This is a genomic window from Citrobacter sp. GW821-FHT02E08 (assembly GCF_059421685.1).
This window is the reverse complement of the sequence record NZ_JBWKVL010000011.1, coordinates 1-115343: the sequence shown is the minus strand read 5'-3', so window position 1 is coordinate 115343 and position 115343 is coordinate 1. Positions and strand designations below refer to the sequence as shown.

Here is a 115343-nt window from a genome sequence, read left to right as displayed (position 1 = left end):
ATTGAAGGCGGAAAACAGAAACGTTGCTTTACCGATATTCGCGACGGCATTGAGGCGTTATTCCGCATCATTGAAAATGAGGGAGGCCGTTGCGAGGGTGAAATTATTAACATCGGTAACCCGGATAATGAAGCGAGCATTCAGGAACTGGCGGAAATGTTGCTCAGCAGCTTCGAGAAACACCCGCTGCGCCAACATTTCCCGCCGTTTGCCGGTTTCCGGGTCGTCGAAAGCAGCACCTACTACGGTAAAGGTTATCAGGACGTCGAGCACCGCAAACCCAATATCCGTAATGCAAAACGCTGCCTGGATTGGGAACCGTCCATTGCTATGGATGAAACCGTAGAAGAGACGCTGGACTTCTTCTTGCGCAGCGTAGATATAACGGAACACGCATTATGACAACGGTGGGCTTGCGTATTGATGTCGATACCTTCAGGGGGACGCGCGAAGGCGTACCCCGTCTGTTAGAAACATTGAACCGATATCATATTCGGGCAAGTTTTTTCTTCAGCGTCGGACCTGACAACATGGGGCGCCATCTCTGGCGTCTCGTGAGGCCCCAATTTTTGTGGAAAATGCTGCGTTCGAACGCAGCATCGCTTTACGGCTGGGATATCCTGCTGGCAGGCACCGCCTGGCCGGGTAAAGAGATTGGGCGTGCAAATGCGCAAATTATCCGCGATACCGCCGCGCGACACGAAACGGGGCTGCACGCCTGGGATCATCATGCCTGGCAGACCCACAGCGGAAACTGGGATGATTACACGCTCATTAACGATATCTCACGTGGCATCACCGCGCTGGAGGCGTTAACCGGACGACCGGTCACCTGCTCCGCCGTCGCGGGCTGGCGTGCCGACCAGCGCGTCGTTCATGCAAAAGAAACTTTCCATTTGCGCTATAACAGCGACTGTCGGGGTTCGTCATTATTTCGCCCCGTACTCGATTCAGGTCAAGCTGGCACACCGCAGATCCCCGTTACGCTCCCCACCTGGGATGAAGTTGTAGGACGGGAAGTGAAGGCAGATGAATTCAATGCCTGGCTCCTCTCCCGCATATCGATGAGCGAAGGAACACCGGTCTATACCATTCACGCCGAGGTTGAAGGTATTGCTCATCATCAGGAATTTGAAGACCTGCTCATTCGTGCGGCGGCGGCGGGTATTACTTTCTGTCCGCTTGGCGATTTACTTCCGGCCACGCCGGAGGCATTACCAGTGGGGAAAATTGGTCGTGGCAAAATCGCAGGCCGTGAAGGCTGGCTGGGCTGCCAGCAACAGGTGAGTGACACGTGATGAAATCTCTACGTTATTATCTGGCATTCGCCGCGTTATTTACGCTCTACTATATTCTCCCCATCAACAGTCGCCTGCTCTGGCAGCCTGATGAATCACGCTACGCCGAAATCAGCCGTGAGATGCTGGCGTCCGGCGACTGGGTAGTCCCGCATTTTCTGGGACTACGCTATTTTGAAAAACCCGTTGCCGGTTATTGGCTCAATAGTCTCGGGCAGTGGTTATTTGGCACCACCAATTTTGGCGTTCGGGCCGGTGTTATTGTTGCAACATTACTCACCACATTACTGGTGGGCTGGCTTGCATTCCGACTCTGGCAAGATAAACGCACTGCCGCCTTCGCCTGCATTATCTATCTGACGATGTTTGCGGTGTACAGTATCGGCACCTTTGCCGTACTCGACCCGATAATCGCCCTGTGGTTAATGGCAGGTATGTGCTGTTTCTGGGAAGGGATGCAGGCAACGTCAACAAAGACAAAAATCATCGAGTTTCTCTTGTTGGGCGTGACGTGCGGCATGGGGGTAATGACCAAGGGTTTTCTTGCCCTGGCCGTTCCGGTCGTGAGCGTTTTACCGTGGGTAGTAGTCCAAAAACGCTGGAAAGATCTGTTCATTTACGGCTGGCTGGCGATCCTGGGCTGTACTGCCATCGTACTCCCGTGGGGGATTGCCATCACCCTGCGCGAGCCGGATTTCTGGCACTATTTCTTCTGGGTCGAGCACATTCAACGTTTTGCGATGGACGACGCCCAACATAAAGCCCCTGTCTGGTACTACCTGCCTGTGTTAATTGCGGGAAGCCTTCCGTGGCTGGGGCTGCTCCCCGGCTCACTGTGGGCGGGCTGGAAAAACCGCGATCCCGCACGTACCACCGGCTACTTGTTATGCTGGATTGTGATGCCGCTGTTCTTTTTCAGCATCGCCAGGGGAAAATTGCCGACCTATGTGCTTTCCTGTTTCGCACCATTAGCCATCTTAATGGCGCATTACGGCCAACTGGCGGCACACAAAGAGAGCCGCTCACTGCGTGCCAATGCCTGGATTAACATCGCCTTTGGCATTGTTGGGATCGTCGCGACCTTTATTATTTCCCCCTGGGGACCGTTGAAATCCCCCATCTGGCAACATATCGAGTTGTACAAGGTCTTTTGCTCATGGGGGATCTTCATCATCTGGACATTTTTTGGCTGGTATACCCTGAGTTATCCCCGCAACACGTGGATGCTCTCTGCGTTGAGCCCTCTGGGACTGGCGATTTTCGTTGGTTTTTCGATCCCCGACCGGGTCATGGAGTCGAAGCAACCACAGTTTTTCGTCGAGATGACCCGGGAATCGTTGATGACGAGTCGCTATATTCTGACGGATGGCGTCGGCGTCGCGGCCGGTCTGGCCTGGAGTCTGCGGCGTGATGACATCATCATGTACGGGCAGAAAGGAGAGCTAAAATATGGTCTCAATTATCCGGACGCTAAAGGGCGTTTTGTCAGCCGTGCTGATTTTAATGACTGGCTTAGCCAACATCGTCAGGAGGGAAAAATTTCACTCGTGCTTTCAATTGCAAAAGATGAAGACATCAATGACCTTGCCATTCCACCTGCCGATAATATTGATAATCAGGGGCGTCTGGTGCTAATTCAGTACTATCCCAAATGATCTGGCCTGTCTTAATCCTGGCCAGTTTGCTCAGCGTTGGCGGACAGTTATGCCAGAAGCAGGCTACCCGACCGGTTCAGTCGCACTACCGAAAACGCCACATTGCCCTGTGGCTCGGTCTTGCTCTGGCCTGCCTCGGCTCGGCAATGGTGCTGTGGTTACTGGTTTTGCAAACGATTCCCGTCGGCATTGCCTATCCGATGCTCAGTCTTAACTTTGTCTGGGTTACTCTGGCCGCCTGGAAAATTTGGCAAGAGCCCGTCTCTGTTCGCCATTGGCTTGGCGTCGGGCTGATTATCACCGGCATTTTTGTGCTTGGGAGCGCGGTATAATGGGATTACTGTGGGGACTTCTCAGCGTTTTGATTACGTCGGCAGCCCAACTGAGTCTTGGCTTTGCCATGGCGTCATTGCCGCCCATGCTGCACCCAGGTGCCTTCATTGCGGCACTGTTTGCCGCTCACGCCAGTGCCATCGCGTTATTTTCCGGACTGCTGGGCTATCTGGCTTCCGTCTTTTGCTGGCATAACGCACTGCATCATCTCGAACTCAGTAAGGCATACGCCTTGCTGAGTCTCAGTTACATTCTCGTCTGGATTGCGTCGATGGTGCTGCCTGGGATGCAGGGCGCGTTCTCTCTGAAAGCACTGTTGGGCGTTGCGTGCATTATGGCAGGGTTGATGATCATTTTCTTACCCGCGCAAAAAATCCCTCGTCGAACCTGAGCTGTCACTTTTCACCCATCAGACGCTCCCACTTTCTGAACCCACTCCAGCAACGCGCGGCGAGAAATTTTGATGCCACCGGTTTTCAACTCTGGCGGGAGTGTCAGCCAGCGAACGGGTTGCTGAAAGCGCGCCAGTTTGCCCTGAACCCACGCGGCGAGATCGACACCTTCAGCCTGAGCATCATACTCAACAACCGCCACCGGACGATGACCAAACTCGCGGTCTTCAATCGGAACCACAAAGGCCTGTAGCACGTGGGGGTGCGCGGTGATAACACGCTCCACCTCTTCGGGCTGAATCCCCTCGCCGCCGCTGAAAAACAGATTATCCAGACGGCCAGCAATCGTCAGCCTGCCGTTTTGCAACACGCCGCGATCGCGCGTGGCAAACCAGCCTTCGTCATTGACTAACGGCATCAGCTTACCGTTGCGCCAGTATCCTTCCGCCATGCTGGCGGCACGCAGCCAGACCTCGTCATTGACGATTTTAACCTCTCTGCCAGGCAGCGCTGAGCCAACATCACTCAGACCATCCGCCTCTTTCGCACACACCGTGGAAGCAAACTCCGTCAGACCATAGCCACACCAGCAGCGAATCCCCTGCTCACGCGCCTTTTCTGTCAGCTCGACCGGAATCGCCGCACCGCCTAAAAGCACCGCTTTTAATGTTATCGATGAACGGTTGACCAGCAAACGCCAGAGCTGCGTCGGCACCAGAGAGGCGTGAGTACAACCTGCCAGCATCTGTTCCAGCGGTTGTTTCTCGCGTACAGTCATTCGCGCGCCAGCACATAGCCAACGCCACAAAATGCCCTGGCCAGAGACATGAAACAACGGCAGCGACAGCAACCAGTCATCGCCTTCACCAAAGGACATCAACGATAAAACGCCCGCAGCGCTTGCCAGATGCGCTTGACAGCTGTGTACCGCCGCTTTGGGTAATCCCGTCGAGCCAGAGGTCAACGTCATTGAACTCAGACGCTGCGGCTGCCACACGCAGGCATAGTCGTTTTCAATGTCCTGCATCTGCAACGGGGTCAACGCAGGAAAGGTATTTTCCCCGTCCAGCACCAGCGCAAAGTGTAAAGAGAGTTCAGGTAGCAGGGCGTCCAGCAGCGGTTGAGGCAGTTGCGGATTGACGGGCAAGATTCTCGCCCCGCATTGCAACAGGGCGAGCCAGGTCAACAGAGACTGCGGGTGGTTCCAGGCCCGCAGCATGACACCACTGTCTTCCTCCACACCCTGGGCGGCAAACCCCGCCGCCAGGCGATCAATACGTGTACAGAGCGTGCGCCAGCTTAACACCTCATCATTCAGGCGTAAGGCTGGCGCATCCCCCCGAACTTGCCGCCAGTACCGCCACGGCCAGTCAGGGAAGATCATAGCAGTCGTTCCAGTGCATCAACGTCTACGCACGGCAGCGTGCTCCCCGGCCAGGTACGCACCTGTTGGATTTGCATCAGGCTTAACGTATCCAGACCAGGAATGGTTTGTGGCGTCAGCCAGGCAGCAATGCGCGCCAGCTGCGTCAAACCCAGACTGGATTCGATAGAAGAACTGATGACGGCGGTCAGTCCGAGCGCATGCGCCGCCTGAACCTGCTCGCGTACTTTTTCCAGGCTACCGGTCAAGGTCGGTTTGATCACTACCGCACTCACGCCCTCTTCGGCCATAAAGACAAAATCGGCCTCGCGCAGACTTTCGTCCCAGGCGATTGCAATACCGGTTTCACGGGAAAACGCGCGAGAATCATCGCGGGTTTTACACGGTTCTTCGAGAAAGGCAATCCGGGAACGGAAATCCGGGTTCACATATTTCGCAAACTGCTGCGCTTTTAACGGCGTCCAGGCACGGTTAGCATCCAGACGTAAATGCAGGTCTGGAATCGCCTCCAGTAACAGGTTAACGACCATGCCATCGCGTACGGCTTCGTACAGGCCGATTTTTACCTTCGCCACTTTTTCGCCTGCCATGTCAGCAAGCTGGAGCACCAGATCATCAGGATCACCCGTACACAGCGGCGCAGCCCGGTAATCAGCCGTTTCTGGCAAGGTGCCTTCCAGCTCGGCCAGCGCACAGCTGACGCCAAAGGCGACGGACGGCATCTCCGGCAGCGATGCGGCGCCCGCAAGCCAGTCGTTTACCCACGCCAACAGAACTGTCTGCGCTTCTTCCCAGGTTTCCTGGCTGAAGCCCGGCAGTGGGGAAATCTCTCCCCACCCTTCGCGCTCACCGTCACGAAGACAGACATACAGGCCATCGCGAGTTTTTAACCGCCGATCGCGCAGAACCACCCCCGCGTCCATGGGGATCTGCCAGCGGTATACCTGCGCGCTACGCATTACGGATTCCGTTTGAATTTGCTGAAATCAGGCTGACGTTTCTGGTTAAAGGCGTTACGGCCTTCCTGACCCTCTTCCGTCATATAGAACAGCATGGTGGCATTACCTGCCAGTTCCTGCAGACCCGCCTGACCATCGCAGTCAGCGTTCAGTGCCGCTTTCAGGCAACGCAGCGCCATCGGGCTGTTTTGCAACATTTCACGGCACCAGCGAACGGTCTCTTTTTCCAGATCCGCCAGCGGAACCACGGTGTTGACCAGGCCCATGTCCAGCGCCTGCTTCGCGTCGTACTGACGGCACAGGAACCAAATTTCACGCGCTTTTTTCTGGCCGACGATACGCGCCATGTAAGATGCGCCCCAGCCGCCGTCGAAGGAGCCGACTTTCGGGCCGGTCTGCCCAAAGACAGCATTTTCCGCTGCAATGGTCAGGTCGCACATCATATGCAGTACGTGACCGCCGCCGATGGAGTACCCAGCGACCATCGCCACAACCGGCTTCGGACAGGTACGGATCTGGCGCTGGAAGTCCAGCACGTTCAGGTGATGGACGCCGGAGTCATCCTGATAGCCGCCGTAGTCGCCGCGGACCTTCTGGTCACCGCCAGCACAAAACGCTTTGTCGCCTGCGCCGGTGAGTACAATCACGCCGATATTGTCGTCATAACGCGCATCCGCCAGCGCCTGGATCATTTCTTTAACGGTCACAGGACGAAATGCGTTGCGTACCTGCGGACGGTTAATGGTGATTTTTGCGATACCATCGGTGGATTTCTCATAACGAATGTCAGTGTAGCCCTCGGAGCAATCATGCCATTCAACCGGTGCGTAAAGCATTGTTTCATCAGGGTAGATCATAGTGTGTCCTTTAGTCAGAGACGCAGAATCTGAGCCAGACTTTCCACCGCGCCTGCGGGATTTTCCCGATGCGCGTTGTGTCCGGCATTACGAATCACATGGACAGGTGCAGACAGTTCGTTCGCCAGTGCGCGAAATTTACTGTCTCGCTCGCCACATAAATAATAAAACGCAAATGTGCGCGCATTAAGCGCATCACGTAAATCAGGTTGTACGCCAAGCGACGTCGCTTCGAGCATCGCCGCCAGCGTTTCGCCGTTGTTCTGGCTACGCAGTGCAACCAGTGCTTCTCGTTGCTGTGCGTTCAGCGAGGCAAAAACCGGTTGCAGATACCAGTCGTTAAAGACGTCACGCAGCGGTTCATGACGAAAACGCGCCGCCCAATGCCCATCAGAGCGTCGGCGCGCGTCTCGCTCAGCCTCGCTTTGCAGCCCAGGATGACCGCCTTCAACGACCAGGCCGCACAGTCCGGGAATCCCCTCGCTCGCCGCCATCATCGCCACCCGGCCGCCAAGCGAGTATCCCACCAGCCAGTGGTTGAGTATGTTGTAACTAAGCAAGGTTCTGCGCAGCAACGCAATCACCTCGCTGAACCCCTCCACACGAATCGTTGCAGAACCGCCGTGCCCTGGCAAGTCAACATACAACCGCGAGCAGGTCTGAAACTGCTCGCCAACGGTTTGCCATTCCCGATAATCGCCGGAAAACCCATGCAAAAAGACCAGCCAGGGCGAACCCGGCTGTCCCTTCACTGCGTGGGCATGCAGGGTCACAGGTGGCTGACCTGCGCTAATAACTGTTGCAGCGTTTGCGTACCGTCGGTGTCATTGACCACCAGTTCAATCACCGTCGCCGTCGGGGTTCGCCACGCGCCAGCCAGCACATCTTCCAGCTCAGCCCAGTTTTCCGGACGATGGTATTTCAGATTGAACATCGCCGCCGCATGGTCAAAATGGACGTTTTGCGGCATCAGATAAAAACGTTCGCGCTCGCTCTGCGGTGTGGGTAACAGCGAGAAAATTTGCCCACCATTATTGTTCACGACAATCAGCACAAACGGCGCAGAGACCTGGCGTAATAACGCCAGCGCATTGAGATCGTAAAGCGCCGACAAATCGCCCACAATCGCCAGCGTCGATTTCGCACTCGCGCGCTGGACGCCAGCGGCCGTTGAGAGCAAGCCATCAATCCCGCTCGCCCCCCGATTACTGTATACCGGGTATCCGGCGGGCAGCTGCGACAAGGCATCAATCAGCCGCACTACCAGACTGTTACCCACGAACAGTTGCCCCTGCTCCGGCAAATACTCGCGAATTCGGTGAGCCAGTTGGGCTTCGCCAAAGTTTTCGCGACGGGCAGCCACCGCCTGCCATGCCTGCTCGGCCAGACGCGGAATTTCCACGCACCACGGATTGCGTTTTTCAGCCGGGTGCAGATCCAGCCAGTCAGCAATTTTCGACACCAGTCGGCGTCCGCGATGGTGAGCCGGATCCAAGCGGCCTTCGATATTGTCGATAATCCAGTATTCCTGGGGATCACAACTGGCCTGCCACTGCAGCAGGCGTTTACCGGTCAGGCTACTGCCCAGCTGCACGACAATTTGCGCCTGCTGCAGTTCGGTAACCGCCTTCGCATTACCCAACCAAAGATCGGCACAGGGCAGCGGTTGCCCTGTTTGCGATAGCACATCGCCAATCAGCGGCCAGCCCAGCGTTTGTGCCCAAAGCGCAGCTTTTTTGCCCTCTTCCGCGCTCATCCGCCCAGCAACCACCACGCCGCGCTTTTGCCGCCAGAAGAACCAGTCACGCTGTTTTTCACTCTCCAGCCGACGCGCCTCGCGCAGCCAGGGCTTATCGTCCTGCCACCAGTCGCCAAGGTGCTGCTGCCACTCAATACCCGTGTCGTCCATCTCGCCATACAGCGGCTCAGCAAAAGGACAGTTGATATGGACTGCCCCGGCGTGCAACGAAGCAAGCGCATTATCAAGGGTAGAAACCAGCCAGCTTGCCGGAATATCCTGAGTCGGTCGCGGTAAAGAGAGTGTCTGCGAGGGATGTGAAGCAAACATACCTGACTGACGAATCGCCTGATTGGCGCCGCAGTCGATCAATTCTGGCGGACGATCCGCCGTGAGCAAAATGAGTTTTTCGCCCGTCAGCCCGGCTTCAATCAGCGCCGGGTAGAGATTAGCCACCGCCGTCCCGGAAGTGACGATCACCGCAACCGGTTGTTTACTGACCTTCGCCAGCCCCAGTGCCAGGTGGCCCAGCCCACGCTCATCAAAGTGCGTGTGGTGGATAAAAGCAGGATTTTCCGCCGCCGCCAGCGTTAATGGCGTTGAACGAGAGCCAGGGGCAATGCAAACATGCCTCACGCCGTGGCGGGTTAAAGCTTCCAGAATGACCGCCGCCCAGCGTCGGTTAAATGCGCTTACTGACATGAGATTGTCCGGTATCAATATTGCGACTAAGTATAGAGAATCGAAATAATGGATTTTTGATATGAGTCGGGAATGTGTAACTCATTACACTTCCATCTGTAATAAAGTGCGCAACCCTGCCGCTTTATTGTTTATTTCCTGCCATTCTTGCTCGGGATCCGAGCCGCGCACAATCCCCGCACCTGCGTACAACCTCACAATATTGGTGGTAATTTTCGCCGAACGGAGCGACACGCAAAATTCACTTTGCTGCAGCGACAAATAGCCCGCCGAACCGGCGTACCATTCACGTTCGAAGGGTTCATTTTGCTGAATAAATTGACGCGCCAGTTCACGGGGAATTCCCGCTACCGCCGCCGTCGGCTGTAACTGGTGTAAACAGAGCGCGTCGTCCGGCTGATTGAGCGCCGTCCAGATACAACGCCGCAGGTGCTGAACTTTACGCAGCCTGAGAACCTGTGGAGGGAGAACATCAAGCGTATGGGTGCAGTTTTGCAGTCTCTGGCAGATATCTTCCACCACCAGCATATTTTCACGCTGATTTTTATCGTCCTTCATCAACCACTCGCCGAGTTGCCAGGCACGGTGATCGTCGGGATGATTAGCCACCGTCCCGGCCAGCGCTTCAGTACGCAGCGCCGTATCACGCCGCCGCCAGAGGCGTTCAGGCGAAGAACCCAGGAAAGCGCTGTCGGCAGAAAATGCCATGAAAAAGTGGTAGCAGTTCAGGTTCAGGCGGCGGCTTGATGCCATCACCGCCGCGGCATTCACCGGACGGGAAAACTGCAAATCCGTCGCCCGCGCCAGGACCACTTTATCAAGCTGTTCCTGAGCAATGGTGCGGGTGGCGAGCTGGATTAAATTCATCCACCCGGTTTTATCCGGCGAATGCTTTTCATCCGTGAGGGTCAAATGCAGCGCTGGCAGCGATTTAATGCTCACCAGTGATGAGAGAAAGCGAACCGCGTCTGCGGCATCTTCACGCAGGGAATGCTCGCTGTAGAGATGCAGGCGCAGTGTCGCAGATCCGCCACAGCGTCGCCATTCCAGGCGCGGTAGCACCAGGTTCCCGCGCTGCGGCTCAAACGCGTTTAATCCCCAGATACGCAGATCGGCATGGTTCGCATGCAGGCGCAAAAACTGTTGCGCCAGGTCCAGAGAGCGGAATGTCGCCACCGCGCCCAGCACGGCAGCTTCTTCATCGCCATTGCGCTGCTGCCAGTAAAATTGCGGCCAGATGGGCTGGCTTGCCAGCCAGCTGAGGGCGTCAAACGCATCGTTTAGAGGAAAAGGAACGTCGAAAACACGAATTCCGGGTGCCGCTGGTATCTCTTGCGACAACTGACGCATCAGATTTTCCAGCGCTGTAGTAATTGAATGCACGCGGACCTCTCCCTGTTAAAAACCTCACATTATACGGGGTACTGCAAAGAAATTGCAGTACCTCAGTTTAGGGAGGAAATGCGATCCCGGCTACAAGACGGAATTTAACGCCGCGCCAGCAGTAATCCGAGCACCAGTCCAACCGCCGCACCCACGCCAATTCCCTGCCAGGGTCTTTCATGAACATAGTCATCCGCCAGGTAGGCAGCCTGTTTCGCCCGGTAATAATAGCTATCTGATGCGTGACTCACGCGATTTTTGACCTCTTCCACCGCCGCTTCCGCCCGCGCTTTGAGCTCGACATATTTCTGATCGGTAGGGTCACCCGAGGATCGCAGAACTTCTTCCAGCGTTTCGCTCAAAAATTCGATGTCGTCATCGATACGTGAATGATAAGAATGAAATGACATTGTCTTCTCCCTTGCGATTAACGTATCCGCTAACTATAGACAACTGAGCCCGGTTACGCCTGTCCGGGCTCCCGCGCCATGCCGATATGGGGAATACCGTCTTCGTCATAGACTCCGGTCACGGGGATAAATCCAAAACGACCATAGAACGATTGTAAATGCGCCTGCGCACCCAGATAAAATGCCTTTTCCGGCCAGTGGTTAACGCAAGAGGTTAACGTCTGGGTCATCAGTTGTTCACCCAGTTTTGCGCCACGCAGCGCCTCACTGACAATCACCCGGCCAATCACCACAGGCTCCAGGTTGTCGTCACTTTTCAGAATCCTCGCATACGCGACCAGCTCATCGTTGTGCCAACCCAGAATATGGCGATTGTCCCCCACCAGATCGTCGCCATCGACATCCTGGTAAGGGCACTGCTGTTCAACCACAAACACCGCGCAACGCAATTTAAGCAGCGCGTAGAGCGCGGTGACGGATAATTCAGAATGGTGAAGATCTTGCCAGTGGATCATTGTGCGCTCCTTTGTCGTATTCGCTTTATACTAGCCAGAATGTTGTTCAAAAGTGTAATGGAATGATGGAATTCATTTTCTTAGGTACTTCTGCAGGCGTTCCTACGCGCTCACGCAATGTGACGGCGATCTTACTGAATCTACAGCACCCTACGCAGCCCGGGCTGTGGCTGTTTGACTGTGGCGAAGGCACGCAGCACCAGATGCTCAGCACCGCGTTTAATCCGGGTAAACTCGAACGCATCTTCATCAGCCACCTGCATGGCGATCATCTGTTCGGTTTACCGGGTTTACTGTGCAGTCGGTCGATGGCGGGCAATCCCCATCCGCTGACGATTTACGGGCCAAAGGGACTGCGCGAATTTACCGAAACGGCGCTGCGTCTCAGCGGTTCCTGGACCGACTACCCGCTGGAGATTATTGAAATCACCGCCGGTGAGATTCTGGACGATGGTTTACGCAAAGTGACGGCGTATACGCTGGAACATCCGTTGGAATGCTACGGCTACCGTGTTGAAGAGCACGACAAACCCGGCGCGCTGGATGCGAAAGCGTTAAAGGCGGCAGGCGTGAAGCCCGGTCCCCACTTTCAGGATTTGAAGGCCGGAAAAAGCGTTGTGCTGGAGGATGGTCGACGGATCCACGGCGCGGACTATCTCGCGGCACCCGTTGCGGGAAAATCCGTGGCGATCTTCGGTGATACCGCTCCCTGTGCCGGCGCATACGAACTGGCAAAAGGCGTGGATGTGATGGTGCATGAAACCACGCTGGAGACGTCGATGGAAGAAAAAGCCAATAGCCGCGGACACAGTTCAACCCGACAGGCTGCGCTGCTGGCGAAAGAGGCGTGCGTCGGTCGCCTGGTAATTACCCATATAAGTTCACGCTATGATGCTGAAGGATGCCGCAGGATGCTGGCGGAGTGCCAGGCGATTTTCCCTGCGACCGAACTGGCCTACGATTTCGCCGTTTTCACGGTTTAACGCTCCATTTTTTGCCCTCCGTGCCGATAACAGTGACAAGGCTGGATTTCACATTGAGGACAGAATGGACAATTTCCAGAAAGATATTGATGACAGGGCGAACCTGACCCTGTCCAACCGTTTTGAATTGCTGTTGTTTCGTCTCGGGACATCCCTGCACGAACAGAAATCAGAGCTTTTTGGCATCAACGTATTTAAGCTGCGCGAAATTGTTCCCATGCCGACGTTTACGCGCCCGGCCGGAATGAAAGCGCCCCTCTTAGGTATGGTAAATATTCGCGATCAGGTGATCCCGGTTATCGACCTTCCGGCCGTCGCCGGATGTAAACCCGAGACCGGTTTGAATATTCTGCTGATTACCGAATATGCCCGCAGTGTTCAGGCATTCGCCGTGGAGTCTGTCGAGAATATCATGCGTCTGGACTGGCAGCAGGTTCACACCGCCGAGAAAGCCGTCAATGGGCGCTATATCACCAGTATCGCCTGTCTGGATGAAGACAAAGAAACCAACAACCTGGCGCTGGTGCTCGACGTTGAGCAGATCCTCTATGACATCGTACCGTCAAATCACGATTTGCGCGCCGCCCATCTGAAGACCAATAAGTTCAATATCACGCCAGGGGCGGTGGCGATCGTCGCAGAAGATTCGAGAGTGGCCCGCGCGATGCTGGAGAAAGGGTTAAATGCCATGGAAATCCCGCATCAGATGCATATCACCGGTAAAGATGCCTGGGAGAAGATCCAGCAACTGGCCAAAGAGGCCGAAGCGGAAGGCAAACCGATTAGCGAGAAAATCGCCCTCGTGTTGACCGACCTCGAAATGCCGGAGATGGACGGTTTTACCCTCACCCGTAAAATCAAAACCGACGAACGGCTGAAGAAGATCCCGGTGGTGATCCACTCGTCGCTTTCCGGCAGCGCCAACGAAGACCATGTGCGCAAAGTGAAAGCCGATGGCTATGTGGCGAAGTTTGAAGTTAATGAGCTGTCATCGGTGATTCAGGAGGTAATGGAACGCGCGGCGCAAAACGTCAGCGGCCCGCTGGTGAGCCGTCAGTTGATTGGCTAATTTTACTCCGGATATAAAAAAACCCGCCGAGGCGGGTTTTTTCGTTTCTGCATTTCGCTTACATCAGCGGTGCGGCCAACTGCACAATGCTGATCAACGGCTGCGGGTAGACACCGAGAATCAGCACCAGCAGCGCGGAGATCAGTACCACGATACCGCCCGCGCTGTACTGCCAGTTTGACGGCGCATCACGGTTAAGCTGCTGCGGCGCACTCAGGTAGAGGCTCACGGCAACGCGCAGGTAGTAGTACAAACCAATCGCGGAACCAATCACTACACCACCGACCAGCCACCACAGGTTAGCCTGGACACCGACGGCAAGGACGTAGAATTTACCGATAAAGCCCAGCGTCATCGGGATGCCCGCCAAGGACAGCATCATCACCGTCAGCACGGCCGCGAGGATCGGACGATGCCAGAACAGACCGCGGTAGGAGAACAGTGAATCCGCATCCGGACCACGGTACGGGCTGGACATCAGGCTCACCACGCCGAACGCGCCGAGACTGCTGAACAGGTAACCGGCCAGATAAACACCGACCGCTTCCATCGACATCTCACCGCTCTGCAGGGCAATCAACGCCACCAGCAGATAACCGAGGTGAGAGATAGAGGAGTAACCGAGCAGACGTTTGATGTTGGTCTGGCTCAGCGCCATCAGGTTACCGAAGATGATGGAGGCAAAGGCAATCACGCCCAGCACCACACGTACCGCTTCGCTGTCGCCAACCGGCGCGTACAGGAACAGACGCATCACCACGCCGAAGATAGCGATCTTGCTCGCCGTCGCCAGGAACGTGGAAACCGGCGCAGGCGCACCCTGGTAAACGTCTGGCGTCCACAGGTGGAACGGCACCAGAGAGAGTTTAAAGCCAAGGCCGACAATCATCATGCCAAAGCCCGCCAGCAGCAGCGGCTCGTTCAGCATCCCATCGCCCAGGCTCTTACCCAGTGCGACAAACGACAGGTTGCCGGACTGCGCGTACACCAGCGCCATACCAAACAGCAGGAATGAAGACGCTGCGGCAGACAGGATGGTGTATTTGATACTGGCTTCCAGCGAACGTTTCTGACGGAACGCGTAACCCACCAGGCCAAACAGCGGCAGAGAGATAAGCTCGATACCGAGGAACAACGCTGCCAGATGGTTAGCGGTGGCCAGCAGGATCCCACCCAGCGCAGCAATCAGCACCAGCAGGTAGAACTCTTCCCGGTTATCGTCATAGCCTTCCAGCCACGGATAAGCAAAGGTACAGGTGGCGAGGCTCGCCAGCAGGACCATCCCGGTGTAGAGCATCGCGAAACCATCGACGCGCATCAGCGGCGTCACGTCCATCGCGCCCGCCTGGCCAACAAACCAGAGCGAAACCAGCGCGGCGTTAAGCCCAATGACCGACAGCGTGGCATTGAGGAAGTGATTGCGTCGCCACGCAATGGAGAGCATCACAACCACCACCGTCAAGCCGACGATCAGCAGCGGTAGCAGCGCAATCAGGTGTTGTGGAGTTATTGTCATGGCGATTTACGGCCTTGTAGTAGTAACGGAATTAACAAACCACTGCTGGATGTTGCCCATCGCTGAATGCGAGGTATCCAGAATCGGCTGCGGATAGATGCCGAGCAGTACCAGAAGCACGACCAGCAACAGGATGATAAACAGCTCACGCAGCGACATCCCTGGCAGTTCAACGCTGGCAATCTGGCTTTTCGCTTTACCGAAGTAAGCGCGATGCAGCATCGCCAGCGAGTAAACAGAGGCAAACACCAGACCAAAGGTTGAGATCACCGTAATGACCGGAACCACCTGGAAGCTGCCGAACAGAATCATGAATTCGCCGACGAAGTTACCGGTGCCCGGCATACCCAGCGTACAGACCGCGAAGAACATCGACAGGGCAGGCAACCATTTCATTTTGCCCCACAAACCGCCCATCATACGCATATCACGGGTGTGCAGACGTTCGTACAGCTGGCCACACAGAATAAAGAGACCCGCAGCGGACAGACCGTGCGCGATCATCTGGATAACCGCCCCCTGGTACGCCAGTTGGTTGCCGGTGTAGATAGCAATCAGCACGAAGCCCATGTGTGAAACAGAGGTGTAAGCAATCAGACGTTTGATATCGTATTGAGCGAACGCCATCCACGCGCCGTAGAAAATACCGATCACACCCAGCCACATGGCGATTGGCGCGAACTCCGCAGACGCGTTCGGGAACAGCGGCAGTGCGAAACGCAGCAGACCGTAGGCCGCGGTTTTCAGCAAAATCCCCGCCAGGTCAACGGAACCTGCAGTCGGTGCCTGGGAGTGCGCGTCCGGCAACCAGCCGTGCAGCGGAACCACCGGCATTTTGACCGCAAAGGCGATGAAGAAGCCCAGCATCAGCAGATATTCCACACCGTGGGACATCGGGGTATTCAGCAGCTCTTCATAGTTGAAGGTCCAGACGCCCGAGGCTTTGTAGTGCACAAACACCAGCGCCAGGATGGCAATCAACATCACCAGACCGCTCGCCTGGGTATAGATGAAGAACTTGGTGGCCGCCGTGATACGCGTTTTACCGTCAGAAGCTTTATGCCCCCACAGCGCGATCAGGAAGTACATCGGCACCAGCATCATTTCCCAGAAGAAGAAGAACAGGAACATGTCGATGGCAAGGAACACGCCGATAACGCCGCCAAGGATCCACATCAGGTTCAGGTGGAAGAAGCCCTGGTATTTTTCGATTTCATTCCAGGAACACAGTACCGCCAGAACACCCAGCAGACCGGTCAGCACCACCATCAGCAGCGACAGACCGTCAATGGCCAGATGGATTGAGATGCCAAAGCGCGGGATCCACGGCAGCACGAACTCAGACTGCCACTGCGGAATGCCAGCGGATTGCGTCAGTGAATAGCCGCCCTGCAACCACAGTTGCAGACCAAGCGCCAGCGTCAGTCCCATGGTTACCAGCGCGATCCAGCGCGGCACCTTCACGCCAAAGCGTTCGGTCTGCCAGCACAGGAAGCCACCGATAAAGGGAATTAATATTAGCCAGGGTAGTAACATGGCGATCTTTATTCCTTGTTAAAGTCCCAACAGGACCTGATTTTCAACGAATTCTCACAACAGAAAATTCACTTCGGATTGTGGTTTTAATGTCGGGTGGCGCTAGCGCTTACCCGACCTACGGTCTTGTAGGCCCGGTAAGCGTTAGCGCCACCGGGCAAAACAACCGCAATCCTCAAACTCAACGCAGTACCATCAACAGTGCCAGCACCACGACCGCACCAATGCTCATGGACGCCACATACCAGCGCAGATAACCGTTCTCGCTGAACAACAGGCCTTTACCTGCAAAGCGGGAAAGGATCGCCGGAATGTTCATCATTGAGTTCAGCGGGTCGCTTTTCAGCAACCAGGCGATACCCATGAACGGCTTCACGAACACTTTGTCGTACAACCAGTCGAAGCCCCAGGCGTTAAACCACCAGGTCCCCAGCAGACGGCCCGGAGCGCTGTTGGCAATCGAGGTCACCAGAGTGCGTTTACCCAGCCACAGCCAGGCCGCCATCAGAATGCCCACAATCGCCACGACGCCAGAGGTAATTTCCAGGGTCATCACGCGGCCGTGCTCAAGCTCGGTTGTTGCCGGCAGTACACCGTGCAGCGGCGGCACAATCAGCGCGCCAACGAAGGTGGACAGGATCATCAGCACAATCAGCGGCAAGTGATGGGTAATCCCCTTCCCTGCATGAGCGTGAATTTGTTCTTTACCGTGGAACACGATGAAAATCATACGGAAGGTATACAAGGAGGTCATGAACGCACCGACCAGACCTGCAACCATCAGATTGATATGACCGTTGGCCATCGCACCTGCCAGAATCTCATCCTTACTGAAGAAGCCTGCAGTGATCAGCGGCAGAGCCGACAACGCCGCGCCACCTACCAGGAAGCAGAGATAAACCAGCGGAATGGATTTACGCAGACCACCCATCTTGAAGATATTCTGTTCGTGATGGCAGGCCAGAATCACCGAACCGGACGCCAGGAACAGCAGCGCTTTAAAGAAGGCGTGCGTCATCAGGTGGAAAATCGCCGCATCCCACGCCTGAACGCCCAGCGCCAGGAACATGTAGCCAATCTGGCTCATGGTGGAGTAAGCGAGTACACGTTTGATGTCGGTCTGCACCAGCGCGGCGAAACCTGCCAGCACCAGCGTTATCGCACCGACGATACCCACCAGATGCAGAATATCCGGGGTCATCAGGAACAGACCGTGAGTACGGGCAATCAGGTAGACACCGGCGGTTACCATGGTCGCGGCGTGGATCAACGCAGAAACAGGCGTTGGGCCTGCCATCGCGTCTGCCAGCCATGTTTGCAACGGCAACTGCGCAGATTTACCGACCGCACCACCCAGCAGCATCAACGTCGCCCAGGTCAGCATGTTGTTGCCTGCGGCGAAGTGCGCTGGCGCCAGTTCCACCATTTCGCGGAAGTTCAGGGTGCCCAGTTCGTTGTAAAGAATGAACAGCGCGAAGGCGAGGAAGACGTCACCCACACGGGTCACGACAAACGCTTTCATCGCAGCCGCGCCATTCTTCGGATCGGTGTAGTAGAAACCGATCAGCAGATAGGAGCACAGGCCCACGCCTTCCCAGCCGAGGTACATCAACAGCAGGTTATCGGCCAGCACCAGGATAACCATGCTGGCGATAAACAGGTTGGTGTAGGCGAAGAAGCGAGAGTAACCCTCTTCACCGCGCATATACCAGGACGCAAACATGTGGATCAGGAAGCCTACACCGGTGACCACCGACAGCATGGTCAGGGAGAGACCATCCAGTACCAGGTTAACACCAATGTTGAAGTTGCCGACCGACATCCAGGTCCACAGCGGGACGCTATACGCTTGCTGACCGTTCGCGAAGAAGTCCATGCCGACTAACACTGTCACCAGCGCAGCCAGACCAATGGAGCCTACGCCCACGGTAGCGGAGAGGTTTTCCGACCAGCGACCGCGAGAGAACGCCAGTAGTACAAAGCCAATCAATGGCAGAATAATGGTTAAGGCAAGCATGTTCATCCACGCATCTCACTTACTGAATCGATGTTCAGGTTCTGGCGACGGCGATGCAGTTGCAGTAACAGCGCAAGTCCGATACTCGCTTCAGCAGCCGCAAGGCTGATGGCGAGAATGTACATCACCTGACCATCGGTCTGGCCCCAGTAGCTACCGGCGACCACAAAGGCCAGCGCGGAAGCGTTAATCATGATTTCCAGACCGATCAGCATAAACAGCAGATTGCGGCGGATAACCAGACCGGTTAAGCCCAGAACGAATAAAATCGCAGCGAGGATCAGTCCATGTTGTAAGGGGATCATGCGTGCTCCTCCGTTTTTCTTTTCGCACGGTCTTCAGTGCGGTTGCTCAGCACTTCGCCTGCACGCTCTTCGCGACCGACGTGGAAGGCCACAACCAGACCCGCCAGCAGCAGCATGGAAGCCAGTTCAACCGCCAGTACGTAAGGTCCGAACAGAGAGATACCGACCGCTTTCGCGCTAATCGGCGTACCGTCGATACCCTGGTCATTAACACCCAGAATGGCATACACAATGACCACCAGCATGACGGCCGACAGAATCGCCGGACCAATCCATACCTGAGGTTTCAGCCATTGACGTTCCTGTTCGATTTCGGAACCGCCCAGGTTGAGCATCATTACCACGAACACGAACAGCACCATGATGGCGCCTGCGTAGACGATAATTTCCAGCGCACCCGCGAAGTAAGCCCCCAGCGAGAAGAACACCCCGGAAATCGCCAGCAGCGAAATAATCAGATACAGCAACGCATGCACCGGATTGGTGTGGGTGATCACTCGCAAGGTCGCGAGAATGGCTACCAGCCCACAAATATAAAAAGCGAACTCCATTGCCCCTCTCCTTACGGTAACAGGCTCTTGACGTCGATAGGCTTGGCTTCGTTCTCTGCTTCGCCCTTATCTTTGCCGTCGATTGCCATACCTGCCATCCGGTAGAAGTTATATTCCGGGTATTTGCCCGGACCGGAGATCAGCAGATCCTCTTTCTCGTAAACCAGATCCTGGCGCTTGTACTCACCCAGTTCGAAATCTGGCGTGAGCTGAATTGCCGTTGTCGGACAGGCTTCTTCACACAGTCCGCAAAAAATGCAGCGTGAGAAGTTGATGCGGAAAAACTCCGGATACCAACGACCATCTTTGGTCTCTGCTTTTTGCAGAGAGATACAGCCTACCGGGCAAGCTACCGCACACAGGTTACAGGCAACACAGCGTTCTTCGCCGTCCGGGTCGCGCGTCAGTACGATACGGCCACGGAAACGGGGTGGTAGATAGACCGGTTCTTCCGGGTACATCTGCGTTTCGCGTTTGGCGAACGCATGCAGGCCGATCATCCAGATACTGCGTACCTGGGTGCCGAAGCCTACGAACAATTCTTTTAAGGTCATGGTCTTTTCGCCCCTTATTGCGCCTGCCAGAGAATGACAGCCGCCGTTACCAGCAAGTTGACAAGCGTCAGCGGCAGGCAGATCTTCCAGCCGAAGGACATCACCTGGTCATAACGAGGACGAGGTAATGACGCGCGAATCAAAATGAACATCATCATGAAGAATGCGGTTTTCAGCGCAAACCAGACGAATGGCGGTAAGAACGGGCCATGCCAGCCACCGAAGAACAGGGTAACCATCAGCGCAGAAATGGTGACGATACCGATGTACTCCCCCACGAAGAACAGACCGAACTTCATACCGGAATATTCAATGTGGTAACCATCAGCCAGTTCCTGCTCGGCTTCCGGTTGGTCAAATGGGTGACGGTGACACACCGCCACGCCCGCGATGGCAAAGGTGATAAAACCAAAGAACTGCGGGATAACGTTCCAGATATCAGCCTGGTTATTGACGATGTCGGTCATGTTAAATGAACCGGCTTGCGCCACTACGCCCATCAGGGAAAGTCCCAGGAACACTTCATAACTCAGGGTCTGCGCAGAGGCACGCATCGCACCCAGCAGCGAGTATTTGTTGTTGCTCGACCAGCCGGCAAACAGCACCGCGTAGACCGCCAGCCCCGCCATCATCAGGAAGAACAGAATCCCGATGTTCAGATCCGCAACCACCCAGCCTGGGCTGACCGGCACAATGGCAAAGGCCAGCAGCAGCGAGGTAAAGGCGATCATTGGCGCCAGCGTAAAGATGACGCGATCCGAGAATTTCGGGATCCAGTCTTCTTTAAAGAACATTTTGATCATGTCCGCGACCAGCTGGAGCGAACCGCCCCAGCCAACACGGTTTGGTCCATAACGGTTCTGGAACAGACCCAGCAGGCGACGTTCGCCAAAGCTCATGAATGCCCCGCAGGTGACCACCACCAGCAGGATCACCACCGCTTTGAGAATGCTCAGCAGGATCTCAATCAGATCCGGTGTAATCCAACTCATTGTTGTGCCTCCTGCAGATCCTCAAGACGCGCGCCCGCCAGCACTGGCGCAATGCCCGGCATACCCATCGGCAAACCGACCTGCCCTGCCGTCAGTCCTTCAGCGATTTCAACCGGCAGCGTGACCGTGTTGCCATCATAACTAAAGGAGACGTGCGTACCGGCATTCACTCCCAACTTCGCGGCATCGGCCGGGTTGAGTTTGATGTACGGTTGCGGCATACGGCTCTGGAAGACCGGAGAACGCTGTGACATCTCGTCGCTACCAAACAGATGGTAGTACGGTGCGATACGCCATTTACCCTCTTCTGCCTGGAAACCTGCCGGAACGGTCGTGAAATACTCCAGACCACCCTCAGAGGCCTCGATCAGGCGAACGCCCGGATCGCCATGACGCAGTTTCCCGCCCACTTCAGCCTGGAATTTGTTCCATGCCTGCGGGGAGTTCCAGCCTGGTGCCCAGGCAAATGGAATCTGCGAACGCGGTGCATCCGGCTGGTTGTTCCCTTCCATTGAGAAGGCAAACATGGTGTCTTTATCCTGCGGCTGACGCGGTTCGTGAACGCTAATGTCGGCGCGCATCGCGGTACGACCGCTGTAACGGTGCGGCTCACGCGCCAGTTTCTGACCCTTCACGCGGAAAGTCGCGTCCGGCGCGGCATCTTTGATACCCGCCAGCTGCGGCAGTGCAGCAATCGCAGCATCGATGACGTGGTCAAGCTGCGTCCAGTCGACTTCACGGTTACGTACAGTACTGTGCAGCGAGTGCAGCCAGCGCCAGCTTTCCAGCATGACGGTGTTGGCTTCGTAGTACGCCGGGTCATACACCTGGAAGAAACGCTGTGCACGGCCTTCGTTGTTGATAACGGTACCGTCGCTTTCAGCAAAGCTTGCTGCGGAGAGTACCAGGTGGGCACTGTCCATAATCGCCGTACGCTGATGGTCAACCACCATCACCAGCGGCGCTTTTGCCAGCGCAGCGTTGACGCGAATGGCCGAAGCATGGCGATGCAGGTCGTTTTCCAGTACCACGACGGCGTCAGCACGACCGGTTTCCAGTTCGGTTAACGCGTCGTCAAGCGAACCACCGCCAATCATGCCGAGGCCCATGCTGTTCACGGAACGGGCAATCATGGTGATACCGACGTCAGCGCCACGGCCTTTCAGTGCTTTTGCCACGTTGGCAGCCGCCTGAATCACTTCCGCGCTACCGGCGTTGGTGCCGGAGATAATCAATGGTTTTTTCGCGCCGGCCAATGCCTGAACGATCACATCAATTTTGTTTTGCAGATCGCGATCGATTCCGTCCACTGCCGGCGCGCTATTATCAAGCGCATGAGCAATAGCAAAACCTAAGCGAGCCTGATCTTCGACCGGCGCACGGTAAGTCCACGCCGCAATATCATCCAGACGGGTGTTATCGACGTTAGTGACGAACAGCGGATGCTTCGCACGTTGACCGATGTTAAGGATGGCCGCAATCTGCCAGTCAGCTACTTTCTGTGCTGCTGCCATTTCACGTGCTTTACCCTTCACGGCCTGACGCACGGCCAGCGCAACGCGCGCCCCGGTCTGCGTGATGTCTTCACCCAGCACCAGCACGGCATCGTAAGATTCGATATCACGCAACGCAGGGGTATGAATGCCGCCTTCTTGCAGCACTTTCAGCGCCAGTTCCAGACGTTCCTGTTCGCCGTGAGCGATACCGGTATAGAAGTTTTCCGCCCCCACCAGTTCACGCAGCGCGAAGTTGCTCTCTACGCTGGCGCGTGGAGAACCGATACCAATCACTTTCTTCGACTGACGCAGAATGTCCGCCGCACCCTGCATCGCCTGTTCGGCGTTCAGCGTGATCAGATCATCGCCACGACGCTGAACCGGCTGACGCGGACGGTCTTTCAGGTTGACGTAACCATAGCCAAAACGACCACGGTCGCAGAGGAAGTAGTGGTTAACGGTCCCGTTATAGCGGTTTTCGATACGACGCAATTCGCCGTAACGCTCTCCCGGGCTGGTGTTACAGCCGATGGAACATTGCTGGCAGATGCTTGGCGCAAACTGCATGTCCCATTTACGGTTATAACGCTCGGAGTGCGTTTTATCGGTAAAGACGCCGGTCGGGCAGATTTCGACCAGGTTGCCGGAGAATTCGCTTTCAAGCGTACCGTCTTCCGGGCGACCGAAGTAGACGTTGTCGTGTGCGCCATAAACGCCCAGATCGCCGCCATCAGCGTAATCTTTGTAGTAACGCACGCAGCGGTAGCAAGCGATGCAGCGGTTCATTTCGTGAGAGATGAACGGCCCCAAATCCTGATTACGGTGAGTACGTTTGGTGAAACGATAGCGACGGAAGTTATGGCCGGTCATCACGGTCATATCCTGAAGATGGCAGTTACCGCCTTCTTCACAAACCGGGCAGTCGTGCGGGTGGTTTGTCATCAACCACTCGACCACGCTTTCACGGAACTGTTTCGCTTCTTCGTCGTCAATAGAGATAAAGGTGCCTTCGGTGGCCGGTGTCATACAAGACATCACCAGGCGACCACGCGTGTCTTCCGCGTTTTGATATTGCTTCACCGCACACTGGCGGCAAGCACCGACGCTTCCCAGCGCCGGGTGCCAGCAAAAGTACGGAATATCAAGGCCGAGGGACAGACATGCCTGTAACAGGTTGTCTGAGCCATTGACCTCATATTCTTTGCCGTCTACATGAATCGTAGCCATAGTCAGCATGCTTCCAGTTGGCTCAGTCTGTGACTGAGCGTTAATCGAAATTCATATCGCGATCCAGGGTTACCCCTGAAATTACCAGCGCTCTTTCAGCAGGTTCGGCTGAATACCACCAATCGCATGGGTATTGCTGAACGACTGCTTGATGCCGGCTTCGAATTCTTCGCGGAAATATTTAATGGCGCTCTGCAAAGGTTCAACCGCACCTGGCGCGTGCGCACAGAAGGTTTTCCCCGGACCGAGGAAACGACACAGTTGCTCAAGTGTCTCGATATCCCCCGGCTGGCCTTCGCCACGCTCCAGCGCACGCAGAATTTTTACGCTCCACGGCAGGCCATCGCGGCACGGCGTACACCAGCCACACGATTCACGGGCAAAGAACTCTTCCAGGTTACGCACCAGGCCAACCATGCCAATTTCATGGTCAACGGCCATCGCCAGCGCGGTTCCCAGACGGCTTCCCGCTTTCCCGATGCTTTCGAATTCCATCGGCAAGTCGAGATGTGCTTCGGTCAGGAAGTCAGTACCTGCGCCGCCCGGCTGCCAGGCTTTGAACTTCAGGCCATCGCGCATACCGCCAGCATAATCTTCGAGGATCTCACGCGCGGTGGTGCCAAACGGTAACTCCCACAGTCCCGGATTCTTCACGCGACCGGAGAAGCCCATCAGCTTGGTGCCCGCATCTTTGCTCTTCGAAATGTTCTGATACCACTCCACGCCGTGATCGAGGATCGCCGGGACGTTACACAACGTTTCGACGTTGTTGACGCAGGTTGGTTTGCCCCATGCACCGGAGCTTGCCGGGAACGGCGGCTTGGAGCGTGGGTTAGCGCGACGACCTTCGAGGGAGTTGATAAGCGCGGTTTCTTCACCGCAGATATAACGCCCTGCCCCGGTATGGACAAACAGCTCGAAGTCAAAGCCGGTGCCCATAATATTTTTGCCGAGCAGACCCGCTTCGGTCGCTTCGGCAATGGCGCGGCGCAGATTCACTGCCGCTTCAATGTATTCACCGCGCAGGAAGATGTAACCCCGGTACGCTTTCAGCGCAAACGCGGAGATCAGCATGCCTTCCACCAGCAGGTGCGGCAGCTGTTCCATCAGCAGACGGTCTTTATAGGTACCCGGCTCCATTTCATCGGCGTTACACAGCAGGTAACGGATGTTCATGGATTCGTCTTTTGGCATCAGGCTCCACTTCAGACCCGTGGAAAAGCCTGCGCCGCCGCGCCCTTTCAGGCCAGCGTCTTTCACCTGGTTGACGATCTCGTCCGGAGAGAGACCGGTCAGCGCTTTACGCGCACCTTCGTAGCCGTTCTTGCTGCGGTATTCATCCAGCCATACCGGCTGGTTGTCATCGCGCAGACGCCAGGTCAGCGGATGCGTTTCGGGAGTACGGATAATGTTTTTCATTTATACCGCTCCAGTAATTCAGGAATGCCTTCCGGGGTCAGGTGAGCATGAGTATCGTCATCGATCATCATGTTCGGCCCTTTGTCGCAGTTCCCCAGACAGCAGGTCGGCAGCAGCGTAAAGCGACCGTCAAAAGTCGTCTGCCCCGGCTTGATGTCGAGCTTTTTCTCGAGCGCGGCCTGGATCCCCTGGTAGCCGTTGATATGGCACACCACGCTGTCGCAATAGCGGATCACATGGCGACCGACCGGCTGGCGGAAGATCTGGCTGTAGAACGTCGCAACGCCTTCGACGTCGCTGGCCGGAATACCCAGCACGTCAGCGATCGCATAGATCGCGCCATCCGGCACCCAGCCACGCTGTTTCTGAACGATTTTCAGCGCTTCAATGGACGCCGCACGCGGGTCTTCGTAGTGGTGCTTCTCGTGCTCAATGGCTTCACGCTCTGCCGCACTCAGCTCAAAAGCCTCGGTTTGTGGTTGTTGATTCTCGTGCATAATTAGCGGTCCACATCTGACATAACAAAATCGATACTACCCAGATGGACGATCAGGTCGGACACCAGGCTGCCGCGAACCGCCACCGGGATCTGCTGCAGGTGCGCAAAACTCGGGGTACGGATACGCGTACGGTAGCTCATGGTGCTGCCATCGCTGGTCAGGTAGTAACTGTTGATACCCTTGGTCGCTTCCACCATCTGGAAGGACTCGTTCGCCGGCATCACCGGGCCCCACGACACTTGCAGGAAGTGAGTGATCAGGGTTTCGATATGTTGTAGCGTGCGCTCTTTCGGCGGCGGCGTGGTCAGCGGGTGATCCGCTTTGAACGGGCCTTCCGGCATGTTATTGAGGCACTGCTCAAGGATGCGCAGACTCTGACGCAACTCTTCTACTTTCAACATGACGCGGGTATAGCAGTCGGAAACACCACCGCCAACCGGTACTTCAAAGTCGAAGTTTTCGTAGCCAGAGTACGGACGTGATTTACGCACGTCGAAGTCAACCCCGGTCGCGCGCAGCGCAGCACCGGTACAACCCCAGTCCAGCGCTTCTTTCTTGCCGTAAGCGGCAACGCCCTGCGAACGACCTTTCAGGATGGTGTTACGCAGCGCGGCTTTCTCATAAGAATCGAGGCGCTTCGGCATCCAGTCGAGGAAGTCACGCAACAGTTTGTCCCAGCCACGCGGCAGGTCGTGAGCAACACCGCCGATACGGAACCAGGCCGGGTGCATACGGAAACCGGTGATCGCTTCTACCACGTCATAGATTTTCTGACGGTCGGTAAAGGCGAAGAACACGGGAGTCATCGCGCCGACGTCCTGAATAAACGTCGAGATATACAGCAGGTGGCTGTTGATGCGGAACAGTTCGGAAAGCATCACGCGGATCACGTTGACGCGATCCGGCACGGTAATCCCCGCCAGTTTTTCAACGGCCAGCACGTAAGGCATTTCGTTGACGCAACCGCCGAGGTACTCGATTCGGTCAGTGTACGGAATGTAGCTGTGCCAGGACTGACGTTCGCCCATCTTTTCAGCGCCACGGTGGTGGTAGCCGATGTCGGGTACGCAGTCGACGATCTCTTCGCCGTCAAGCTGAAGCACAATACGGAATGCACCGTGGGAAGACGGGTGGTTCGGACCGAGGTTGAGGAACATGAAGTCCTCGTTGTTGGTACCGCGACTCATTCCCCAATCTTCTGGCTTAAAGGTCAGCGATTCCATTTCCAGATCCTGCTTGGCTTTGGTCAGCTCAAACGGATCGAATTCGGTCGCACGCGCCGGGTAGTCTTTACGCAGCGGATGGCCCTGCCAGGTATGCGGCATCAGCAGTCGCGTCAGGTGCGGGTGACCTTCGATATCGATACCAAACATTTCCCAGGTCTCACGCTCATACCAGTTGGCGTTGGGGAACAGTTTGGTGAAGGTCGGCACACGCAGGTCGTTTTCAGACAACGCCACCTTGAGCATGATGTCGCGATTGCGTTCAATGGAGATCAGGTGATAGAAAACGGAAAAATCCGCGGCGGGTAACCCGTCACGGTGTGTGCGCAGACGCTCGTCCATGCCATGTAAGTCAAACAGCATGACGTAAGGTTTTGGCAGTCTCTTTAAGAAATCGCCAACTTCCAGCAATTGTTCGCGTTTAACCCAAACAACGGGTACTCCGGTGCGGGTCGCCTGAACGGTAAAGGCATCCGGCCCAAAACGGTTGCGCAGTTCGCCAATAACCGGGTCATCCAGATGATCCCGGGTTTGCCATGCGGCGTCTTGCGCGGTTAAGTCGGTCATATTGTTCACCATTGCAAATGGTCCGTGGTGGTCGGCAGTGCTTCGCGCTATTTATGTAGTGATGAGCGAAGTTCGGCTGCCGACAGGCGCAAATTAAATCTCGTCTGGTGTACGAAGATTCGTTACTGCAATGCGTTCGCCGCGTTTACGTTCGCGCTCTGACTGCATATTGGCGCGATAAACGCCCTGATCGCCAACCACCCAGGAGAGCGGACGACGTTCTTTGCCAATGGAATCCTGCAGCAGCATCAGCGCCTGCATATACGCTTCCGGGCGCGGCGGGCATCCCGGGATGTACACATCCACCGGGATAAACTTATCAACGCCCTGAACCACCGAGTAAATATCGTACATACCACCAGAGTTGGCACATGCGCCCATGGAGATAACCCACTTCGGCTCCAGCATCTGGTCATAAAGACGCTGAATGACTGGCGCCATTTTGGTGAAGCAGGTTCCCGCAACCACCATCAGGTCAGCCTGACGCGGCGAAGCACGCAGTACTTCCGCACCAAAGCGCGCCACGTCATGCACGGCGGTGAACGAGGTCACCATCTCTACGTAGCAGCAGGAAAGGCCGAAGTTGTACGGCCAAATTGAGTTCTTACGGCCCCAGTTAACCATGTCATGCAGTTTGCCCATGAACACGTTTTTGTTAACTTCTTGCTCCAGGGGGTCGGTTACGATCTCCTGTTTTTGCAGGGGGTAACGGTCATTCTCACCGTTAGGATCTATGCGGGTGAGCGTATAATCCATCTTAATGCCTCGCGGTTAGCGTTGACGATTAGCGATACTGTTCGTTTCCGGGTTCATACGCTCGCGGCGTGAACGCGCGGGCGTCCAGTCCAGCGCGCCAATACGCACCAGATAAACCAGACCTGCCAGTAACACAAAAATAAAAATTGCAGCTTCCACAAAGCCAATCCAGCCGCTCTCGCGGATAGAAGTTGACCATGCGAACAGATACAGCGCTTCAACGTCGAAGATAACGAAGAACATGGCTACCAGATAAAACTTGGCAGACAGGCGCAAGCGGGCGGAGCCAACTGAGTCAATACCTGATTCGAACGGAACGTTTTTCGACCTCGCGCGTGCGCGACCGCCTAAAAACCAACCGCCGACGAGCATCAGGCAGCACAGTCCAATGGCAACAATAAGAAAGATAGCGAATGCCCAGTGATGAGCGATGATTTCAGTGGATGTTGACATACTCATTGCTTACTCATCAAAAGTAGCGCCAAATTCTCTGCTCTTTTCGGCAGATGAACGCCACATCGATTCATGGGGAGGAATAAAAAAAACCCTACAATAACTGTAGAAAATGATTAAACAGCTAATTGATGTGGTTTTTTACTCCTTTCTATAACCTTTTGTCAACTTTAACAAAAGTTACCTCACATTAATTCACATCAAGACAACTTGGTTAACATTTAATGCCGTTATGACTGATTTCGATCGCATCGCCAGTCGGCTTTAACTTTGTTGAATCGTGTCCGTTGTGAGGTTAAAGAGTTAATGCGCCTCTATTTTGACAGGAATTCGTGCAGATGCCTCCCCCTAAATAGGAGTATTTTCTTGATCTGTGACACGCTTTTGTTAATTCACCCTAAAAAACAGCAACAATTTCTCTAGTTTTTTAACATTGGCAGAAACTCAAGCCCCAGGTGCGTATTTTATGCGCAATACTGAAAAATAATCTTTACCAACTGATTTAATGAGACTTTATTTCAGTTTCGAATGCCATTTCTGGCAATTTGTACAAAAAAAGAACCACTGAGTGATTTTTCATCACCAGCGGTTCTTTTTTACACTTACAATTAATAACGTTTTTAGGTGGCGCGTTACTCGAAGTCACCTTCAACCATCAGAGAATCATCTCCCCCTTCCGGGGTAAACTGCGAGTACTGCCAGGGATTCTGATAGCTGTCCATCGCCTGATAGATAATCTGAGCGAGTTCGTTCTGGCTGGCAGGATCGCGACACAGCAGGTATTCCGTGTCAGGCAACGGCGGTAGTCCATCCACTGCGCTCAACACGCGCAGATCCGGACTCATCATCTCGACTGGACGCGCGGTGATCCCTAATCCGGCCTTCACCGCCGCACGAACTGCCGGTAGTGTCGACGCAACATACGCCAGACGCCACGGGATGTTCGCCGCATTCAATGTTGCCAGCACGATGTCACGAAACGGACTGGGATCATCCAGCAACACTAACGGAATCGGCTCGCCTTTTTGCAGCACATACTCTGCGGCACAGTACCAGTGAGTGGGTGATGTGCGCAGGTTAAGGCAGTCGAAAGCGCCAGGTCGATTGGTGGTCACAATCAGATCCACTTCCTGCGACTTCAGCATATCGACCATAAAGGCGTTACGCTTCACCCTGACGTCCAGTGCAAGTTTCGGATAAACCGAACTGATGCGATTGAGTAAAAAAGGCAGTATCGTATCGGCAGATTCATCGGAAGCGCCGATTGTTAATACCCCCTGAAGATTACTGAACATTAATGATGAACAGGCTTCATCATTAAAACGCAGAATTTTTCGGGCATATCCCAGAAGTTGGATACCGTGTTCAGTCAAAAGCTTGTTACGACCATGTCGGGCGAACAATTCCTTTCCTACGAGCTGCTCAAGGCGTTGCATTTGCTGACTGACCGCAGACTGCGTACGGCATACTGCCGCAGCTGCAGCCGCGAAGGTGTTCAGATCCGCAACAGCAACAAACGTTCTCAGCAGATCGAGGTCGAGATTAATGATCGGACGATTTGCATTTATCATAATTTTTCACTTACTGGCGGCTCATACTGAGCTGAGCGGGCTAATGCTGTGTATTCGGAAACAAACAACTCCATTTGTAATGTCCCTCCCTGGCAGTATCACTCTGGTGTCACTGAGCGAAGTAAGAGGGAATATCACGTTGCTGACAACATGACCCCCTATCCGATATATACTAAAATATATATCGTTAAAAAGCGTCGTATCTATTAGATGCTCGTGGTTTCTTGCTAATGTTAAACGTGTAAGCATGGTAAATGTAAGAATAGTTAACGTACTCTCGCAGACACAAAAAAAGCAAGTTGCGCAATGAGTTAGTTATTAAAGCATCTCTTGCCTAATAGCAGAAATCATAACCTTCGCGCCATTTTTCATGGTTATCTTAACCTAAAACCGCATTATTTATAAGCCTTAATGCGATTAATCTGATGCAAAGTTATGTTATGCTGATCAAAGTATTCTTTATTATTAATGCCTTCGGTAAATGCTTTTTAAATATTAAATAATAATTAATTAATAAACACAGTATTCATTAATTCTACTTAACAATAGATTCACACCCTCAAGCCCATCGAACACATTTATAACAGTCGCGCATTGCAAGCTTTCAGTATTTACGAATTATTTACCTGCAGGAGCTCTGCTGAGAACGCGATCCTACGCAAAAATAGATTATTTTTTAACAACACAAAACACCAAAATTTGCGCAGTCACAAAGAATTATATTCTATATAATAATGACTCTAACAAATATAAAACTAACAAATCAGCATCCATAAAGTCATTAACAGCACATTCATGCGCCACCCATTGGCAAAATCTTCTACTGTAGACCCTTCAAAACTCACCGTCGTGGGAGTACATTGTTCCGTGCTGACTTCCACGGCAGGGAGTGGCGATAACAGCTAAAAGGTCAAGATTCATGTCCCCTATTGAAAAATCCAGCAAATTAGATAACGTCTGTTACGACATCCGCGGCCCGGTTCTGAAAGAAGCAAAACGTCTGGAAGAAGAAGGCAATAAAGTTCTGAAACTGAACATTGGCAATCCCGCGCCTTTTGGGTTTGAAGCGCCTGATGAGATTCTGGTTGATGTCATCCGTAATTTGCCAACGGCGCAAGGATATTGCGACTCAAAAGGTCTCTACTCTGCCCGTAAAGCGATTATGCAGCATTACCAGGCTCGCGGAATACGCGATGTCACCGTAGAAGATATTTATATTGGTAACGGCGTATCTGAGCTTATCGTTCAGGCAATGCAAGCGTTGCTGAACAGCGGGGATGAAATGCTGGTGCCAGCGCCCGACTATCCGTTGTGGACGGCGGCGGTTTCGCTTTCAAGTGGCAAAGCGGTACATTACCTTTGTGATGAATCTTCTGACTGGTTCCCAGACCTTGATGATATCCGCGCCAAAATTACGCCGCGCACCCGTGGTATTGTCATCATCAACCCCAACAACCCCACCGGCGCCGTTTATTCCAAAGAGCTGCTGATGGAAATTGTTGAGATTGCTCGCCAGCATAATCTCATTATTTTTGCCGACGAAATTTACGACAAAATTCTCTACGATGACGCCGAGCACCATTCCATCGCCGCGCTGGCGCCGGATCTGCTAACGATCACCTTTAACGGCTTGTCCAAGACCTATCGTGTGGCTGGATTCCGTCAGGGCTGGATGGTTCTGAACGGGCCGAAGAAACATGCGAAGGGGTATATCGAAGGCCTGGAGATGCTGGCGTCAATGCGTCTGTGCGCAAACGTGCCAGCGCAGCACGCCATTCAAACCGCATTAGGCGGATACCAGAGCATTAGCGAATTTATCATGCCCGGCGGACGCCTTTATGAACAGCGTAACCGCGCATGGGAATTGATTAATGATATTCCCGGTGTTTCCTGCGTGAAACCGCGTGGCGCGCTGTATATGTTCCCGAAAATTGATGCAAAACGCTTTAATATTCATGACGACCAGAAAATGGTGCTCGATTTCCTGTTGCAGGAAAAAGTGCTGCTGGTTCAGGGAAGCGCGTTCAACTGGCCATGGCCGGATCACTTCCGCATCGTGACGCTGCCACGTATTGACGACATTGAGATGTCGCTCAGTAAATTTGAGCGTTTCCTGTCGGGTTATCACCAGGCTTAAGGCCACCATCTGAAATTGGCTGCCGGTATTTGCATCCGGCCGCCTTCTCTGCGCAAAATGACCTCCAGGTTGTCATGATGAAAAGGTCACTATGAAGCAGAGCCATTTTTTTGCCCACCTCTCCCGCCTCAAACTCATTAACCGCTGGCCGCTAATGCGTAATGTACGCACGGAAAACGTCTCCGAACACAGCCTGCAGGTTGCCATGGTCGCCCATGCGCTGGCCGCCATTAAAAACCGTAAATTTGCAGGTCAGGTCAATGCGGAACGTATTGCTCTGTTGGCAATGTATCACGATGCCTCTGAGGTCCTGACAGGCGATCTGCCTACTCCGGTCAAATACTTTAACTCGCAGATTGCGCAGGAATACAAAGCCATTGAGAAAATCGCTCAGCAGAAACTGGTCGATATGGTGCCTGAGGAACTACGTGATATTTTCGAGCCGCTGATCGATGAACAAGCCTACAGCGAAGAAGAAAAATCGATTGTTAAACAAGCAGATGCGCTGTGCGCGTATCTGAAGTGTCTGGAAGAGTTGTCTGCAGGCAACAATGAATTTTTGCTGGCAAAAGCGCGTCTGGAAAAAACGCTGGAATCACGCCGCAGCGAAGAGATGGACTATTTTATGGATGTGTTTGTGCCAAGCTTCCATTTATCTCTGGATGAGATTAGCCAGGATTCTCCGCTATAACCGTTGCCGGATGGCCCCAGCGCCATCCGGCAACGCGACACAAAATCAGAACGGAAACAGCATCGGTATCATCACCACACATACCACCATCACGATGACGGTAAACGGCACACCCAGTTTCACAAAGTCGCTGAAGCTGTAGTTCCCCGGCCCCAGAACCAGCGTATTGACCGGTGACGATACTGGCGTCATGAAGGCCGCGGATGCCGCCATCGCAATCACCATCGCAAAAGGATACGGCGAAACGCCCATAGACTTCGCCGCCGCCAGCGCAATGGGTGCCATCAGCACAGCTGTCGCGGTATTAGAAATAAATAGTCCGATGCTGGCACACATGACAAACAGGCAGGCCAGCATCATATACGGACCGTACCCGCCCCCAACGTCCATCAATCCTTTCACCACCAGATCGACACCGCCGGTTTTTTGCAACGCCAGTGCAAAAGGCATCATGCCGACAATCAGGATGATGCTCGGCCAGTGAATGGATTTATAGGCGCTTTCTGCGTCAATGCAGCGAAACTTACCCATCAACAGACAGGCGATAATGGCGGCGACAGGGTTAGGGATTTCATCTGTCAGCATCAGGGCTACCATCAGCACCAGACAAAAAATCGCATGCGGCGCCTGGCTATGCGCCGGTGAAGCCTCGCTGACCTCCTCCGGCATGTTGAGCACCACAAAGTCACGCCCCTGTTGCCCCAGCAGGCTTATCTGCTTCCAGTTTCCCACCACCAGAATAATATCGCCCATCAGCAACGGTTCATCGACCACCGCACCTTCCATCGCAACGCCATCACGTTTCAGACCCACAATATTCAGACCGTGACGTGTACGAAAAGCCATTTCCCGAACCGATTTGCCGATTAACTCTGATTCAGGGATCAACGAAATCTCTGCCATCCCGACATCCAGTGCCTGGTCGGAAAAATACTCCCCACGCAGCACCATCGGCTCTAGCAATTGCTCGCTGCAAAACTGACGGAGATCCACCTCGGCCGTCGACATATCGATCAGTAACACGTCGCGGGCGCGAAATTCTGACACACCATTCACATTGACGATCACGCGCCGAAAACGCCGCCAGCGCTCCACGCCAATGACGTTTGCGCCGTAGCGCTCGCGCAATTTCAGGTCGTCCAGACGCTGCCCCACCAGCGGAGAACCCGGACGAATAGCAAGACGACGGGCGCGTCCAGCCAGACGATACTCTTTAATTAAATCGCGAAAAGTTCGCCGCTTCCACCCTTCACGGTGCTGCCCCGGCGTCTCGCTTTTGAGCATGAAGCGCATCAGCAGCATATAGATGATCCCAAGCACCAGGACCACCAGACCAATCGGCGTAACGCTAAAGAAGCTAAAACCGTGTAACCCTTCGCGCAGTAATTCGCTGTTGACCACCAGGTTGGGGGGGGTGGCGACCAGCGTCATCATCCCACTGATAAGCCCGGCAAAACTGAGCGGCATCATCAGACGCGAAGGCGACGTCTGCATACGCATCGACACGCTTAACACCACAGGAATGAAGATAGCAACGACGCCCGTTGAGCTCATAAACGCGCCCAGACCGGCAACCGTAATCATCAGCAGCACCAGCATTTTGATTTCACTGCTACCGGCCATTTTTACCAGCCAGGTCCCCATGACGGTCGCCACGCCAGTGCGCACCAGGCCATCACCGATGATAAATAAGGCAGCAATCAGGATAACGTTAGGATCGCTAAAACCCGAAAACGCCTCTGTGATGCTCAGCGTTCCGCTCAGAATAAACGCCACGATGACCAGCAAAGCGACCGCGTCCATACGCACTTTGCCCGTCGCAAACAGGATAACGGCGATCGCCAGTAAGGAGAGGACCCATATCAATTCACCGTTCACAACATATCCTTGTGTAATGAGGGGGATAGACTGATTCTGCCATAAAAAAGCCCCGCATGGACGGGGCTAAATCATGATCAGGTATGTCTGAGAACCACGACATTTCCGTTGGGTTGTTTAGTCACGGAAATCTGTTCAAGACTCTGCAGGGAAAAATCAACTTCATCGAGGCGAGGGGTCGTTTCTGGCGCATTCACCGCTATAACGTGGCATCCTGCGGCCAGGCCAGAAAGGATCCCGGCTGGCGCATCTTCAACCACGGTACATTCTTGCGGCGAGAGCCCAAGCAACTGTGCGCCCAGCAGGTATGCATCAGGTTCCGGCTTGCCTCTTTTTACCCGTTCGGCCGTGACAAAGACTTCCGGGACAGGAAGTCCCGCCGCCTTATGACGAGCCCGTGCGACCGGCATGGAGCCTGACGTGACAATCGCCCAGGGGATCCCGGCTTTATTGAGGTGATTCAGCAATGCAATCGCGCCAGGCAGAGCGACGATACCGGCAGTATCGGTGGCCTCTATTTGTTCCAGACGCGAGAACTCGGCCGCAATCTCCGATTCAGACTTGCCCGCCATAAAGTGTCGTAGCGAGGTGATCGCCTGTTTGCCGTGTATAAAGCCCAGCACGTCATCGTGATTGAGCCCAAAACGATCGGCCCAGTTGCACCACGCTCGCTCTACGGCGGGCAATGAGTCGACCAGCGTTCCATCCAGATCAAACAGAAAACCTTTGCACTGCACACTGACCCCCTCAGGCATTAATGATTTGATTAATTTCATTCGCGCTCAGGTGATACTGACGCGGGCAAGAATGCCAGACATTCAGCATACGTTGATACTTCTCCCACATCGGCGTCTGAGCATTAAAACCATGCGTGCCCGCATCAAAATGAGTATAGCGCCCTTCCACATTCACCATAAAGCGAACATAGCCGAGGTAACGCGCTTCTGTTGCCGCGTCAAAACCCAGGAACGTTACACGACGTTCATCAATAGATTGCGCGTCTTTCAGGTTAGTCCAGGAAACGTGGAGGGCGTGATACATTTCCATAATATCGATCACCGTACGGCAGGTTTCTTCGGTCAACTCGCCAAACTCACGATCCAGCTCACGCATCTGCAAACCATAACCACGTTCAATAATCGTCTGTATACGGCGATAGCGTTCGGCATTGCTCGGGTCGAGCATGGTCATCATTTTGTACTGGTTAGACAAAATAAGACGTTGAGCGTTAGTCATTTCCATTTTGGGACTCCTGTATCACTTCTACTACGGTGAAAAAAAAGAAGGCATCTTATGCCTTCTTTTATATGCGTAATCAGGGGTCAATTACAAATCATCAAGGAAAGTTTTATCCAGTTGTTTGAAGGCGCGCTTAAGCGTGTCAGCTAATGCCTGGTAATCAGGCTTACCTTCGACCGGCGCCAGCGCCTGTCCGGCCTCCTGTAATTTACTGCGGACCTCATAAAACCAACTCAAAACTGAGGGGGGCAGTGGTGTTACGGAGCGTTTACCCAGCCACCATAACCCCTGCATCGGCAAACTGAGAGCGAACAGCGCTGTCGCTACAGCGGGGCCGAGTTGCCCTCCCAGCGCGATTTGCCAGCACAGCGTAAACACAGCAATGGGCGGCATAAAGCGAATGGCATAACGCGTCATCCGGATCACGCGATTCTCAACAAAAACGGGTGCGAGTCGCTTTTCCATTGGCCACGTCTTTGCGTAGTGCTGCCCCCGGCGAAACAAACTAAAAAAATTTACGGAGCGATTATCCGGTGTCGACATGGCTTTACCTCAACTTCACATACAAAAATTAAAATATTTGTGCAAAACAACAACTGCATGGGACAACGTTCAAAACATTTTGTCTTCGATACCCACTATCGGGTATCCTGTGTCGGCCTGTATGGCCAGTAGTACAAAATTATTGAGTCGTCAAATTTACATACAGTATGCCATTGGCTGAAAAATACGCAAAATGGCATAGACTCAAAGGTATTTCTTCCATCATGCAAAAAAGATAATTGAGCATGATGTTAATCATAAATGTCAGCGTCATCATGCGCTACGCTCTATGGCTCACTGACGTTTTTTTAGCCACGTATCATAAATAGGTACTTCCATGTCGAGTAAGTTAGTACTGGTTCTGAACTGCGGTAGCTCCTCACTGAAATTTGCAATCATCGATGCAGTTAATGGTGAAGAGTACCTTTCTGGTTTAGCCGAATGTTTCCATCTCCCAGAAGCACGTATCAAATGGAAAATGGACGGCGGTAAACAAGAAGCGGCTTTAGGTGCAGGCGCCGCTCACAGTGAAGCGCTGAACTTTATCGTTAATACTATTCTGGCACAAAAACCAGAACTGTCTGCGCAGCTGACTGCTATTGGTCATCGTATCGTACACGGCGGTGAGAAGTATACCAGCTCCGTGGTTATTGATGACTCCGTTATCCAGGGCATCAAAGACTCTGCCTCTTTCGCACCGCTGCATAACCCGGCTCATTTGATCGGTATCGCAGAAGCGCTGAAATCCTTCCCGAATCTGAAAGACAAGAACGTTGCTGTGTTTGACACCGCGTTCCATCAGACTATGCCGGAAGAATCTTACCTCTATGCCCTGCCGTACAGCCTGTACAAAGAGCACGGCGTTCGTCGTTACGGCGCGCACGGCACCAGCCACTTCTTCGTTACTCAGGAAGCGGCAAAAATGCTGAACAAACCGGTTGAAGAACTGAACATCATCACCTGCCACTTGGGCAACGGTGGTTCTGTTTCTGCTATCCGTAATGGTCAATGTGTCGATACTTCTATGGGTCTGACCCCGCTGGAAGGTCTGGTAATGGGTACGCGTTCCGGTGATATTGACCCGGCGATTATCTTCCACCTGCACGACACCCTGGGCATGAGCGTTGACGCAATCAACAAAATGCTGACCAAAGAGTCTGGCCTGCTGGGTCTGACCGAAGTCACCAGCGATTGCCGCTACGTTGAAGACAACTACACCACCAAAGAAGACGCTAAACGTGCAATGGACGTATACTGCCACCGTCTGGCGAAATACATCGGCTCTTACACTGCGCTGATGGATGGTCGTCTGGACGCAGTTGTCTTCACCGGTGGTATCGGTGAAAACGCGGCGATGGTTCGCGAACTGTCTCTGGGCAAACTGGGCGTGCTGGGCTTTGAAGTTGACCACGAACGCAACCTGGCTGCCCGTTTCGGCAAATCTGGTTTCATCAATAAAGAAGGTACCCGTCCTGCGGTGGTTATCCCAACCAACGAAGAACTGGTTATCGCGCAAGACGCGAGCCGTCTGACTGCCTGATTTCACACCGCCAGCCTTGCTGGCGGTGCTGTTTTGTAACCCGCCGAAACCGGTGGTAACGAAAGAGGATAAACCGTGTCCCGTATTATTATGCTGATCCCTACCGGAACCAGCGTCGGCCTGACCAGCGTCAGCCTTGGCGTGATCCGTGCTATGGAACGTAAAGGCGTTCGTCTGAGCGTCTTTAAGCCAATCGCTCAACCGCGCTCCGGTGGCGATGCGCCAGACCAGACCACGACCATCTTACGTGCAAACTCTTCTGTGCCTGCAGCAGAACCGCTGAACATGAGCTACGTAGAATCTCTGCTCTCCAGCAATCAGAAAGATGTGCTGATGGAAGAGATCATCGCGAACTATCACGCGAACACCAAAGATGCAGAAGTCGTTCTGGTTGAAGGTCTGGTACCGACCCGTAAACATCAGTTTGCTCAGGCGCTGAACTTTGAAATCGCGAAAACGCTGAACGCGGAAATCGTGTTTGTCATGTCTCAGGGCACCGACACGCCAGAACAGCTGAACGAGCGTATTGAACTGACTCGCAGCAGCTTCGGCGGCGCCAAAAACGCCAACATTACTGGCGTTATCGTTAACAAGCTGAACGCACCTGTTGACGAACAAGGCCGTACTCGCCCGGATCTGTCCGAGATTTTTGACGACTCCTCCAAAGCGAAAGTGGTTAAAGTTGATCCGGCTAAATTGCAAGAATCCAGCCCGCTGCCGGTTCTCGGCGCAGTGCCATGGAGCTTCGACCTGATCGCAACGCGTGCAATCGACATGGCGCGTCATCTGAACGCTACCGTGGTTAACGAAGGCGATATCAACACGCGTCGCGTGAAGTCTGTCACCTTCTGTGCACGCAGCATTCCGCACATGCTGGAACACTTCCGCGCAGGTTCTCTGCTGGTGACTTCCGCTGACCGTCCGGACGTGCTGGTTGCAGCATGCCTGGCCGCAATGAACGGCGTAGAAATCGGCGCCCTGCTGCTGACTGGCGGCTACGAAATGGACGCGCGCATCACCAAACTGTGCGAACGTGCTTTCGAAACCGGCCTGCCGGTATTTATGGTGAACACCAACACCTGGCAGACCTCCCTGAGCCTGCAGAGCTTCAACCTGGAAGTACCGGTTGACGATCACGAGCGCATCGAGAAAGTTCAGGAATACGTAGCTAACTACATCAACGCTGACTGGATCGAGTCTCTGACTGCGACCTCTGAGCGTAGCCGTCGCCTGTCTCCGCCTGCGTTCCGTTACCAGTTGACCGAACTGGCGCGTAAAGCCGGTAAACGTGTTGTTCTGCCGGAAGGCGATGAGCCGCGTACCGTTAAAGCCGCCGCCATCTGTGCTGAACGTGGTATCGCAACCTGCGTACTGTTGGGTAACCCGGATGAGATCACCCGTGTTGCTGCCTCTCAGGGCGTTGAACTGGGTGCTGGCGTAGAAATCGTTGACCCGGATGTGGTTCGCGAAAGCTATGTGGCTCGCCTGGTCGAACTGCGTAAAAACAAAGGCATGACCGAAACGGTTGCCCGCGAACAGCTGGAAGACAACGTGGTTCTCGGTACCCTGATGCTGGAACAGGATGACGTTGACGGTCTGGTTTCCGGTGCCGTTCACACCACCGCGAACACCATTCGTCCTCCGCTGCAGCTGATCAAAACTGCGCCGGGTAGCTCCCTGGTGTCTTCTGTGTTCTTCATGCTGCTGCCGGAACAGGTTTACGTTTACGGCGACTGCGCGATCAACCCGGATCCGACCGCAGAACAGCTGGCAGAAATCGCGATTCAGTCTGCTGACTCCGCGACCGCCTTCGGTATCGAACCGCGCGTGGCAATGCTCTCCTACTCCACAGGCACCTCTGGTGCAGGTAGCGATGTAGAGAAAGTACGTGAAGCGACTCGTCTGGCGCAGGAAAAACGTCCTGACCTGATGATCGATGGTCCGCTGCAGTATGACGCCGCAGTTATGGCTGATGTTGCGAAGTCCAAAGCGCCGAACTCTCCGGTTGCTGGTCGCGCTACCGTGTTCATCTTCCCGGATCTGAACACCGGTAACACCACCTACAAAGCGGTACAGCGTTCTGCCGACCTGATCTCCATCGGGCCGATGCTGCAGGGTATGCGCAAGCCGGTGAACGACCTGTCCCGTGGCGCGCTGGTAGACGATATCGTCTACACCATCGCTCTGACCGCGATTCAGTCTTCACAGCAGCAGTAATATCTCGCCGGATAATCGAACAGATTATCTGGCGGTGAGACGAAAAAGGCAGCCATCAGGCTGCCTTTTTTACTTCTGCAAAACAGTATTATTCTGTTTCTTCCGCCGTGGCGGTTTCATTCTTCGCATTGCGGGTCATCCACAGCGCCAATGCTTTCAGCGAATCTGGCGTAAACTCATCGCAGCGCGCGGTAATCTCCGCAGGCGTCAGCCAGCAGACCTCACTGATTTCGGCTTCCTGAAGCGCAAACGGGCCATGGGATACGCAGCTAAACAGAGCGCCCCACACGCGGCAGTGTTTATCTTCGAAATAGAACTGGCCATGTTCAGCAAACGGAACGCCTGCAATACCCAGTTCTTCTTCCGCTTCACGGCGGGCGGATTCAAGCAATTGCTCATCGGCCTGTACCACACCACCCGCAGTAGCATCTAACATACCCGGCAAAAAGTCTTTTGTTTCGGTACGACGCTGAACCAGGATTTTGCCCATGCCATCATGCACAACGATGTATGTTGCACGATGACGTAAACATTGCGCCCGCATTTGTTCGCGGCTGGATTGTGCGATGACTTCGTTGTCTTCATTCACAATATCCACCCATTCAGTACTTGCCAAACGACGCTGTTCCACCATCAGGAAACCTTCTTTATCTAGCGCTCTTACGGCGCGTTTACAATTGTGGGGTAAATTACGGATTAATTGTCATCTGCGCAATGGTACTTTGATCATTGAGTGCGATAACACGTATAACATTATCATCCAGAATCCCGTAGCTTGCCTTAAAGCCACCTTTCGGGATGCTCACCGAACCTGGATTAAAGTGATATACCTCTCCCCGCTTTTCTGCAACAGGCAGATGTGTATGTCCATACACCAGCACATCACCGGCATTTAATGCAGGAAGGTTCTCCGGACCGAAAAGATGCCCATGCGTCAGAAACAGGCGCTGGTTTTCCATCAGTATCTGCTGCCAGGGCACCGTCATCGGGAAATGAAGCAGCATTTGATCTACTTCGCTGTCGCAGTTGCCCCGCACGGCAATGATCCGCCCAGCCTGTGTGTTAAGAAGGTCTGCAACCTGAGCAGGCGCATAGCCTTCCGGCAACGCATTGCGCGGGCCGTGGTTCAGCACATCCCCCAGTATCACCAGCCATTGTGCACCACTGTTAGTAAACAGTTCGAGTACACGTTCCGTGGCCGGTAACGACCCATGAATGTCTGATGCAAACATCAGTTTCATCACTCACTCCTCGTCGTAAATAACCCCTCTATGATACTGGAATACGCGTGGATTATCAGCCAGAACGCTTCGCAGAAAGCGCGATAAAACGCTGGACAGAAGCGCGCTGCCACTGGAATGCTGCATATTCAGCCAGCGGTTCAGGCACCTCATCACCCTGTAGCGCCAGGCGGTTAATCATTAACGCCAGATCGCTATCGGCAATGCACCATTCGCCAAATAAATTCGGTTTGCCGTGGGCAAGCAAATTGCCGGCTGTCGCAAACAATTTCTCCACGCTGGCTTTTCCCGCCTCGCTGAGAGGGCCTTTTTTCGCGCCTGCAAACACCACATCCGTGGGACGCTCTTCGCGAATCGGCATCAAGTCGCTGCGCAACCATGCCTGAATCTGGCGAGCACGAGCACGTTTTTGCAGATCGAGAGGGTAAATGCGCTCCCATTGCGGCGGCGCGAAGCGATCTTCCAGATACTCCGCAATGGCCGAAGATTCGCTGAGTTCAAAACCCTCGATCTCCAGCACCGGGACGCGACGGGTGAGCGCATAACCCTGCCAGGTCGGTTGTAAATGTTCACCGCTGTTCAGATCAACGGTTTTGAGGGTAAAGGGAAGCCCTTTCTCCTGCAGGGCAACGTAGACAGACATCACGTAGGGAGAAAAAAAGTTAGCGTCTGACCAGAGCGTTATCGCGGGCTTGCTCATAATATCCTCATCGATGTTTAGGCGTTATCTCAAAATATAGAGTCTTTTACGCGCTGTCACTTGATGAAAACTCACGTACCGCAAGAGGCTTTCTATACTTGTGTTGGTCAGCCATTTTTTCGATATGCACGGGAGCTGAAATGATCGACCTCTACTACGCCCCAACCCCCAACGGGCATAAAATTACGCTGTTTCTGGAAGAGACCCGCCTTGACTATCGTCTGATCAACGTGGATATCAGTAAAGGTAGTCAGTTCCGCCCCGAATTTTTAGCTATCTCGCCCAACAATAAAATTCCGGCGATTGTTGACCATACCCCTGTAGACGGCGGCGCGCCATTCAGTGTGTTTGAATCGGGTGAGATCTTGCTGTATTTGGCGGAAAAAACCGGGCAATTGCTGAGTGAAAAGTTACGCGAACGCCACACGACGCTCACATGGCTTTTCTGGCAGGTTGGTGGGCTTGGCCCGATGCTCGGTCAGAATCATCACTTCAACCACTTCGCGCCACAGACGATCCCCTACGCCATTGAACGATATCAGGTTGAGACGCAGCGTCTGTACAACGTGCTGAACAAACGTCTGGAGTCTTCCCCGTGGCTGGGCGGCGATCAGTACAGCATTGCCGATATCGCGTGCTGGCCATGGGTAAACGCGCATCTACGGCAACGGATCGATCTCGATATGTTCCCGGCGGTCAATAACTGGTTCGAACGTATCCGTACACGCCCCGCGACAGTGCGGGCAATGCAGCACGCGCAGTAGACGCGCCCTCGTTCGGGGGAGATAAAGCATTCCTATTCTCGTGTATCATGCAAAGGTTCATACATGGAGGAGACCTGCAATGTCACAGTCTGACGCTATTATTCGTATAAAAAATCTTCGCCTACGCACGTTTATTGGTATCAAAGAAGAAGAGATCAACAACCGCCAGGACATTGTCATCAATGTTGTTATTCATTATCCGGCGGAAAATGCACGCACCAGCGAGGACATCAGCGATGCGCTGAATTATCGCACCATCACCAAAAGCATCATTCGGCATGTTGAGAGCAACCGCTTCTCATTGCTGGAAAAATTAACTCAGGATGTGCTCGATATCGCACGTGAACATCACTGGGTCACTTATGCTGAAGTAGAGATCGATAAACTACATGCACTGCGTTACGCCGATTCCGTCTCAATGACGCTGAGCTGGCGACGCTAAGCGCGGACTTCGGGAGGCGGTATGGAAATAGTGGTAACCGGTGGTACTGGTCTTATTGGACGTCATTTGATCCCCCGTTTGCTGGAATCAGGACATCAGGTGACGGTTGTAACGCGCAACCCTGAAAAGGCACGCCAGATTCTGGACTCCCGGGTCATACTCTGGAAAGGGCTGGAGGATAAGAAAAACCTCAACCATGTTGACGCCGTGATTAACCTCGCCGGGGAACCCATTGCCGACAAACGCTGGACCGAACAGCAAAAGGAACGCTTGTGCCAGAGTCGCTGGAGCATCACACAAAAGCTGGCTGACTTAATCAACGCCAGCGACACACCGCCTGCGGTGCTGATCTCCGGTTCCGCCGCTGGCTATTACGGCGATCTGGGTGAAGTGGTGGTGACAGAAGAAGAGCCGCCTCACAACGAGTTTACCCATAAACTTTGTGCGCGCTGGGAGCAGATCGCCAGCAGCGCGCAAAGCGAAAAAACACGGGTTTGTCTGCTGCGGACCGGCGTGGTACTGGCGCCGAAAGGCGGGATTCTGGCGAAAATGGTCCCCTCTTTTCGTATCGGGATGGGCGGACCTATCGGTACCGGACGTCAATACCTGGCCTGGATCCACATCGATGATATGGTCAACGGGATTCTCTGGCTGCTCAATCACGACCTGCAGGGACCTTTCAATATGGTTTCGCCGTATCCCGTGCGCAATGAACAATTCGCCCATGCGCTGGGTCATGCGCTGAACCGTCCCGCCATTGTTCGCATACCGGCTACCGCCATTCGGCTGCTGATGGGCGAATCTTCCGTGCTGGTTCTCGGTGGACAACGCGCACTTCCCAAACGGCTGGAGGCTTCCGGGTTTGCTTTTCGCTGGTACGACTTAGAAGAGGCGCTGGCGGATGTGATCCACTAATCCCCTCCTCTGTTCATCACAATCGTTCCGGTGGTAAGGTGATAAGCCTAACTACCGGAATAACGACTTTATGGCGATCATTACGACATCACGACTTACGCTTTCCCCTTTTCAACCTTCAGACTGGCTGTTTTTTCTGGCGCTGCGTGAAAACCCGGACATTATGCGTTTTATGGCCAATATCAGCCCGGAAAGAGAAACCCGTCTCCTGTTTGCCCGTCGCCTTGCCGCACAGCATACCTTTGTTATTCGCGATCAGAAAAACGGGACGCCGCTGGGCGATATTGGGTTACAGATAAGTCATCTGCATCCGCAGGAAGCCGATGTCGGCTATACCGTAATCCCACCAGCGCAAGGCAAAGGGATCGCCAGCGAAGCACTCCAGGCAATCTGCCGGTATGCCTTTACCCAAACGGGTGTAAACGCGATTAACGGTTACGTGCTGGCGGATAACACACCTTCCGCACGCGTACTGGAGAAACAGGGATTTATACGTACTCAGGTGCTGGAGAAAGCGTATGAGGTAAATGGCATACGCTACGATGACTGGGTGTATCGCCTGGAGCGCAACCCGGAGTAAAAATCGGATGCGCACGCCATAACGCAGGCCCGGTTGGCGCAGCGCCACCGGGCAAAACGTTACTTCAACGATCCCTTAAGGAACTGCTGCAAGCGGGGACTTTGCGGATTACCAAACAGCTGCTCTGGATCACCTTCTTCTTCTATTTTCCCCTGGTGCAGGAAAATCACGTGGGTGGAAACATGGCGAGCAAAGCCCATTTCATGGGTCACCACGACCATCGTTTTCCCCTCTTCCGCCAGTTGTTGCATGATTCGCAACACTTCGCCTACCAGTTCCGGATCAAGCGCCGAAGTCGGTTCATCAAATAGCAGCACTTCTGGCTCCATAGCCAACGCGCGTGCGATAGAGACGCGCTGCTGCTGACCGCCGGAAAGATGCACCGGGTATTTCCCCTGAGCACGCTCATCAATGCCAACCTTCGCAAGGTACTTCACCGCGCGTTCACGGGCTTCCTGCTTGCTCAGACCTAACACCTGAATGGGCGCTTCCATGACGTTTTCCAGCACGGTCATGTGGCTCCAGAGGTTGAAATGCTGGAACACCATCGTCAGACGCGTACGCAGCAAACGCAGTTGGTTTTTATCCGCCACCTTGAGCTGACCATCAGTGTCCCGGACCAGATTAATGTTCTGTCCGTTGACCACGATTAAGCCTTCACTCGGTTTTTCGAGGAAGTTAATGCAGCGCAGAAAGGTACTTTTCCCGGAGCCGGATGAGCCGATAATGCTGATCACATCCCCGGCATTAGCCTGCAGCGATACCCCTTTCAACACTTCATGCTCACCGTAGTGTTTGTGTAAATCGATTACGTTTAATTTATTCTCAGACATCATGTTCTCAGTGCGTCGAAGGTTTTACATGCTGCAACCAGCGTTTTTCCGCTTTACGGAACAGACTGATCAGGACATACGAAATAATCAAATACAGTACGGCGGCAATACCGAATGCGGTAAACGGCTGGTAAGTTGCCGAGTTGATATCGCGGGCGATTTTCAACAAATCCGGCACCGTCGCCGTAAATGCCAGCGCCGTTGAGTGCAGCATTAAAATGACTTCATTGCTGTATGCTGGCAACGCAATTCGCAATGCGGAAGGCAAAATAATGCAGCGATACATTTTGAACGATGAGAAGCCATAAGCACGTGCTGCTTCAATCTCGCCGTGCGGTACCGAGCGAATAGCGCCCGCAAAAATTTCGGTGGTATAAGCACAGGTATTCAGCGTGAGCGCCAGCACCGTACAGTTAAGCCCACTGCGGAAAAACGCATTGAGGAAATCAGTACCTTTAACGATCTCCAGCGTATACATCCCGGAATAGAACACCAGCAGTTGCACATAAAGCGGCGTACCACGAAAAATATAGGTAAACAGCCAGATAGGAAACTGGATGAACTTATTGCTTGAGACGCGACCGATGGCCATAAACACGGCCAGAATCCCGCCCATCACCACGGAGGAAATCAGCAACCACAAAGTGATTGCCACGCCTGTATAGCGATAGCCATCGCTCCAGAGCAGGGATTTCCAGTACTCCTGAATAATTTCGATCACAGGTCAGCCCTCTTCACACCCACAGAGTAGCGACGCTCAAGAAAGAGCAGCACGCCATTCGAGACCGTGGTAAATACCAGATAGATGACCCCACACACCACCGCGAAATAGAACGGTTCCCAGGTGCTTTTACCCGCCAACTGAGTGGCTTTGACCACATCTTCCAGTCCGAGGAGTGAAACCAGCGCTGTCGCCTTGAGAATCACCTGCCAGTTATTGCCAATCCCCGGCAATGCGTAACGCATCATCGCCGGAAACATAATTCTGCGGAAGGTTTGCGAGCTGGTAAAACCGAACGCCGTTGCCGCCTCAATATGCCCTTTGGGCACGGCCATAAACGCCCCGCGGAATGTTTCCGTGAAATAGGCGCCGTAGATGAAACCCAGGGTGATAATACCTGCAACCATCGGATCGATATCAATCTGGCCGATCCCTATCGCGTCGGTCACCGCGTTAAGCGCGATTTGCAACCCGTAGAAGATCAACAGCATTAAGACCAGATCCGGCACCCCACGGATCAGGGTGGTGTATCCTTCGAAGATAAGCCCCATCGAGCGGCTTTGCGATAGCTTTGCCCCCGCGCCGACGAGACCGATGAGAACGGCCAGCACAACTGAGCTGAGAGCCAGCTCCAGCGTAACAATCGCGCCCTGTAAAATAACGCCTGAAAACCCGTACAACATGCTGCCTGTCCTGTCGTGTGTGGTAATGCTTCGCCTCTTTTTTCACCCTCCCGCATCAGCAGGAGGGAGTGGGCTTTATCAACTGCCGGGGTGATTAGCCGCCGTATACATCAAAATCGAAGTACTTTTTCGCCAGCTTCTCGTAAGTACCATCAGCACGCATTTCAGCGAATGCTTTGTTCAGGGCTTCGCGCAGCTCATTGTCTTCTTTACGCAGACCCATCCCGGTACCGACGCCGAACAGTTTCTCATCTTTCACTGACGGGCCGCCGAATTTGTAATCTTTGCCTACAGGCTGCTTCAGAAAACCTTCGCTTGCAGCGACTTCATCCTGGAACGCCGCATCAATACGTCCTGCCGTCAGGTCGGAATAGATGTTGTCCTGCCCCTGATAAGAAACGATTTCAATGCCTTTTGGCGCCCAGTGTTCATTGCCGAACGTTTCCTGAGTGGTGCCCTGCAATACGCCAACACGCTTCCCTTTCAGGGATTCAATGGTGGGCTGGATGTCAGCCGCTTTCGCGACAACCAGACGAGAATCTGCTGCATAAAGCTTGTCGGTAAACGCGATTTCCTGCTGACGTTTTTCAGTGATGGACAGCGAAGACATAATTGCGTCGATTTTCTTCGCTTTTAACGAAGGGATCAGCGCGTCCAGCGGGTTTTCCACGAAGGAACATTGTGTATTAATACGTTTGCACAGTTCTTTCGCCAGATCGATATCAAAACCGACTAATTCACCCTGCGCATTCTTCGATTCGAACGGGGCATAAGTCGGATCGGTACCGATACGAATTTTTTGCGGAATGGCTGCAAATGCGGCGGTAGCACTGGAGAAAGCCAGGACCAGAGAAAGAGACAACACCAGTTTTTTCATAACTATCCTCAACAGACTGTCTTTTATAGGGGATCTTTACAGGACCAGCAGCAGTTATCGTGCCATCAATCGGGCTGACAAGGCAAAGCATTCTACCCTGCCAGCAATATTAATTTGCATGAAAAACGCTTAAGTATGCATTCATGCTCATTTCGACAGCAACTGTTGCACCATAACAGTGCCTGGAACTTATCATGCACCGCTTTGGTTAACCAAAACGGTGCAGTAAATTTCCCACTGCGGTGAATCAGTCACCGTAGACATTAAAGTCAAAGTACTTTTTCGCCATTTTGTCGTAGGTACCGTCTTTACGCAGATCGCCCAGCGCTTTATCAAACGCCGCTTTCAGCTCGGTATCGTCTTTACGCAGACCAATACCGGTACCGTCGCCAAAGTACTTCTTGTCTTTCACAGAAGGACCGGCAAACGCATAGTCTTTACCGGCAGGCTGTTTGAGGAACCCTTCGCTGGCCGCCACTTCATCCTGCAATGCAGCATCAAGACGTCCCGCCGTCAGGTCAGAATAGATGAGGTCCTGGTTGGCGTAGGCCACGACATCGACGCCTTTGCTCCGCCAGGTATCGTTGGCATAGGCTTCCTGCGTTGAGCCTTGCAGGACACCAACATGTTTTCCTTTCAGTGAATCGAGGGTCGGCTGAATCGGCGAGCCTTTCGCGGCAATCAGTCGCGAGTCAGCGGCATACAGTTTGTCGGAGAAGGCAATCTCCTGCTGACGCTTCTCGGTGATAGAGAGAGAAGAGATAATCGCATCAATTTTTTTCGCTTTCAGCGACGGAATGAGCGCATCAAAGTCACTGGCGACCCACGTACACTTAATCTGCATACGCTTACACATTTCGTTACCCAGATCGATATCAAACCCCACGAAATCCCCTTTGGCATCTTTCGATGAGAAAGGCGCATAGGTGGTATCTGTTCCAATGCGAATCGTCTGTGGCAATGCTGCGTAGCTGACCGCTGTCGCGGAAAGTCCTACCAGCAGAGACAAAGCGAGAACCGTCTTCTTCATACATAACCCTCAAGTGGCGTAATTTTATTATGTTTTACGTTGTGTTGTGTGTTTGCAGACTTTTTCATGCAGGTCTTATGCCATTTTCACGTCAATGAGGATATTTGACGTTAAATTTGTTAATAAAACGTTGCAATATTGTCCTGATGTTGAAGATAGCAGGTATAGCGGTTGAACCGCAGCGTTTCGGTGGGTTTTGACGAATTAAATGTTGAGGATATGATCGCGGTTACAAAATTGCCCTGAAACAGGGCAACGGAATGAATTATGCGCGGGGAAAATGCAGATTATGCCCCTTGCCAGCGGGTAAAAAGATCCTGCGACAGAGCAATGTTAAACTGGTCGAGAACGCGATTAACCGTTTGATTAATCACATCATCCAGGGTCTGAGGGCGATGATAAAACGCCGGGACCGGCGGCATAATCACGGCACCAATTTCAGCCGCCTGCGTCATCAGGCGCAGATGTCCAAGATGCAGCGGTGTTTCGCGTACGCACAACACTAACGGGCGACGCTCTTTCAGCACCACATCCGCCGCACGGGTCAGCAATCCATCGGTATAACTGTGCACAATGCCAGACAGGGTTTTGATGGAGCATGGCAAAATCACCATCCCTGCCGTCTGAAAAGAGCCTGAGGAGATACTGGCCGCAATATCACGCGCATCGTGGGTGACATCAGCGAAAGCCTGCACTTCACGTAAAGAAAAATCCGTTTCCAGCGAAAGCGTCTGCCGCGCCGCCTGACTCATGACCAGATGGGTTTCCACGTCAGCAACGTCGCGCAATACCTGCAATAAGCGCACGCCATAAATCGCGCCGCTGGCGCCGCTGATCCCTACGATGAGTCGTTTCATGTTTATTTGCCCTTTCTTGCTTCAGGGCTGACTTTGCAGGATTTTACGGGGAGTTGCAAGCAAGGGCGCTGCCTGCGCCCTTGCCCGGAGAAGGAAATTACCCTTCGTTGTGCATTTCGAGGTTTTCCACTTCGTTCTGACGTTGTACCGCTTTGGCGTCGTCATTACGCAGGGTATCCAGGAAATCGAGATACTGCTGGTCAACGTCTTTCGTCACATACACGCCATTAAACACCGAACATTCAAACTGTTGAATATCCGGGTTCTCGGCACGTACAGCTTCGATAAGATCGTTCAGATCCTGGAAGATAAGTCCATCAGCGCCGATGATCTGGCGGATTTCGTCGACTTCACGGCCATGCGCGATAAGCTCCGTCGCCGTCGGCATATCAATACCGTAGACATTCGGGAAGCGAATTTCCGGCGCAGCAGAAGCGAGATACACCTTCTTCGCCCCGGCTTCACGGGCCATCTCAATAATCTGCTCGGACGTTGTACCGCGCACGATTGAGTCATCCACCAGCAGGACGTTTTTATCACGGAATTCCGCGCGATTGGCGTTCAGCTTGCGGCGTACTGATTTACGGCGCAACTGCTGACCCGGCATGATAAAGGTACGACCTACATAGCGGTTTTTCACAAACCCCTGGCGGTACGGTTTACCGAGAATGCGCGCGATTTCCAGCGCGATATCACACGAAGTTTCCGGAATCGGAATGACCACGTCGATGTCCAGATCTTCCCATTCACGAGCAATTTTCTCGCCCAGTTTGGTGCCCATATTCACGCGGGCGCTGTAGACGGAGATCTTATCGATAAAGGAGTCAGGACGCGCAAAGTAAACATACTCGAACAGGCAGGGATTGCTGACCGGATTATCAGCACACTGACGGGTAAACAACTGGCCTTTTTCGGTGATATACACCGCTTCGCCAGGTGCTACATCGCGCAGGAACTCATAACCCAAAGTATCAAGCGCAACACTTTCGGAAGCGACCATATACTCGGTACGGCCATCGCCAATATCACGTTTGCCCAGCACTAACGGGCGAATGCCATTCGGGTCGCGGAACGCGACCATGCCATGACCGATAATCATCGCCACGCACGCATACGCGCCGCGGATCTGACGGTTAGTCGCCGCGATGGCGGCAAAAATATTGTCGGCTTCCAGCGGATAATGGCGGAAGTTATCCAGTTCGCTGGCGAAGACATTGAGCAGGATTTCAGAATCTGACGTGGTGTTGATGTGGCGGCGCTTTTCTTCAAACAGCTTTTTACGCAACTCATGCGCATTGGTCAGATTGCCATTATGGGCAAGCGTAATACCATACGGTGAGTTGACGTAAAAAGGTTGAGCTTCGGAGGCGCTGGAACTGCCAGCCGTAGGGTAGCGCACATGACCGATGCCCATATTGCCTTGTAAACGCAACATGTGGCGAGCTTCGAAAATATCGCTCACTAAGCCATTCGCCTTGCGCAGGCGGAAGCAGTTGTTCGCATCAATGGTGATGATGCCCGCGGCATCCTGACCACGATGCTGGAGCACCGTTAACGCGTCATAAATCGACTGGTTGACCGGCATAACACCGGCGATACCGACAATACCGCACATACGTCTTTTCCTCGTTAAGCCACATCTCAGAACTCAGTTATGTTCTGGGCAAGAAACTTGACGAGCTTTGCAGATAGTCAAAGAACCATCTGATGATGAAACTGAACTGTGGGATAAGCTGCGACTTACTCCAGTCTTCACTTTTCGACAGGCCTGTAAAGGTATCGAGAAAGAACAGAATGGCAGCGACTATCAACGTTCCTCGCAGAGCCCCGAAACAGATCCCCAATACCCTGTCAGTCCCTGACAGACCGGTTTTCTCGACCAGCTGACCTATCACAAAATTGACGATAGCGCCGACGATAAGCGTCGCGATAAACAGTATCGCGATAGCAATCCCATTTCGAACCAGTTCGTCATCAAAGCCCGTAAACCAGACAGACAGGTAAGTGTAGTAATGGCTGGCGACAAAGAAAGCACAACCCCATGTCACCAACGATAATGCTTCACGAACAAAGCCACGGATCAGGCTAACCAGACAGGAAAAACCAATCACCGCGATAATGGCGTAATCAATCCAGACCATACATGTCCCACGATTTTACGCCCTGTCGTCCTGTTCGGGGCGCATTCTAACAGAAAAAGAAAACGTTTGCGTAGGGATTTCCTTTCCACGCGTAAATAAAAATGGCGCTGAAAAAATCTTCAACGCCATCGTACTTTTTGCATCAATGGGCACTGCCGGATGGCGGTGTAAACACCTTATCCGGACGATATAAGTGTCGAATCACAGGCCTGATAAGCGCAGCGCCATCAGGCAACAACGTCACTTAATTCGGGCTATAACCCATCACCACCCCACTTAAGCCTGAGATCTGCTGAAGCTCACCCAGTGAACTTTTCAGCTTATCTTTCGAAGCGTCAGGCCCAACGAGAATGCGGGTTATTTTACCCTGTACTGGCGTTGAGGGGGAAGTATATACCCGGAACCCCGCGCCACGAAGTTTACCAACGATCTCATTGACCTTGTCGGCATTTTTCAAGGCGCCCAGCTGTACAACCCAGGCTTTGCCGGTCGGTGCTGGTTTTTCCTCAGCGACCGGTTTCGGCGCAGGAGGCGGCGTCGGCGTCACAGCAACCGGCTGTTCACGCGGCGGTTGTGACTTCGGCTTTTCAACCGGTTTTGGTTTGGGTTGTTCAATAGGCTCAGGAACCGGATCGAGATCGGCGGTATTGTTCAACGACAGACGAGACGGATCGAGGGATGGCGCAGCCGCGTCCCCTGCCCTGACCTCTTCCGCCGCGCCTTCAGGCGGCTGCGTCGGTAGCGCCTGCGTCGCAGCAGGCATCATGTCCGGTTCATCACGATCGCCGGGTTTCGGTACCAGCGGGATCGCGGCAAACTCATCCTGATAATGTTTTTTCTGCCCATCAAGCAGCCCAGGAAGCACGATCACCCCAAGCGCGACCAGCACAATGGTGCCGACTAAACGATTTTGAAATTTACTTGCCACCGTTTCTCCCCGCGTCAATCACTTCCATGACATGTGCGACAGTGTGAAAAGATCCACACACCAGCACGGTATCCTCTGGTTTTGCGTCCGCCACTGCCGCATGCCATGCCAGAGCAACACTGTCATAGGCGTTACCGCTTCCCAGATGTTCCAGCAGTTGCTCCGCCGTCGCACCTCGCGGCCCTTCCAACGGCGCGCAATACCAGTCATCGACCACGCTTTTCAACCAGGCCAATGTTCCTGCAATATCTTTATCATGTAGCATACCGATAACAGCAAGTACTCGCCCGCTTTTCGGCAACATTTTCATACGTCCGGTAAGATATTCCGCCGCATGAGGATTATGGGCAACATCAAGAATAACACGTGGCGATTCGCTCAAAATCTGAAAACGCCCTGGTAAAATGGCCTGAGCAATCCCCTCGCGAATCGCTTTTTCACTGATGTTCAGCGCACTGGCGCGTAGCGCGGCCAGCGCAGTGGCGGCATTAGGTTGTGGCACCAGCGGCAATGGCAAATCCGTCACCGTACCGTTGCTGTCGGTAAACGACCAGCTATCGCCTGACACTTCAAAATGCCAGTCCACACCCCGACGACGCAACAGCGCTCCGGTTTCCTGTGCAACATCGGCGATGGTGTAAGGCATTTCAGGTTCGCCGACAATGGCCGGTTTTTCCGCCCGAAAGATCCCCGCTTTCTCACGACCAATGCTTTCGCGATCCGGCCCCAGCCAGTCAGTATGATCCAGCGCGATGCTGGTCACGACGCCGACATCCGCATCCACAATATTGGTGGCATCCAGACGACCGCCTAACCCTACTTCCAGGATCACCACATCAAGTTGCGCCTGTTTAAACAACCACAGCGCGGAAAGCGTGCCGTACTCAAAATAGGTCAGCGAAATCCCACCGCGAGACTCTTCGATTTCTGCAAACGACGCGGTATGCGCAGACTCGGTTAATTCTTGCCCCTGCACCCGCACACGTTCAGTGTAGCGCACCAGATGTGGCGAGCTGTAGACACCGACTTTATAGCCCGCCGCCATCAGCACGGATTCCAGCGTGCGGCAGGTCGTGCCTTTACCGTTCGTTCCTGCCACCGTAAAGACAAACGGCGCCGGTTTAAGAACACCGAGACGTGCCGCGACCTGACTGACACGCTCAAGGCCCAGATCGATGGTTTTACTGTGCAGGTTTTCCAGATAAGAAAGCCACGAGGCCAGGGGCGACGCGGCTTTAGGGATACGTTTATTGTCCATGATTTTTGTAAATTCGCTACGGTGAGAAAAGAAAAAGGGCAGCGCCGATGGCCCTGCCCTTTTCAGTTATCAGGCCTCTGCTTCCTGATCCGGTACCGGCGGTACCACCACACCTTCGCGCGGTTCATCCGGATTTGGCGCCGGGAGATTCATCAGCTTCGCCAGAACGCTTGCCAGTTTCAGGCGCATTTCCGGGCGGCGGACGATCATATCGATAGCGCCTTTTTCAATCAGGAACTCACTGCGCTGGAACCCCGGCGGCAGTTTCTCACGTACGGTTTGCTCGATGACGCGTGGACCAGCGAAGCCGATCAGCGCTTTCGGTTCCGCAATGTTGAGATCGCCCAACATCGCGAAGCTTGCCGATACGCCACCCATCGTTGGGTCGGTCAGTACGGAGATATACGGTAATCCGCGTTCCTGCATTTTTGCCAACGCTGCGGAGGTTTTCGCCATCTGCATCAGCGACATCAGCGCTTCTTGCATACGTGCGCCACCGGAAGCGGAGAAGCAGACCAGCGGGCAGTTATCTTCCAGCGCCTGTTCAACGGCACGAACGAAACGTGCGCCGACGACAGAGCCCATAGAACCGCCCATGAAAGAGAATTCAAACGCAGCAGCGACAACGGGCATGCCATGAAGCGTGCCTTTCATCACGACCAGAGCGTCTTTCTCTCCGGTTTCTTTTTGCGCGGACGCCAGTCTGTCTTTGTACTTCTTGGAGTCACGGAACTTCAGCACGTCTTTCGACTCAAGTTCGCTACCCAGTTCCGCAAGAGTTCCTTCATCTAACAGGCTATGCAGGCGATTGCGCGCCGACATGCGCATATGATGATCACACTTCGGACAGACCTCAAGATTACGTTCCAGCTCAGCACGGTATAAAACCTGACCGCAGCTATCACACTTGGTCCACACCCCTTCAGGAATGCTTGCCTTGCGGGTGGGAGTAATGTTGCTTTTAATTCGTTCAATCCAGCTCATTAGTGACCTTTCTGCCTGAACCTGGTTCGATGCCAGTTTTATCTTTGGGGGCGCATAATGCCATTTTTGCCCCCAACAGACCATGAATGTTGCACATTAAAACATAACAGCCCGAAACTTTGGATAAAAAAGTGGTCGAACCGCTGAGTTACTTTCTATTTTGCGGCACGTGACGCCGCGCGCTTATGGCGAATAATTTCAATAACCCCCGGTAATACCGAGAGCACGATAATCGCCACAATCAGCAATTTCAGGTTTTCCTGAACTACCGGCAGATCGCCAAACAGGTAGCCCGCATAGGTAAACAGCAGAACCCAAAGCAGTGCGCCCGCCACGTTGTACAGCGCAAAATGGCGATAGGACATGTGTCCCATTCCCGCCACAAATGGCGCAAATGTACGCACGATAGGGACAAAACGCGCCAGGATAATGGTTTTACCACCATGACGTTCGTAGAACGCATGGGTCTTATCCAGGTAACTGCGACGAAAGATCTTCGAGTTTGGATTACTGAAGAGTTTCTCGCCAAACAGTCGGCCAATCGTGTAGTTCACCGCATCGCCAATAATCGCCGCTACCACCATCAACCCCACCATCAGGTGAACATTGAGATCGTTGGAGGGCAACGCAGAAAGCGCCCCCGCCACAAACAGCAGCGAGTCACCTGGCAGAAACGGCGTGACCACCAGACCGGTTTCGCAGAACAGGATGAGGAACAGAATGGCATAAACCCACACGCCATATTCCGCCACCAGTTCCGCCAGGTGCACATCAATGTGCAAAATAAAATCGATAAGGAAGTAAATCAGATCCATAGTTGCTTTTGCCTATTGTCCCCGTCATATTCGGGGTATGCCATTCTGATTAGTCCGCCAAAAACAGCGGGCCCATCGGCGGTTTGGGAAGTTCAAACCGGTCAGGGTAATCTACCGCGACCAGATACAAACCTTCCGCTTTCGCCGTTGCTGCAGAAAGCCGTCTGTCCTTAGCCGCCAGCAACTCTGCGATCCAGCTCTCCGGCTGGTTGTGGGCGCCCACTTCCATCAGGCTACCGACAATATTCCTTACCATATGATGTACAAAGGCATTTGCTTTGATATCGACCACCACATACGCACCATAACGCGTCACAGTAATGTGCATCACATTACGCCACGGCGTGCGTGACTGGCACTGCACTGCGCGAAACGAGGTAAAATCGTTTTCACCAATCAGGCACTGCGCCGCCCGGTGCATACGTTCTGCGTCCAGCGGCTCATAATAGTGCGTAACACCCTTACCTAAAACCGCCGGGCGCAGCCGATGGTTGTAGATGATGTAGCGATAACGGCGCGCCGTGGCGCTAAACCGGGCGTGAAAATCATCAGGTACAGCTTTCACCCATCGCACAGCGATGTCACCAGGCAAATTCGCATTTACACCCAGTGTCCACGCAGCATCTTTACGCTGAGCGGTGGTCTCAAAATGCACCACCTGCCCAGTACCATGCACGCCAGCGTCCGTACGACCCGCACAAAATACGTTGATACGTTCGTTAGCTACCTGCGAAAGCGCCGTCTCCAGCTTTTCCTGGACGCTGCGCACTTCGTTCTGGCGCTGCCAGCCATAATATTTACTGCCGTCGTACTCAATGCCCAGCGCAATTTTATAAACTGACGGTTGTTGCTGGTCAGACATTAGTACAAATACTCCTGCACCAGTTTTTCAGCAATTTTCACCGCCATCAGCGCGCCGCCAAAACGGACGTTATCTGCGACTGACCAAAACTGGACTTGTTCCGGCATACCGTAATCGTTACGAACACAGCCGACCGAAAGCTGTGGATTACCCGTGGCATCGCCGACCTGAGTCGGGAAATCCGTCTCTTCAGACAAGACAATATCTTCGCCGCGAGAAAACGCATCACGCGCCTCTTCAGCCGCCAGTGGACGCAGCGCTTCAAAATTTACCATCTGCGCGTGGCCGTAAAATACCGGCGACTGTACGCAACTGGCGGAGATCATTAATCCCTCATCCTGCATAATTTTGCGGACTTCATCGACAATACGGCGCTCTTCGCGCACGCTGCCTTCACGATCCGGCAACAGCGGCAGCATGTTAAATGCCAGCTGACGACCAAAATAATCCTCGTCATCAATCGGAATGCCGTTAAGCAATTTCACGCTTTGACCTGCCAGTGCATCGACCGCTTTTTTACCGCGCGCGGATGCCGACAAAATGTTCGTCACCGTGATTCGGGAAAGTCCCCCTTCGTCGATCAGCGGTTTCAGTGCAGACAACAACTGGCTGGTCAGGCTGTCAGGGACCGCAATCACGTTACGGTTACGATAGTCCGCCAGGACAAACGGGTTAACGTCCGGCACGACCAGCGGGACGTCCGGCTCGAGGGCAAACAACCCGCTGCTATCAATCACCAGACAACCGGCATTGGTGGCTTCCTCCACCCAGGCAGCAGAAGCTTCAGCCCCGGCGACAAAAAACGCCAGCTGCGCCTGCGTCCAGTCAAAATCAGCGACATCCTGCACAATGATGGATTTACCGTTAAAGCGCAGATGCTCGCCAGCGCTTTCATTACGCGCCAGCGCATAGATTTCACCGACCGGGAACTGGCGTTCGGCCAGCGTTTCGAGCAGGGCTTCGCCTACGGCACCCGTGGTGCCCAGGATGGCAATATTCCAGCCTTCAGACATGGTGATTTACTCCAGAAAAACATAAGCGTCCCTGCCGAATTATTCGTCAGGGAGCATTAAGAAGACATTAATGTGTTGGGTGGTAAACGGCGTTAAAACCCAGTTTTTTCAACAGCGCAGCCGTTTCAGCGTCATCACACATCACGTACAAAGATGACCACTCACGGCGCTCAAGGTAATTCTTACGCAGTTTATCAAACTCACCCGGAACCCCGGCAACTTTTCGCAACGGGGCATCGTCGCGCCGCACATCATACACCAAATGCACCAGTCTTTTCAGCGTCGGCTGATCTAACGTGCCGTGAAGTGTAATGCGACCAAACTCTGGCGCGGGTAACAGCGTATCCAGTGCGACTTGCTGCGCCTTATCAATAAATGCGCTATACGCTTCAAAGACCTGAGTGGTGCCACGCGCTTTCCCTTCCAGGGTATAGCCTGCGATATGTGGCGTACCAATGTCGATTTTTTCCAACAATTCGACATTGAGCTCTGGCTCACCTTCCCAGACATCCAGCACCACGCTTAGCGACTGCCCGGCATTCAGTCGCGCCAACAAGGCAGCGTTATCCACCACCGGGCCGCGACTGGCATTGACCAAAATGGTTCCAGGTTTCAGACGGCGAATCATCGCGTCGTCAGCCAGATGCAGCGTCTTATATTGCCCTTGTTTAAAAAGCGGTGTGTGGAAGGTCAGAATATCCGCTTCCTGCACCAGCTCTTCAAGAGAGCGGAAATCGCCCTCGTCCCCACGGTCGGCGCGCGGCGGATCGCACAGCAACGTGCGAATGCCCAGCGCTTCCAGTCGCGCCTGCAAACGACCGCCGACATTCCCTACGCCAATAATGCCCACGGTACGATCGCGTAAAGCAAAACCATCGCGTTCAGCAAGCATCAGCAACGAGGAAAAAACATATTCGACAACCGCGATGGCGTTGCAGCCAGGCGCAGAAGAAAAGCCGATCCCAGCCTGTTTAAGCCAGGTCTCATCCACATGGTCAGTGCCTGCGGTCGCCGTTCCAACAAACTTAACGGACTTTCCGCTCAGCAACGATTCGTTCACTTTGGTGACCGAGCGCACCATTAGCGCATCTGCGTCTTCGAGTTCAGCAACGGGAATGGGGCGACCTGGAACCGCTTTTACCTCCCCCAAACGACTGAACAATTCGCGGGCATAAGGCATATTTTCATCAACGAGGATTTTCACGTCTGTCGTACCTGTTTGAGAACGAGAGTTAACCGGGCAAGTGTGCCATAATCTCGCCGCCAGGCATACTGCGAGACCTGGTTTGCAAAGATTTAAGGATTAGTGATGATGCAACCCATTTCCGGAACTCCCGCACAACCTCCCGGTGAGGGACAGAACCGTCCTTCCATCGCGGGCGAACAGCCGTTATCCACCCAACAACGTACCGTGCTGGAACGACTGATCACTCGCCTGATTTCGCTGACGCAACAGCAAAGTGCGGAAGTCTGGGCCGGAATAAAACACGATTTGGGGGTAAAAAGCGACACGCCGTTGCTTTCGCGTCATTTCCCTGCCGCTGAACAAAATCTCAGCCAGCGACTGGGCGTTGCCCAGCAAAACCACGCTAATCGTCAGGTGCTGGCGCAATTAACGGAACTGTTGAGCCTGGGGAACAATCGCCAGGCCGTCAGTGATTTTATCCGCCAGCAGTATAACCAGACTGCGTTAAGCCAGCTTACGCCAGAACAGTTGAAGAACGTGTTGACGCTACTGCAACAAGGGCTGCTCTCTATCCCACAACCGCAGCAACGCCCGGCGACCGACAGACCGTTATTACCCGCCGAGCACAATACGCTCAACCAGCTCGTGACCAAACTGGCTGCCGCCACGGGGGAATCTGGCAAGCTGATTTGGCAATCGATGCTGGAACTCTCCGGCGTGAAAAGCGGCGAGTTGATTCCTGCGAAACAGTTCACCCATCTGGTGACCTGGTTACAGGCGCGCCAGACACTCAGCCTACAGAATGCACCCACATTGCAAACGCTGCAGGCGGCGTTGAAGCAGCCGCTGGAGCCGAATGAATTTACGGCAATCAAGGAATATGCGCAGCAGAACTATCAGATCCAGCCGCAAACGGTTCTGACCACGGTCCAGGTACAGGATCTGCTTAACCAGATCTTCCTGCGTCGAGTAGAACGAGACCGGGAATTGAACGATCCTCGCCATATTCAACCGATCTACAGTCCGTTCGCGCCGATTATTGAAACCATTAAATCGCTGTCGGCACGACCCGGTCTGCTGTTTATCGCGCTCATGATTGCACTGGCTCTTTTTTTGTTGGTTTCCTAACTTTTCCTAAAAGAGAGCAATGTCACTATAATGCCTACCACTGCGGAGATCGCCCCGGCCAGAAATACCGAGGGGTAACCGCATGAGGTGGCTAATAGCCCCGCCAGAGGTGCGGTCACACCGTAGGAAATGTCCTGAAAGGCGGCATATCCGCCCAACGCGGTGCCACGTACCTGTGAAGGTACGCGTTTTACCACCTCCACGCCCAGCGCCGGGAAGATTAATGAACACCCGGCTCCGGTTAATGCCGCCCCCAGCAAAGCAAACCCTGCACCTGGCGCCAGCCAAAGCAACACCAGCCCGGCGGTTTCAACGCACAATGATGCGATTGCCACCCTCACACCGCCAAAGCGATCCGGCATCCAGCCAAACAGCACACGCATGAGCACAAACGCGCCACCAAAAGCGGTCAAGGTGAAACCCGCCATCGCCCAGCCGTTGCTGGCAAAGTAGAGCGAAATGAAGGTACCAATAACGGCAAACCCGACGCCCTGCAGCGCCAGGCCAACACCCGGTTTCCAGATAAGCCCCACCACGCTCCACAGCGAAGGACGTACGCCTGGATGAGCTGGCACTTTACGTACCGTGCCGTTAAACGCCCACGCCAGCAGCGGAAGCGCCATCGTGGTGCCCGCCAGCGCGGCAAAACCAAAATGGCTGTGGATCAATAGTCCAAGCGGCGCACCGGCCGCCAGCGCGCCGTAAATCGCCATCCCGTTCCACGACATCACTTTACCCGAACGCCCCGGCCCAACCAGCCCCATTCCCCAGGTTAATGTGCCGGTCAGTAACTGGCTTTCACCAAAGCCCAGGATCAAACGCCCGACAATCAGCAGCGCAAATTTAACCGGAATGGAGACCGGCAGCAGCGCCGCCAGCAACCACGCGACGCCCGCCAGAGCACAGGCAAACATACCCTGTAGCACAGAACGTTTCGCGCCATATTGATCGGCGAGTCGCCCGGCATAGCCTCGGGTGAGTACCGTGGCCAGAAACTGAATGCCCACGGCGATACCGACCATGGTGTTGCCATAGCCCAGTTCCTGATGCACAAATAGCGGGATAACGGGCAAGGGTAAACCGACCGTCATATAGGTCAGGAAAACCGCAAAGGCGATGCGAAATAGCGAAAAATTCGCAGACGATGTTTTTTCTGTTTGGGTTACTGCTGTCATGCGTTACTCCGAAATGCAGAGTAAGGCGAGGAAATGCCACGCCCCCTCTACCTGACCGCCAGGATTAAGGTGCGTTGGATAACGTTAAACGCCCACTATTATCAGAGAGATAATGTTGAGCGTGGAGTTTGCCTTTGGGGACCGGTTATTGTCAACGCATAAAAAAGGGAGCCATTTGGCTCCCCTCTTCTTACATCACGGATGCTTACGCTTTCAGTTTACGCATAACCAGCGTGGCGTTAGTGCCGCCGAAACCGAAGCTGTTGGACATCACGGTGGTCAGTTCGCGATCGGTCGCTTCCGTCACGATGTTCAGACCCGCAGCCTGCTCGTCCAGCTCTTCAATGTTGATGCTTGGTGCGATAAAACCGTGCTCCAGCATCAGCAGAGAGTAAATGGCTTCCTGTACGCCAGCAGCGCCCAGAGAGTGACCAGTCATCGCTTTGGTTGCGGACATAGCCGGAGAGTTATCGCCGAACACTTCGCGGATAGCGCCCAGTTCTTTCACATCACCAACCGGCGTGGAAGTCCCGTGGGTGTTCAGGTAGTCGATTGGCGTATCAACACCGTGCATCGCCATCTGCATGCAGCGCACTGCGCCTTCACCAGACGGAGCAACCATGTCAGCGCCATCGGACGTTGCGCCGTAGCCAACGATTTCCGCATAGATGTGCGCGCCACGTGCCAGAGCATGTTCGAGTTCTTCAACAACAACCATACCGCCACCGCCTGCGATAATGAAACCGTCACGGTTTGCATCATAAGTACGGGAAGCTTTATCTGGAGAGTCGTTATATTTGGTAGACAGCGCGCCCATTGCGTCAAATTCACACGCCATTTCCCAGCACAGCTCTTCGCCGCCGCCCGCAAAGACGATGTCTTGTTTGCCCAGCTGAATCTGTTCTACCGCGTTACCGATACAGTGTGCGGACGTTGCACAAGCGGAGCTGATGGAGTAGTTCACACCGTGGATTTTAAACGGTGTCGCGAGGCACGCGGATACCGCAGAGGCCATCGCTTTGGTGACTACATATGGACCCACCGCTTTCAGACCTCGCGGGCTACGCATCGCATCGGCACCAAAAACCTGAGATTTAGACGAACCGCCAGAACCGGCAATCAGGCCCACGCGCGGATTGTTCTGATAAACCTCATCTTTCAGACCGGCGTCTTCAATCGCCTGCTGCATGGAGAGATAGGAATAGATAGAGGCATCGTTCATGAAACGGACCACTTTACGGTCAATCAGACCGGTGGTGTCCAGTTTGACGTTACCCCACACGTGGCTGCGCATTCCTGAATCTTTGAACTCCTGAGAGAAAGTGATCCCTGAACGTCCTTCACGCAGAGATGCCAGGACTTCCTGCTGGTTATTACCGATGCTGGAAACGATGCCCAAGCCAGTAATCACTGCACGTTTCATTCAATACCTCTGTAAGTCGCACTATATTAAGTTTCGAATGGCACAATAGCGTACACTTGTACGCCGAACAAGTCCGATCAGCCAATTTATGCGGAAATTTGCGCCGCCAGGCACACATCGCTAAGATCGTGACACTGCCTGTGAGACGAGTAACTTACGTGAAACAATACGCAATACAACCTGCCAACCTTGAATTTAATGCTGAGGGTACACCTGTTTCCCGAGATTTTGATGATGTCTATTTCTCTAATGATAATGGACTGGAGGAAACACGTTATGTTTTTCTCGGTGGAAATCATCTTGCGGAACGCTTCCCCACTCATTCACGGCAATTATTTGTGGTGGCAGAAAGCGGCTTTGGTACCGGTCTCAATTTCCTGACGCTCTGGCAGGCATTCGCCGCCTTTCGCGCTTCACACCCGCAGGCCACGTTAGAACGACTTCATTTTATCAGCTTCGAAAAATATCCCCTGAGTCACCAGGATTTGGTTCAGGCGCATCAGCATTGGCCAGAGCTGGCCCTCTGGGCTGAGCAGTTGCAAGCTCAGTGGCCTCTGCCGCTGGCCGGATGCCATCGTCTGTTTCTGGACGAGGGGCGTGTGACGCTGGATTTATGGTTTGGCGATATCAATGAACTGACCGGACAACTGGATGAGACGCTGAACCAGAAAGTAGACGCCTGGTTCCTCGACGGTTTCGCGCCGGCAAAAAATCCGGATATGTGGACGCAGAATCTGTTTAACGCCATGGCGCGACTGGCCCGTCCTGGCGGTACGCTGGCGACCTTTACCTCCGCAGGTTTTGTGCGTCGAGGTTTACAGGATGCCGGTTTTACCATGCAAAAATGCAAAGGGTTTGGGCGCAAGCGCGAAATGCTTTGCGGTGTGATGGAACAAACCCTGGCACAACAGTCCGCAGCTCCCTGGTTTCTCCGCCGTGGAACCGAAAAACGTGAAGCGGCAATTATCGGCGGCGGCATCGCCAGCGCATTATTGTCGCTGGCGCTGCTACGCCGTGGCTGGCAGGTCACACTGTATTGCGCCGATAAGCAACCCGCGCAGGGTGCCTCCGGTAATCGTCAGGGCGCGCTTTATCCGTTACTCAGCAAACACGACGCGGCCATTAACCACTTCTTTCCTGCTGCGTTCACCTTTGCCCGCCGCCTGTATGACGCCCTGCCCGTTGAGTTTGCACACGACTGGTGTGGCGTCACTCAGTTAGGCTGGGATGAAAAGAGTGAGCAGAAAATCGAACAAATGCTGTCGCAGTTACTGCCCAATGAGTTCGCAAAGGCCGTTGATGCAACACAGATCGAGCAAACCATTGGTCTGTCGGTAAACTGCGGAGGGATCACCTGGCCTCAAGGCGGCTGGCTGTGTCCGGCGGAGTTGACCGCAGCTGTACTAGCCCTGGCCGAAAAACAGGGATTACGTACCCGTTATCAGCATTCTTTGACGACCCTTTCAGGGCAGGAAACAGGCTGGCAGTTGACGTTCGCAGACGGAACACAAGCTAAACATCAGGTTGTTGTCCTGGCAAACGGTCATCAGATTAATCGTTTTGAGCAGACTCAGCCGTTGCCGGTTTACTCCGTTGGGGGTCAGGTGAGCCATATTCCCACCACCTCTGCGCTTTCCGCTCTACGACAGGTGTTGTGCTATGACGGCTACCTCACCCCGCAAAACCCGGCCAATCAGCAGCACTGTATCGGTGCCAGCTATCACCGGGGCAGTGAAGAGACACACTATCGCGAGGACGACCAGCAACAGAATCGGCAGCGCCTGATTGACTGTTTTCCGCATGCCGAGTGGGCAAAAGAGGTTGATGTGAGCGGAAAAGAGGCGCGCTGCGGCGTGCGCTGTGCCACCCGCGACCACCTGCCCATGGTGGGTAATGTGCCGGACTATGACGCGACGCTCACCCAATATGCAGACCTGGCTGAACACAAGGCTGACGCGGAAAGTGCGCCGGTCTACACGGATCTGTTTATGTTGGGTGCGCTGGGATCGCGTGGGCTGTGCTCTGCCCCACTGTGTGCGGAGATCCTCGCCGCGCAAATGAGTGAGGAGCCAATCCCGATGGATGCGGGCACGCTGGCAGCATTAAACCCGAATCGTTTATGGGTACGGAAGCTATTGAAGGGGAAAGCGGTACAGTGACGGAGCAATGCCGGATAGCGGTGCAGACAGCTTACCCGGCCTACGGGATGTGGGATCATTGGCCGGATAAGACGTCAGGCGTCAATATCCGGCACAATCCGGCACAATTTGCAGCTATTTTACCGTGACCTTCTGGAACAGAGAGTCCCACATCTCCTTCACTAATGCCTGGTCGCGCGGCGAGAGTTCACCCGCGCCAATCGCCTTTTCCAGACTCAGGGTGACATTGGCGTATACCGCTTCGGCGGAATGGTCATCCCCCCCTTCCAGGTCAGCAACGGCTAGCGTCAGGTGGCCACGCAAATACCCACTGGCAAAAAGCTCATCATCACTTGCATGCTCTACCATGTCGTCGATTAATGCCAGAATGCGTGATTCAAACTCCGCGATCATCTTCTTTCCTCATTGTAAACGTGGCGCTGGCTTCAGTTGAGCGCTTCTGGCCACGGGAACTGTTCCACCTTAAGATCAGGCGTGTGATAATAATTCTGTAGCGCTTTAATGAATTGTGCTGGACGCTCAGGGATACCTTTTTCCAGATATTCCATCACTTGAGCATGTACCCGACGCTGAAACACCACGCGGTCCGGCTCAAAGTCGCCTTCCAGATTGTCGCAGCTGACGTTGAACGGATAACCCGCCGCCACGCAAAATAACCAGTCAAATGCCTGTGGTTTCACTTCCACATCTTCAAACTGGCTCTGAGTCTGCGCATCCCGGCCATCCGGGCAGTACCAGTAGCCAAAATCGACGTGCTCCCGACGCGCTTTACCCGCAATGCACCAGTGCGAAATTTCATGCAGGGCGCTGGCGTAAAAGCCGTGGGCAAAGACGATACGGTGATAGGGGATCTCAGCGTCAGCAGGAAGATAGATCGGTTCGTCATCGCCTTTAATCAGACGGGTATTAAACCCATCGGCAAAACAGCCATTAAAAATATCAATTAACTGTTCGTAGTGATGTGTACTGTTCATTAGCTCATCCCCAACCAGTGGAGGATCTCCTGTCCATGGCTATCATAAAGTAGTTTGGTGCTCATCACCGCCGAAACGATAACGATCATGGGCCGAATTAAGGTTTGCCCTTTGCTCAATACCAGTCGGGAGCCCATACGCGCGCCAAGGAACTGGCCAATCAGCATCACAAAGCCGGTCGCCCAGATCACTTTTCCGCCAATGATAAACAATAACAGACCGCCCACGTTTGAGGTGGCGTTAAGTAATTTGGCGTGAGCCGTTGATTTAGCGAGGTTATATCCGCACAGGGTGACAAAAGCCAGTGCGTAAAACGATCCTGCCGCGGGTCCAAAAAAACCATCGTAGAAACCGACGCATCCTCCGGCGATCAGCGCAAAAGGCAGACCGTAAAGACGACGCTGTCTGTCTTCCTCTCCCAGTTTCGGCATCAACAAAAAGTAAAGACCGATACAGATAACCAAAACGGGCAAGATCTGACGCAGCACATCAGATTGCACATGCTGAACCAACAGCGCGCCGCTCATTGAGCCAATGAAGGTCATCGCAATGTTGAGTTTTTGCTCCGCCAGATTGATAACCTTGCGGCGAATAAAATAGATGGTGGCCGAGATGGAGCCGCCACAGGCCTGCAGTTTGTTAGTTGCCAGTGCGTTCGCAGGCGACATTCCCGCCGCCATCAGCGCGGGAATAGTCAGCAGCCCTCCGCCTCCGGCGATTGAATCAATAAAGCCTGCCAGCACCGCGATAAAAAAAAGAACCACCAACAACAGCGGAGACACCATAAACAGGTCTAAAAAGTTGTCCATTAGAGTACATGCTCATCCAGTAGCGCCTGGCAGGAAGGCGGCAACGGTGGCGGTGTCTTCTTCTCAGGCTTGGTTGTTCCAGGTTTCGGCGGCTCGAACCAGCTCTGTAGCTCCGCGCCACATCCATCACCCGGTGGCGGCAATGGTTGATCTTCACACTCAAGGCTGTCGGCTGGGCAGCGTAGTCTGACATGCATATGCGCACGATGCTGGAACCACGGGCGAACCTTACGCAACCAGTCGCGATCGGTCCCGGCATCCAGGCAAAGTTGTTGTTTAATTGCAGGATTGACAAAAATACGCGTGACGTCGTTATCTTCCGCCGCCAGTTTAATCAGATGGGAAATTTCGGGTTTCCACAACGACGGCACGACGTGTTTACCATCCGCCGCCACCAGGTCCAGCGCCTGAGGTCGCAGCAGTTGAGCCTGCGTCCAGCGCGTTTTCGGCAACTGGAGGAAGATATCGACGTCCAGGCCGGTCTGATGGCTGGCATGTCCGCCGTTGAAACGACCGCCAGCAGGCATTCCCATATCGCCAATCAGCACCGTCCCCAACCCCAGTTGGTTCACCTGCGTACTCAGACGCTGGATAAACATCACCAGATCAGGATGGCCGAAATAGCGGCGCTGATCGGTGCGCATCACCTGGTAGGATTCAGACTGTACGGGAAGCGTGTCGGCGCCCACGATACAACCATTCGAAAACCCGCCAATAGATTGCGCGCTTCCCGAGACGGGATGGGTTATTTTTTGCCAGGGCGTCGCCGCCAGGCTGGCACTGCTGACCAACAGGGCCAGCAGTGCAAGTACCGTTTTTTTCATCTGTTACCAGCGTGGTATATCAGTCTTTACATCCGCATTTTGCGCCCGCTGACGCAGCAGGTGATCCATCAAAACGATCGCCAGCATCGCTTCAGCAATCGGGACAGCGCGGATCCCAACACAAGGATCGTGACGCCCTTTGGTTATCATTTCAACTTCATCGCCAAAACGGTTGATCGTGCGCCCTGGCACGGTAATGCTGGAGGTCGGTTTCAGCGCCATGTGTGCCACAATTTGTTGCCCACTGCTGATCCCGCCCAGAATGCCACCGGCATGGTTACTCTGGAAACCCGCTTTGGTGATTTCGTCGCGGTTCTGGCTGCCACGCAGCGAGACCACGTCGAAACCGTCGCCGATTTCCACCCCTTTTACCGCATTGATGCTCATCAGCGCGTGGGCGATGTCGGCGTCCAGACGGTCAAACACTGGCTCACCAAGACCCGGCGGTACGCCGTTCGCCACCACCGTCACTTTTGCGCCAATGGAATCGCCCTCTTTTTTCAGCGCGCGCATCAGTTCATCTAACGCGTCGATTTTGTCCGGATCGGGACAAAAGAACGGGTTAAGCTCTACCTGCGACCAGTCTTTGATCGCCAGCGGAATATCGCCCATCTGGGTCAAACAGCCCTGAATAACGATACCGAATTTCTCGGCCAGATACTTTTTGGCAATCGCTCCTGCCGCAACGCGCATTGCCGTTTCACGGGCAGATGAGCGTCCGCCGCCACGGTAATCACGCAAACCGTATTTCTGCTCATAGGTATAGTCGGCATGGCCTGGACGAAAAACGTCTTTAATGGCGCTATAGTCCTGCGAACGTTGATCGGTGTTTTCAATCAGTAAACCGATGCTGGTGCCAGTGGTGACGCCTTCAAACACACCCGACAGAATTTTCACCTGATCCGGCTCACGACGCTGAGTCGTGTAACGTGAGGTGCCCGGACGACGTCTGTCGAGATCGTGCTGCAAATCAGCCTCTGTCAGCGGGATGCCAGGCGGAACGCCATCGACGATACACCCGAGCGCCAGCCCGTGCGATTCGCCGAAAGTGGTTACGCGAAAGAGTTGTCCAAGTGTATTTCCTGCCATCACGGCTCCGTTATCGTTGTTGTGTGTTTGCGCGTTTGATTAATCTTTGTAGATGCTGAAATGTTCACGAGCCGCAATCAGCTGCGCTTTCGTCAACATGAAGACACCGTCGCCGCCATTGTCGAATTCCAGCCAGGTAAACGGCACATCCGGGTATTGTTCTATCAGATGTACCATGCTGTTTCCGACTTCACAAATCAGAATACCGTCATCAGACAAGTAATCCGGCGCATTGCCCAGGATACGGCGAGTTAGCTTTAATCCATCGGATCCCGATGCCAGACCCAGTTCAGGTTCGTGGCGATATTCACTCGGCAGATCGGACATATCTTCCGCATCGACATACGGCGGATTCGTGACGATCAGGTCGTACTGAACCTTCGGCAGGTCACGGAACACATCAGAACGGATAGGCGTCACGTGATTGAGCAAGCCATGTTCTTCAATGTTGTGTTCGGTCACCGCTAACGCATCGGTGGAAATATCGACGGCATCGACTTCCGCTTCCGGGAAGGCATAGGCGCAGGCAATCGCAATGCAGCCGCTGCCGGTACACATATCCAGAATATGCTTCGGCTGACTATGGATAAGCCCGTCAAAATGATTGTTAATCAGTTCGCCAATCGGCGAGCGCGGTACCAGCACGCGTTCATCCACATAGAATTCGTGACCGCAGAACCAGGCTTTGTTCGTCAGGTAGGCCACCGGAATGCGCTCATTAACGCGACGGATCACACGTTCAACAATGCGGTGACGTTCACTCGGCGTCAGACGCGCGCTACGCATATCTTCAGGAATATCCAGCGGTAAATACAGCGTCGGCAATACCAGTTGAACAGCTTCATCCCAGGGATTATCCGTACCGTGGCCGTACCATACATTTGCCGCGCTAAAACGGCTAACCGCCCAGCGCAACATGTCCTGAATGGTATGCAGTTCACTCACTGCTTCATCGACGAAAATTTTATCCACGTATTCCTCCAGGGCATGCTCGCATTAAATTCGGCGGCTAGTTTGCCACGAAGACGGGGATAAATCAGCATTCACGCAGAGCATGAACACGAAAATTGCGTTTTGGCGGATCGGATATCCCCGGAGTCGGGTAAACTAGCGCAAAACAGAAGATGAGACGCGCGAATGAAAAAGAAAAATCCGCTCAGCGAGGAGGACCAGGCGTTGTTCCGGCAGTTGATGACCGGCACCCGTCAGATTAAGCAGGACACGATTGTTCACCGCCCGCAGCGTAAAAAAATCACCGAGGTTCCGGTTAAGCGACTCCTTTCGGAGCAGGCAGACGCCAGTCACTATTTCTCTGACGAATTTCAGCCTCTGTTGAATACGGATGGTCCGGTAAAATACCTTCGTCCCGACGTCAGCCATTTTGAACTGAAGAAGATGCGCCGTGGCGATTACTCCCCGGAGCTATTTCTCGACTTGCATGGTTTGACCCAGCAACAAGCCAAACAAGAGTTAGGCGCATTGATTGCCGCCTGCCGCCGGGAACATGTGTTTTGCGCCTGCGTGATGCACGGACATGGCAAGCACATCCTTAAACAGCAGACACCGCTATGGCTGGCACAACATCCGCATGTGATGGCTTTTCATCAGGCACCGAAGGAGTATGGCGGCGACGCGGCGCTGCTGGTGTTGATAGAAGTAGAAGAGTGGCTACCACCCGAACTTCCCTGAACCACCAAAACAGAAAGAGCCGCAGCAGCGGCTCTTTTAATCGTTGTGTTTTCCAGAGGGCGGTTTCGCCTTATCCGGCATTTTACCGTTAAATGGCTTTCGCCATTTTCAGATTACATGGACTCATCTGCCAGTTGAAACAGCCTGTACCACTCTCATCAAGCGTGACGCTCGCGATTGCAGACGTGGTAAACATCGGCGGCGTTTCACCCGGACAAAGTTCAGACACGAGATATCCCACCAAAGGTAAGTGAGAGATCACCAGCGCAGTAGCGACACCTTCATTAGCCAGAGCCTGTAGATAGGCGCTGACCAGACCAACATCGCCACAGGGGGTCAACTCCGGCAAAATATCGACGCCCTTCGGCAGGTTCAGACACTCCCCAACGACATCCAGCGTTTGTTCGGCTCGCAGGAACGGGCTCACCAGAACACGTTCGATATCCACTTTTTGACCCTTCAGCCAGTTCGCCATTAGGCGGGACTCGTCACAACCACAAGAGGTTAAGGGACGAACCGAATCACTGGCGGCATCGAGGGCCGCGTCGCCGTGACGCATGATAAAAACTTGCATATTGCACCGCTTTTGTTAACCAGAATCACCCACATTCGTACTCAATACCTTAATGGTAGTGGTAAAAATGCGGTGGCCGGCATTGTGCCTTATCCGCTCACCGAATGAAACGCTGTTTTTACCGTAATGGCGTAAGTATAGTCAATCTCTGTTTACAAATTGAGCATGATACATTCATTCGGTGCGGATTCATCCTACCTTTGACCTTATACTTACAGGTCCGTTCCCCCTCTCTTCCAGAAGCGGTCACCACGCTGCGCCATCTGCAATAGCGGCTCACACGGCGTAAAGCGGTCGCCATATTGCGCGCTTAGCCGTTGCAGTGTTGCAACCACTTCTCCCGCCCCCAGGGAGTCCATATAACTGAACGGGCCGCCAAGAAATGGCGGAAAACCAATACCGAAAACAGCGCCGATGTCACCATCGCGGGCGCTCCGGATAACCTGCTCATCGAAACAACGTGCCGCTTCATTGAGCATTAACATCACGCAACGTTCAGCAATCTGCTGCGCGGAAAACCTGTTCTGCCCTTGCACGCCAATAAGCGTATAAATTGCAGGGTCGACGCGTTTTTTGCTTTTACGCCCTTTTGCACCATAAAGATAGAAACCCCGACCATTTTTTCTACCTTTGCGATCATCATTCAAAATTGAAGCAACAACATTTGCAGGCGCGCTAAAACGTTCTCCGTAAGCCGCCTCCAGTACAGGTATAATTTTAGTGCCTGTATCGATTCCAACCTCATCCAAAAGTTGGATTGGCCCCACCGGAAAACCAAACTTTACGAGCGCGGCGTCGATATGTTCGACGCGCTCCCCTTCTGTCAGCAACCGGATTGCCTCGTTGATATAGGGAGCAAGAATGCGGTTAACGTAGAACCCCGCTTTATCACTCACAACAATAGGCGTTTTACCCTGTTTTTTCGCCAGCTTAACAGTTGTCGCAATTGTCTTCTCAGACGTGGTTGCATGCGGGATTATCTCAACCAGCGGCATTTTTTCTACCGGACTGAAGAAGTGCATGCCGATGACCTGTTCCGGTCTGAGGGCCTTTGCGGCAATATCCCCAATCGGTAAAGATGAGGTGTTAGAAGCAAAAATCGTGTGAGACGCACAATTCTGCTCAACTTCCTCCACCATCCGTTGTTTTAACGAAAGATCTTCAAACACGGCCTCAATAACCAGATCCCGGTGAGAGAAACCGCGATAATCGGTAGAGCCCGAAATTAACGCCAGCTGTTTGTCACGTTCGCTTGCCTTGATATGGCGGCGGCGCACTTTCGTTTCAAGTTGATCCCAGGTGTACTTCAGCGCGTGATTGATTCCTTTCGTATTAATGTCTTTGATGCGAACTGGCACGCCGCCTTTACAGGCCGTAACATAGGCAATACCGCCGCCCATTAATCCACCGCCAAGGATCCCTACGCTGTCGAGCGAGCCGGGTTGCGCGTCGCTGCCTGGGTCTTTTTTCACCTCTGTGCTGGCAAAGAAGATATTACGTAAGGCTTTTGACTCCGACGTCATCGCCAGCTCGCCGAACGCACGAGCTTCCGCGTCATACCCGCTGCTGCTCCCCTGCGCCAGCCCGGTTTCTAACACGTCAAGAATACGGTCGGTGGCAGGATAGTTACCCTGCGTTTTCTGCGCCGTCTGTTTCCTGACCATACGAAATAACAGTGCACGCCCCAGCGGGCCTGCAAGAATGCGTTCACGAATCGGTAATTCACGATGCGCAGACCGATCCTGTTTGGCTAACTCAACAGCGGCTTCCAGCAAAATGGAATGGGGAACAACCTCATCCACCAGCCCCGCCTTCAGCGCCTGTTTGGCACGCAGTTGCTTGCCGGTGAGGATCATATCCAGCGCGGTACTTACCCCGACCAGGCGCGGCAGTCGCTGCGTGCCGCCCGAGCCAGGCAACAGCCCAAGCTGTACTTCCGGCAGGCCCAGAACTGTTTTTGCATCATCGGTACAAATGCGCTGATGACAGGCCAGCGCCATCTCAAGCCCCCCGCCCAGACACGCACCATGAATGGCGGCAATGACCGGGATTGGCAACGCGTTAATTTCGGACATTATCTGCTGGCCCTGACGTGCGAGGGTTTCAGCCTCCTGAGCGCTGCGGCAATGACCAATCATATTAATATCGGCGCCAGCAATAAAATTATCTGGCTTTGCGGAAATGAACACCACACCCCGCAATGCTTTGTTTTCACGGATTTGTTTCAGAATGGCGCGAACCTGAGCCGCAAATTCTGCTTTTAAGGTGTTCATCTTTTCGCCGGGAACGTCCATAGAAACGACGGCGACATTATCCAGACGCACGTTAAGCGTAAAAGCCGATGTCATTTCCATTATTCCGCCTCCAGAACCATTGCCGCACCCAGACCACCCGCCGCGCAGGCAGTAACTAAACCGAAGCCCCCGCCCCGACGCCGTAATTCGTGTAATGTCTGGGTGATCATGCGTGCACCTGTGGCGGCAAACGGGTGACCATAGGCAATCGACCCGCCCAGCACGTTGAATTTGCTGTCATCCACTTCACCGGTTGCATGTGCCCGTCCCAAAACGTCACGGGCAAAACGTTCGCTGCCAAGCAGTTGAATATTGGCCAGCGTCTGGGCGGCAAACGCTTCATGCATGTCAATAAGCGTTAAATCGGCCATCGTTAATCCAGCACGCTCCAGAGCCAGCGGTGTAGACCATGCGGGACCCAATAACATGTCCTGCCACACATCAATGGCGGTAAAGGCGTAGCTGCGCAGATACCCCAACGGGACCAGTCCCAGTTCCCGGGCGCGAGATTCCGTCATTAAAATAACGGCAGCCGCACCGTCCGTCAGCGGCGTGCTGTTAGCCGCCGTCACAGTACCGTGTTTTTTGTCGAACGCGGGACGCAGTTTGGCGTAATCAGCCAGCGTAGAGTTACCGCGAATATTATTGTCTTCTGAGAAAGGGTCGTTAAAGGGCGGCGCCCAGGTGGTCATGACTTCATCCGCTAACTTACCGTCGGCCCACGCCTGAGCGGCACGCTGGTGAGAACGGTGCGCCAGCGCATCCTGCTGTTCACGGGTAATACCATAGGTTTTCGCCATTTGTTCGGCAGTATCCCCCATCCGCAACCCCGTCGAATACTCCGCCACGGCAGGAGGAACCGGCATCAGGTCGCGTAAACGCAGGCGGGAAAAGAGTTTGAGTCGCTGACCGGTCGTTCTGGCTTTATTGACGTCCACCAGCACGCGCGCCAGCTTTTTGCTCACACCAATGGGCAACACGGAGGAAGAATCGGCCCCACCGGCAATACCCGCACGGATAGTGCCCGTTATCAGGCTCTCGGCCACATTCGCCACCGCCTGAAAACTGGTCGCACAGGCCCGGCTCACGCTGTAGGCGTCCGTATGAACGTTCATCCCGGTACCCAGCACGATTTCGCGCGCAATGTTTGGCGCTTCAGGCATTTGTACAACCTGGCCAAAAACCAGTTGTTCAATCACGTCGGGGGGGATTTCACTGCGCGCCAGCAATTCACCTACCACCATTTTCCCCAAATCAACGGCGGGAATGCCATGAAATGCAGTAGCCTGCCGGGCAAACGGTGTACGTAAACCGCTGACAATGGCAATACGATCGCCCTGACGGGTGACCAGTGGTAAAGCCTGACTCATAACACTCCCCTGTAAAAAATATTTTAAGTGGTCTGACCTGATCACAGTCTTAACCAATTTTTTACATTTAGCCAAGGGGAGACATTAGAAAGTGCGAGCTATGGCACAGTGAATAGTTACATAGCGTTACGAAAACACCCCTGCCAGTATTTGACAAGGGTGTTTGAAAGGAGGGGATTAACGCAAGCCCAGCTGGAAGATCAGCGTTTCAGCTTCGCAGGCGAAGACAAAATCGATATCCAGACGCACACCTTCAGACTCTTCAGTAAAAGTGGAGGTGATTTGGCAAGGTTCGGATTCCACGCTACGCGCTTTCTCCGTCAACGCAGCCAGCGTTTCTTCAGCTTGCGCGCGGTTCGCGAACACACGGCTGTACGACGCGGTGCAGTCGGAGTTGTCCATAATGGTCCCAACGTCCATACAGCAGCAAACCGGGGTTTCATCAGCACTGCATTTACTCATTGTAGATTTCCTCTGTATTCGCACCATAGGTGCCAGATAAACGCTGGGGATATTTTACGCTCCCGCCATTCACCTCTCCAGTCGTTAATGATGTGAAATGGGATAAGTGAGCGAAATCACACTTAAAAATGATCTAAAACAAAAATCACCTAAACGGGTGAGTGCGCATACCCCCAATTTTGCCAGCTGGATCGCGTTTCTAAGATCACAATTGAAAAATTTTATAAACATACTTGCAACATTCTATCTGGTCAGACCTATACTCTCGCCACTGGTCTGATTTCTCTGTCGTACCTCAGACCCTACACTTCGCGCTCCTGTTACGGCATGTAACATTGTTTGAATAAAAATAAATCAATGAGGTTATGGTCATGAGCCAGAAAACCCTGTTTACAAAGTCTGCTCTCGCAGTCACAGTGGCAATCATCTCCACACAGGCCTGGTCTGCAGGCTTTCAGTTAAACGAATTTTCTTCCTCTGGCCTTGGCCGGGCCTATTCGGGCGAAGGTGCTATCGCAGACGACGCGGGTAACGTCAGTCGTAACCCTGCGTTAATCACCATGTTCGATCGTCCGACGTTCTCAGCCGGTGCAGTGTATATCGATCCTGATGTTAATATTAGCGGACGTTCGCCGTCAGGTCGCAGCCTGGACGCAGATAACATCGCGCCAACTGCCTGGGTTCCGAACGTACATTTCGTTGCGCCAATTAACGATCAGTTTGGTATCGGGGCATCTATTACCTCTAACTACGGTCTGGCCACCGAGTTTAACGATACTTACACCGCAGGTTCAGTTGGCGGTACGACCGACCTCGAAACCATGAATATGAATTTAAGCGGTGCGTATCGCTTAAATGAAAGCTGGAGCTTTGGTCTCGGTCTGAATGCCGTCTATGCCCGCGCTAAAATTGATCGCTATGCCGGTGACTTAGGTCAACTGGTTGCGGGTCAGATTATGCAGTCTCCTCTCGGGCAGACCCCGCAAGGCCAGCAATTGGCAGCGACAGCAAACGGTATCCCAAGCGACACCAATATTGCTCACCTGAACGGTAATCAGTGGGGCTTTGGCTGGAACGCCGGTATCCTTTATGAAGTCGACAAAAACAACCGCTACGCATTAACGTACCGTTCTGAAGTGAAAATCGACTTCAAAGGTAACTACAGTAGCGATCTGAACAGTGGACTCAACAGTTTTGGCCTCCCAATCCCGACCGCCACTGGCGGTTCAACCCAGTCAGGCTATTTAACGCTAAACCTGCCTGAAATGTGGGAAATCTCCGGTTATAACCGCGTTGCGCCGCAATGGGCGATTCACTATAGCCTGGCGTACACCAGCTGGAGTCAGTTCCAGGAGCTGAAAGCGACATCGACCAGTGGCGACACGCTGTTCCAGAAAGATGAAGGCTTTAAAGATGCTTACCGTATCGCGTTAGGTACCACCTATTATTACGATGATAACTGGACGTTCCGCACCGGTATCGCGTTTGATGATAGCCCAGTCCCGGCCGATAAGCGTTCCATCTCTATTCCGGATCAGGACCGTTTCTGGCTGAGCGCAGGTACGACTTACGCCTTCAATAAAGATGCCTCTATTGATGTCGGCGTCTCTTACATGCACGGTCAAAGCGTTACGATCAACGAAGGCCCATACCAGTTCGAATCTGAAGGTAAAGCCTGGCTGTTCGGCACCAACTTTAACTACGCGTTCTAAGTTTATCCCGGACATAAAAAAAGGTGAGCTTCAGGCTCACCTTTTTTATTGGCCTCAGGCCATCACTCAGAATCAATATCTTTGAGGTCGTCCTGAATCGCCTGCGCGTTCGGGTTTTCCTGAGGTTTAAGCTTCCCGCCATTGGCGATGAAATCATGGCGCTGGAAGTACGCTTCACGCACCATAATATAGGGGTCGGAAGACTGGCGCAGCAGGCCATCAGAATCGAGAAGCTGTGCGCGGGTCTCAATCCCTTCCAGCGTCCATTTACCGATAGACATCGGCCAGGTCAGCCAGGAAAGAACAGGATAAAGATCATCCACCATGTCGCCGCCGTCGTCACGAAGCGTAAAGCTGCCATAGAACGGAAGCTGCATATACGGCCCGTAACCCACGTCATAGTGCCCTAACGTACTGCCGAAACGGTGAGGTTCAGCACGCTGCAGTTTCGGATTCGCCATTCCCGCAACATCAATAAAGCCGCCCATCCCCAACAGGGTGTTCAGGAAGAATCGGGTGAAATGCACCATCCCCTGGTAAGGATCGCCCTGCAGGAAGTAGTTCACCATTACCGCGGGTTCTTCAAGGTTGCCGGTGAAGTTGCTCAGGCCATTTCGTGCAGGCTGAGGAACATAGTCACGCCAGGCGACAGCGACCGGTCGAACGACATACGGATCCAACACATTGAAGTTGAAGTTGTACATGGTGCGGTTGAACCCTTCAAACGGGTCGGAACGCCCCTGCTGTTCTGTACCGGAACTCGCACACCCCACCAGCAGTGTGGTTCCCAGCGCAAGCGCCGACAGGCGAAGCTTCATAAATGTCTCCCTGTTGATTATGGCTATCGCTGATTGCCATCCATGACGGTACGAAAACGTATCCGCCTGTTTAGGTGTGAGCGATTGTAACAGCACGTCAAACGATGTCTATATACCCAATCTCGTTCATCTGATCATAGCCTGGTAACGCAACGCTCGTAATGCCTCTATTTTAACTGACGGCGAAAAACCAAACGTTACCATTTTTGCGATTTCAAAGTATGTATCTCTTCCGTGAATAAAAAGTCGCTACGCTTTAGCTATACGTGCTCATAACAGGGTGACCCGATGGACAAGCTCAGCAGCGATAAAATCGATCGGAACAGCGATGGACTTGAAGTAGAAAGCGAAGAGAAACAGCGCGGCAAGAAAATTGAGCTCGACGAAGATCGCCTCCCCTCGCGGGCAATGGCCATACATGAGCACATCCGTCAGGATGGCGAGAAAGAACTGGAGCGCGACGCTATGGCGCTGCTGTGGTCGGCGATTGCTGCCGGTCTCTCCATGGGGGCCTCTTTACTGGCAAAAGGGATTTTTCATGTTCAGCTGGATGATGTTCCCGGCCGCTTTTTACTCGAGAACCTTGGTTATACCTTTGGCTTTATCATTGTCATCATGGCACGCCAACAACTGTTCACAGAGAATACCGTAACGGCTGTCCTTCCCATCATGCACAAGCCAACGCCAGGCAATATCGGCTTGCTGATGCGACTCTGGGGAATTGTGCTGCTGGGCAATATTCTCGGCACCGGCATCGCGGCCTGGGCCTTTGAATATATGCCAATATTTGATGAAGAAACGCGGGACGCTTTTGTCAGCATCGGTATGGCGGTGATGAAAAACAGTCCGTCAGAAATGTTTGCCAACGCGATCATTTCGGGATGGCTGATTGCCACCATGGTGTGGATGTTTCCGGCTGCCGGGGCTGCAAAAATCGTGGTGATCATCCTGATGACCTGGCTCATCGCGCTGGGTGATACCACGCACATTGTCGTCGGGTCGGTTGAAATTCTCTATCTGGTGTTTAACGGCACGCTACACTGGAGCGACTTTTTTTGGCCCTTCGCCCTCCCAACACTCGCCGGAAACATCTGCGGTGGCACTTTTATTTTTGCGCTGATGAGTCACGCGCAAATTCGCAACGATATGAGCACCAAACGTAAAGAAGAGGCCAGACAACGCGCCGAGGATAATGAGCGACAGCAGAAAAACCAGAAAAAACAGTCCTGAATGGCGACGGTTTGAGCAGTCAGGCGGCCTTATACTTACCGCGCTGCATAAAAAACGCTATACTCGTGCCGCTTCGTCTCCTTAGTTAAATGGATATAACGAGCCCCTCCTAAGGGCTAGTTGCAGGTTCGATTCCTGCAGGGGACACCATCCCGCCGTACACCAACGTCTGTTACCGTCTGATCTCCTTTCTGATTTAGCGCTGCACTGATTTTGGGTAAAAGTCACGACTACCTTTGTAAAAGAGCCTCCAAAGCCATCTTCGTCATCTGTTGTTCAAAATGTTCTGCGTGCAGATATCTTTTTTCTTTATATTTTTTATCTGTATCCAGATAGGGTTGATGCAGCGAACATTCCGGTGGAGTGCAAGCGATAATGGTATTAATGAGATCAATTGGCATTGGGTATTCAAAAAACAATTTCCCATGGCGGTAATTATGTTGAATTTGCCATTCCGCCAGATCGTTAAAGAAACAATCTGACTCTGGTTTTGTAATAGCGCTGGCCTTTTCATTGCCCCAAACAACAAAAGCAAGGTTGTATAACCCATGCGCATATGGCCAGAACATTTTATTAAGCTTAGTGACCCCGTACTCCTTCACCCGCGGTACATTTTGGCAATATAAATCGAGTTGATTCCCTGCTTCTTCAACATCGCCATCGAGGAGTGCGATAAGATAACGAATGGTCACGAGATCGATGGTAGCCTGCTTAGACGCAAGTACCGCGTCCGCTTTTTTCCTTGCATCAACCTCAAAGTCAGTACGTTTATACCATAACGCCATGACTAAATTAGTTATCGCTATTGCTACAGGATGGCCATTGTCGCTCATACCAAGCCTTTCAGGCAAAAGAAGTGGCACGCGGGTAAACAGACCTGCTGCAAGAATATCCAGGGTTATCCATATATTAATGCAGTGATCGCATCCTGAATCCACCCCCAGCGTCACATGCTTAATCATGGCGGACTGAAGCAACGCTGAATGGAGTACCGCCATATTGTTTGACAATATCGCTGTTTTGTACCCCAGTAAATCCGGTGTACGTTTCATTCTGAGCATAAAAAGCCATGAACTCACCTGCTCCTGAAGTGAATAATCGTTGTGGAGCTGCTCATGAATATCCAGGCATTTAGTTAAATAGTCCTTCGAAGTCATCCATATCAAGGCATTTTTTTCAGCCTCTTTTTCGTATTCTCGTTGATATGCACGTTGAAATTTTTCTGAAATATACCCCATTAAACCACCTGCAAAGCGTTATCTCACGACGAATGAGAACGGTTGTAAACAGAAACCAGAATAAACGATTGTGTCGTATTAAGGGTAAAAAAGCAGAGTAAATGTGTCTTGATCGTCGTTTGATATTCCGCTGTTCCTGTTCCACCTCGGCTACGTGATGGTTCAGAGCGGTGGTCAATACACGCTTACAAAGCGTCAATGATGATAAATAGCTGTTCGTCTACCTGCTCGACAGGGTAGCAACTGACCTTGAGTTGGGTTGAGTTGAGCAGATAGCCGGTGCGCAGATTGAAACGCAGACCGTGAGCACAGCACTGGATCACCTCCCCTTCCAGCCGACCACCGCACAGGGACGCCCCCTGATGGGGACAGCCGTCATCGATGGCGTGGAACTGCCCGGCAACGTTGAACAGCGCCAGGCTTTTGCCCTCCGCCTCGATCAAGACACGCTGGCCAGGGGTTGGTACGCGCCCGACCGGAACGGCGATGCGTTTTTCTTTCATAAATAGATCTCTACTTTCACGATTATGTTCATGTCCGGGCCTCCGTGCTTTGGGTACCGACGTCAGACTCGCAAGCAACAGACGGCTGCGGATCACTTTCCAGCCTGGCGATGTCTTTATGATAGTGGCGCTTAGCATAGAAGAAGATGGCGGCCACCACGATACTGATCAGAGGCACCAGCCGGAAAGCATTATCCAGACCGATGAGGTCGGAGACCCTTCCTGTGACGAAGGGGCCAGGGGCCAGCCCGAGTAGGTTGTTGGCCAGGGTCAGGGTGGCAAAAGCCGTGCCATGCACGCTGGCGCTGGTCAGGTTAGCAACCATGGCACCCGCCGGGCCCGAGGTGCCGGTGGCGATGAACATACCGAGGCAGATCAGGACCAGTTGGAGGATGCCGATCGGCAGGGCGAATGCCAGTGATAGCAGAGCGCAACTGCTGAGGCTGTAGAAGATGGCCAGGCTTATCTTGCGATCCGGCCGATCCCGGCACAGTTTGTCGCTCAGAATACCGCATAGGATCATGCCAGCACCGCTGAACAGCACGATGATAGCGGCGATACTCCCCGCCTTTTCCGTGCCCATATCGTAATAACGATTGAGATAGCTCGGCATCCATACGATGACGGTCCCCCCGACAAACAGCTGCAAGCCGCTGCCAACATAGGCCGAAATCACGGAGCGACTAGAATAGAGGGTTCGCAACGACTTGCTGTAAACCTCGGGGGCAGGACGCGCTACGCCACGTGCTGGTGAGATGCGTGTTTCCTTGACGATGATAGGATAGATCGCCGCCAGCAACAGGCCAAACAACGCCATGCCAGCGAAGGCCGGGCGCCAGCCCATCAGATGGGCCAGAAAGCCCCCGGAGGCCATACCCAGTACAGAGCCAAACATGCCTCCGGAGATGAAGGCGGCTGACAGGGTGGCCCGCATACTCCGTGGGAAGACGGAGACCACCACGGCGATACCGACGCTGCCATAGGCGGCCTCCCCCACGCCGACCAGTAAACGGGCGATGAACATCTCTTCGTAATTCTGGGCCACGGCACAGCCCAGGGTCGCCAGACTCCACAGCATGGCCATCAGCGTCAGGCTCTTCACCCGGCCGAAGCGATCCGCCAGCAGGGAGAGCGGGAAAGTCAGCAACCCGACCATCAGCGCCACGATGCCGCTGAGCAGGCCAAGTTGCGTATCTGTGAGTGCCCATTCTCCTTTGAGCATTGGGAAGACAGCGTTGAGCACCTGACGCGACATATAGTCGGAGATCAGCAGTCCAAAGGTCAGCGCAAAGACGACCCAGGCATAACGACGCGGAACGGTAACCTTGCTCGCGTCGTCATCGTTGTTGATATGATACGTAGCCATACAGTCCCTCATTCATCTGCCCGCACCGCATAGCGCTCAGGACAGCAACCTTTTTGCCAACCGAAGTTGTCAGACTGCCCCATCCGCGGTGGAGGGGCGGCACATCCCGTTTAGCCGCGTTGCGGCACGCCTTTCTCACCCGCCTTGCGATTCGGCGACATGCCGTTGGCCTGCAGGGTCTGTTCGATACTGTCGTACTGGACGCCGATACGATAGATGGCGCGAGCTTCCTTGCCGTTCGCCACCTCGCGACCCAGCTCGTGCGCCACCCGCACGCACTGTTGGATCTGCTCGACCGAACTCATACGCTGACCGTGCTGGCCAATGATGGTGTCCTCGATGCCGCAGCGCGGGTGCAGACCCATGGCCATCGCCATCATGTTGAACGGCAGCACGTTCTTGAGCAGGGATTCAGCGGTCAGGGTGCAACCATCAGGCGCGCGCTGGACGAAGTTCATGAAGTTGTTCGGATTGGGGCCATCGAAACCGCCACCGATGCCAATCCAGGTCAGATTGAGCGGACCCATGTAGATACCCTTGCGCACGAGGCGCTCCAGGGTCTCGAAGGCATGCATGCCGGTCAACTGGAAGTGCGGCTGGATGCCATGGGCCTGTAGGCGTCTGAGGTGCTCTGCCACCCAGGCAGGCCCCGCCGGGACCGTCATCTCGCTGTAAGCGGCCTGCAAGGCCGGGTTGGCCAGGGAAGTGCCTTCCAGGTATTCCGGATAGAGCAGCTCCATAATGTTCATCTGGGTGGTGTTAATGGCGACCGTGACCTGATCGGGCTTCGGCGTCAGTTCGGCCAGCATGTGGCGGGTGTCGTCTGATAACCACTTGGCCGCCTCGCCATCACTTTCCGGGGCGAAGGAAATAGAGCCGCCGACCTGAATTATCATGTCCGGCACGGCTTTGCGCACCCCGGCGATCAGCTCGTTGAACTTGGACAGACGCTTGGAGCCTGTACCGTCCAATTCACGCACATGCAGGTGCAGCACGGTCGCACCGGCTTCGTAGCAATCCACTGCTTTTTGGATCTGCTCCCCCATAGTGACCGGGATGTCTTCCGGGAAGTCTTGCGGCGCCCACTCAGGGCCGTAAGGGGCCACGGTGATCACGACCTTTTCCATATTTTCCGGGTGCAGGGAATCGTCAAAAAATTGCATCTATTCTCTCCTGGCATATTAGGGTTTTGATGAGTCGTTGATTCACCCGGGCGACGTCGCCCAGGTGGAGGTGCAATCTAGAAAGGTTTGTCGCCCATGATCCCGGCCCGCTCCATCTTGCGGTGGCTGGGTGGGTAGTCCATGGCGGCGTAGTGCTGGGTGCTGCGGTTGTCCCAGATGGCGATGCTGCCGGACTGCCAGCGCCAGCGAACCTGGTATTCGGGAAGGTAGGCCTGGCTTATCAGATAGCGCAGCAGATCGCTGCCGCCCATGGTGTAGTCCTGCCCGTAGCGAACATGCTGCGGGGTGTGGTAGTTGCTGAAGTGCGTGGTGAAGGCGTTGACGAACAGGATCTTCTCATCCGTCTCCGGATGGGTACGCACCACCGGGTGCTCCGCGTCCGGGAACTGCGCCTTGAGCGCCAGCCGTTTCTCGATGGGGGTGGCCGCCCCGAAGCTGGCCTCCAGACTGTGGTAGGCACGCAAGTCTGCTATCTTCTGTTTCACGTCTTCCGGCAGGTACTGCCAGGCCACCACCATGTTGGCCCAGAGCGTATCCCCACCCACTGGCGGACTCTCGACGCAGCGCAACACACACCCCATCGGGGGTTTCTCGCGCCAGGTCGCATCGGTGTGCCAGGCATTTTCATAGCGCTCGTTCGCCACTTCTGGCGTCTTGTAGATACGAACCAGACCTGGATGGTCCGGGTCACTGCCTGCCACCGGATGATCCTCCAGTTCGCCAAACATTCGCGCGAAGGCGACGTGCTCGGCACGGCTGATATCCTGCTGGCGCAGGAACAGGACTCGGTGTCTGAGCAGTTGCGCACGGATCTCCTTAAACAGGCCAGCATCATGAATGGCGTCGGCCAGACGAACACCGATCAGCTCAGCGCCGATATGGTAGGTCAGTTGTTCTACACGCATGTCACGCCCCCTGGATGACGAAGATCGATGAGCCTGTGGTCTTGCGCGATTCGAGATCGCTGTGGGCCTTCACCGCATCCTGCAGCGCATATTTTTGATTGATATCAATCCGGATCCGCCCGCTTCCGACGTGGTCGAATAGCTCGGCGGCCAGCGCCGCCTTCTCGACCGGATCGGCAATATAGTCGGCCAGCGCCGGGCGGGTCAGACAGAGCGACCCTTTCATCGCCAGCAACACAGGATCGAACGGCGGGATGGGACCGGACGCGGTGCCGACGCAGACCATAAGACCGCGACGCTTGAGCGAGTCCAGCGAGCCCATGAAGGTACTCTTGCCAACGCTGTCGAATACCACGTTGACGCCGACGCCCTCGGTCAGGGTACGCACGCGCTGGGCCACATCTTCATGGCTATAGTTGATGGTGTAATCGCAGCCATGGTCACGGGCGATCTCGGCCTTGGCCTCACTAGAGACAGTGCCGATCACGGTAAGGCCGAGCAGTTTGGCCCACTGGGCGACGATGAGGCCGACGCCACCTGCGGCAGCGTGCAGCAAGATGGTGTCGCCGGGCTTGAAGTCATAGATACGGCGCATCAGATAGGCCGAGGTCAGCCCGCGCATGGTCATCGCGGCGGCCGTCTCGAAGGTGATGTGATCGGGCAACTTGATGACCGGGGCGGCTGGGATCAGTCGCTCAGTCGCATAAGCGCCGAGGGTATTGAGGAAACCGGTGTAGGTGACACGATCGCCCACCGCCACGTTAGTCACCCCGGCGCCGATAGCCTCCACCACCCCGGCCGCCTCGACGCCCATGCCACTCGGCATTGGGATCGGGTAGGTACCATTGCGGAAATAGGTGTCGGCATAGTTCAGACCGACGGCGACCTGGCGCAGACGCACCTCGCCCGGGCCAGGCTCTCCGACCGTGACGTCTTCGTAGCGCAGAACCTGCGGTCCCCCAGTCTCATAAAAGCGTACGGCTTTGGCCATCTCTGTTCTCCAACTCGTCTTTGATGTGAGCAAAATGCCTCGAACTGAATTGAATCTAGGAGATGACGTAAACCTACGCTTTTCATCCGGCGACAGCCGCTTTTCATCTCGTGACTATCGCCCTGAATTCATTGTCTTAGCGGGAGGGAAACCACCAAAACTGACTTCGTGTTACCGCCTTGCGACAGTTTTCCTTGCCCCAGGGACGGCCGCCGAAATGGCTTTTTTAAAAGGCAATCGTTTGAATTTGATAAAAAAAGACAAGGCGGGCCATAAGTTCGTTGGCGGCGAACGGTATTGACTGGTCACTGGAGTGCGCCGCCGACAGGATCTTCACCGAGGGCGGCATAGAATGGATGCATAGGTTGCGTAGGGGCAATATCAGTATCCGCGCGGGGAGGGTGAGTCCCCGGCTGAACACTCAAATGCTTTCCTTCCCGTCGCTGATTTCGATTTCCCGGATCAGCCGCTTGTTGATCTTACCGACACTGGTTTTGGGAATATCCGCGACTATCCGGATCTGCCGGGGGATAGCCCATTTATTGATGCGCCCGCTGTCGACAAACCCTTGCAGATGCGCCGCTATGGCCTGCGGCTCCAGGAACTCCCCTTCCTTGCAAACCACCAGCGCCAGGGGACGTTCTCCCCACTGCTCATCCGGGATCCCGACAACGGCCACCGATCTGACCGCCGCGTGGGAGCTGATAAGGCTCTCCAGCGTCAGCGAGCTTATCCACTCCCCGCCCGTCTTGATCACATCCTTGATGCGATCCTTGATCTCCACTATCCCATGGGGATCGATCGAGGCCATATCGCCGGTATGTAGCCAACCGCCGCTCCATAGCTCAGCCCCTTTTTCGGGTTCCTTCAGATACCCCTGAGTCAACCAGGGTGCTCGTACCACTATCTCGCCCAGCGCCTCGCCATCCTGCACCACCTCCCGACCTTCGCCATCGACGATGCGCAGATCCACCAGCGGGACGGGCAGACCTGTGCGGATCCGCAGGGGCAGTTGCTCCTCCATGGGCAGGATCAGCTCTGCATCGCTCAGGTGGGTCAGACAGAGGAGTGGGCAGGTCTCCGACATGCCATAGCCTGCGTGGATGCGTATGCCCTTGCGGTGTGCCTGCGTCGCCAGCCCGAGAGACAGCGCACTGCCGCCCAGCAGCATCTTCCATCCCGACAGGTCGGTCTGCGCGCTTTCGCCGCACTCGAGGATCATCTGCAAGATGGTCGGCACACAGTGCGAGAAGGTCACCCCCTCGTCGCGATAGAGACGTACCAGCTTGTTGGGTTCGTAACGACCGGGGTAGACCTGTTTTACCCCCAGCATCGTCGCCACATAGGGGGCGCCCCAGGCGTGCACGTGGAACATGGGGGTGATCGGCATGTAGACATCGTTCGAACGCAGCAGCGACTGCCCTTCGTTAGCCGCCAGAGTACCCAGTTCGTTGAGAGTGTGCAGCACCAGTTGGCGATGGCTGAAGTAGACGCCCTTGGGGTCGCCCGTGGTGCCCGTGGTGTAGAACAGGGTGGCCATTGAGTTTTCATCGAAGTCGGGGAAGTCGAAGTGATCCCCTGCCGCAGCCAGCAGGGTCTCATATTCCCCCAGCACCGGCAGACCGGTCTCCTTCCCTCCGTCGTCACTGAGCTGGATGTAGCCCCGAACCGTGGTCAGCGAATCTTCCAGCGACTCGAGAAGCGGCAAGAAGTCGTCGTGCACCAGCACCAGGTGATCCTCGGCATGATTCATGGTGTAGGCAAGTTGATCCGCCGAGAAGCGGACGTTGACCGTGTGCAGCACGGCACCCATCATGGGCACGGCGAAGAAGCACTCAAGGGCGCGATGGCTGTCCCAGTCCAGCAGAGCGACGGTGTCACCGGGCTTAACACCGGCCGCGGTCAGCATGTTTGCCAGACGGTGGATACGTTGTCTGAGGGTGCGATAGTCGTAACGCAGCTTATCGGCGTAGACGATTTCTCGCTCGGGGTGATAACGCCCGCCCGACAGCAGCAGGCTCTTGATCAGCAACGGATAAGCATGGGCTCCCTGCGCTGACGGTATGATTCTTGTCTTCACCATGCAGGTGACTCCCTGGCGCATTATCTGCTCGGTAAGATTGCAATGGCAGAGGAAGGTTAACCTCTGCCCTCTGGACAGGAAGCTGGCGGCTCACTGCCCAACCCGCTTCCCTGAATATCAATAGTCGCTGAACATGAGCCTCAGGTGTCTAGGCGACGCACCAGATCCAGCCCCTGTGGCCAGGGACCGAAGCCGCTCGCCGGATTGAGGTGGCCCACGGATCCCAGCTCGACAACCTCGCTGCCCCAGTCGGTCGCCATGGCACGCACCGCGTCGGCGCTGGCCAGGGGATCGTTGTTGCTGAGGGCCACCAGACTGGGAAACGGCAACCGCGTGCGCGGCAACGGAGACCAGCCACCGGCCTGCAAGGTCTCCTTGCTCGGGTATTGGGCCGGCCAGTTGGCGTCAAGATCAGGGGGAGTGACCAGCAGGGCGCCTTTGATTTGGTGCTGATGCTGCTGCGCCCAGTGCACCGTCATCAGTACACCGGCACTGTGCGCCACCAGGATCACCGGGCCGTCGATCTGCGCCAGTTCCTGTGCAATGGCCTCGACACGAGCCCGGCAATTGAGCTTATCCTCGGTCAGAGGAGACACTGAACGCACCCTGGCCAGACTGGCCGCCAGATGCGTCTGCCAATGTTCCGCCACATGCTCGCGCAATCCGGGGACGATCAGCACTGTCGCCCTGGTATGTAATTTATCCATATGACTTTCCTTACTCTCCATACGGGTCCGGCTAAGGGCCAGCGCCTCGGGAGCAACACTAAAGCCCCAACTTTCACGTTGCTTTACTTTTGACGTCATCGATTTTTCATTTTACGACACTGGCAAACAAGACTACGGCCCGCGCCTGCCTACCCCACTTCCCCAAATAAGTGAAGCATCTATGTTGCAAAATACAACCATAAAACTTTCAATTTTGTTACATGACTGCTAAGTAAATGTTAACCAATTATTCACGACACAGATTAATAACTTAAGGAAGCTGCACTATGACTGTCTTAGCCAGAGCCGCCATCCTCACCAATTATCTGGACGTCACCCGTCAACTCGGTCTCAATACCCAGCACTTATTAGCGCAGGTGGGGCTTAGTACTTCCATCCTGGGGATGCCCAATCAACGCATCCCCGTCTCTACCGCCATCAAGCTGATCGAGCAATCAGCCCTCGTCAGCGGATGCGATACCCTGGGCTTACGGATGGCGGAAAATCGTCATCTGTCGGACTTTGGCGAGATAAGTCTGCTGCTCAGCCACCTGCCCACCCTGCGTGATGCGCTGCAGGGGATAGTGCAGTATCGCCAGCTGTGCAATGACTCGCTGGCAATCTACATCGAGGAGGCGGGTAAGATGGTCATCATTCGTGAGGAGGTGATCACCGACATCCCCACTGCGTCACGCCATGCCAGCGAGCTGGCGGTCGGTGTTATGTACCGTTTCTGCGCCGCTCAGGTCGGTGTTGGCGCAAACTGGCGTCCCATCAGCGTCAACTTCACTCACCCTGCGCCGACGGATCTCTCCGTCCACAAACGCATATTCGGTTGCAAGGTGGAGTTTGGCAGCGAATTCAATGGCATTGTCTGTCAGGCTGCCGATCTGGACATCGCCAACCCGCTGGCCAACAAGGCCATGGCTCTCCACGCGCGCAACTACCTCGACTCCCTGCTGGTGGAAAACCACCAGTCCCTGATGTTCGACGTGCGCAAGTCGATCTACCTGCGTCTGCCGATGGGGCGCGCCACCATAGAGCAGATCTCCCGCACCCTGGGGATGAATGTGCGTACCCTGCAACGCCATCTGGAAGAGAGCGGTGCCACCTTCAGCGAGCTTATCAATGATGTGCGGCGCGACCTGGTGATCCGTTACCTGCAAAATCCAGGCTATTCTCTTGGCCACATCGCCGACATGCTCGGCTACTCCATGCCCAGTTCCTTCACGCGCTGGTTCAGTGCCCAGTTCGGTATGCCTCCCGCGACCTGGCGCTCTCGCCACAGCAAAGTCCCCAGGGCCGTCCAGACAGCTACGGAATGTTTATATTCGTCACCTGAATAACAGCGACGGGTAATGACGAAACGCGAAAATGACCACAGCCGTAAACCTCCGCAAGAAGCGGATACGGCATGTCGGTCTGGATTGGGGTTAGGGTTTATTGCTGAGAGTGGATTCTCTCGTCTACGCTGGATACAGAATGAGTTGCTGATTTTTGCTCGCCACGCAGACCCGGTTACGCCCTTCCCGTTTCGCGCGGTAAAGCGCCTGATCGGCTCTGTCAAGCGTCGCCTGGAAACCCTCACTGGCGTTCAGTTCATCAGGCGTCATCTGTGCAAGACCAAAACTTGCCGTGAATTGAATCTTACGGCCATGGAAATTCACCTCCTGACGCGCGAAATTGATACGGATGCGTTCGGCCACCTCTTCGGCGTATTCAGGTTCTGTAAATGGCATCACCACGACAAACTCTTCACCGCCAAGTCGGGCGACAATATCATTCCCCCTGACTAATCCCGGTAATATTTGCCCTACACACCGGAGTACCTCATCTCCCCCACAGTGACCGAAGTTGTCATTGATCCTTTTGAAATAGTCCAAATCGATGTTCAGCACACACAACGATTGTCGCTGACGACTCACCACACGACAGATATTCCGGACTTGTTCATCAAAATAGCGGCGGTTCGCCAAACCGGTCAGAGGATCACGCAGAGCGTCTTTGACAAGTTGCGCCCGTTGCAGGGAATTCGCATGCATATAATTCAATAATGACCACTGCGTTATGATGATGGCAATAAGCGCCATGACCGAACAAAAGACCTGCAAATACCAGCCATGAAGGATCTCATGTTCCGCAAGTCCCGCAGCCATCACCCATTTATGATGACTCAAATTGAGGAATACCCCCATGCGTGAGGTGCCGTCAACAGGCGATATATATTGATTGGTCTGAGCCGAATCGGAGGAATATTTCATGACCTCCTTGAGGTAAGGGTAGAAATGAAGCGGGCCTTCTGTAATACCGGCTCCCACGCGGGTGAGCTGAATATAATTATCACGATCCAGTACAACCATTGCCCCACCGGAGCCGAGATAAAAACCTTTATCGTTGAGTTTTCGGAATATCTCTACCATTGAATGGGCATCGAAATATCCAACAACACCCCCAAGGAAGTTTCCTTTGATGTCACGGATAGCATGGTACATCACAAACCCGTGGAGATTGGGATCCGCTCCATCACTCTGCCAGTAAAACAGGCTGTCATTCTCTTTACTGTAGCGCAGTTGCTTAAACAGAGGGCTATCGCGAAAGCTGGCCTGCGCGATAGTCGATGCGCTAAGTGCGTTTTCCAGCGGGAAAAGCGCACGCTGAGCAACAAAGTCGCCCTTCTCATCAAACACGATCACACCATCGAGCCAGTCTTGTTTCAGCTCTTCATCAAGAAACCGATTGGTATTTTCAGACGTAACGGTGTGATTCAGCAACAAAGCATTGCCGATAAGACGTACCTGATACCCCATCGCATCCAGACTGGTTTCGAAACGCTCGGCTTCCAATAAAATAGTATTCCGCAGAATACGGGCAGCCTCACCCATAATATATGTATATTGATAATAAAGATGCCCGGCAAGAATTGCCGTTTGCACAAAAATAAACAGCAGAAGTAAACCCCGCTTTGCGGCCAGGCTAAGATGGCCACAGTATGAGGCAATTTTTCCGTACGGCACGCGCTTTCCTGATCAATAGGGCTAATTGTAGAGACAATTGGTCTGTAATACATTCACTGAAACTATTTATTCAGCTGATATTTGCTTCTCATTACCGGATATATTTCGTCTGTTCTGATGATATTCCCAACGCGCCGTTAAGATTTCTTTTTGTTCATGGGTCATATTACCGGTCACAGCAGCAAGTGAAATATAGGTGCCGTTGGTTTCCATCATCACCATACTTCTGGCAATAAAATCTAACCCTGTGAAAGTAAAGGCACTGTCAAATTTTGAAGGCGATATACTGGCCATACAGATGGTTTCCTAATGAAAGATTCACATAATGTTTCAAATTATTACCATTACACTCAAAATACTCAACACACACAAAAGCAGAGTTAAACGCTGAACCATGATAAAAAACATCATCAATCTAAAAACAGAAACCTGATAGTGAAGATGAAAGCATTAGTACCGAGAGTAAACACAGTTTTTTACGTCAATCATTGCCTATCGTTTAATGATTTAGCATTTTTCATTAGTCACAATTATTCTCTCCCGTCATTTTTAATGCCTATTTTTACCGCATGATTTTATTCAACTATTTAATTACGGCTGCGCATTGTGGCGAGACATGCCCCAGGCCTGCGGCTTTGTAAAGGTTCGGGGTATGCAAAACACACCCACACTGCGCATGTCAGATAAACGGGGAGCCTCCTGACGGGTCTTTTGCCCATCTCATATGGAAGCGGGAAAACACCCGACAAAAAAATCTGATCCGGGTGCATCCATTTTGGCTTTTGCATCGTCTCTCCAGTAAACCCACACCGCGACTGGAGTCCTCATGAAATATAAGTACCTGATCCTTTCAATGCTGTTACCCGGTTTTACGGCTTTTTCTGCCTCACCGCTTACCGATCCTTCCATTCAGCACCAGCCTCAGGATGGCGTCATAAAGGTCTATGGACCGGGCGGTCCGCACTCTGCGCTGCAAAAAGCCGCCAGCGCCTGGTCGAAACAATCAGGCGTTAACGTTGCTGTCATCTATGGGCCGGAAAACAAATGGAGCAAAGAGGCGCAGCACGATGCCGATCTCATTTTCGGCTCTTCCCAGCAGTCGATGACCGCTTTTCTGGAAACGTATGCCTTTATTCAAAGTAAGGATGTACAGCCACTCTATTTACAGCGCTCAGTGATCGCGGTGAAACCGGGAAATCCTAAAGGCATCAAGGGAATTAACGATCTGCTGAACAAAGACGTTGGCATCGTGGTCACCGAAGGTGCAGGTGTCTACAACACCTCCGGAACCGGGGTCTGGGAGGATATTGCCGGGCGTACCGGCCAGCTTGCTGATATCAAAAACATCCGCAGCAAAATTGTTGCGTTTGAGAAAGGCAGCGGTGCGGCATTTAAGGCATTTCAGCAACCCCAGGCCGATGCCTGGATAACCTGGAGCGACTGGCCTCTCGCCCACCCCGATCAGGCCACGCTGGTCGAGATAGAACCCGAGCGGCGGATCTATCGGGATATGAATATCGCCGTCGCGAAAAATGCCGACCCGCAGACACAGGATTTCGTCCGTTACCTGAGCTCCCCCGAGGCGAGCAAAATTTTTGCTCATGAAGGCTGGATGCAATAACCCGTTAGAAAATTCCGTCTACAATCAATCAACAGGAAACAGCTATGAACAAATTCATCTGGAGTGTGATGCTAGCAGGAACCACCTGTGCCGTGCAGGCCGCAGATATCGCCGTACATGATACGTCACTTGGAAAGGTGTATACCGACAAAGAGAGCATGACGCTCTATACCTTTGATAAAGACGCTAACGGCATGTCCGTTTGCGACGCGGAGTGCAGCAAAAACTGGCCGCCGCTGCGGGTCACAGAAAAAATGTCACCCGCGATCGATGGGCTTGAAGCCATCAAGCGAGCGGATGGCACCCAACAATGGGCACTCAACGGCAAACCGCTCTATCGCTGGGCAAAAGATATGAAATCCGGCGATACCACTGGCGCAGGGGTCAAAAATGTCTGGCAGGTAGCGCGCGCCGACGAAACGCCTGTCCGGGTATATTCGACAAAAACAGGCCGAGTTCTGGTGAACGCCGAAAACATGACGCTTTACACCTTTGATAAAGATCAGAATGGCAACCCGGCCTGCTATGACGATTGCGCGGAAAAGTGGCCGCCAGTGATTGTCGGGGCAAGTGCAAAATTAACGCCGCCATTCAGTTCCACCGCTCGCCGGGACGGTCAGCGGCAGTTGCGTTATAACAACATGCCACTCTATCTCTGGAAACAGGATCGCGCCCCAGGCGACACCACCGGAGATAACGTCAAAAACGTGTGGCATATCATCTCCATTACTCAATAAGGCATTGCGTGGACATTGATAAGGAAGAGATCCGCACACTTTTTTCGCGGATCATGCTGCAGGACAGAGAAGCCTTTACCACCCTTTATCAACGCACCAGCGGGTATTTATATACCCGCATTTTACTTATCGTGAGAGACAGGGCGATAGCTGCTGATTTGCTCCAGGAGGGCTATATAAAAATCTGGCACGGTAAACTCCGTTCACCGATTGACGCCCCCTGGGCATGGCTGTGCCAGGTCATGCGAAACCAGGCTATCGACCACATCCGACAGCACGGTAGACGCGGTGAAACAGCGCTGTTGGGTCAGGAAGACGACCTCATTGCGCCACCGCCGCAACAGGAGAAAGAGCGTCGACTCACCGACTGCCTTTCCCGACTGGAAGCAGAGAAACGCAGCGCCATCGTCCTCGCCTGGTATCACGGTTTTTCACACCCCGAAATTGCCAGCCATCTCAGTGCGCCGCAGGGCACGATCAAATCCTGGATCCGCCGGGGTCTCAGCGAGTTAAAACAATGCCTCAGCCAATAACCCCTTCCCGCTATCGTCATCCGCAGATCCGCGAGCATCTCGCCAGTCAATATCTGCTGGGTGTCCTGTCTCCACTTGCCAGACGGCGATTTGAAAGCCTTCTGGAGCAGGATCCTTCTTTATGGGAGGCGGTGGAACAATGGCAGCAGCACCTGGATGCTCGCAGTCCCCCTGTCGCACATCCCCCGGCACGCGTCTGGCGCAATATACAGGCGTCAATGGACAGAGGAGCATCGTCGCGCGGGTTAAAACACTGGCTGCGTAATGCAGGGTGGCTGGCTGCAGGGGCGCTACTGATGTTTATGACGCTGACGCCGGTAACGCAGCAAATAAAGCCCGTAAGTTATCTGGCGATGATGTCGTCCCCGGAGTGTCGGGATTGTTTTGTCCTGCTGGCATTCCAGGGAAGTAAACCCGGACAGTCCAGCATTCGTGTGCAATACAGCGCGCACAGTGATCCGTCAGCGTTTAAGCAGGCAACGTTGTGGATGCGCGACAAAACCAGCGGCCAGTTGGTGTACCTTGCCCCGATGACGCAGTTGCAGGATTTGCACTATCTGACGCCCGGTGAATGGAAGCAGTTGAAAAACAGTGATCAACTGATCGTCAAAGATAACGAAGGCACGTTGTTTTCCGGCAAATGTCTCACACTTTAGCCCGGCTACTTTCGGAAAACCCAACGTTTCCGTCGGTCAGGGGGACGTTAGGAAAATGAGGAATAATCGGCAAAACTGAACAATACGCTATTTTACATCTGGTTTATCCAAATTAAGTGCCAGACCAGGCTGGCACTTAACACATGAAAATAAGTAAAATGTTTAGAATAAGCTTAGGTTATTATTCAATTTTATTTACCTGGAGGAGGTCGTCTGCTTTTATCGCCTGTCGTACCCGACCATTAATTGGATCATCAACCCACAGGCCGGAGAGAGAAAAAGAAAAAAGCCGGTCACCATTTCCGCTCCCCCGGTCAACCACCAGGTGAAGTAGTATATTAAGATTGCAAGCGTAATCATTCCGATAAAAGAAGAAATGGCTGAAACGGTCCCTAAAACCTGACCAATATAACCGCTTACGGCTACAATACTTATCGCAAGAAACATCAATAAATAGATCATAGCGTTACCTCCTGTGGGCGGTGCTGCTTCCCGTATAGCTTTACATTCCTTACCGTTTATACTTTAAGTTATACCTTATAAAAGAACCGCGTGTATAACATTCGCCTCACAATTTGGCCCCCTGCTCTCATCGTGCTTTTCGGTATCAAAAAGCATTTAAAACATAGAATTAAAATTAAACACTTTCCCCTCTCACAACCCGAAAAAACTTTACGTTTCTTGTGTAAGATTTTATAGCAGGTTCTAATCCTAAAATGGTATATTATATGGGCAAGCATTCATGCCCCTCGTGGTTTTGTCCTGACTCAGCTTTACACTCTTTACAGGAACCATTGTCGTACATGATGGCCTAAGTAAAAGTGTACCGCTGCAGACCAGAAATCTTCTGCGATACAACCTCCCGTATCTATTGAAGGTGCTTATGTTCCCAACAAGCAAATTTTCACGCGCATTCCTGCATCCACGCTACTGGCTCACCTGGTTTGGTGTCGGTGTGCTCTGGTTGTTGGTGCAATTGCCTTATCCCGTTTTATGCTTTTTGGGGACCCGAACCGGCAAACTGGCGCGCCCATTTTTAAAACGTCGCGAATCTATCGCCCGTAAAAATCTTGAACTCTGCTTCCCAAAATTATCGCCGGAAGAGAGAGAAACCATGATTGCAGAGAACTTTCACTCTCTCGGCATGGCGCTGCTCGAAACGGGCATGGCCTGGTTCTGGCCTGACAAACGCGTACGCAAATGGTTTGATGTCGAAGGCATGGATAACCTGCTGCGCGCTCAGGCGCAAAACAAGGGTGTCATGGTCGTCGGCGTTCACTTTATGTCTCTGGAGCTGGGCGGTCGCGTCATGGGACTTTGCCAGCCGATGATGGCAACCTACCGTCCGCATAATAACCTGTTAATGGAATGGATTCAGACGCGCGGACGTATGCGCTCTAATAAAGCGATGATCGGCAGAAACAATCTGCGTGGCATTGTCAGTGCGCTGAAAAAAGGCGAAGCCGTATGGTTTGCGCCCGACCAGGATTATGGACGTAAAGGCAGCTCATTTGCTCCCTTCTTTGCAGTCAAAAATGTTGCCACCACTAACGGGACGTATGTGCTTTCCCGTCTGTCAGGTGCCGCCATGCTGACCGTCACCATGGTGAGAAAAACCGATAACTCAGGATACCGTCTGTTTATCTCGCCTGAAATGGAAGGTTACCCAACCGAAGAGCACCAGGCTGCCGCCTACATGAACAAGATCATCGAAAGAGAGATCATGCGCGCACCTGAACAATATCTCTGGATCCACCGTCGGTTTAAAACCCGCCCGCAGGGTGAAGCTTCCCTCTATATTTAGAAAGAAAGGCCGTATGGCCTTTCTTTTTTTGCCTTGCCCATGCTTCACCCCCGCCATCCAGACCACGCTGACATCACGCTATGTAGTGTGGCTTTTGCGTAAAAATAACCACAATTACAGCAAGGTAAAGCTGGTGTTATCCGATCAAAACTCACGTCGCTAATTGACCATTTATTACCGTCAGAAATTAAACTGTCGTCGAATCCCGACACTTGTAAGTTACTAAAAGTAAATAAAAAAATGCCTCTTGTTTCGCCTCATTTTTAGGCGTACATTAGCGCCGTCTGGAGCAATGAAGCACAGAATTCTGAGGTGATGCCGCAGACGAAACGGGGAACATTCTCAGTTTCATTCGGTCTGGCACCAGCTCTCTATAATCAGGTGAGTTTAAGTTCATTTAGGCGTACATGAAGGTACGCGGAGAGATGAAACGTGAAATATTTCTTTATGGGCATTTCATTTATGGTCATCGTTTGGGCCGGTACTTTTGCCCTGATGATCTAAAAACAAAAATGCAGCGAATAAACTGGAGCCCATAGGCTCCTGTTTTGCTTTTCTACTCTTCGCTTTCCGCCGTAGATTTCGCACCGCCTGGCAATACGCCATCAGCACGGAACATGGCTTTGATGCCTCTGACTGCCTGACGAATACGATCGCGGTTTTCAATCAGCGCAAAACGCACATGAGTATCCCCGTAATCACCAAAACCAATTCCCGGCGAAACACAGACTTTGGCGTCCTTCAGCAACTTTCTGGCAAATTCCAGCGAGCCCATTGCGGCATACTGCTCGGGAATTTTTGCCCACACGTACATGGATGCTTTCGGCATCTCAACCATCCACCCCGCTTCATGTAACCCTTTCACCAATACATCGCGGCGACGCTTATACTGCTCAGCAATATCGCGCACGCACTGCTGGTCTCCCTCCAGCGCCGCAATCGCAGCGACCTGTAACGGCGTAAACGTCCCGTAGTCGTGATAGCTCTTAATGCGCGCCAGCGCGCTGACCAGCGTAGCGTTTCCGACCATAAAGCCAATGCGCCAGCCTGCCATATTGTAGCTTTTCGAGAGGGTAAAAAATTCAACGGCCACATCACGCGCCCCTGGCACCTGCATGATCGACGGCGCTTTCCAGCCGTCATAAACAATATCGGCATAGGCCAGGTCGTGGACCACCAGCACATCATAGCGTTTTGCCAGCGCGACCACTTTCTCGAAAAATGTGAGTTCAACGCACTGTGCGGTTGGGTTAGAGGGGAATCCGAGGATCATCATTTTCGGTTTCGGGTAGCTTTCACGAATAGCACGCTCCAGCTCAGTAAAGAAATCAATACCTTCTACCAACGGTACAGAACGTACCTGTGCTCCGGCAATGACAGCGCCATAAATATGAATGGGATAGCTTGGATTCGGTACCAGTACCGTGTCGCCATGATCGAGCGTCGCCAGCATCAGGTGCGCCAACCCCTCTTTCGAACCAATGGTCACAATGGCTTCCGTTTCCGGATCAATCTCCACATCGTAGCGTTCCTGATACCAGCGGGAAATCGCCCGACGTAAACGCGGGATGCCTCGAGAGGTCGAATAACCATGCGTATCCGGGCGCTGGGCCACGGTGCACAGTTTTTCGACAATATGAGGAGGCGTGGCGCCATCCGGGTTCCCCATGCTGAAGTCGATAATATCTTCGCCGCGCCGACGCGCAGCCATTTTCAGCTCAGCAGTAATGTTGAAAACATAGGGAGGGAGACGATCAATACGCGTGAAGCGACGTTCAGGACGAGAGTCAGCCATAATATCCTCAGATTAACGTGAGCGCCCGGACCGTCCGAGCGACGCTGCCACAAAGGTGGCACGCTTAGAAAATAGCCTGAAAAAAAACCGTCTGTCGAGGGAAAAACGAAAATAATGTTGGCCATTAAAAAGAGGAACAATGAACAACAAAACCTGAATATCAAAAACACCTTTAACGGCAAATCACCATCATTTAATTAACATATTGACATCAATATAATTACACCGAAATTTCTCACTACCGGGTGATCTACTGTCAATTAACTGGGTGAACATCAATCCCCTTTTAATATTATGGTTTTTCCTCATTAGAGTGGACTTCCCGGTACGCTGGTCAAGTGGGCTCAGGTTACCTATCATAGGGGTTTAATCCTTTCGCAAGAGTCACCCGTGCACGAAATATTCAACATGCTGCTGGCGGTATTCGATCGGGCAGCGCTGATGCTGTTCTGTCTTTTTTTCCTCATTCGTATCCGTCTGTTCCGCGAACTGTTGCACAAGTCAGCACACTCCCCAAAAGAGTTGCTCGCCGTCACCGCCATCTTTTCCATGTTTGCGCTGTTCAGCACCTGGTCCGGCGTTCCCGTCGAAGGTTCGCTGGTCAATGTGCGCATTATTGCCGTCATGTCAGGCGGAATTTTGTTTGGCCCGTGGGTAGGCATCATTACAGGGGTGATCGCAGGTATCCATCGCTATCTCATTGATATCGGGGGTGTCACCGCTATACCGTGTTTTATCACCAGCATTCTGGCAGGCTGCATCGCAGGATGGATTAATCGCAAGATCCCCAAAGCGCAGCACTGGCGGGCGGGTATTTTAGGCGGCGTGTTATGTGAAACGCTGACCATGATCCTGGTGATTGTGTGGGCGCCAACAACCGAACTGGGTCTGGATATTGTCTCGAAGATCGGTATTCCCATGATTCTCGGCAGCGTGTGCATCGGCTTTATTGTGCTGTTGGTACAAAGCGTTGAAGGGGAAAAGGAAGCCAGTGCCGCGCGACAAGCCAAGCTGGCGCTGGATATTGCCAATAAAACACTGCCGCTGTTTCGTCATGTCAACAGCGAGTCATTACGCCAGGTCTGTGAAATCATTCGCCATGATATTCACGCCGATGCAGTCGCCATCACCAATACGCAGCATGTGCTTGCCTATGTTGGTGTTGGGGAAATCAACTATCGCGAGAACGATGATTTTGTCAGCCCTACGACTCAGCAGGCGATAAATCACGGCGAAATCATTATAAAAAACAATGATGAGGCGCATCGGACACCAGAGATACACTCCATGCTGGTGATCCCGTTGTGGGAGAAAGGCATCGTCACCGGTACGCTTAAAATTTATTACTGTCACGCTCACCAGATAACCTCCTCACTGCAGGAGATGGCGGTTGGCCTGTCGCAAATCATCTCGACACAACTGGAAGTTTCTCGCGCTGAACAATTACGTGAAATGGCAAATAAGGCAGAACTGCGGGCATTACAGAGCAAAATAAATCCTCATTTCCTGTTTAACGCGCTGAACGCAATTTCATCCTCAATCCGCTTAAACCCGGACACCGCTCGCCAGCTCATTTTTAATTTATCGCGCTACCTGCGCTATAACATTGAATTGAAAGATGATGAGCAGATCGATATCAAGAAAGAGCTGTATCAAATTAAAGATTACATTGCCATTGAGCAGGCCCGCTTTGGCGACAAGTTGACGGTTATTTATGATATCGATGAAGAGGTGAGCTGCTATATTCCCAGCCTGCTAATTCAACCGCTGGTCGAGAACGCTATTGTCCACGGCATTCAGCCTTGCAAAGGGAAAGGCGTGGTCACCATCAGCGTCGCCGAATGCGGTAACCGCGTACGAATTGCCGTCAGAGATACCGGTCACGGAATTGATCCTAAAGTTATCGAACGGGTGGAATCCAATGAAATGCCGGGGAATAAAATTGGCCTTCTCAATGTCCACCACCGCGTTAAGCTGTTATATGGTGAAGGGCTGCATATCCGTCGCCTGGAGCCCGGTACAGAGATTGCGTTCTATGTGCCTAATCAGCACTCCCCTGCCGCCGCGCCGGCAACGTTATTGCTTTAATTCGGAGATGTGTTGTGAAAGTCATCATTGTTGAAGATGAGTTCCTTGCCCAGCAAGAGTTAAGCTGGCTGATAAAAGAACACAGCCAGATGGAGATTGTCGGTACGTTTGACGATGGTCTGGATGTTCTGAAGTTTCTTCAGCATAACCGCGTCGATGCCATCTTCCTGGATATTAATATTCCGTCGCTGGATGGCGTTTTGTTGGCGCAAAACATCAGTCAGTTCGCCCATAAACCGTTTATCGTGTTTATCACTGCGTGGAAGGAGCATGCGGTGGAAGCGTTCGAGCTGGAAGCATTTGACTACATTCTGAAACCTTATCAGGAGTCACGTATTGTTGGCATGCTGCAAAAACTGGAATCAGCCTGGCAACAACAGCAACTGCCGCCCGGAACAGCGCCCGCTAGCCTCGTAACGCGTGAGAATGACACCATCAACTTAGTGAAAGATGAGCGAATTATCGTCACGCCGATCAACGATATTTATTACGCTGAAGCCCATGAAAAGATGACCTTTGTTTATACGCGGCGGGAATCGTATGTCATGCCAATGAATATCACCGAATTTTGCAGCAAACTTCCGGCATCGCACTTCTTCCGCTGCCACCGCTCATTTTGCGTGAATCTGAATAAAATTCGCGAGATTGAGCCCTGGTTTAATAACACCTACATTTTGCGGCTCAAAGATCTGGAATTTGAAGTGCCGGTCAGTCGAAGTAAAGTGAAAGAGTTCAGGCAGTTAATGCATTTGTAGTACAGGAACAAGCAAGCATTCCGCTCGGTTTGCCGTGTTTACCGGATGGCGTCGAAAACACCATCCGGTACTCCGGTTACAGAATATGCCCCAGCGTCTGGCGCAGATGCGCGCCGGAGCCAAGTAAACCGGGGTTGTCATGGACGATGAGATAGACAGGAATGTCCTGAACATAGGCTTTAAAACGGCCTTTATCTTCAAATCCGCCACGGAAACCCGACGCTTTGAAGAACTCCAGGAAGCGCGGCACGATGCCGCCCGCAATATAGACGCCACCAAAGGTTCCCAGCGTTAACGCCAGGTTGCCACCGAAGCGCCCCATGATGACGCAAAACAACGACAGCGCACGACGACAATCAATGCAGGTATCCGCCAGCGCACGCTCAGTGACATCCTTCGGTTGTAAATTCTCGGGCAGACGCCCATCTGATTTCACAATGGCACGATACAAGTTCACAAGCCCCGGGCCTGACAGCACGCGCTCAGCCGAAACGTGACCAATTTCGGCACGCAGTTCTTCCAGAATGATGCCCTCTTCTTCGCTGTTCGGTGCGAAGTCAACGTGACCACCTTCGCCCGGCAGACTGACCCAACGCTTAGCAACATGCACCAAATGCGCCACACCTAAGCCGGTTCCCGCGCCATACACCGCGATGGGCTTACCTTCAACAGGTTCCGCACCACCAAACTGAATCAGATGCTCTTTTTTCAGCATTGGGATCGCCATCGACACGGCGGTGAAATCATTGATGATCTCCAGGTGGCTGAACCCCAGATTCTTTTTCATTTCCGCAATAGAAAATGCCCAGCTATGGTTGGTCATCGCCACCCAATCACCGGTGATCGGACAGGCAATGGCGATACATCCGTCTTCCACACTGGCGCTATGCTCGTCCAGATAGACACGCACAACGGCTTCCAGGCTCGGGTAATCAAGTCCCGAATAGGTTTTCGCCTGCGAAATCTCTCCGCTGGCGATATCGCACAGAGCAAGTCGCGCGTTGGTGCCGCCGACATCACCTACTAAGGCATACTTTGTCATTCTTCTACTGCTCCGCTAAAGTCAAAATGATTCTTTGCCACACTGTAGATTCACGAGGACATAACAACAACGCCTGGAAAGCGGGCGCCCTGAAAATATAGATCTGGGTCACAGAATTACTTTATCGTTTCAGCACCATTTGCAGCGATGACAGCCAGCAGGTTGTGCAAACTATGGCTTATACCCGTGTACAAGGAATGAATCATGCTCCATCCGCGAGCCAGAACCATGCTGTTATTATCAGTTCCCGCGCTGGTTATCGGGATCGTATCCAGTCTGATATTAATCGCTGTAATGAAAGTCGCGAACGTTTTACAGCAGATACTGTGGGAACGTCTGCCTGCCAGTCTCGGCGTGGCTCACGACTCATCACTATGGATTGTCGGTATTCTGACGCTGACCGGGATTATGGTCGGGCTCGTGATCCGCTTCAGTCCTGGCCATGCTGGGCCCGATCCAGCGACAGAGCCTTTGATTAGCGCACCGGTAAACCCAGGCGCACTTCCCGGTTTACTGATGGCGCTGATCCTCGGTCTGGCTGGCGGCGTCAGCCTTGGCCCGGAACATCCCATTATGGCCGTGAATATCGCGTTAGCCGTTGCCCTCGGCGCTCGCCTGTTCCCCCGAATTGGCGCCCTCGACTGGACCATTCTGGCATCTGCCGGCACTATCGGGGCATTGTTTGGCACTCCGGTTGCCGCCGCGCTGATATTTTCACAAACGCTGAACGGCACCAACGACATCCCCTTGTGGGATCGCCTGTTTGCTCCCATGATGGCTGCCGCCGCGGGCTCACTCACGACCAGCCTGTTTTTTCACCCCCATTTTTCTTTACCCATTGCCCACTATACGCAGATGCAACTGGTGGATATCCTCAGCGGTGCGATCGTGGCGGCCATTGCGATAGCGACAGGGATGGTGGCGGTCTGGTGTTTGCCGCGCTTGCACCGCCTGATTCATCGGCTGAAAAACCCGGTACTGATGCTGGGCGTTGGCGGCTTTATCCTGGGGATTCTGGGGGTGATCGGTGGCCCATTGACCTTATTTAAAGGTCTGGACGAAATGCAGCAACTGGCCTTTAGTCAGACTCTGGGCACCTCTGACTTTTTTATGCTCGCGGTGATAAAACTGGCGGCACTGGTTGTTGCAGCCGCCAGCGGTTTTCGCGGTGGACGGATATTTCCCGCGGTGTTTGTGGGCGCGGCGTTAGGTCTAATGTTGCACGCTCACGTGGAGGCAGTTCCGGCGGCAATCACCGTATCCTGCGCGATTCTTGGATTGGTACTGGTGGTCACACGTGACGGGTGGCTGAGCCTGTTTATGGCAGCAGTCGTCGTCCCTAACGCCACCCTGCTGCCATTGTTGTGTATCGTGATGCTCCCGGCGTGGTTACTGCTGGCAGGGAAACCGATGATGATCGCCCATCGTCACGATGAATAACTAAGCCCCATTATGCGCCTCCAGCGAGCGGGTGAGCGTCCTTAGCAGATCCGGTAAATCGGCTTTCGGCAACACGACTTCGATCAGCGAAAGCCGCTGCGGATATTTCAGACGTTCAAGCACCTCGTCCAGTTGAACGGCCTGCGTCACCCGCCAGCATTCAGCCTGACCTTCCGCATTCAACGCATGCGGCACCTGAGTCCAGTTCCAGTTCGCAATGTCGTTATAACGCTGATTCTCCCCGTGAATAGCGCGTTCCACGGTGTACCCGTCATTGTTGAGCACTAAAACGATCGGTGCCTGTCCATTTCGCATCATTGACCCCAGTTCCTGAATGGTCAGTTGCGCCGCGCCATCTCCGGTTATCAGGATCACCCGACGGTCTGGCGCGGCTGTTTGTGCGCCAAATGCAGCAGGCAACGAGTAGCCAATCGATCCCCAAAGCGGCTGCACCAGCACGTCCACTCCGGCGGGGAGCGAGAGCGAGGCTGCGCCAAACGCGGCGGTGCCCTGATCGGCAAGCACAATATCCCCGGGAACCAGATACTTCTGCAGCGTATGCCAGAAATTTTCCTGCGTTAGCGGTCCCTTTTCGATCTGCGTACGCGCAACAGGAGGACGATCCGGAGGAGGAGAAAAAGACAACTCCATGCATAATTCTCGTAATGTGGTGACGGCTTGTTCCATAGAAATGCCGCTGAACCAGGTATTGCCCACTCGCGAGGCATGAGGCTGGACGTCAATCGTGCGTTCCTGCGGGAGTTGCTGACTAAAACCGGCGGTCAGCGTGTCAATGAATCGGGTGCCGACACAAAGGGTCAGATCGACATCCTCTATCGCCTGACGCACATATTCACTGCTGGCGCTGGCGCTGTAGGTGCCGACGAAATGCGGATGCTGCTCATCAAACAACCCTTTTCCCATCAATAAGGTGGCATGCGCCATGGGCGTCTCCGCCATCCAGCGTTGAAGCACCGGCTGCAAGCCAAAACGCAATGCCAGAAAATCGGCCAACAATGCGACCCGTGGGCTGTTCATCAACCGCTGGCGGGCATGATAGCGAAACGCCGCCACAACGCTGTTGTCTGGCTCTGACGGCGTTACCGTGAGCGCATTTGCGAACGGAGTCGCAGACGATCTTGCCACATCGGCGGGAAGCATCAGATAACCGGGTCGCCGCTCGGTCAATATTTCACGCAGCACACGGTCAATTTCATGGCAGGCGTTTTGTTCATCCAGTATGGCGCTGGCAACCGTTACCGACTGGCTCATACGGTAAAAGTGCTGAAAATCGCCATCGCCAAGGGTGTGGTGCATCAGCTCCCTCTTTCGCTGTGCGCTTTGGCAAGGCGCCCCCACAATATGCAAGACGGGAACAAACTCTGCATAGCTTCCCGCAATACCGTTGATGGCGCTTAATTCACCGACGCCAAATGTTGTCAGCAACGCCCCTGCCCCTGCTACTCTGGCGTAACCATCGGCAGCATAGGCGGCGTTCAGTTCGTTTGCACACCCGACCCAACGTACCTCGGGGTGCTCAATAACATGGTCGAGAAACTGCAAATTATAATCGCCCGGTACACCAAAAAGATGGTTGATACCGCAACCTGCCAGTCTGTCCAGCAGATAATCCGCTATTGAGTAGAGGGTTTTCATGACAGCTATCCTTCTGACGGTAACCTCACTGTTGAGTATTAAAGAACTGTGATGGCTGTCCAGAAACGCCACGGCGATTGGGGGTGGAAAGCAAAATTTACAGTTTTCGCAGCTCAATCTCATTGAATCAGGTTCAGTGTAAACGTATACACTTAAACGATGACGTCACTGACAGGGGGAATAAAATGGCATATCAGGCTGATGAAAATCGTTATCAGACAATGGAATACCGCCGTTGCGGTCAAAGCGGATTAAAGCTCCCCGCGATTTCACTGGGGCTATGGCACAATTTTGGTGATACCACCCAGCTAGAAAACAGTCGCTCGCTCCTGCAGCGAGCCTTTGACCTGGGTATCACCCATTTTGATCTGGCCAACAACTACGGTCCGCCTCCCGGCTCCGCAGAGCGCAACTTTGGGCGTATTCTCCAGGAAGATTTTTTACCCTGGCGCGACGAGCTCATTATTTCCACCAAAGCGGGTTACACCATGTGGGAGGGACCTTACGGTGACTGGGGCTCACGCAAATATTTGATCTCCAGCCTTGATCAAAGCCTGAAACGCATGGGGCTTGAGTATGTCGATATTTTTTACCACCACCGTCCCGATCCCGAAACACCGCTCACAGAGACAATGAAGGCCCTGGATCATATCGTGCGTCAGGGTAAAGCGCTGTATGTGGGACTTTCAAATTATCCGGCAGACCTTGCCCGGCAAGCTATTGAGATCCTCGACGATCTGGGAACGCCTTGTCTGATCCACCAACCCAAATATTCGATGTTCGAACGCTGGGTGGAAGACGGTCTTTTAGCGTTGCTACAGGAGAAAGGAGTCGGGAGTATCGCGTTCTCACCTCTGGCAGGGGGGCAGTTAACTGACCGCTATCTCAATGGTATTCCTGCTGATTCCCGTGCGGCCAGCACCAGCCGTTTCCTGAATCCTGAGCAGATCACCGCAGAAAAACTGGATAAAGTTCGCCAGTTGAATGCGCTGGCCGCGCGACGGGGACAGAAACTTTCGCAAATGGCCTTAGCCTGGGTGCTACGCAATGATAACGTGACTTCTGTACTGATTGGCGCCAGTAAATGTGCGCAAATTGAGGATGCGATTGGAATGCTGGCAAACCGCCACTTCTCCACTGGGGAATGTGCAGAGATTGACGCCATTCTGAATGGTACAAAATAAATACAGTTTTAACAAAAAGTGCTCTCCTACGAGATTTAAGAGTTAAGGCGATGAAACGGGGCTTTACTGCCTCGTAATATTACGTTAACAGGCCGGTTACGGCTTCGATCGTGGAAGGAGAGAAAGTATGTTCAGGTCACTGATTCTGGCAGCAGCTTTACTGGCTTTTGCACCGCTGGCCGTTAACGCTGGCGAAATCACCCTGTTGCCATCAATAAAATTACAAATTGGCGATCGCGACAATTACGGTAACTACTGGGACGGCGGATACTGGCGTGACCGCGATTATTGGCACCATAATTACGAATGGCGCCAGAATCGCTGGTGGCGACATGATAATGGTTATCACCGTGGTTGGGATAAGCGCAAAGCTTACGAACGCGGATACCGTGAAGGCTGGAACGATCGCGATGATCATCGGGGTCATGGCCATGGTCACGGTCACGGTAAAAAACATCACCATTAAAAAAAGAGCCTTCGGGCTCTTTTTTTAATGGTGATGTTTATGCCTGAATGTTTTCTCGCTGCGACGATCACGGCGCGCCCGATGGTGATTATTACAATCCCAGAGCCGTACCGACCAGCAGCCAGATGTTCAGCGCGACAACCAGTATGACAATCAACCATCCCAAATATTTTACCCACAAGGTGTTGACCAAATCGCCCATCAGGGAACGGTCGCTGGTGAACATCAGTAAAGGCACCAGCGCCAGCGCAATACCAAAACTGAGCAATACCTGGCTCATCACCAGAATACGCGTCGGATCAAGCCCCATCAGAATCACAATAAACGACGGCATCATCGTGACCGTACGGCGTACCCAAAGCGGAATATGAAAACGAATAAACCCTTGCATCACGACCTGCCCTGCCAGGGTTCCCACCACGGTGGAGGAGAGCCCCGCAGCCACCAGACTCAAGCCGAAAACGGTGGCGGCGGCATGGCTGAGCAGCGGCTCTAGCGTTAAATAGGCTTGATCAAGATCGGCAATACCGGTGTGGCCACTAAAGTGAAATGCCGCGGCGGCTGTCGCCATCATCGCCAGGTTCACAAACCCCGCGATTGTCATCGCGATCGCCACATCCCATTTGGTTGCCGAATAGCGCTGCTGGCGCGAACCACCGTGCAAGTGCTGAGTTAACGAAGAGTGCAGATAAATAACGTGCGGCATGATCGTCGCCCCCAGAACCCCGGCCGCCAGAAAGACCGCTTCAGAGTTGGGTAAACTCGGGATAATCACCCCTTTGCTCAGTTGTGCCAGATTTGGCTGGGAGAAAATCAGCTCCACAATGTAAGCCGCCGCCACAAAGAGCAGTAATCCGCCAATGACTTTCTCGAGCGGTTTCTGCCCACGGCGTTGCAGCATCAGAATCAAAAACGTGGCAATACCGGTCAGTACCGCCCCCTGCAATAACGAGATGCCAAGAATAAGTTTAAAGCCGATGGCTGCACCGATAAACTCCGCCAGATCGGTCGCCATGGCGATAATTTCGGCCTGAACCCAGTAGAACCAGACCACAGGACGCGGGTAGTGGTCGCGAATCTGTTCCGCGAGATTTTTACTGGTCGCAATACCCAGTTTGGCCGACAGCACCTGGATCAACATCGCCATCAGGTTGGCCCAGATGACCACCCACAGCAATTGATACCCAAAGCTGGCCCCGGCCTGAATGTTGGTCGCAAAGTTACCGGGATCGATATATCCGATAGCCGCGATGAACGCAGGTCCCATTAATGCGAGCCTCAACTTGCGCGCTGCCCGTCCACTGCTACTCTCAACGCGATCGTCTGTCATCTTGTGCCTCAGAAACATAGCCTTTGCTATGTTTCATGTTATGTTTATTGAGAATGCTTATCAAGTGCATCGAAGCAGGTAGAATTGATTTCTCTGATAGGGTTGAACGATGGATCGTTGAAGTCTTGGGATAGGGTTGTATATTGTTTAATAATTGTTATTAGATTAGCACAATGACATAACTTTTCACTTCCATACTCAGCATAGCGGAAGTGTATTGCAGATCACTAATTTTGAATCTCGTCACAGGTCCTTATTATAGTGTGTGTTTGATCTCGTTTTCTTTGGTGTTGTTACATAGAATGTGCACGGAAATTAAACCTGCCTCATATTTGGAGCAAATATGGACCGCGTCCTTCATTTTGTCCTGGCCCTCGCCGTCGTTGCAGTGCTCGCGCTGCTGGTAAGCCATGACCGTAAAAAAATTCGTATTCGTTACGTTATTCAGTTACTCGTCATTGAAGTCTTACTGGCGTGGTTCTTCCTGAACTCGAACGTCGGTCTGGGCTTTGTAAAAGGCTTCTCCGAGATGTTTGAAAAACTGCTCGGGTTCGCCAATGAAGGGACAAACTTCGTCTTCGGCAACATGAACGATAAAGGTCTGGCGTTCTTCTTCCTGAAAGTCCTCTGCCCTATCGTCTTTATTTCTGCGCTGATCGGTATTCTTCAGCATATTCGCGTCTTGCCGATCGTTATCCGTGCTATCGGTTTCCTTCTGTCCAAAGTCAACGGTATGGGCAAACTGGAATCCTTTAACGCCGTAAGCTCCCTGATTCTGGGCCAGTCCGAGAACTTTATTGCCTATAAAGACATTCTTGGCAAAATGTCGCGCAACCGCATGTACACCATGGCCGCCACGGCGATGTCCACGGTTTCCATGTCTATCGTCGGCGCTTACATGACCATGCTGGACCCGAAATATGTGGTTGCTGCGCTGGTTCTGAACATGTTCAGCACCTTTATCGTGCTGTCTCTGATCAACCCGTACCGCGTCGAAGCCAGCGAAGAAGATATTCAGATGTCCAACCTGCACGAAGGCCAAAGCTTCTTCGAAATGCTGGGTGAATACATTCTGGCTGGTTTTAAAGTTGCGATTATCGTTGCCGCCATGCTGATTGGTTTTATCGCTCTGATTGCCGCGCTGAACGCACTGTTTGCTGCCGTACTGGGTATCTCCTTCCAGGGCATTCTGGGTTACATCTTCTATCCGATTGCCTGGGTAATGGGTGTTCCGGCGAACGAAGCGCTACAGGTGGGCAGTATTATGGCGACCAAGCTGGTTTCTAACGAGTTTGTTGCGATGATGGATCTGCAGAAAATCGCCTCTACGCTCTCTCCGCGCGCTGAAGGTATTCTGTCTGTCTTCCTCGTTTCCTTCGCTAACTTCTCTTCTATCGGTATCATCGCAGGTGCAATCAAAGGCCTGAATGAAGAGCAAGGCAACGTGGTTTCCCGTTTTGGTCTGAAGCTGGTGTATGGCTCTACGCTGGTCAGCGTACTGTCAGCGTCTATCGCTGCACTGGTTCTGTAATCTTAGAGATAACATTGAAAACCGGGGGCTTCTCCCCGGTTTTTTTATGCCTGCAATTCTGCCAGCGGACTGGGTCGCCCAATCAGGTAACCCTGCAGATGGTTCACGCCAAGACTGAATAAAAGCGCCTGCTGTTCCGGGGTTTCGACAAACTCAGCCACCACGCTCAGAGACTTTGCTTTTGCCATATCGGTGATGGATTTGACGATCATGGCATCCAGAGAATCAGTCACAATGTCTTTCACGAAGACACCGTCGATCTTGATAATGTCGGCTTTCAGCCGTTTCAGGCGTTCATAATTGGCGTACCCGGTCCCAAAATCATCGATGGCTATTCTGAAGCCGAATTTACGCAGATGTTCAATGTTCTGCACGCTGCTCTCTGAGTTAGAAAAAGCCTGTTCTTCCGTAATCTCAATAATCACACTTTCCGGCGCTATCTGATAACGTTTGAACAGTTGAATAATGTGCCGAGAGATCTCTTTCTGCATCAACGTCAGCGGCATCAAATTGACGGAAAAACGCGCCCCCTTCTGTTGTGAAGGATGCGCAGAAAGCCATTTCAGCACCGCCTCCACCACCTGTAAGTCGAAGCGCGCACTGAGGTTAAACCGGGTAATTAAGGGGATAAACTGATCAGGCATCATCAGGCCGTCATCACTTCTCAGACGCGCCAGAATCTCATGGTAGCCCTTCCCTTGCGCGTCATAAATCGGTTGTGCATACAAAACCAAATCGTCGCTTTCCAGGGCGCTACGTATTTTTTGCAACAGCAATACCCGCTCGGTCGTCTGCCCGGAAGCGGCCTCAAGACTGTTCGTCAGCGCCAGAACCTGCTGGTGCGTGCAGGATTGTTCCGCCAGCCAGCTCAGTTGCCCGAGCATAGGTTGTAATGTTTCTTGCCGACCATCGAACGTCCCCCATGAAGCGCCATACTCCATATCCAGTCCGGTATTATTCCAGTGAATTTTTCGACTGTTGAGAAGGTTGACCATATGCTGCAATCTGGCTTCGGTCTCCGGCCCTGTCAGCACTAACAACAACTCGCTCCCCGGCAGTTGAAATACGCTCTCTTTTTCCATCAGCAGCGGTTGTATGGCGCGAAATATCGACTTCTTGCAATGAACGCGCATCAGCATGCCGTAATGACGGCTCAGAAACTCCAGATTTTCCATGCGCAGGCAACACACACTCTGCCCGGACTCGTTACCGAGGAATTTCTCCAGCGCTCGAAGGTTGGGTAATTGGGTGAGCGGATCCGTCAGTGCCTGCAACTGCCAGCGCCGATTAAGCCATTCTCCACGCTGGTACATCCGCGCCATGTAAAGCATACAAATACTGAATGAGATCAGTACGGAGAGAATAAAAGCCAGCGAATAGGCTGATACCACGCCTTGCAGGAAATTTTTGTTGTACGTCAGTAACGCAAGCGCTGAAACAGCCCAACTGAGATTCAAAAATGGATAGCTGAACTTGCCAATACCGAGTGTAAAAATAATGAAGAATACAGGGACAAGGTAACCTGCAACATAGTCAGCATGATACGGCGTACACATCACCCCTAACAACGCCGACAGCACCATGAACCAACCCGTGATAAAGAGTCGATTCTTTTTGCAAATGCGGGAGACGACTTCCCTACGCCAAAATAAGCGCGCATAACGCGGATTCACCATCATCCGCATGGGGTAGTAGAAAAATAAAGTGAAAATCAGCGCGGCAGAAATCAAACTTAAAACGTCGACAACGGTGTAAATAACCGTCGCAGTACCAAAAAAGGTTGAAATCTCTACCGGGTAGTCCAGATAACGCCCTGCCAGGTGCATCATAACTTTGATCCCAACGGGAGCAATAAACCCCAGCCAGAACACCCTCACCCAGATATTTTTGTCAGGGAGTCGATAGCGCCAACGCGAGCCGATTTGCCAGCGCACCAGCGCGCACATCCCTAACACAAAAAAGAGCTGGCAAAACAGCAGAACCGCTGCCTGTGCAAACGGCAGGTGGAAGTTCCACTGATTGGTCAGCATCATGCCGAGAATGGCTGGCGCAATCCCGTGTCTGCCAAAGAGAAACAGTACGGAATAAATAACGCACAGCGGTAGCCAGGCTAAGTAAATAGCGCTGGAATCAACTACGGCTAACGGGGAAATCAAGCGGGAAAATTGTATCGCAATAACGGTAAGCGCTAAAGCCAGAGAAAATTTTCTTATGTTTTTTAACATGTTATGCTTCACTGGCATTACGTTAATGCTCTCATAGAACGATAAAGTTGACGCATAAATGATAAGTTTATTCGCGGCACGAAGCAACCTGATACCCGCTTAACGCCAGGCTTTGCGAGCTATTGCATCGCGTAGAGGTACATCACGGAGGGTTAAACTGAATGAAATAGAAAGGAATAGAAAGGAATAACGCAGATATAAAAAACCCCCGCTTTTCAGCGAGGGTTAGAATTTTGGTGGAGCTAAGCGGGATCGAACCGCTGACCTCTTGCATGCCATGCAAGCGCTCTCCCAGCTGAGCTATAGCCCCACGATGCCATTACGTACCAAATTCCTTGGGATAGAATTTGGTGGAGCTAAGCGGGATCGAACCGCTGACCTCTTGCATGCCATGCAAGCGCTCTCCCAGCTGAGCTATAGCCCCATTACGTAAAGCTTGTCGAGTTGACGGGCGGCATCATATGAATTCCCTTCGCACGTGTCAACGGCAAAATGACCCTGCAGAACTCAATCGCTGAAAAAGCATGCAAATGAAGATCATTGCGTAACAACTCGCATTCAGTAGTTAATCCCGTCACGGTTTCTACTAAAATGGTGCTATAAAATGAACCACTAATTAACCCCACATCTATTCAGGGAATCTTATGTTCAAGGAACGGATGACGCCAGAAGAACTCGCGAATCTGACCGGTTATAGCCGACAGACCATCAATAAATGGGTGCGCAAGGAAGGATGGGCGACATCACCAAAACCCGGAGTTCAGGGAGGCAAGGCACGTCTGGTTCATGTCAATGAACAGGTGCGTGAATATATCCGTAGTGCCGAACGTTCAACTGAAAGTATGGCGGAACCTTTTCCGCTGGCCGGTGATACTTCACTTGAAACTCTGCTCATCACACTCGCCAAAGAGATGACGCCTTCGGAACAGAAGAACTTTACGTCATTGCTCTTGCGGGAAGGAATTACCGGTTTGTTACAACGCTTAGGGATTCGCGATAGCAAATAATATGAAAAGATTACGCAGCAAAATGACTACGGAAGAGCTGGCGGAGTGCCTGAACGTGGCCAAACAAACTGTTAACCGTTGGATCAGAGAACAAAACTGGAAAACAGAAAAATTCCCCGGTGTTAAGGGTGGTCGGGCAAGACTCATTCATATTGATGCCAGTGTACGGGAGTTTATCCTCAATATTCCTGCCTTTCGTAAAACCCCTTCGTTTTATCAAATGGAAGAACCCCTCGCGGAATACGAACATTTTGCTCATAGTCATGCTTATCGACAGATTGTTGATGCGTTGGACAACATGTCCTCGACAGAACAAGAAAAACTTGCGCAGTTACTGTCACGTGAAGGTATTCGCGGCTTTCTCGCTCGCCTGAATATTGATGAATCTAAGTAACATCCCAAAAAAAACGGCAGGATACGCTCCTGCCGTTTTTTATTTATCCGCCTGTCTTACTGCCGATTTTCGCGTTCAGCAATAAACGCCAGCGCTTTGTTGATACGTTCGATGCTACGGGATTTCCCGATAGCATGAACGGTAACGTCCAGACCTGGGGACTGACCCGCGCCAGTGACGGCAACGCGCAGCGGCATCCCAACTTTACCCATACCGACTTCCAGCTCATCGGCAGTCGCCTGAATCGCGTGGTGAACATTTTCTGCAGTCCAGGTATCAATCGCGGCCAGTTTGTCACGCACCACTTCCAGCGGCTGACGCGCAACCGGACGCAAATGTTTTTTCGCTGCATCAGCATCAAACTCAGCGAAATCTTCGTAGAAGTAACGGCAGCTTTGCGCCATCTCTTTAAGGGTCTTACAACGTTCACCCAGTAATTTCACCAGTTCAGCCAGTTGCGGGCCAACGCGGGTGTCGATGTTTTCCTGCTCAATGTGCCATTGCAGGTGAGTCGCCACATATTCTGGCGCCAGAGAATTAATGTAGTGATGGTTCAGCCATTGCAGTTTTTCAGTATTGAACGCACTGGCTGACTTGCTCACCGCCCCCAGAGAAAAGAGTTTGATCATCTCTTCGCGGGTAAAGATCTCCTGGTCACCGCTGGACCAGCCCAGACGAACCAGATAGTTCAGCAACGCTTCCGGCAGATAACCGTCATCACGGTATTGCATCACGCTTACCGCGCCATGACGTTTGGAGAGCTTTTTACCGTCATCACCGTTGATCATGGACACATGTGCATAAACCGGCACCGGCGCATTCAGCGCTTTCAGGATGTTGATCTGACGCGGGGTGTTGTTGATATGGTCTTCACCACGGATAACGTGGGTGATCTCCATATCCCAGTCATCAACAACCACACAGAAGTTGTAGGTCGGAGAGCCGTCAGTGCGGCGAATAATGAGATCGTCCAGCTCCTGGTTGCTGAATTCGATCGGGCCACGGATCTGATCGTCAAAAATAACGGAACCATCCTGCGGGTTGGCAAAACGCACCACGCAGGGTTCATCTTCCGCATGATGTTCATGACCATGACGGCAGCGGCCGTCGTAACGTGGCTTCTCGCCTTTCGCCATTTGTTCTTCACGCAACGCTTCCAGACGCTCTTTTGAGCAGTAGCATTTATATGCGGTCCCTGCTTCGAGCATTTCATCAATCACCGCGTTATAGCGATCAAAGCGTTTCGTCTGGTAGTACGGACCCTCGTCCCATTCCAGGCTCAGCCAGTTCATACCATCCATAATGGCTTCAATAGCTTCCGGCGTGGAACGTTCGAGATCGGTGTCTTCAATACGCAGCACAAACTCACCGCCGTGATTACGTGCAAAAAGCCAGGAATAAAGAGCAGTACGCGCACCGCCGACGTGCAGATATCCTGTCGGGCTTGGCGCGAAGCGAGTTTTAGTTTTCATGAAATGGCCTTACGTTTATAAAGATGCCGACAACCGGCAAATCCTGGAAAGATCAGTAGGCTGGTATTCTATCACTGTGGCCTGATTCCTCAATGTTGATCCGGTTGGAACATCACGCTTTGCCATTTTTGTTTATAAATCATGCGGCGCGGACCATTTTGCGATCGTTTTGTCTAATTTTACGACGAACGAACAAATTATTTAGAAAAGGCGTTGACTCATTTTCAACTCTCCCTATAATGCGACTCCACACAGCGGGGGTGATTAGCTCAGCTGGGAGAGCACCTCCCTTACAAGGAGGGGGTCGGCGGTTCGATCCCGTCATCACCCACCAACTACTTTATGTAGTCTCCGCCGTGTAGCAAGAAATTGAGAAGTGGGTGATTAGCTCAGCTGGGAGAGCACCTCCCTTACAAGGAGGGGGTCGGCGGTTCGATCCCGTCATCACCC

111 protein-coding genes, 5 tRNA genes and 1 pseudogene (1 of these 117 running past the window's edge) are annotated in these 115343 nt (G+C 53.3%); 39 read left to right on the top strand and 78 right to left on the bottom strand.

All coding sequences use genetic code 11. The features are described 5' to 3' along the window. The 5 genes in view from arnA to arnF are tightly spaced (each overlapping or abutting the next) and all read left to right on the top strand, a layout consistent with a single transcriptional unit that may run on beyond the window. Nucleotides 1–402, top strand: partial view of a bifunctional UDP-4-amino-4-deoxy-L-arabinose formyltransferase/UDP-glucuronic acid oxidase ArnA gene (gene arnA / locus AC07UY_RS15145; RefSeq protein WP_494701475.1) — the final stretch only. 1584 nt of this gene lie to the left of the window's left edge; the window shows 402 of its 1986 coding nt (coding positions 1585–1986); its start codon lies off the left edge, out of view; the stop codon is at nt 400–402. Continuing rightward, a complete protein-coding gene (gene arnD, locus AC07UY_RS15140) occupies nt 399–1298 on the top strand; it encodes a 4-deoxy-4-formamido-L-arabinose-phosphoundecaprenol deformylase (RefSeq protein WP_494701474.1) in 900 nt (299 codons plus the stop codon). The genes arnA and arnD overlap by 4 nt, the downstream gene beginning before the upstream one ends. Further along, on the top strand, nt 1298–2953 hold the full coding sequence (arnT, locus tag AC07UY_RS15135) for a lipid IV(A) 4-amino-4-deoxy-L-arabinosyltransferase (RefSeq protein ID WP_494701486.1): 1656 nt from the start codon (nt 1298–1300) through the stop codon (nt 2951–2953). The genes arnD and arnT overlap by 1 nt, the downstream gene beginning before the upstream one ends. Next, nucleotides 2950–3285 (top strand): 4-amino-4-deoxy-L-arabinose-phosphoundecaprenol flippase subunit ArnE, encoded by a 336-nt coding sequence (arnE, locus tag AC07UY_RS15130; RefSeq protein WP_494660632.1) that lies wholly within the window; start codon nt 2950–2952, stop codon nt 3283–3285. The genes arnT and arnE overlap by 4 nt, the downstream gene beginning before the upstream one ends. Beyond that, a complete protein-coding gene (gene arnF, locus AC07UY_RS15125; RefSeq protein WP_494701473.1) occupies nt 3285–3677 on the top strand; it encodes a 4-amino-4-deoxy-L-arabinose-phosphoundecaprenol flippase subunit ArnF in 393 nt (130 codons plus the stop codon). The genes arnE and arnF overlap by 1 nt, the downstream gene beginning before the upstream one ends. An 11-nt stretch (nt 3678–3688) precedes the next feature. Here the strand turns inward: arnF and menE are convergent, their stop codons facing one another. The 8 genes from menE to AC07UY_RS15085 form a co-directional block, all read right to left on the bottom strand. Continuing rightward, complete coding sequence (gene menE / locus AC07UY_RS15120; RefSeq protein ID WP_494701472.1) at nt 3689–5062, bottom strand: o-succinylbenzoate--CoA ligase; 1374 nt, start codon at nt 5060–5062, stop codon at nt 3689–3691. Further along, a complete protein-coding gene (gene menC / locus AC07UY_RS15115) occupies nt 5059–6021 on the bottom strand; it encodes an o-succinylbenzoate synthase (protein WP_494660635.1) in 963 nt (320 codons plus the stop codon). The genes menE and menC overlap by 4 nt, the downstream gene beginning before the upstream one ends. Further along, entirely contained in the window at nt 6021–6878 is an 858-nt protein-coding gene (menB, locus tag AC07UY_RS15110; protein ID WP_162383064.1) for a 1,4-dihydroxy-2-naphthoyl-CoA synthase, read from the bottom strand. Before menB ends, menC begins: the two co-directional genes overlap by 1 nt. A gap of 14 nt (nt 6879–6892) precedes the next feature. Next, the gene (menH, locus tag AC07UY_RS15105) at nt 6893–7651 is read right to left on the bottom strand and encodes a 2-succinyl-6-hydroxy-2,4-cyclohexadiene-1-carboxylate synthase (RefSeq protein ID WP_494701471.1); all 759 of its coding nucleotides are present in this window, start codon (nt 7649–7651) and stop codon (nt 6893–6895) included. Next, nucleotides 7648–9318, bottom strand: a complete 1671-nt coding sequence (gene menD, locus AC07UY_RS15100; RefSeq protein ID WP_494660638.1) for a 2-succinyl-5-enolpyruvyl-6-hydroxy-3-cyclohexene-1-carboxylic-acid synthase — start codon at nt 9316–9318, stop codon at nt 7648–7650. Before menD ends, menH begins: the two co-directional genes overlap by 4 nt. 84 nt (nt 9319–9402) lie before the next feature. Next, on the bottom strand, nt 9403–10701 hold the full coding sequence (gene menF, locus AC07UY_RS15095) for an isochorismate synthase MenF (RefSeq protein ID WP_494660639.1): 1299 nt from the start codon (nt 10699–10701) through the stop codon (nt 9403–9405). Between the two features lie 104 nt (nt 10702–10805). Then, complete coding sequence (elaB, locus tag AC07UY_RS15090; RefSeq protein WP_203360580.1) at nt 10806–11111, bottom strand: stress response protein ElaB; 306 nt, start codon at nt 11109–11111, stop codon at nt 10806–10808. Nucleotides 11112–11164: 53 nt separating this feature from the next. Beyond that, complete coding sequence (locus tag AC07UY_RS15085; protein WP_494701470.1) at nt 11165–11626, bottom strand: GNAT family N-acetyltransferase; 462 nt, start codon at nt 11624–11626, stop codon at nt 11165–11167. Nucleotides 11627–11691: 65 nt separating this feature from the next. Between AC07UY_RS15085 and rbn the strand changes: the two genes are divergently transcribed. Next, nucleotides 11692–12609 (top strand): ribonuclease BN, encoded by a 918-nt coding sequence (rbn, locus tag AC07UY_RS15080; protein WP_494701485.1) that lies wholly within the window; start codon nt 11692–11694, stop codon nt 12607–12609. 64 nt (nt 12610–12673) lie between these two features. Further along, on the top strand, nt 12674–13678 hold the full coding sequence (locus tag AC07UY_RS15075; RefSeq protein WP_203360578.1) for a chemotaxis protein: 1005 nt from the start codon (nt 12674–12676) through the stop codon (nt 13676–13678). 58 nt (nt 13679–13736) lie between these two features. Here the strand turns inward: AC07UY_RS15075 and nuoN are convergent, their stop codons facing one another. From nuoN to lrhA, 14 genes are all read right to left on the bottom strand, one after another. Further along, nucleotides 13737–15194: an NADH-quinone oxidoreductase subunit NuoN gene (nuoN, locus tag AC07UY_RS15070; protein ID WP_203360575.1), complete on the bottom strand. Its 1458-nt coding sequence runs from the start codon at nt 15192–15194 to the stop codon at nt 13737–13739. A 6-nt stretch (nt 15195–15200) separates the two neighbouring features. Beyond that, entirely contained in the window at nt 15201–16730 is a 1530-nt protein-coding gene (gene nuoM / locus AC07UY_RS15065) for an NADH-quinone oxidoreductase subunit M (protein ID WP_203360574.1), read from the bottom strand. Between the two features lie 181 nt (nt 16731–16911). Then, nucleotides 16912–18753, bottom strand: a complete 1842-nt coding sequence (gene nuoL / locus AC07UY_RS15060) for an NADH-quinone oxidoreductase subunit L (RefSeq protein WP_494660641.1) — start codon at nt 18751–18753, stop codon at nt 16912–16914. After that, the gene (gene nuoK, locus AC07UY_RS15055; RefSeq protein WP_000612644.1) at nt 18750–19052 is read right to left on the bottom strand and encodes an NADH-quinone oxidoreductase subunit NuoK; all 303 of its coding nucleotides are present in this window, start codon (nt 19050–19052) and stop codon (nt 18750–18752) included. Before nuoK ends, nuoL begins: the two co-directional genes overlap by 4 nt. After that, on the bottom strand, nt 19049–19603 hold the full coding sequence (nuoJ, locus tag AC07UY_RS15050; RefSeq protein ID WP_192612894.1) for an NADH-quinone oxidoreductase subunit J: 555 nt from the start codon (nt 19601–19603) through the stop codon (nt 19049–19051). Before nuoJ ends, nuoK begins: the two co-directional genes overlap by 4 nt. An 11-nt stretch (nt 19604–19614) precedes the next feature. After that, nucleotides 19615–20157, bottom strand: coding sequence for an NADH-quinone oxidoreductase subunit NuoI (gene nuoI, locus AC07UY_RS15045; RefSeq protein ID WP_003028062.1), 543 nt, complete (start codon nt 20155–20157; stop codon nt 19615–19617). Nucleotides 20158–20171: 14 nt separating this feature from the next. Beyond that, a complete protein-coding gene (gene nuoH / locus AC07UY_RS15040) occupies nt 20172–21149 on the bottom strand; it encodes an NADH-quinone oxidoreductase subunit NuoH (protein ID WP_162383079.1) in 978 nt (325 codons plus the stop codon). Further along, complete coding sequence (nuoG, locus tag AC07UY_RS15035; RefSeq protein ID WP_301697954.1) at nt 21146–23872, bottom strand: NADH-quinone oxidoreductase subunit NuoG; 2727 nt, start codon at nt 23870–23872, stop codon at nt 21146–21148. Before nuoG ends, nuoH begins: the two co-directional genes overlap by 4 nt. Before the next feature lie 81 nt (nt 23873–23953). After that, on the bottom strand, nt 23954–25291 hold the full coding sequence (nuoF, locus tag AC07UY_RS15030) for an NADH-quinone oxidoreductase subunit NuoF (RefSeq protein ID WP_203360571.1): 1338 nt from the start codon (nt 25289–25291) through the stop codon (nt 23954–23956). Beyond that, complete coding sequence (gene nuoE, locus AC07UY_RS15025; protein WP_494660642.1) at nt 25288–25788, bottom strand: NADH-quinone oxidoreductase subunit NuoE; 501 nt, start codon at nt 25786–25788, stop codon at nt 25288–25290. The genes nuoF and nuoE overlap by 4 nt, the downstream gene beginning before the upstream one ends. A 2-nt stretch (nt 25789–25790) precedes the next feature. Further along, the gene (nuoC, locus tag AC07UY_RS15020; protein WP_203360570.1) at nt 25791–27593 is read right to left on the bottom strand and encodes an NADH-quinone oxidoreductase subunit C/D; all 1803 of its coding nucleotides are present in this window, start codon (nt 27591–27593) and stop codon (nt 25791–25793) included. A gap of 81 nt (nt 27594–27674) precedes the next feature. Continuing rightward, nucleotides 27675–28337 (bottom strand): NADH-quinone oxidoreductase subunit NuoB, encoded by a 663-nt coding sequence (gene nuoB / locus AC07UY_RS15015; protein WP_003028075.1) that lies wholly within the window; start codon nt 28335–28337, stop codon nt 27675–27677. Nucleotides 28338–28352: 15 nt separating this feature from the next. Continuing rightward, nucleotides 28353–28796 (bottom strand): NADH-quinone oxidoreductase subunit NuoA, encoded by a 444-nt coding sequence (nuoA, locus tag AC07UY_RS15010; RefSeq protein WP_162383083.1) that lies wholly within the window; start codon nt 28794–28796, stop codon nt 28353–28355. 626 nt (nt 28797–29422) lie between these two features. Beyond that, complete coding sequence (gene lrhA / locus AC07UY_RS15005; protein WP_203360569.1) at nt 29423–30361, bottom strand: transcriptional regulator LrhA; 939 nt, start codon at nt 30359–30361, stop codon at nt 29423–29425. Nucleotides 30362–31280: 919 nt separating this feature from the next. Here lrhA and alaA point away from each other — a divergent pair. After that, nucleotides 31281–32498, top strand: coding sequence for an alanine transaminase AlaA (alaA, locus tag AC07UY_RS15000; RefSeq protein WP_162383085.1), 1218 nt, complete (start codon nt 31281–31283; stop codon nt 32496–32498). Between the two features lie 91 nt (nt 32499–32589). Continuing rightward, complete coding sequence (yfbR, locus tag AC07UY_RS14995; protein WP_203360567.1) at nt 32590–33189, top strand: 5'-deoxynucleotidase; 600 nt, start codon at nt 32590–32592, stop codon at nt 33187–33189. Between the two features lie 45 nt (nt 33190–33234). Here the strand turns inward: yfbR and AC07UY_RS14990 are convergent, their stop codons facing one another. From AC07UY_RS14990 to yfbV, 4 genes are all read right to left on the bottom strand, one after another. Continuing rightward, on the bottom strand, nt 33235–35067 hold the full coding sequence (locus tag AC07UY_RS14990; protein ID WP_494701469.1) for an SLC13 family permease: 1833 nt from the start codon (nt 35065–35067) through the stop codon (nt 33235–33237). Between the two features lie 77 nt (nt 35068–35144). Then, a complete protein-coding gene (locus AC07UY_RS14985) occupies nt 35145–35822 on the bottom strand; it encodes a sugar phosphatase (protein WP_494701484.1) in 678 nt (225 codons plus the stop codon). Further along, entirely contained in the window at nt 35815–36309 is a 495-nt protein-coding gene (locus AC07UY_RS14980) for a YfbU family protein (RefSeq protein WP_162383089.1), read from the bottom strand. The genes AC07UY_RS14985 and AC07UY_RS14980 overlap by 8 nt, the downstream gene beginning before the upstream one ends. Nucleotides 36310–36393: 84 nt before the next feature. After that, nucleotides 36394–36849 (bottom strand): terminus macrodomain insulation protein YfbV, encoded by a 456-nt coding sequence (gene yfbV, locus AC07UY_RS14975; protein WP_192612904.1) that lies wholly within the window; start codon nt 36847–36849, stop codon nt 36394–36396. A gap of 337 nt (nt 36850–37186) precedes the next feature. On the opposite strand from yfbV, the gene ackA reads away from it, so the two are divergent. Together ackA and pta are read left to right on the top strand one after the other, a co-directional pair. Next, nucleotides 37187–38389: an acetate kinase gene (gene ackA / locus AC07UY_RS14970; RefSeq protein WP_192612905.1), complete on the top strand. Its 1203-nt coding sequence runs from the start codon at nt 37187–37189 to the stop codon at nt 38387–38389. Between the two features lie 75 nt (nt 38390–38464). Further along, nucleotides 38465–40606, top strand: a complete 2142-nt coding sequence (gene pta, locus AC07UY_RS14965; protein ID WP_494660646.1) for a phosphate acetyltransferase — start codon at nt 38465–38467, stop codon at nt 40604–40606. A gap of 88 nt (nt 40607–40694) precedes the next feature. Here pta and yfcD read toward each other — a convergent pair whose 3' ends face one another. The 3 genes from yfcD to yfcF are packed head-to-tail and all read right to left on the bottom strand — an operon-like array spanning nt 40695 to nt 42547. Further along, nucleotides 40695–41240, bottom strand: a complete 546-nt coding sequence (yfcD, locus tag AC07UY_RS14960) for an NUDIX hydrolase YfcD (RefSeq protein ID WP_192612907.1) — start codon at nt 41238–41240, stop codon at nt 40695–40697. A 55-nt stretch (nt 41241–41295) separates the two neighbouring features. After that, nucleotides 41296–41847 (bottom strand): phosphodiesterase, encoded by a 552-nt coding sequence (gene yfcE / locus AC07UY_RS14955; RefSeq protein WP_494660647.1) that lies wholly within the window; start codon nt 41845–41847, stop codon nt 41296–41298. Nucleotides 41848–41902: 55 nt separating this feature from the next. After that, nucleotides 41903–42547 carry a glutathione transferase gene (gene yfcF / locus AC07UY_RS14950; RefSeq protein WP_494660648.1) on the bottom strand — a complete coding sequence of 215 codons (645 nt, stop codon included), beginning with the start codon at nt 42545–42547 and terminating at the stop codon, nt 41903–41905. Nucleotides 42548–42687: 140 nt separating this feature from the next. On the opposite strand from yfcF, the gene yfcG reads away from it, so the two are divergent. The 4 genes from yfcG to AC07UY_RS14930 all read left to right on the top strand — a co-directional run bounded on the left by yfcG (nt 42688) and on the right by AC07UY_RS14930 (nt 45248). Beyond that, nucleotides 42688–43311, top strand: a complete 624-nt coding sequence (gene yfcG / locus AC07UY_RS14945) for a GSH-dependent disulfide bond oxidoreductase (RefSeq protein WP_494660649.1) — start codon at nt 42688–42690, stop codon at nt 43309–43311. Between the two features lie 79 nt (nt 43312–43390). After that, nucleotides 43391–43753 carry a dihydroneopterin triphosphate 2'-epimerase gene (folX, locus tag AC07UY_RS14940; RefSeq protein ID WP_494660650.1) on the top strand — a complete coding sequence of 121 codons (363 nt, stop codon included), beginning with the start codon at nt 43391–43393 and terminating at the stop codon, nt 43751–43753. Between the two features lie 21 nt (nt 43754–43774). Continuing rightward, on the top strand, nt 43775–44668 hold the full coding sequence (locus AC07UY_RS14935; RefSeq protein ID WP_494660651.1) for a TIGR01777 family oxidoreductase: 894 nt from the start codon (nt 43775–43777) through the stop codon (nt 44666–44668). 70 nt (nt 44669–44738) lie between these two features. After that, nucleotides 44739–45248 carry a GNAT family N-acetyltransferase gene (locus tag AC07UY_RS14930; protein WP_494660652.1) on the top strand — a complete coding sequence of 170 codons (510 nt, stop codon included), beginning with the start codon at nt 44739–44741 and terminating at the stop codon, nt 45246–45248. Between the two features lie 59 nt (nt 45249–45307). On the opposite strand, the gene hisP is transcribed toward AC07UY_RS14930, so the two are convergent. The 16 genes and pseudogenes from hisP to pdxB form a co-directional block, all read right to left on the bottom strand. Next, the gene (gene hisP / locus AC07UY_RS14925; protein WP_203360558.1) at nt 45308–46081 is read right to left on the bottom strand and encodes a histidine ABC transporter ATP-binding protein HisP; all 774 of its coding nucleotides are present in this window, start codon (nt 46079–46081) and stop codon (nt 45308–45310) included. A gap of 7 nt (nt 46082–46088) precedes the next feature. Next, nucleotides 46089–46802: a histidine ABC transporter permease HisM gene (hisM, locus tag AC07UY_RS14920; protein WP_271445841.1), complete on the bottom strand. Its 714-nt coding sequence runs from the start codon at nt 46800–46802 to the stop codon at nt 46089–46091. Next, nucleotides 46799–47485, bottom strand: coding sequence for a histidine ABC transporter permease HisQ (locus AC07UY_RS14915; RefSeq protein ID WP_162383101.1), 687 nt, complete (start codon nt 47483–47485; stop codon nt 46799–46801). The genes hisM and AC07UY_RS14915 overlap by 4 nt, the downstream gene beginning before the upstream one ends. A 94-nt stretch (nt 47486–47579) precedes the next feature. Beyond that, nucleotides 47580–48362 (bottom strand): histidine ABC transporter substrate-binding protein HisJ, encoded by a 783-nt coding sequence (gene hisJ / locus AC07UY_RS14910; protein ID WP_203360556.1) that lies wholly within the window; start codon nt 48360–48362, stop codon nt 47580–47582. Nucleotides 48363–48609: 247 nt separating this feature from the next. Further along, on the bottom strand, nt 48610–49392 hold the full coding sequence (argT, locus tag AC07UY_RS14905) for a lysine/arginine/ornithine ABC transporter substrate-binding protein ArgT (protein ID WP_494701468.1): 783 nt from the start codon (nt 49390–49392) through the stop codon (nt 48610–48612). Between the two features lie 287 nt (nt 49393–49679). Beyond that, a complete protein-coding gene (gene ubiX / locus AC07UY_RS14900; protein ID WP_494660672.1) occupies nt 49680–50255 on the bottom strand; it encodes a flavin prenyltransferase UbiX in 576 nt (191 codons plus the stop codon). Between the two features lie 91 nt (nt 50256–50346). After that, complete coding sequence (gene purF, locus AC07UY_RS14895) at nt 50347–51864, bottom strand: amidophosphoribosyltransferase (RefSeq protein WP_192612919.1); 1518 nt, start codon at nt 51862–51864, stop codon at nt 50347–50349. A 37-nt stretch (nt 51865–51901) separates the two neighbouring features. Continuing rightward, a complete protein-coding gene (gene cvpA / locus AC07UY_RS14890; RefSeq protein ID WP_494701467.1) occupies nt 51902–52390 on the bottom strand; it encodes a colicin V production protein in 489 nt (162 codons plus the stop codon). A 142-nt stretch (nt 52391–52532) separates the two neighbouring features. After that, nucleotides 52533–52628 (bottom strand): annotated as a pseudogene (locus AC07UY_RS14885) (hypothetical protein); the annotation flags it as partial. Between the two features lie 6 nt (nt 52629–52634). Then, the gene (gene dedD / locus AC07UY_RS14880) at nt 52635–53318 is read right to left on the bottom strand and encodes a cell division protein DedD (protein WP_494701466.1); all 684 of its coding nucleotides are present in this window, start codon (nt 53316–53318) and stop codon (nt 52635–52637) included. Beyond that, nucleotides 53308–54576, bottom strand: a complete 1269-nt coding sequence (gene folC, locus AC07UY_RS14875) for a bifunctional tetrahydrofolate synthase/dihydrofolate synthase (protein WP_494701465.1) — start codon at nt 54574–54576, stop codon at nt 53308–53310. Before folC ends, dedD begins: the two co-directional genes overlap by 11 nt. A 69-nt stretch (nt 54577–54645) precedes the next feature. Continuing rightward, nucleotides 54646–55560, bottom strand: a complete 915-nt coding sequence (gene accD / locus AC07UY_RS14870) for an acetyl-CoA carboxylase, carboxyltransferase subunit beta (RefSeq protein ID WP_494660655.1) — start codon at nt 55558–55560, stop codon at nt 54646–54648. Nucleotides 55561–55715: 155 nt separating this feature from the next. After that, nucleotides 55716–56375 carry a DedA family protein gene (locus tag AC07UY_RS14865; RefSeq protein ID WP_203360550.1) on the bottom strand — a complete coding sequence of 220 codons (660 nt, stop codon included), beginning with the start codon at nt 56373–56375 and terminating at the stop codon, nt 55716–55718. A gap of 49 nt (nt 56376–56424) precedes the next feature. After that, nucleotides 56425–57237, bottom strand: a complete 813-nt coding sequence (truA, locus tag AC07UY_RS14860) for a tRNA pseudouridine(38-40) synthase TruA (protein WP_494660656.1) — start codon at nt 57235–57237, stop codon at nt 56425–56427. After that, nucleotides 57237–58250, bottom strand: a complete 1014-nt coding sequence (locus AC07UY_RS14855; protein ID WP_494701464.1) for an aspartate-semialdehyde dehydrogenase — start codon at nt 58248–58250, stop codon at nt 57237–57239. Before AC07UY_RS14855 ends, truA begins: the two co-directional genes overlap by 1 nt. Before the next feature lie 67 nt (nt 58251–58317). Continuing rightward, the gene (gene pdxB / locus AC07UY_RS14850; protein ID WP_203360548.1) at nt 58318–59454 is read right to left on the bottom strand and encodes a 4-phosphoerythronate dehydrogenase PdxB; all 1137 of its coding nucleotides are present in this window, start codon (nt 59452–59454) and stop codon (nt 58318–58320) included. A gap of 108 nt (nt 59455–59562) precedes the next feature. Between pdxB and flk the strand changes: the two genes are divergently transcribed. Then, complete coding sequence (gene flk, locus AC07UY_RS14845) at nt 59563–60564, top strand: flagella biosynthesis regulator Flk (protein WP_494660673.1); 1002 nt, start codon at nt 59563–59565, stop codon at nt 60562–60564. On the opposite strand, the gene AC07UY_RS14840 is transcribed toward flk, so the two are convergent. Together AC07UY_RS14840 and fabB are read right to left on the bottom strand one after the other, a co-directional pair. Continuing rightward, nucleotides 60561–61739: an MFS transporter gene (locus tag AC07UY_RS14840; RefSeq protein WP_494660657.1), complete on the bottom strand. Its 1179-nt coding sequence runs from the start codon at nt 61737–61739 to the stop codon at nt 60561–60563. The two genes, flk and AC07UY_RS14840, sit on opposite strands and share 4 nt — an antisense overlap. Before the next feature lie 205 nt (nt 61740–61944). Next, nucleotides 61945–63162 carry a beta-ketoacyl-ACP synthase I gene (gene fabB / locus AC07UY_RS14835; protein WP_203360546.1) on the bottom strand — a complete coding sequence of 406 codons (1218 nt, stop codon included), beginning with the start codon at nt 63160–63162 and terminating at the stop codon, nt 61945–61947. A gap of 158 nt (nt 63163–63320) precedes the next feature. Here fabB and mnmC point away from each other — a divergent pair, with 158 nt between their 5' ends. Beyond that, nucleotides 63321–65321 carry a bifunctional tRNA (5-methylaminomethyl-2-thiouridine)(34)-methyltransferase MnmC2/FAD-dependent 5-carboxymethylaminomethyl-2-thiouridine(34) oxidoreductase MnmC1 gene (gene mnmC, locus AC07UY_RS14830; protein WP_494701463.1) on the top strand — a complete coding sequence of 667 codons (2001 nt, stop codon included), beginning with the start codon at nt 63321–63323 and terminating at the stop codon, nt 65319–65321. Nucleotides 65322–65435: 114 nt separating this feature from the next. On the opposite strand, the gene AC07UY_RS14825 is transcribed toward mnmC, so the two are convergent. The 6 genes from AC07UY_RS14825 to prmB are packed head-to-tail and all read right to left on the bottom strand — an operon-like array spanning nt 65436 to nt 69989. After that, the gene (locus tag AC07UY_RS14825) at nt 65436–65714 is read right to left on the bottom strand and encodes a YfcL family protein (protein ID WP_494660659.1); all 279 of its coding nucleotides are present in this window, start codon (nt 65712–65714) and stop codon (nt 65436–65438) included. Nucleotides 65715–65746: 32 nt separating this feature from the next. Continuing rightward, a complete protein-coding gene (locus AC07UY_RS14820) occupies nt 65747–66295 on the bottom strand; it encodes an elongation factor P hydroxylase (protein WP_494660660.1) in 549 nt (182 codons plus the stop codon). Next, entirely contained in the window at nt 66295–67104 is an 810-nt protein-coding gene (locus AC07UY_RS14815; protein WP_203360544.1) for a sulfite exporter TauE/SafE family protein, read from the bottom strand. The genes AC07UY_RS14820 and AC07UY_RS14815 overlap by 1 nt, the downstream gene beginning before the upstream one ends. After that, nucleotides 67104–67928, bottom strand: a complete 825-nt coding sequence (gene mepA, locus AC07UY_RS14810; RefSeq protein ID WP_192612933.1) for a penicillin-insensitive murein endopeptidase — start codon at nt 67926–67928, stop codon at nt 67104–67106. Before mepA ends, AC07UY_RS14815 begins: the two co-directional genes overlap by 1 nt. Before the next feature lie 3 nt (nt 67929–67931). Next, on the bottom strand, nt 67932–69017 hold the full coding sequence (gene aroC / locus AC07UY_RS14805) for a chorismate synthase (protein WP_494660662.1): 1086 nt from the start codon (nt 69015–69017) through the stop codon (nt 67932–67934). Between the two features lie 39 nt (nt 69018–69056). Further along, nucleotides 69057–69989, bottom strand: coding sequence for a 50S ribosomal protein L3 N(5)-glutamine methyltransferase (gene prmB / locus AC07UY_RS14800; RefSeq protein ID WP_203360542.1), 933 nt, complete (start codon nt 69987–69989; stop codon nt 69057–69059). Nucleotides 69990–70154: 165 nt separating this feature from the next. On the opposite strand from prmB, the gene smrB reads away from it, so the two are divergent. After that, entirely contained in the window at nt 70155–70706 is a 552-nt protein-coding gene (smrB, locus tag AC07UY_RS14795; protein ID WP_192612936.1) for an endonuclease SmrB, read from the top strand. Between the two features lie 88 nt (nt 70707–70794). Here the strand turns inward: smrB and sixA are convergent, their stop codons facing one another. The 4 genes from sixA to AC07UY_RS14775 form a co-directional block, all read right to left on the bottom strand. Then, the gene (gene sixA / locus AC07UY_RS14790; protein WP_192612937.1) at nt 70795–71280 is read right to left on the bottom strand and encodes a phosphohistidine phosphatase SixA; all 486 of its coding nucleotides are present in this window, start codon (nt 71278–71280) and stop codon (nt 70795–70797) included. Between the two features lie 212 nt (nt 71281–71492). After that, complete coding sequence (fadJ, locus tag AC07UY_RS14785; RefSeq protein ID WP_494701462.1) at nt 71493–73634, bottom strand: fatty acid oxidation complex subunit alpha FadJ; 2142 nt, start codon at nt 73632–73634, stop codon at nt 71493–71495. Then, nucleotides 73634–74944: an acetyl-CoA C-acyltransferase FadI gene (gene fadI, locus AC07UY_RS14780; protein WP_494701461.1), complete on the bottom strand. Its 1311-nt coding sequence runs from the start codon at nt 74942–74944 to the stop codon at nt 73634–73636. Before fadI ends, fadJ begins: the two co-directional genes overlap by 1 nt. A 177-nt stretch (nt 74945–75121) precedes the next feature. Continuing rightward, a complete protein-coding gene (locus AC07UY_RS14775; RefSeq protein ID WP_162383127.1) occupies nt 75122–75406 on the bottom strand; it encodes a YfcZ/YiiS family protein in 285 nt (94 codons plus the stop codon). Nucleotides 75407–75777: 371 nt separating this feature from the next. Here AC07UY_RS14775 and fadL point away from each other — a divergent pair, with 371 nt between their 5' ends. Beyond that, the gene (gene fadL / locus AC07UY_RS14770; protein WP_203360538.1) at nt 75778–77118 is read left to right on the top strand and encodes a long-chain fatty acid transporter FadL; all 1341 of its coding nucleotides are present in this window, start codon (nt 75778–75780) and stop codon (nt 77116–77118) included. A 62-nt stretch (nt 77119–77180) separates the two neighbouring features. Here the strand turns inward: fadL and mlaA are convergent, their stop codons facing one another. Continuing rightward, nucleotides 77181–77936: a phospholipid-binding lipoprotein MlaA gene (mlaA, locus tag AC07UY_RS14765; protein ID WP_162383129.1), complete on the bottom strand. Its 756-nt coding sequence runs from the start codon at nt 77934–77936 to the stop codon at nt 77181–77183. Between the two features lie 288 nt (nt 77937–78224). Between mlaA and AC07UY_RS14760 the strand changes: the two genes are divergently transcribed. Both AC07UY_RS14760 and AC07UY_RS14755 read left to right on the top strand, forming a co-directional pair. Then, complete coding sequence (locus tag AC07UY_RS14760) at nt 78225–79166, top strand: formate/nitrite transporter family protein (RefSeq protein WP_301697930.1); 942 nt, start codon at nt 78225–78227, stop codon at nt 79164–79166. 75 nt (nt 79167–79241) lie between these two features. Beyond that, nucleotides 79242–79316: transfer RNA gene (locus tag AC07UY_RS14755), tRNA-Arg, on the top strand. 80 nt (nt 79317–79396) lie between these two features. On the opposite strand, the gene AC07UY_RS14750 is transcribed toward AC07UY_RS14755, so the two are convergent. From AC07UY_RS14750 to AC07UY_RS14725, 6 genes are all read right to left on the bottom strand, one after another. Then, nucleotides 79397–80404, bottom strand: coding sequence for a hypothetical protein (locus AC07UY_RS14750; RefSeq protein ID WP_494701460.1), 1008 nt, complete (start codon nt 80402–80404; stop codon nt 79397–79399). A 185-nt stretch (nt 80405–80589) separates the two neighbouring features. Then, entirely contained in the window at nt 80590–80907 is a 318-nt protein-coding gene (locus tag AC07UY_RS14745; RefSeq protein WP_494701459.1) for a Rieske (2Fe-2S) protein, read from the bottom strand. Nucleotides 80908–80935: 28 nt separating this feature from the next. Beyond that, nucleotides 80936–82273: an MFS transporter gene (locus AC07UY_RS14740; protein WP_203360534.1), complete on the bottom strand. Its 1338-nt coding sequence runs from the start codon at nt 82271–82273 to the stop codon at nt 80936–80938. A 110-nt stretch (nt 82274–82383) separates the two neighbouring features. Next, nucleotides 82384–83436 (bottom strand): beta-keto acid cleavage family enzyme, encoded by a 1053-nt coding sequence (locus tag AC07UY_RS14735; protein ID WP_494701458.1) that lies wholly within the window; start codon nt 83434–83436, stop codon nt 82384–82386. Nucleotides 83437–83513: 77 nt separating this feature from the next. Further along, the gene (locus tag AC07UY_RS14730) at nt 83514–84362 is read right to left on the bottom strand and encodes a TauD/TfdA dioxygenase family protein (RefSeq protein WP_494701457.1); all 849 of its coding nucleotides are present in this window, start codon (nt 84360–84362) and stop codon (nt 83514–83516) included. Nucleotide 84363: 1 nt separating this feature from the next. Continuing rightward, the gene (locus tag AC07UY_RS14725) at nt 84364–85353 is read right to left on the bottom strand and encodes a quinone oxidoreductase family protein (protein ID WP_494701456.1); all 990 of its coding nucleotides are present in this window, start codon (nt 85351–85353) and stop codon (nt 84364–84366) included. Nucleotides 85354–85387: 34 nt separating this feature from the next. Here AC07UY_RS14725 and AC07UY_RS14720 point away from each other — a divergent pair, with 34 nt between their 5' ends. Beyond that, nucleotides 85388–85654 carry a hypothetical protein gene (locus tag AC07UY_RS14720; RefSeq protein ID WP_494701455.1) on the top strand — a complete coding sequence of 89 codons (267 nt, stop codon included), beginning with the start codon at nt 85388–85390 and terminating at the stop codon, nt 85652–85654. A 120-nt stretch (nt 85655–85774) separates the two neighbouring features. Here the strand turns inward: AC07UY_RS14720 and AC07UY_RS14715 are convergent, their stop codons facing one another. Together AC07UY_RS14715 and AC07UY_RS14710 are read right to left on the bottom strand one after the other, a co-directional pair. Then, nucleotides 85775–87436, bottom strand: coding sequence for a fatty acid--CoA ligase (locus tag AC07UY_RS14715; RefSeq protein ID WP_494660942.1), 1662 nt, complete (start codon nt 87434–87436; stop codon nt 85775–85777). 140 nt (nt 87437–87576) lie between these two features. Next, nucleotides 87577–88143 (bottom strand): RBBP9/YdeN family alpha/beta hydrolase, encoded by a 567-nt coding sequence (locus tag AC07UY_RS14710; RefSeq protein ID WP_494701454.1) that lies wholly within the window; start codon nt 88141–88143, stop codon nt 87577–87579. Between the two features lie 287 nt (nt 88144–88430). Between AC07UY_RS14710 and AC07UY_RS14705 the strand changes: the two genes are divergently transcribed. Then, entirely contained in the window at nt 88431–89489 is a 1059-nt protein-coding gene (locus AC07UY_RS14705; RefSeq protein WP_494660944.1) for an AraC family transcriptional regulator, read from the top strand. A gap of 120 nt (nt 89490–89609) precedes the next feature. Here the strand turns inward: AC07UY_RS14705 and AC07UY_RS14700 are convergent, their stop codons facing one another. Then, nucleotides 89610–91157, bottom strand: a complete 1548-nt coding sequence (locus AC07UY_RS14700; RefSeq protein WP_494701453.1) for a sensor domain-containing diguanylate cyclase — start codon at nt 91155–91157, stop codon at nt 89610–89612. Nucleotides 91158–91223: 66 nt separating this feature from the next. Next, nucleotides 91224–91451 carry a hypothetical protein gene (locus AC07UY_RS14695; RefSeq protein WP_203360526.1) on the bottom strand — a complete coding sequence of 76 codons (228 nt, stop codon included), beginning with the start codon at nt 91449–91451 and terminating at the stop codon, nt 91224–91226. A gap of 532 nt (nt 91452–91983) precedes the next feature. Between AC07UY_RS14695 and AC07UY_RS14690 the strand changes: the two genes are divergently transcribed. From AC07UY_RS14690 to AC07UY_RS14675, 4 genes are read left to right on the top strand one after another with little or no spacing between them, the layout of a single operon-like run. Beyond that, complete coding sequence (locus tag AC07UY_RS14690; protein ID WP_494660946.1) at nt 91984–92778, top strand: substrate-binding domain-containing protein; 795 nt, start codon at nt 91984–91986, stop codon at nt 92776–92778. A 44-nt stretch (nt 92779–92822) separates the two neighbouring features. Then, nucleotides 92823–93515 (top strand): hypothetical protein, encoded by a 693-nt coding sequence (locus AC07UY_RS14685; protein WP_494701452.1) that lies wholly within the window; start codon nt 92823–92825, stop codon nt 93513–93515. Nucleotides 93516–93523: 8 nt separating this feature from the next. Further along, nucleotides 93524–94048, top strand: a complete 525-nt coding sequence (locus AC07UY_RS14680) for an RNA polymerase sigma factor (protein ID WP_301697915.1) — start codon at nt 93524–93526, stop codon at nt 94046–94048. Then, nucleotides 94033–94704 carry a hypothetical protein gene (locus AC07UY_RS14675; RefSeq protein WP_494660948.1) on the top strand — a complete coding sequence of 224 codons (672 nt, stop codon included), beginning with the start codon at nt 94033–94035 and terminating at the stop codon, nt 94702–94704. The genes AC07UY_RS14680 and AC07UY_RS14675 overlap by 16 nt, the downstream gene beginning before the upstream one ends. A 219-nt stretch (nt 94705–94923) precedes the next feature. Here the strand turns inward: AC07UY_RS14675 and AC07UY_RS14670 are convergent, their stop codons facing one another. Then, nucleotides 94924–95166, bottom strand: coding sequence for a DUF2545 family protein (locus AC07UY_RS14670; protein WP_192612958.1), 243 nt, complete (start codon nt 95164–95166; stop codon nt 94924–94926). Nucleotides 95167–95587: 421 nt separating this feature from the next. Between AC07UY_RS14670 and lpxP the strand changes: the two genes are divergently transcribed. Both lpxP and ypdK read left to right on the top strand, forming a co-directional pair. Beyond that, a complete protein-coding gene (gene lpxP, locus AC07UY_RS14665) occupies nt 95588–96508 on the top strand; it encodes a kdo(2)-lipid IV(A) palmitoleoyltransferase (RefSeq protein WP_203360521.1) in 921 nt (306 codons plus the stop codon). 432 nt (nt 96509–96940) lie between these two features. After that, nucleotides 96941–97012 (top strand): membrane protein YpdK, encoded by a 72-nt coding sequence (gene ypdK / locus AC07UY_RS14660; RefSeq protein ID WP_010723117.1) that lies wholly within the window; start codon nt 96941–96943, stop codon nt 97010–97012. A 52-nt stretch (nt 97013–97064) separates the two neighbouring features. Here the strand turns inward: ypdK and alaC are convergent, their stop codons facing one another. Then, nucleotides 97065–98303, bottom strand: a complete 1239-nt coding sequence (gene alaC / locus AC07UY_RS14655; protein ID WP_494660950.1) for an alanine transaminase — start codon at nt 98301–98303, stop codon at nt 97065–97067. A 390-nt stretch (nt 98304–98693) separates the two neighbouring features. Between alaC and ypdA the strand changes: the two genes are divergently transcribed. Then, nucleotides 98694–100391, top strand: a complete 1698-nt coding sequence (ypdA, locus tag AC07UY_RS14650) for a two-component system sensor histidine kinase YpdA (protein ID WP_192612961.1) — start codon at nt 98694–98696, stop codon at nt 100389–100391. Nucleotides 100392–100405: 14 nt separating this feature from the next. After that, nucleotides 100406–101146 carry a two-component system response regulator YpdB gene (ypdB, locus tag AC07UY_RS14645; RefSeq protein WP_203360518.1) on the top strand — a complete coding sequence of 247 codons (741 nt, stop codon included), beginning with the start codon at nt 100406–100408 and terminating at the stop codon, nt 101144–101146. 76 nt (nt 101147–101222) lie between these two features. Here the strand turns inward: ypdB and glk are convergent, their stop codons facing one another. After that, on the bottom strand, nt 101223–102188 hold the full coding sequence (gene glk / locus AC07UY_RS14640; protein WP_203360517.1) for a glucokinase: 966 nt from the start codon (nt 102186–102188) through the stop codon (nt 101223–101225). Between the two features lie 204 nt (nt 102189–102392). On the opposite strand from glk, the gene AC07UY_RS14635 reads away from it, so the two are divergent. Next, the gene (locus AC07UY_RS14635) at nt 102393–103628 is read left to right on the top strand and encodes an ion channel protein (RefSeq protein ID WP_494701451.1); all 1236 of its coding nucleotides are present in this window, start codon (nt 102393–102395) and stop codon (nt 103626–103628) included. Here the strand turns inward: AC07UY_RS14635 and AC07UY_RS14630 are convergent, their stop codons facing one another. After that, nucleotides 103629–105284, bottom strand: a complete 1656-nt coding sequence (locus AC07UY_RS14630; protein ID WP_494701450.1) for an alpha-keto acid decarboxylase family protein — start codon at nt 105282–105284, stop codon at nt 103629–103631. Between the two features lie 185 nt (nt 105285–105469). On the opposite strand from AC07UY_RS14630, the gene mgrA reads away from it, so the two are divergent. Beyond that, nucleotides 105470–106468, top strand: a complete 999-nt coding sequence (gene mgrA, locus AC07UY_RS14625) for an L-glyceraldehyde 3-phosphate reductase (RefSeq protein WP_494701449.1) — start codon at nt 105470–105472, stop codon at nt 106466–106468. Between the two features lie 127 nt (nt 106469–106595). Further along, nucleotides 106596–106934, top strand: a complete 339-nt coding sequence (gene ypeC, locus AC07UY_RS14620; protein ID WP_494701448.1) for a DUF2502 domain-containing protein YpeC — start codon at nt 106596–106598, stop codon at nt 106932–106934. Nucleotides 106935–107025: 91 nt separating this feature from the next. On the opposite strand, the gene AC07UY_RS14615 is transcribed toward ypeC, so the two are convergent. Both AC07UY_RS14615 and AC07UY_RS14610 read right to left on the bottom strand, forming a co-directional pair. Next, complete coding sequence (locus AC07UY_RS14615) at nt 107026–108264, bottom strand: Nramp family divalent metal transporter (protein WP_494701447.1); 1239 nt, start codon at nt 108262–108264, stop codon at nt 107026–107028. Then, nucleotides 108245–108301 carry a hypothetical protein gene (locus tag AC07UY_RS14610; protein ID WP_456064466.1) on the bottom strand — a complete coding sequence of 19 codons (57 nt, stop codon included), beginning with the start codon at nt 108299–108301 and terminating at the stop codon, nt 108245–108247. The genes AC07UY_RS14615 and AC07UY_RS14610 overlap by 20 nt, the downstream gene beginning before the upstream one ends. 306 nt (nt 108302–108607) lie before the next feature. Here AC07UY_RS14610 and nupC point away from each other — a divergent pair, with 306 nt between their 5' ends. Beyond that, on the top strand, nt 108608–109795 hold the full coding sequence (gene nupC / locus AC07UY_RS14605) for a nucleoside permease NupC (RefSeq protein ID WP_203360511.1): 1188 nt from the start codon (nt 108608–108610) through the stop codon (nt 109793–109795). A gap of 44 nt (nt 109796–109839) precedes the next feature. On the opposite strand, the gene AC07UY_RS14600 is transcribed toward nupC, so the two are convergent. The 3 genes from AC07UY_RS14600 to AC07UY_RS14590 all read right to left on the bottom strand — a co-directional run bounded on the left by AC07UY_RS14600 (nt 109840) and on the right by AC07UY_RS14590 (nt 112444). Next, on the bottom strand, nt 109840–112038 hold the full coding sequence (locus AC07UY_RS14600) for a bifunctional diguanylate cyclase/phosphodiesterase (protein ID WP_494701446.1): 2199 nt from the start codon (nt 112036–112038) through the stop codon (nt 109840–109842). 216 nt (nt 112039–112254) lie between these two features. Then, nucleotides 112255–112330 (bottom strand) — tRNA-Ala (locus tag AC07UY_RS14595). Between the two features lie 38 nt (nt 112331–112368). Next, nucleotides 112369–112444: transfer RNA gene (locus AC07UY_RS14590), tRNA-Ala, on the bottom strand. Between the two features lie 220 nt (nt 112445–112664). Here AC07UY_RS14590 and AC07UY_RS14585 point away from each other — a divergent pair. Both AC07UY_RS14585 and AC07UY_RS14580 read left to right on the top strand, forming a co-directional pair. Next, nucleotides 112665–113027, top strand: a complete 363-nt coding sequence (locus tag AC07UY_RS14585) for a YfeC-like transcriptional regulator (protein WP_203360509.1) — start codon at nt 112665–112667, stop codon at nt 113025–113027. A 1-nt stretch (nt 113028) separates the two neighbouring features. Then, nucleotides 113029–113421: a MerR family transcriptional regulator gene (locus AC07UY_RS14580; RefSeq protein ID WP_203360508.1), complete on the top strand. Its 393-nt coding sequence runs from the start codon at nt 113029–113031 to the stop codon at nt 113419–113421. 56 nt (nt 113422–113477) lie between these two features. Here the strand turns inward: AC07UY_RS14580 and gltX are convergent, their stop codons facing one another. Beyond that, a complete protein-coding gene (gene gltX, locus AC07UY_RS14575) occupies nt 113478–114893 on the bottom strand; it encodes a glutamate--tRNA ligase (protein ID WP_494701445.1) in 1416 nt (471 codons plus the stop codon). A gap of 258 nt (nt 114894–115151) precedes the next feature. On the opposite strand from gltX, the gene AC07UY_RS14570 reads away from it, so the two are divergent. After that, nucleotides 115152–115227: transfer RNA gene (locus tag AC07UY_RS14570), tRNA-Val, on the top strand. 44 nt (nt 115228–115271) lie between these two features. Further along, nucleotides 115272–115343, top strand: a tRNA-Val gene (locus AC07UY_RS14565).

Bases quoted from the DNA above. Each gene is read 5' to 3' on its own strand.
- AC07UY_RS14840 (WP_494660657.1), bottom strand. From the start codon at position 61,739: ATGACAGCAGTAACCCAAACAGAAAAAACATCGTCTGCGAATTTTTCG.
- AC07UY_RS14740 (WP_203360534.1), bottom strand. From the start codon at position 82,273: ATGGCTACGTATCATATCAACAACGATGACGACGCGAGCAAGGTTACC.
- nuoF (WP_203360571.1), bottom strand. From the start codon at position 25,291: ATGAAAAACATTATCCGTACTCCCGAAACGCATCCGCTGACCTGGCGT.
- AC07UY_RS14775 (WP_162383127.1), bottom strand. From the start codon at position 75,406: ATGAGTAAATGCAGTGCTGATGAAACCCCGGTTTGCTGCTGTATGGAC.
- accD (WP_494660655.1), bottom strand. From the start codon at position 55,560: ATGAGCTGGATTGAACGAATTAAAAGCAACATTACTCCCACCCGCAAG.
- AC07UY_RS15075 (WP_203360578.1), top strand. From the start codon at position 12,674: ATGGACAATTTCCAGAAAGATATTGATGACAGGGCGAACCTGACCCTG.
- AC07UY_RS14930 (WP_494660652.1), top strand. From the start codon at position 44,739: ATGGCGATCATTACGACATCACGACTTACGCTTTCCCCTTTTCAACCT.
- folX (WP_494660650.1), top strand. From the start codon at position 43,391: ATGTCACAGTCTGACGCTATTATTCGTATAAAAAATCTTCGCCTACGC.
- truA (WP_494660656.1), bottom strand. From the start codon at position 57,237: ATGTCTGACCAGCAACAACCGTCAGTTTATAAAATTGCGCTGGGCATT.
- menC (WP_494660635.1), bottom strand. From the start codon at position 6,021: ATGCGTAGCGCGCAGGTATACCGCTGGCAGATCCCCATGGACGCGGGG.
- fadI (WP_494701461.1), bottom strand. From the start codon at position 74,944: ATGAGTCAGGCTTTACCACTGGTCACCCGTCAGGGCGATCGTATTGCC.
- menB (WP_162383064.1), bottom strand. From the start codon at position 6,878: ATGATCTACCCTGATGAAACAATGCTTTACGCACCGGTTGAATGGCAT.
- AC07UY_RS14715 (WP_494660942.1), bottom strand. From the start codon at position 87,436: ATGGTGAAGACAAGAATCATACCGTCAGCGCAGGGAGCCCATGCTTAT.
- AC07UY_RS14670 (WP_192612958.1), bottom strand. From the start codon at position 95,166: ATGATCTATTTATTGATGTTTCTTGCGATAAGTATTGTAGCCGTAAGC.
- AC07UY_RS14690 (WP_494660946.1), top strand. From the start codon at position 91,984: ATGAAATATAAGTACCTGATCCTTTCAATGCTGTTACCCGGTTTTACG.
- AC07UY_RS14820 (WP_494660660.1), bottom strand. From the start codon at position 66,295: ATGAACAGTACACATCACTACGAACAGTTAATTGATATTTTTAATGGC.
- AC07UY_RS14600 (WP_494701446.1), bottom strand. From the start codon at position 112,038: ATGCCAGTGAAGCATAACATGTTAAAAAACATAAGAAAATTTTCTCTG.
- AC07UY_RS14985 (WP_494701484.1), bottom strand. From the start codon at position 35,822: ATGCCTGAGGGGGTCAGTGTGCAGTGCAAAGGTTTTCTGTTTGATCTG.
- AC07UY_RS14735 (WP_494701458.1), bottom strand. From the start codon at position 83,436: ATGCAATTTTTTGACGATTCCCTGCACCCGGAAAATATGGAAAAGGTC.
- arnE (WP_494660632.1), top strand. From the start codon at position 2,950: ATGATCTGGCCTGTCTTAATCCTGGCCAGTTTGCTCAGCGTTGGCGGA.
- lpxP (WP_203360521.1), top strand. From the start codon at position 95,588: ATGTTCCCAACAAGCAAATTTTCACGCGCATTCCTGCATCCACGCTAC.
- nuoK (WP_000612644.1), bottom strand. From the start codon at position 19,052: ATGATCCCCTTACAACATGGACTGATCCTCGCTGCGATTTTATTCGTT.
- AC07UY_RS14675 (WP_494660948.1), top strand. From the start codon at position 94,033: ATGCCTCAGCCAATAACCCCTTCCCGCTATCGTCATCCGCAGATCCGC.
- AC07UY_RS14585 (WP_203360509.1), top strand. From the start codon at position 112,665: ATGTTCAAGGAACGGATGACGCCAGAAGAACTCGCGAATCTGACCGGT.
- AC07UY_RS14980 (WP_162383089.1), bottom strand. From the start codon at position 36,309: ATGGAAATGACTAACGCTCAACGTCTTATTTTGTCTAACCAGTACAAA.
- alaA (WP_162383085.1), top strand. From the start codon at position 31,281: ATGTCCCCTATTGAAAAATCCAGCAAATTAGATAACGTCTGTTACGAC.
- nuoJ (WP_192612894.1), bottom strand. From the start codon at position 19,603: ATGGAGTTCGCTTTTTATATTTGTGGGCTGGTAGCCATTCTCGCGACC.
- arnD (WP_494701474.1), top strand. From the start codon at position 399: ATGACAACGGTGGGCTTGCGTATTGATGTCGATACCTTCAGGGGGACG.
- mlaA (WP_162383129.1), bottom strand. From the start codon at position 77,936: ATGAAGCTTCGCCTGTCGGCGCTTGCGCTGGGAACCACACTGCTGGTG.
- cvpA (WP_494701467.1), bottom strand. From the start codon at position 52,390: ATGGTCTGGATTGATTACGCCATTATCGCGGTGATTGGTTTTTCCTGT.
- AC07UY_RS14685 (WP_494701452.1), top strand. From the start codon at position 92,823: ATGAACAAATTCATCTGGAGTGTGATGCTAGCAGGAACCACCTGTGCC.
- yfcD (WP_192612907.1), bottom strand. From the start codon at position 41,240: ATGGTGGAACAGCGTCGTTTGGCAAGTACTGAATGGGTGGATATTGTG.
- nuoG (WP_301697954.1), bottom strand. From the start codon at position 23,872: ATGGCTACGATTCATGTAGACGGCAAAGAATATGAGGTCAATGGCTCA.
- AC07UY_RS14705 (WP_494660944.1), top strand. From the start codon at position 88,431: ATGACTGTCTTAGCCAGAGCCGCCATCCTCACCAATTATCTGGACGTC.
- yfbV (WP_192612904.1), bottom strand. From the start codon at position 36,849: ATGTCGACACCGGATAATCGCTCCGTAAATTTTTTTAGTTTGTTTCGC.
- aroC (WP_494660662.1), bottom strand. From the start codon at position 69,017: ATGGCAGGAAATACACTTGGACAACTCTTTCGCGTAACCACTTTCGGC.
- menE (WP_494701472.1), bottom strand. From the start codon at position 5,062: ATGATCTTCCCTGACTGGCCGTGGCGGTACTGGCGGCAAGTTCGGGGG.
- nuoA (WP_162383083.1), bottom strand. From the start codon at position 28,796: ATGAGTATGTCAACATCCACTGAAATCATCGCTCATCACTGGGCATTC.
- AC07UY_RS14825 (WP_494660659.1), bottom strand. From the start codon at position 65,714: ATGATCGCGGAGTTTGAATCACGCATTCTGGCATTAATCGACGACATG.
- flk (WP_494660673.1), top strand. From the start codon at position 59,563: ATGCAACCCATTTCCGGAACTCCCGCACAACCTCCCGGTGAGGGACAG.
- AC07UY_RS14725 (WP_494701456.1), bottom strand. From the start codon at position 85,353: ATGGCCAAAGCCGTACGCTTTTATGAGACTGGGGGACCGCAGGTTCTG.
- yfcF (WP_494660648.1), bottom strand. From the start codon at position 42,547: ATGAGCAAGCCCGCGATAACGCTCTGGTCAGACGCTAACTTTTTTTCT.
- rbn (WP_494701485.1), top strand. From the start codon at position 11,692: ATGGAATTCATTTTCTTAGGTACTTCTGCAGGCGTTCCTACGCGCTCA.
- mepA (WP_192612933.1), bottom strand. From the start codon at position 67,928: ATGAAAAAAACGGTACTTGCACTGCTGGCCCTGTTGGTCAGCAGTGCC.
- folC (WP_494701465.1), bottom strand. From the start codon at position 54,576: ATGGACAATAAACGTATCCCTAAAGCCGCGTCGCCCCTGGCCTCGTGG.
- gltX (WP_494701445.1), bottom strand. From the start codon at position 114,893: ATGAAAACTAAAACTCGCTTCGCGCCAAGCCCGACAGGATATCTGCAC.
- AC07UY_RS14745 (WP_494701459.1), bottom strand. From the start codon at position 80,907: ATGAAAGAAAAACGCATCGCCGTTCCGGTCGGGCGCGTACCAACCCCT.
- fadL (WP_203360538.1), top strand. From the start codon at position 75,778: ATGAGCCAGAAAACCCTGTTTACAAAGTCTGCTCTCGCAGTCACAGTG.
- menD (WP_494660638.1), bottom strand. From the start codon at position 9,318: ATGTCAGTAAGCGCATTTAACCGACGCTGGGCGGCGGTCATTCTGGAA.
- alaC (WP_494660950.1), bottom strand. From the start codon at position 98,303: ATGGCTGACTCTCGTCCTGAACGTCGCTTCACGCGTATTGATCGTCTC.
- fabB (WP_203360546.1), bottom strand. From the start codon at position 63,162: ATGAAACGTGCAGTGATTACTGGCTTGGGCATCGTTTCCAGCATCGGT.
- arnF (WP_494701473.1), top strand. From the start codon at position 3,285: ATGGGATTACTGTGGGGACTTCTCAGCGTTTTGATTACGTCGGCAGCC.
- AC07UY_RS14935 (WP_494660651.1), top strand. From the start codon at position 43,775: ATGGAAATAGTGGTAACCGGTGGTACTGGTCTTATTGGACGTCATTTG.
- AC07UY_RS15085 (WP_494701470.1), bottom strand. From the start codon at position 11,626: ATGATCCACTGGCAAGATCTTCACCATTCTGAATTATCCGTCACCGCG.
- AC07UY_RS14720 (WP_494701455.1), top strand. From the start codon at position 85,388: ATGCCTCGAACTGAATTGAATCTAGGAGATGACGTAAACCTACGCTTT.
- yfcE (WP_494660647.1), bottom strand. From the start codon at position 41,847: ATGAAACTGATGTTTGCATCAGACATTCATGGGTCGTTACCGGCCACG.
- smrB (WP_192612936.1), top strand. From the start codon at position 70,155: ATGAAAAAGAAAAATCCGCTCAGCGAGGAGGACCAGGCGTTGTTCCGG.
- hisP (WP_203360558.1), bottom strand. From the start codon at position 46,081: ATGTCTGAGAATAAATTAAACGTAATCGATTTACACAAACACTACGGT.
- AC07UY_RS14695 (WP_203360526.1), bottom strand. From the start codon at position 91,451: ATGGCCAGTATATCGCCTTCAAAATTTGACAGTGCCTTTACTTTCACA.
- yfcG (WP_494660649.1), top strand. From the start codon at position 42,688: ATGATCGACCTCTACTACGCCCCAACCCCCAACGGGCATAAAATTACG.
- fadJ (WP_494701462.1), bottom strand. From the start codon at position 73,634: ATGGAAATGACATCGGCTTTTACGCTTAACGTGCGTCTGGATAATGTC.
- AC07UY_RS14915 (WP_162383101.1), bottom strand. From the start codon at position 47,485: ATGTTGTACGGGTTTTCAGGCGTTATTTTACAGGGCGCGATTGTTACG.
- AC07UY_RS14730 (WP_494701457.1), bottom strand. From the start codon at position 84,362: ATGCGTGTAGAACAACTGACCTACCATATCGGCGCTGAGCTGATCGGT.
- AC07UY_RS14580 (WP_203360508.1), top strand. From the start codon at position 113,029: ATGAAAAGATTACGCAGCAAAATGACTACGGAAGAGCTGGCGGAGTGC.
- argT (WP_494701468.1), bottom strand. From the start codon at position 49,392: ATGAAGAAGACGGTTCTCGCTTTGTCTCTGCTGGTAGGACTTTCCGCG.
- AC07UY_RS14615 (WP_494701447.1), bottom strand. From the start codon at position 108,264: ATGACAGACGATCGCGTTGAGAGTAGCAGTGGACGGGCAGCGCGCAAG.
- AC07UY_RS14855 (WP_494701464.1), bottom strand. From the start codon at position 58,250: ATGTCTGAAGGCTGGAATATTGCCATCCTGGGCACCACGGGTGCCGTA.
- nuoL (WP_494660641.1), bottom strand. From the start codon at position 18,753: ATGAACATGCTTGCCTTAACCATTATTCTGCCATTGATTGGCTTTGTA.
- yfbR (WP_203360567.1), top strand. From the start codon at position 32,590: ATGAAGCAGAGCCATTTTTTTGCCCACCTCTCCCGCCTCAAACTCATT.
- sixA (WP_192612937.1), bottom strand. From the start codon at position 71,280: ATGCAAGTTTTTATCATGCGTCACGGCGACGCGGCCCTCGATGCCGCC.
- purF (WP_192612919.1), bottom strand. From the start codon at position 51,864: ATGTGCGGTATTGTCGGTATCGCCGGTGTTATGCCGGTCAACCAGTCG.
- glk (WP_203360517.1), bottom strand. From the start codon at position 102,188: ATGACAAAGTATGCCTTAGTAGGTGATGTCGGCGGCACCAACGCGCGA.
- ackA (WP_192612905.1), top strand. From the start codon at position 37,187: ATGTCGAGTAAGTTAGTACTGGTTCTGAACTGCGGTAGCTCCTCACTG.
- lrhA (WP_203360569.1), bottom strand. From the start codon at position 30,361: ATGATAAATGCAAATCGTCCGATCATTAATCTCGACCTCGATCTGCTG.
- mgrA (WP_494701449.1), top strand. From the start codon at position 105,470: ATGGCATATCAGGCTGATGAAAATCGTTATCAGACAATGGAATACCGC.
- nuoM (WP_203360574.1), bottom strand. From the start codon at position 16,730: ATGTTACTACCCTGGCTAATATTAATTCCCTTTATCGGTGGCTTCCTG.
- AC07UY_RS14815 (WP_203360544.1), bottom strand. From the start codon at position 67,104: ATGGACAACTTTTTAGACCTGTTTATGGTGTCTCCGCTGTTGTTGGTG.
- nuoB (WP_003028075.1), bottom strand. From the start codon at position 28,337: ATGGATTATACGCTCACCCGCATAGATCCTAACGGTGAGAATGACCGT.
- nupC (WP_203360511.1), top strand. From the start codon at position 108,608: ATGGACCGCGTCCTTCATTTTGTCCTGGCCCTCGCCGTCGTTGCAGTG.
- elaB (WP_203360580.1), bottom strand. From the start codon at position 11,111: ATGTCATTTCATTCTTATCATTCACGTATCGATGACGACATCGAATTT.
- nuoE (WP_494660642.1), bottom strand. From the start codon at position 25,788: ATGCACGAGAATCAACAACCACAAACCGAGGCTTTTGAGCTGAGTGCG.
- AC07UY_RS14635 (WP_494701451.1), top strand. From the start codon at position 102,393: ATGCTCCATCCGCGAGCCAGAACCATGCTGTTATTATCAGTTCCCGCG.
- nuoH (WP_162383079.1), bottom strand. From the start codon at position 21,149: ATGAGTTGGATTACACCGGATCTGATTGAGATCCTGCTGAGCATTCTC.
- AC07UY_RS14750 (WP_494701460.1), bottom strand. From the start codon at position 80,404: ATGGGGTATATTTCAGAAAAATTTCAACGTGCATATCAACGAGAATAC.
- ypeC (WP_494701448.1), top strand. From the start codon at position 106,596: ATGTTCAGGTCACTGATTCTGGCAGCAGCTTTACTGGCTTTTGCACCG.
- nuoN (WP_203360575.1), bottom strand. From the start codon at position 15,194: ATGACAATAACTCCACAACACCTGATTGCGCTGCTACCGCTGCTGATC.
- AC07UY_RS14760 (WP_301697930.1), top strand. From the start codon at position 78,225: ATGGACAAGCTCAGCAGCGATAAAATCGATCGGAACAGCGATGGACTT.
- AC07UY_RS14865 (WP_203360550.1), bottom strand. From the start codon at position 56,375: ATGGATCTGATTTACTTCCTTATCGATTTTATTTTGCACATTGATGTG.
- nuoC (WP_203360570.1), bottom strand. From the start codon at position 27,593: ATGGTGAACAATATGACCGACTTAACCGCGCAAGACGCCGCATGGCAA.
- arnT (WP_494701486.1), top strand. From the start codon at position 1,298: ATGAAATCTCTACGTTATTATCTGGCATTCGCCGCGTTATTTACGCTC.
- nuoI (WP_003028062.1), bottom strand. From the start codon at position 20,157: ATGACCTTAAAAGAATTGTTCGTAGGCTTCGGCACCCAGGTACGCAGT.
- AC07UY_RS14710 (WP_494701454.1), bottom strand. From the start codon at position 88,143: ATGGATAAATTACATACCAGGGCGACAGTGCTGATCGTCCCCGGATTG.
- AC07UY_RS14630 (WP_494701450.1), bottom strand. From the start codon at position 105,284: ATGAAAACCCTCTACTCAATAGCGGATTATCTGCTGGACAGACTGGCA.
- hisJ (WP_203360556.1), bottom strand. From the start codon at position 48,362: ATGAAAAAACTGGTGTTGTCTCTTTCTCTGGTCCTGGCTTTCTCCAGT.